The sequence below is a fragment of the Streptococcus cristatus ATCC 51100 genome, from assembly GCF_000222765.1.
Taxonomy (GTDB): Bacteria; Bacillota; Bacilli; order Lactobacillales; family Streptococcaceae; genus Streptococcus; species Streptococcus cristatus.
Genome location: NZ_AFUE01000008.1, coordinates 175,515 through 290,857 on the forward strand (window position 1 = coordinate 175,515; position 115,343 = coordinate 290,857).

Consider the following 115,343-nt stretch of genomic DNA (forward strand, 5'->3'; position numbering starts at 1 on the left):
CGGGTTATCAAGGAGTTTTCATCTCTAGTCACTCCGCTGACATTTACAATCTCAAAACTTTGCGTTCTATGCAGGGCAGCCATTTTCATCTGCCCATTTATCGCGTGAGCAGAGAGGATATGCTGGCCCTAGCTCGTCAAAGTGACCTGCAAATTCTGGCTTCGACCTTATCAGAATATTCTGTGGATTATCAAAAGGTCGAAAAACATGAAGATTTCCTCTTAGTCATGGGTAATGAAGGGCAAGGAATCAGCCAAGAGATGACGGAGGTGGCTGATGTTTTGGTTCATATTTCCATGAAAGGCCAGGCTGAAAGTCTTAACGTAGCTGTGGCAGCTGGCATCCTGATGTTTGCTTTAAGCTAGCTTTTAGAAATCTCTCTATAATAAAACTAAATGGAGGTGATGACATGCCTTACAGAGAAGATGATGAATTTATGGCCTATGTGGGGCATTTGATTGAGAAGCCTAGCGTCCAACGCTTAAAAGGGATTACGCATCATATTCATTCCAATCGGCTTGAACATTCAATCAATGTCAGTTATACTAGTTATAAAATTGCTAAAAAATTCGGCTGGAATGCCCGTAGTACAGCACGAGGTGCTCTTTTGCATGATCTATTTTATTATGACTGGCGTGAAACCAAGTTTAAAAAGAGTCATGCTTGGGTACATCCCCGCCTAGCAGTCCGAAATGCCCGTAAGATTACTAAGCTCAATCGAGTTGAGGAAGATATTATCATCAAGCACATGTGGGGAGCTACCCTGGCACCGCCACGATACAAGGAGTCTTTCGTTGTGACCATGGTGGACAAGTACTGGGCGGTCAAAGAAGCGACGGCACCTTGGCGACAAAAGCTGAGCGGACGTAAAAAGTATCATCGAAAGATGCTGAAAAGTTAAAATGTAAAAAGGAGACATTATGAACAATACAATTATTCAAGAAAACAGTGGACTTTCTAGTTTTTATTCAAAGGTCTACGGATTTGTCGGGATGGGAATTGCCATCTCTGCTCTGGTTTCAGGCTTAATGCTGACAACCTTCCAGACAGCTCTAGTTGATATTCTGCTTCATTACCGCTGGATATACTACGGTGCGATTTTCCTTGAGGTGGCCTTGGTTTGGTCAGCTTCCAGTATGGGACTTCGCAATAGCCCAGCTGCCCTCCCCCTCTTTTTGAGCTACTCAGCCCTAAACGGCTTTACCATGAGTTTCATTGTGGCCATGTACACAGGTGGCGTGGTCTTTAAAGCATTTGCGGTTAGTGCGGCCGTTTTCCTTGTCATGGCAGCCATGGGCCTTGTCATCAAAAAAGATTTGTCTGGTATGGGCCGTGCTATGTTTGCAGGTCTAATTGGAATTGTGATCGCGAGTTTTGTCAATATTTTCCTGGGTAGCGACATGATAGACTATATTGTCAGCTATGTCAGTGTCGTCATTTTCGCAGGTTTGATTGCTTGGGACAATCAAAAAATTCGCTATGTCTATGAGCAGACAGGCGGACAGGCTGGACTTGGATGGGCCCTTTCTCTGGCTTTGAGCCTTTATCTCGACTTCATCAACCTCTTCCTCAGCATCCTTCGTATCTTTGGAAGAAATGACTAATAAAACATGGATAGCTTCCTCGATAAATGGGGAGCTATCTTTTTGTTTGAAGAGGCATTTTGGAAGTTGAATAGGATTAGCAGTAAAAGTTTTGCAGACGGTTAATTTTTTTGATATACTAACTAAAAATATATTTGGGCAATGCATTGGTCTATTGCTCTGGAAAAGAAAGGAAGTTTCTATGGATATGTTATTCATCCCAGGCTGGTTGATTTTTGCAATCGTTGCAGCCATCGTGCTTATTATTCTTTTGGCTAAGGGGTATGTCAATGCCAAGCCAAATGAAGTAGTCGTTATTACTGGTCTGCGTAAGCAGCGCCATTTGAGAGGTAAGGCTGGCTTCATGATTCCTTTTGTAGAGCAGCGCTCTTACCTGGATATTGAGCAGTTTTCTACCGATGTCCGTACTTCTGAGTCTGTACCGACACTTGACTTTATCAACGTTCGTGCTGATGCGGCTGTGAAGCTGAAGATTGGTACTACGGATGAAATGATTGACCGTGCGGCAGAGAACTTCCTTAATTGGAATACCACTGATATTTCCAACTCTGTCCAAGATGTTCTCGAAGGGAACCTTCGTGAGGTAATCGGCCAGATGGAACTGCGCAAGATGGTCAATGACCGTCAGGAATTTGCTTCTAAAGTGCAAGATAACGTGGCGCCAGATTTGGCTAAGATGGGTCTGGAAGTCATTGCCTTTACCGTTCAATCCTTCTCTGATGAAGGCGGCGTTATTGACAACCTCGGTATTGAAAATGTCGAAACGATCAAGAAAGACGCCCTGATTGCCAAGGCTAAGGCTGAACGTGAGCGTAAGGAAGTTGAAGCGGAGCAGGATAAGCTGGCTAACGACAAGCGCGTGGCTGCTGACTTGGAAATTGCTCAAAAGCAAAATGAACTCAAACTGAAACAAGCTGCCCTCAAGCAGGAAGCAGATATTGCGCAAGCTAAAGCGGACGCAGCTAAAGGGATTGAGGCAGAAATCCAGCGTCGTGAACAAGAACGTGTGGCCGCAGAAGCCAACATCATGAAGCAGGAAAAAGAAGCAGAAGTCAAAGAACGGGAAGTTAAGGTTCGTGAGCAGGAATTGGATGCCAATATCCGCAAGCAAGCCGAAGCTGAAAAATATGCCCGTCAACAGGCCGCAGAAGCGCAATTGATTGAACGTCAACGTCAGGCCGAAGCAGAACTCTTTGAAACGCAGAAAGAAGCGGAAGCTCGTAAGGCTCAAGCCGAGGCTGAAAAATTTGCGCAACTGCAAGAAGCTGAAGCTATTGAAGCTAAGGGACGTGCGGAGGCGGAAGCCATTCGTCTCAAACTAGAAGCGGAAGCAGAAGGTTTGGACAAGAAAGCCGAAGCCATGAAGAAGATGCAGGAAGCTGCGATTACGGAAATGATTGTCGATAAACTACCAGAAATCGCTCGTGCGGTAGCAGAGCCATTGACCAAGGTAGACAAGATCACTATGTATGGTGAAGGTAACGCGTCTAAAATGGTCGGTGACATCATGCAGAGCATTGACCAAGTTTCCCAAGGAGCAGGCTTTGACATTCGTCAACTGTTAGCTGGAGCACTTGGCGTCAATATGACTGTCAACAAGCTCAAACAAGATGAACAAGCAGTCATCGAAGTTGATGAGAAATAAATCTAAATGTGTCTAAGATATACAAACAGCTGGGAGTTGGAACTTCTGGCTGTTTGTCCTCCTCCAGAAAAGCATTTCAATCAGCTAAATACTTTTCATTACCATGTAAAAATGTTAAAATATAACAGATTAAACAACTAAGATTATAGGAGTAGAAAATGACAAAAGCTAACTTTGGTGTCGTAGGTATGGCCGTAATGGGTCGTAACCTTGCCCTAAATATCGAATCTCGTGGTTATACAGTTGCCATTTACAACCGTAGTAAGGAAAAAACAGAAGACGTAATCGCTTGCCATCCTGAAAAGAACTTTGTACCAAGCTACGATGTAGAGTCTTTCGTTCAATCTATCGAAAAACCTCGTCGTATCATGCTCATGGTTCAAGCTGGACCTGGTACAGACGCAACTATCCAAGCTCTTCTTCCCCACCTTGATAAGGGTGATATCTTGATCGACGGAGGAAATACTTTCTACAAAGATACGATCCGTCGTAATGAAGAATTGGCAAACTCTGGTATCAACTTTATCGGTACAGGGGTTTCTGGTGGTGAAAAAGGTGCCCTTGAAGGTCCTTCTATCATGCCTGGTGGACAAAAAGAAGCTTACGAATTGGTTGCTGATGTTCTCGAAGAAATCTCAGCTAAAGCGCCAGAAGATGGCAAACCATGTGTGACTTACATCGGTCCTGATGGAGCTGGTCACTATGTGAAAATGGTCCACAACGGTATCGAGTATGGTGACATGCAATTGATCGCAGAAAGTTACGACCTCATGCAACACTTGCTAGGCCTTACTGCAGAAGATATGGCAGAAATCTTTACTGAGTGGAACAAGGGTGAATTAGACAGCTATTTGATCGAAATCACAGCTGATATCTTGAGCCGCAAAGACGATGAAGGCCAAGATGGACCAATCGTAGACTACATCCTTGATGCAGCAGGTAACAAGGGAACTGGTAAATGGACTAGCCAATCAGCGCTTGACCTTGGTGTGCCATTGTCACTGATCACTGAGTCCGTATTTGCTCGCTACATCTCTACATACAAAGAAGAGCGTGTACATGCTAGCAAGGTTCTTCCAAAACCAGCTGCCTTCAAGTTTGAAGGAGACAAGGCTGAGTTGATTGAAAAGATCCGTCAAGCACTTTACTTCTCAAAAATCATTTCTTACGCACAAGGTTTTGCTCAATTGCGTGTAGCTTCTAAAGAAAATAACTGGAACTTGCCATTTGCGGACATCGCATCTATCTGGCGTGATGGCTGTATCATCCGCTCACGTTTCTTGCAAAAGATCACAGATGCCTACAACCGCGATGCAGATCTTGCTAACCTTCTTTTGGATGAGTACTTCTTGGATGTTACTGCTAAGTACCAACAAGCAGTGCGTGATATCGTAGCTCTTGCTGTTCAAGCTGGTGTACCAGTACCAACCTTCTCAGCAGCTATTACTTACTTCGATAGCTACCGTTCAGCGGACCTTCCAGCTAACTTGATCCAAGCGCAACGTGACTACTTCGGTGCTCACACTTATCAACGTAAAGACAAAGAAGGAACCTTCCATTACTCTTGGTATGACGAAAAATAGGATAGGCCTATGGCAAAGCGAATTTTATTAGTAGAAAATGAAAAGAATCTTGCACGATTTGTGACTTTGGAACTGCAAAAGGAAGCATTTCTTTTGGATGTAGTTGAGACAGGCAGTCAAGGTTTGGCACTAGCTAGAGAAAATGACTATGATCTATTTTTGCTTAATTATGACTTGCAGGATATGACCGCTAGTGAGTTTGCTAGGCAACTGAGTTTGTTCAAGCCGGCTTCAGTCATTATCGTCTTAGCCAGCCGTGAAGAAATCAAAGAACATGCAGATGAGATTCAGCGCTTTGCTGTTTCCTATACCGTCAAACCTTTTATTATCAGTGATTTGGTTGAGAAAGTATCCGATATCTTTCGAGGTCGGGACTTTATTGACCAGCATTGTAGCAAGCTGAAAACACCGACTGCTTACCGCAATCTACGAGTTGATTTGAAAAATCATATCGTCTATCGTGGAGAGGAAGTGATTGCCTTGACAAGACGGGAATATGATCTACTAGTGACGCTGATGAGCAACCAAAAGGTCATGAGCCGCGAGCAGCTTCTGGAACGTGTCTGGAAGTATGAAGGCGCCACTGAAACCAACGTAGTCGATGTCTATATTCGCTATCTACGTAGTAAGATTGATATTGCTGGTCAGACTAGCTATATCAAAACTGTCCGTGGCATTGGCTATGCTATGCAGGAATAAAAAGAACAAACCCGCCCTCTGTTTCCAGAAGGACGGGTTAATTTTTTTATTTTTAGCGCAAATAATAAAATCCTAGAAGACAAAAATCCCTCTGCTTAGAGGACATGGCGCTCGAAAGCATTGTCAGAGATTCCTTGACTGAGAATTAGTTTCGCCCACTCTTTGGCAGAAAAGAGGCTGTGATCCTTGTAATTGCCACAGGATTCGATGGTGGTGCCAGGGACATCCTCCCAAGTAGTTGTCTCAGCGATTTCTTCTAAGCAAGATTTGATGACTTGGGCAATTTCAGTCGCTGAGTGTTGCCCCCACATAATCATATGGAAGCCTGTTCGGCAACCGAAAGGTGAGCAGTCAATCATACCGTCAATCCGCTTGCGAATGAGCATAGCTAGTAAATGCTCGATGGTATGCAGGCCAGCCGTCGGAATAGAGTCTTCATTTGGCTGCACCAAGCGAATATCAAAGTTAGAGATAATATCTCCTTTGGGACCAGTTTCCTCTCCAATGAGGCGAACATAGGGTGCTTTTACGATTGTATGGTCAAGCTCAAAACTTTCAACGATAACTTCTTTAGACATGGTTTCTCCTTTAAAATCTAAAATTGGAACCTGAAAATGAGATCAGGTTTCAAAAGCGACATTTCAAACACTTCCTTTTGATTATAGCATAAAAAAATAAGAGTTAGGAAATAAAAAAATTTTATATATTAAATTCTTTGATTTAGCGCCTTTTCGCCCAATAATAGGCAAAAAACGGCCTTCTTTTTCAAAAAATTGATTTGTGAATTTTTGCTATTTATGATAGAATAAAAAGGAATTTTGAATTCAATAATTAAATAGATTTGGAGTAAAAACATGGGCTTATATACGATAGCTGCTTTTGTTTTTGCTGCCATCATTGGTTTAGTGATTGGGTATGTAGGAATCGTGGTTAAGATGAAAGCATCTAAAGAAGCCGCGGAACTTACTCTTTTAAATGCTGAACAAGAAGCAACCAATTTACGCGGTCAGGCGGAACGTGAAGCTGATTTGATTGTCAAAGAAGCGATGCGCGAAACCAGTTCGCTTAAAAAAGAAGCACTTTTGGAGGCAAAAGAAGAAGCCAGAAAATATCGTGAAGAGGTTGATGCAGAATTTAAGTCTGAGCGTCAGGAGTTAAAACAAATTGAAAGCCGCTTAACAGAGCGCGCAAGTAGTCTTGACCGCAAAGATGATAATTTAACCAACAAGGAAAAGACTTTGGAGCACAAAGAACAAAGTCTTACTGATAAAGCTAAACACATTGATGCGCGTGAAGCACAAGTAGCTGAGCTAGAGCAGCAAAAAGAAGCTGAGCTTGAGCGGGTAGCATCCCTGACTCAGACGGAAGCGCGTGAGATTATCTTGACCAAGACCGAGGACAAGCTGTCCAAGGAAATCGCGACTCGTATTCGGGAAGCAGAGCAGGATATCAAAGAGCGCTCTGACAAGGTGGCCAAGGATATCTTGGTTCAAGCTATGCAGCGGATTGCTGGTGACTATGTTGCTGAGCAGACCAATTCAACGGTTCATCTTCCTGATGACAGCATGAAGGGACGGATTATCGGACGGGAAGGTCGCAATATTCGAACCTTTGAAAGCTTGACAGGGATTGATGTTATCATTGATGATACGCCTGAAGTGGTTACTCTTTCAGGTTTCGATCCAGTTCGCCGTGAGATTGCTCGGATGACTATGGAAGCTCTTCTCAAGGATGGTCGAATTCATCCGGCTCGTATCGAGGAATTGGTCGAAAAGAATCGCTTAGAGATTGATAACCGTATTCGAGAGTATGGTGAAGCCGCAGCCTATGAAATCGGAGCACCAAACTTGCATCCTGATTTGATGAAAATCATGGGTCGCTTGCAGTTCCGTACTTCCTACGGGCAAAATGTTCTCCGCCACTCGATTGAGGTTGCCAAATTGGCTGGAGTTATCGCTGGAGAGTTGGGTGAAAATGCGAACTTAGCTCGTCGTGCTGGTTTCCTCCATGATATTGGTAAGGCCATCGATCGAGAAGTAGAAGGCAGCCACGTGGAAATTGGAACTGAGTTGGCTCGCAAGTATAAGGAGCATCCAGTTGTTATCAATACGATTGCTAGCCACCACGGAGATGTGGAACCTGAGAGCGTTATTGCAGTCATCGTTGCAGCAGCTGATGCCCTAAGTGCAGCTCGTCCAGGAGCTCGCAGTGAGTCGCTGGAAAGCTACATCAAGCGATTGCAAGATTTGGAAGAAATTGCAAACAGCTTTGAAGGGGTTAAGACAAGCTTTGCCCTTCAGGCAGGTCGTGAAATCCGAATCATGGTCAGTCCAGAGAAAATCAAGGATGATAAGATTACAATCTTGGCGCATGACGTGCGTGAAAAGATTGAAAACAACTTGGAATATCCAGGAAATATCAAGGTCACAGTTATTCGCGAAATGCGAGCAGTTGATTATGCAAAATAAAAAGGTTGAGACGTTTGTCTCGACCTTTTTGTTTGTTTTAAATGAAGTATTAAACCGCCAGCGCTTAGCAGAAGCTGGCTTGAACAATACTCGACTAATCTTAGCTATCTGCCTCAGCGGGACTTCACAGTCACTCTCTACAATACCATCAATCAGATTAACAATCCGCCTTTCTTGGTCATGATTGAGAAATTGAGAGAAATAGTTTGAGATATGATAAGGATACAGAGAGAAAAGCCAGATAATAGGAGCTTTCAGTACTGTATTTTTAATCGTGAAAATCAAATAATTAGGCCTAAAAGAAGAGAATTAAGGTGTGTGTAAATTTAAAATCTTATATTTTCTTACAAAGAAGATATAAGACTTTTGATATTTTTCATTTTATATGATAATCTATGACCGTAAAATCAAAAAACGTCACATAGTTTTTAGGAGGAAGTTATGGCTACTGCTTTTACTGCTGAAGAAAAAGAAGCAATTAGAAAGAAATTACATAAAGTTGCAAAAGAATGCCTTCAAAGATATGGGGTTAAGAAAACCATCGTTGACCAGATGGCAGCAATGGTAGATATTTCTAAAGGTTCTTTTTATAATTTTTATTCTTCAAAAGAAATGTTATTTTTTACGGTCTTAGAAGAATATCAAATAGATGTTATGAATCGCCTGACAGAACAATTAGGTATGGAAACCAAGATAGATACAAATCGTCTGGTAGAGTTACTTTATGATTTTTATCAAGATTTTCGCTATTCATTTATGTATACCATATTTAAAAATCATGAAATGGAATTACTCGTAAGAAAATTACCAAAAGATGTGATAACAAATCATCATCTGATAGATGATAGGATGGTTAAAAAAATTGTATCCCGAATCAATATTAGAGAAAATATATCGGTAGAAATCGTCTCTGCTTTATTTAGAACGATTGCTATGACTATATTACACATCGAGGAAATCGGTGAAAAACAATTTGATACCACATTGAAGTTAGTCATACAAGGAATTGTGGAGCAAATTACTGAGGAGGATAGGTAATGGTGAAAGAAGCAATTAGAACCGCAAACCTTTCTAAAAGATATGGAACAAAAAATGTTGTCAACAACTTGAATCTATCATTAAAAAGTGGTGAAATAGTAGGTTTTTTAGGACTAAATGGTGCAGGGAAAACAACAACGATGAGAATGATGTTAGGATTGATAAAATCTACATCAGGAGAATGTTATATCCAAGGAAAAAAGTTAGATCTGAGTAATTTAGAACTTCGAAATGAAATAGGTTATATTATTGAGACACCTTATTCTTATCCAGACTTAACTGTGAGAGAAAATTTAGAAATAGTTAGTAAATTAAGAGGGGTTAATAAAGATAATATTGACTGGGTAATTGAAAAATTAAAACTAAAGCAATATGAACATAAACAGGAGGAGCATCTTTCTTTAGGAAATGTTGCGCGTTTAGGAATTGCAAAAGCGATTATTCATAAACCTAAAATCCTAATTCTGGATGAGCCGACAAATGGATTAGATCCTTTTGGAGTTCTTGAAGTGAGAGAGCTGTTAAAGGAATTGGCAAATAATCTAGGTACAACTGTTCTTATTTCAAGTCATAATCTGGAAGAAATATCTAAAATTGCTACTAGGATAGTTATTGTACATGAGGGCAGACTTATAAGAGAAGTTGAAAGCAATGAATTAGAACAGTACTTAGAAAAGAAGTTACTAGTAAGTGGCTCTAATAATAAGGCCATGAAAGAAGTGTTATCTAACCATGGCTATCAGGTGAACATTCAATCAGACACAGAAAATAATATCGATTTCTTAGAACTAATTGATAAAAAATCTGTGGAATATCCGGAAGATATTGCTACATTGCTGGTTCATGCAGGTTATCCACCTAAAACACTGATTGTTGAAAAAGAAGATTTAGAGCATTATTTCTTAAGAATACTGAATGACTATAATGGAGGAATCTCGAATGAAAAAGCTTAGTTCCTGTATTTTAATTGAATGGAGAAAGTTAATAAAATCAAAACTTTCCATCGTAACTGCTTGTTCTATCTGTTTAGTTCCTTTTATTGTTGGGGTGTTTGCAACTATGATGAAATATCCAGAGAATTTCAAAAATCTTGGTTTGATTTCTGCAAAAATGGAAATGATGAGGATAACAGACTGGTCGTCATACTTAATGACCATATCACAAGTCATTTCTGTTGGGGGATTGCTCATTTTTGGATTTACAGCATCTTGGATTTTTGGTAGAGAATATTCTGATAAAACTATGATAGACCTATTAGCGCTCCCGATAAAAAGAGATACAATCGTATTATCCAAATTTATCGTTATCGCTCTATGGAGCTATATTCTATCAATTTTTGCACTTTTATTGGGATTATTAGCTGGCAATCTGATTGGACTTGAGGGTGGGAGCTTAACGGTGATTTTCAAAGGTATACTTACTTTTGTTCTTTGTACTACTCTTACGATCGTACTCTCTACTCCAGTTGCTTTTTTTGCTTGTTTAGGCAGGGGATATTTGTCACCATTGGCATTTATTATTTTTACAATTATTTTTTCTCAGCTTGGTTCTGCTCTTAACTTTGGGAAGTATATTCCATGGGCGATTCCTGCACTCGCAAGTGGTATTGCAGGAGAAGCACTATTGAATTTGGGGAGCATTGTTAGTTTATTTGGGGTAAGTATTCTAGGTCTTATCGCAACAATAGCTTGGTGGAGGTATGCTGATTACGATTAAAATGAAGTGATGAAAATGCTAATAACACGAAACTAAGTCTTATTCATTTCCATTCAAAACAAGCCCTCCTGTTCAGATTGAAGAACAAGAGGGGGGATATTGTGGCAATCGAAAGTTTTGGGAGAATGGAGACTATGTGAGTATCGTTGGCCTAAATGAAAAGATAGTTTCTAAATATATAGGCGATTGGGAAAAAATGATCTTGTCTTTGATAAGTTAAATGTTAAAGCGTTCTCAGATGGTAGTTTTAGAACAAGGTGAAATCCCGTTGTTATGGCATTAGTCAGGTGAGGGACAAAATCCGAAAAAAATACTTGGTCTGAACTTTTTCTAGCAGGGGCCGGATTAAAAAGAGGCTGAGGAGAAAGAGCAGGAGGATAGGGTAGAAATACCAAGGATTACTGACGAATTGCCCCCCCTCAACAGTCCTCAAAGGGATGTAAGTATGAGACAGCAGGATCTGCCCAGACAGGAAAAGTAAGGCAATCACAGTCATGGTCAGAATCAGAAACTAGCCCAGACTGAAGATGGTGTTAGAAAATTGATTCATGAGGGCCTGTTCTCCACCTTGATGAAATAGCGGTCTTCTCCCAGCTCAATCAGCTCGACTGGCTGAGGATAAAATCGATCCATGACCTCTTTTTGAAAAATTTCTTCTTTAGGACCTTGGGCTATAATTTCACCTTCTTTTAGGAGCAGGACATGATCCATAGCAGCAGTGATTTCCTCTACATGGTGGGTGACATAGAGGATGGTTGGAGCCTGGTCCATCTGTGTAATCATACCAATTTGATCCAGCAGGCTCTCGCGGGCAAAGAGATCCAGACCGCTGGTCGCTTCATCTAAGATAAGCAATTCTGGTTTTTCCATGAGACTGCGGGCAATCAGCAAGAGCTGTTTTTCCCCTTGAGACAGACTGGCGTAGCTTCGGCCAATCAATTCTTGCCCGCCAATGGAAGCCAGCATTTCCCTAGCTTGGTTCAGTTCTTCTTGTCCGTAAGGAGCATAGAGAATACTGCTTTTATACTTGCCTGTCAGGACGACTTCTTCGGCAGTGAGATGGCTAGGAAGGCGTTCAGCAATGAAGGAGCCAACTACTCCAATCCTAGTTCGCAGCTGAGGAATGTCGCCGGCGCCAAATTCCGTATCCAGAACCGTCACCTTGCCCTGGGTCTTCCAATGTTCAGCCATAAGCAAGCGCAGGAGAGTAGACTTTCCTGAGCCGTTGAGACCGAGAATGGCCCAATGCTCTCCCTTTTTCACCTGCCAGTTGAGATCCTTTAAGATAGTTCGGCCTTGTTTGGCCAAACTTACATTTTCTAGTTTGATAACTTTTTCCATTTTTACTCTTTCTTTCGTTAAATCTTCTTTATTATAACAAAATTTAGGATAAAATAACCGATAGGAGGAGTCAGATGTTTTATAAAAGTAAGTTGATGTAGGTCCTTTTGCTAATGATTATCTTCTTTATCTGGTGTCAGATGAGGATCTTCCTATTATCATCATGGTACTCTTGCTCTTATCCAGCAATATCTATGGTGTACTAGAGATGATCGAGGCAATCCCGACTTATTCTATCCTCAAAAAAATCGCCAAGTTCTTGGTTAATCGCTATGATAATCACAAGGAAACCCAGCAGCAGAAGAAGAACGAAGAGCTTGGAATCGATTGATTCCAGAGTCTCGAGACCAGAAATAAGACGGAAGAAGGACCTTCCGTCTTATTTTCATTATGGCTTCAAGCCAGTTTTTCTCGTAGAGAAAAACAAGAAAACCACCAGCTAAGCTGGTAGCTGCTAAGGATTTGACCTTTCATTTCTTTTTCCTAGTAGAATCTATTTGTTCAGGTAAGACAAAGGAGGAAAAGGAAATGGCTAAAACCAGTTGCAGTTTATCACATACCAAATGGATGTGCAAATATCGTATCATCTTTACCCCCAAGTATCGCAGAAAAACCATTTACTACAAAATAAGACGAGATCCCATTGAGATCTTTTGTCATCTATGTCAATACAAAGGTGTGGAAATTACTGAGAGACAGATGATACCAGATCATGTTCACATGCTTGTCTTGATCCCTCCAAAACTTACGATTTTTGATTTCACGGGGTATTTGATAAATATGTAAGTATCGTTGGCCCAAACGGAAAGACAGTTGCCAAATATGTTCGCGAGCAAGAGAAAAAAGGAATTGTCCTTGAAAGGTTAAGTGCTAAAGCGTTCTTAGATGGTAGTTTTAGAACAAGATAAAAGCCCGTTGTTACGGGCATTAGTCAAGTAATGATAGCTATTTTCCTGCTATCTATTAGACCAGGTTCTTGGTAGGAATAGAAGCAGGATAGGATAGATTTCTAAACGTCCTGCAATCATGGCAAGAGAAAGTAGGAATTTAGAAAATGGGCTATAGATAGAGAAGGTATCGGTTGTCCCAATCATTGGTCCGATATTATTGAAACAGCTGATGACAGCACTGGTAACAGTCATTAGATTGTTATTGTCCAGACTGATGATGAAAATCAAAGCTGCGATAATCAAAATATAAACAGCTAAATATTTGAGAACCTTGTGTTGGGTATCTTTATCCAAAACAGCACCGTTGATATGCATGGTTAGAACGCGGTTTGGCGAAAGTGTGGAAAGGATTTGGTTTTTAGCGATGCGACCGATGATAATGGCACGGATTACTTTGAAACCGCCAGCGGTGGAGCCAGCAGAACCTCCTAGACACATGAGCAGCAGCAGAATGACTTGTGAGAAGAGGGGCCATTGCACAGTGTCTCCATAGCCGAATCCTGTCGTAGTAATGATGTTGGAAACTTGGAAAAATGAAATTTCTAAGCTTTTAGCAAATTCCCCGTAAATATGGAGAACATTGAAGCTAATCAAAATAGTGGCAGTGAGGACAATCCAGAGATAGCCTTTCAACTCCTCGTCATGAAAACAGGCTTTAAATCTTCGAATCAAGAGATAATAGTAGAGATTGAAGTTTACCCCAAAGGTCAGAACGCCAAAGCTGACAAGGTAGGTGATTAGAGAACTGTTGTAGTGGGCGATTCCGTCGTTAAAGACAGTGAAGCCTCCTGTACCAGCCGTTCCCATTGCGATGACGATACTATCAAAGAGTGGCATGCCGGCGAGGAAATAAAGAAAGGCAAAAAGGGCAAAGAGCGCTAGATAGATAATATAAAGAATCTGGGCGGTGTTTCTTAATTTCGACACAACCTTACCAAAGACTGGTCCAGGAACTTCCGCTTTCATGACCTCTAAGTGGCCATTTTTGGCATTGTCCATGATGGCTAAGGCAAAGACCAGCACCCCCATTCCTCCAATCAAGTGGGTAAAACTACGCCAAAAGAGGAGCGAGTGGGAAAGGACAGATACATCATTTAAAATCGTAGCACCAGTAGTGGTAAAGCCAGAGCTAACTTCAAAGAAAGCATCAATTAGATTAGGAATCTGGCCAGAAAAGACAAAAGGCAGAGCGCCAAAGAAGGACCAGAGAATCCAGCAAAGGGCAACAATCAGTACCCCTTCCTTGGTGTAAATGTGGGCATCCTTAGGCTTAAAGGCTGAACCTAATCCACCCAAAATCACTAAAATAATCATTGTAGCGCCGATCGAAAGGAAGACTTCAAGATCTTCACGGTAGATCAGGGCAACGATTGTTGGAACCAACAAGAGAGCTGCTTCGATGAGCAGGAGTTTAGAGAGGAGAAAGCGAATCATAGGTCTATTCATGGGGCTACCTCTCTAACAAATCGTAAATCTTATCGATGTTTTGAATCAAGGTTGTCACGATGATCTTATCTCCGACTTCCAAATAGTCGTCTCCACTTGGGAAGATGGCTACGCCTTGACGAATGATAGCAGCAATCAGCACCCCGCTCCTCAATTTGAGCTGAGAAAGAGGCTGTTCGATCATTTTATTTCCTTCGTTGATCTGGAATTGGAGTGTTTCAATCTGGCCATTTGCTACATGGTGCAAGGCTTCTAGGCTGGAGAATTGCGCATTATTCCGTCCGCGGATAAAGTGCATAATGGTATCAACCGCAATCCCTTTTGGCGTGACAATACTTGCGAAGTCTTGATTGTCAATAATCTCGAGGAGACTTGTCCGGTTGATCTTGGTAATGTTTTTTTGAACTCCAAGATTATTGAGGAACATTGAGGTGATGATATTCTCTTCATCGACGCCTGTCAGAGTAGCTATTGCATCGTAATGCGCAGCTCTTTCCTCGAGTAGAATATCTTTGGCTGTACCGTCTCCATTGACCACGTAGAGCTCAGGGAATTCTTGGCTGAAGAACTCTGCCCGCTGGCGATTGATCTCGACGACCTTGAGCTCAATCTTGCTATTTTTGAGAATGTTTAATAGATAATAGGCAATCTTACCTGCCCCGATAATCATGAGACTCTTGATGACTCTTGGCCGGATTTTATTGTGGAAGCGGACAATTTCTGAACGATTTCCAGTCAGGAAGATTTTATCAGATGGCTGCAAGGTGAAATCACCATCTGGAATGCTGAGTTTTCCTTCTCTCTCAATAGCACAGATAATAACGTGGGGGAAATGCTTCCTAAATTGTGAGAGATTCATTTGGCAGAGATGACTTTCTGGCTTGATTTTGAACTCCATCAAGGTCACTCGGCCATTGGCAAAATGCTCCAATGACAGGGCATTAGGAAAATCAATAATATTGGCAATATAACGGGCAGCTAGGAGTTCAGGATTGACCATCAGAGAGAAGCCTAGAATATTTTTTCTTTAAAATAAGCATTTGAGTATTCAGGATTTCTCACACGGACAATGGTTTCTTTGGCCCCCATTTTCTTTGCGAGAACGGCTGAAACCATGTTAACCTCATCCTGCTCAGTCATGGCAATAAAGATATCGCAGTGGGCAACATCTGCTTGCTCCAAGATTTTAAAATTCGCACCATTTCCAACGATGCCCATAATATCGTAACGTTTTGTAATATGATTTAGAACAGCTTCATTTTGTTCAATTAAAACGACATCATGCTTTTCAGCAACGAGCGAGCGACAAAGGGCGGCTCCGACTTTCCCGCTTCCGACGACGATAATTTTCATATTATTCCTCCCGAATATGTATCTATCATACCTTTTTTTATATAAAATTTCATCTATAAATCTCAATAAAGTCGTTTTTTACAGAATAGTAAGCTGTTTCAAAAGAAATCCTACAAAAATCTCACTTTTTGAGGTCATTTTTATTGACTTGTCGGAAGAAAATGATATACTAGGAAGGTACCCTCATTGATTTACATCAAACCTGTTGTGATGTAAGTTAATGATGCCTTAACCACGCTGTTTGCTGAGCTTGACTCCGGGCAGTGTGGCTATTTTTTTATTCTAATGAAAATCAGGAAAAAATCATGTCTCAGCAAAATCATATCGTCCTTTTTGAACCACAAATTCCGCAGAATACAGGCAATATTGCTCGTACTTGTGCAGCGACCAATTCTCCCCTCCATATCATCAAGCCCATGGGCTTTCCCATTGATGACCGTAAGATGAAGCGGGCAGGGCTGGATTATTGGGATAAGCTAGATATTAGCTTCTATGAGAGTCTGGATGACTTTATGAAGCAGATGGACGGACGGCTCTATCTGATTTCTAAGTTTGCCGAGAAGGTCTACTCGGAGGAGAATTTCTCAGCAGAAGGGCCACATTATTTCATGTTTGGTCGTGAGGATACAGGCTTACCAGAGGAATTTATGCGCCAGCATCCAGAAAAGGCCTTGCGCATTCCCATGAATGACCAGCATGTCCGCAGCTTAAATGTCTCTAATACGGTCTGCATGATTGTTTACGAAGCCTTGCGGCAGCAGAACTTTGCAGGGCTGGACTTGGTACATGAGTATGAAGCGGATAAGTTGAAGTAAAAGAAAAATAGTTGAATTGAAATAATATTTATTACATCAATCAAAAAGCTTGCTCTGGCAGGCTTTTTTTGTTATGATAAGAGTGTCTTCAGGGCAGGGTGAAATTCCCGACCGGCGGTAAATTTGACTAGCTATTTTAGCTTTCTCGTCGTTGTCTTGTCTCGATATACTTTAAGTATGATCTTCGACTGCGACGCCTAGATAAATCTAAAATATCTTAGCCAAATAAGTCCGCGAGCGAAAGCTGATGTGGTGCGATTCCACAACCGACAGTATAGTCTGGATGGGAGAAGACGAAAGGCGTTATTGCCTGGCCGGTTGGTCGTTTTAATTTTATTTTAAGGGGTATTTTATATACTCTTATAAATTCTGAAAGGATTTTTCGGGCCTTGTGTTAACAGCCTTCCAGCTTCTCTAATTTTTATAAATTGGAGGAACCTGTTATGACAAATACGCGCAAAATGGCGATAGTTGCGGCTTTATCTGCACTATCTTTCCTGCTCATGTTCTATCAAATCCCTTTGGTAGCCGATTTTCTAAAATTGGATTTTTCGATTATTCCGATTTTATTAGCCTTGGTTCTCTTGGATTTTAAGAGTTCTGTAGCAGTTCTGCTCATCCGCTCTGTTTTAAAATTGTCCTTAAATGGTCATGGAGTGGAAACCTTGATCGGTTTGCCAATCAATATTGTGGCGATTCTGGTCTATGTCATCTTCTTTGCTCTTTTCTGGGAAAAGAAGAGAGATTTGATGAGCTATCTGCTTGCATCTTTCCTAGGAATTCTTTCCTTGACTGCAAGTATGCTAGCGCTGAATGCTTTTTATGCCATTCCGCTTTATGCTCGTTTTGCAAACTTTGATATCGGTCAGATGATTGGTGTAAGTAAGTATCTGCTGACCATGATTGTTCCCTTTAACCTATTAGAAGGAGTAATCTGGGCGGTGGCTTTCTGGCTAATTTACACGCTTTTGACGCCCGTTCTAAAACGCTATGAAAAATAAACAATCTTATCTAACAAAGGGCTCTTTTGCCCTTTTACTTTTCGTCATACTAGGCTACATGGTCAAGTTTTATCCAGAGCAGCTAACCAGCTTTGACACTCCGATTCAGACCTGGCTGCGGGGAGACTTGCCTGTAGCTTTGACGACATTTTTTAAACTGGTCACCAGTTTCATTGACCCGCTAGGAATTATTATCTGGGTGTCTGCCCTTGTCCTATTTTTCCTTTATAAAAAATGGAAGCTGGAAGCTGCCTTGCTGGCGGGAAATCTGGTCTTACATGGGATTTTGATTAAGCTGATTAAACTCGTCTACCACAGAAGTCGGCCCAGTATTTTGCATTTGGTCGAAGAGGGAGGCTATTCTTTCCCAAGTGGGCATGCCATGGCGACAGCCATTGTGGTGGGGACTTTGATCATTATCGTCCAGCAACGGATGCAAAATCAACAAATTAAGCGTCTGGTACAGGGCTTGCTCTTGCTCTTTATCTTGACCATTATGGCATCCAGAGTCTATCTGGGCGTGCACTATCCGACAGATGTAATCGGAGGAGCCTTGATGGGCTTTGCCATTCTCAATATCGAATTTCCTTTTTATGACAAGCTGCGCTTTCAGTGGCGTTTCAGGAGAAAGCAGAAATAAATAGAGATGAGAAAGGTTGGCTTTGCCAGCCTTTTTGTCTTGACAAAGGAGGCCTCTTCTTTTAAGATAAGAGCAAGTGAGGTGAAGAGGAGGTTATACGTTTTGAATCCAGAAATCATCAAGTCGGTTTTAGCTCTTGTGGATGAGATTCCCTCTGGGCGCGTGGCGACCTATGGTCAGATTGCCCGTTTGATTGGGCGGCCTAAAAATGCCCGCTTGGTGGGGAAGATACTCAGTCAGTCGGAGTTTTATGGCGGCAAGCATCCTTGCCATCGGGTGGTCAATGCAGCAGGTCGTCTGACACCGGGCTGGGAAGAGCAAGCGCACTCGCTTTGGGCAGAGGGAGTGGACTTGAAGGCCAATGGCTGTGTGGACCTCAAGCATTATCAGTGGGAGCGATGAGTTTCTTCTTTCTTGATGAAAGAGGAAATTTTTGTTTCTAGGTCCTTTTTTGTGGTAGAATGGAAGGTATGAAATCTTACAATTCTTTGAATGATTATTATCGAAAACTTTTTGGAGAAAAGACCTTTAAGGTGCCCATTGATGCGGGCTTTGACTGTCCCAATCGGGATGGTACGGTGGCGCATGGAGGCTGCACCTTCTGTACTGTTTCGGGTTCTGGTGATGCCATCGTGGCGCCTGATGCGCCCATTCGGGAGCAGTTCTATAAGGAAATTGACTTTATGCACCGCAAGTGGCCAGATGTTCGCAAGTATCTGGTCTATTTCCAGAACTTCACCAATACCCATGAGAAGCTTGAGGTGATCCGTGATCGTTATGAGCAAGCCATCAACGAGCCAGGTGTCGTTGGCCTCAATATCGGAACTCGGCCCGACTGTTTGCCCGACGAGACCATTGCCTACTTGGCTGATCTGTCTGAGCGCATGCATGTGACCGTGGAGCTGGGCCTTCAGACTACCTACGAGGAGACCTCAGACCTCATCAACCGCGCCCATTCTTATGAGCTTTATGTGGAAACAGTCCAGCGGGTTCGTAAGCTGGCTCCCAAGGCAGAGATTGTTTCTCACTTGATCAATGGTCTGCCGGGAGAGACCCATGAGATGATGCTGGAGAATGTCCGCCGCTGTGTGACGGATAATGACATTCAGGGGATTAAGCTTCACTTGCTTCACTTGATGACTAATACCCGCATGCAGCGGGATTATCATGAGGGGCGACTGCAGCTGCTCAGCCAGGAGGAATATGTCTCCATCGTCTGCGACCAGCTGGAGATTATCCCCGAGCATATCGTCATCCACCGTATCACAGGCGATGCTCCGCGAGATATGTTGATTGGCCCCATGTGGAGCCTCAATAAATGGGAAGTTCTCAATGCCATCGAGGCAGAAATGCGTCGTCGTGGCAGCAAGCAAGGCTGTAAAGCAAAGGAGCAGAGATTCGTATGTTAAGACCTTTACAGATGGCCCATGCCTTTTTGGCAGAAGTTGTGACCAAGGAAGATGTCGTAGTGGATGCTACGATGGGCAATGGACATGACACCCTCTTTCTGGCTCAGTTGGCCAAGCAAGTCTATGCTTTTGACATTCAGGAGCAGGCTGTGGAAAAGACCCGCCAGCGCTTGGCAGAAGCTGGCTTGGACAATGCTCAGCTAATCTTGGCTGGCCATGAGACTCTGGACCAATACACAGACCATTTCAAGGCTGCTATTTTTAATCTTGGCTACTTGCCTTCGGCGGACAAGTCTGTCATTACTCGACCTGCTACGACGCTGGAAGCTCTGGAAAAGGTCTGCCGGGGCTTGGAAAAAGGCGGCCGTGCAGCTATCATGATTTACTATGGGCATGAAGGTGGCGAAGTTGAAAAAGATGCGGTGCTAGACTTCGTTAGTCAACTGCCCCAGCAGGACTTCACCGTTGCCCTTTACAAGACCATCAATCAGATTAATAACCCGCCTTTTTTGGTTATGATTGAGAAATTAAAAGAAAAATAAGGTTTCCAAAGTTGTTAAAAATTTTCTGAGGAATCATTTGGAGAAAAATGGATAAACAATATTTGCATGAAAAATTAGCTGGCTTACGAAACAAATACGTCGAGTCTGCCAATGAAGAAATGACTGTTGGCCTTTTGGACGAGGCCAAAATGAATAAAAAAATGCTGCGAATCAAGAAAAAATTGGTGAATCTAGAGATGGAGCGCTGCCAAAAGATGATTGAGCACCGCGACCTATCCAAAATTGATCAAAAGATTTCAGCGCAAAAAGAATTGTTTAAAGAGTGCTGCCAGCAGAGATAAAGGATGTTCAAAGTGGAAATCCTTCTCTACACGATTGTTTTTTTGCTCCTATTGGTTGTATCGAATGTGACCAATCGCTTGCTGCCCCAGCTTCCTTTACCTCTAGTGCAAATTGTGCTAGGAATTTCGCTTGGTTTTCTCCTTCCTCAGGGGAAATTTCATTTAGATACAGAGCTATTTTTGGCCTTGGTAATCGGGCCATTGCTCTTTCGGGAGGCTGAGGAAAGCAATATTACCAGTATTCTCAAGCACTGGCGAATCATTTTGTATTTGATTTTTCCAGTTATCTTTATTTCAACGGTTGGTTTGGGCTATCTGGCTCATCTTCTCTGGGGGGCCTTGCCCTTGGCGGCCTGTGTTGCCGTAGGAGCCGCTTTGGGGCCGACAGACTTGGTTGCCTTTGCTTCCCTATCAGAGCGTTTTTCCTTCCCCAAGCGGGTGGAAAATATCCTAAAAGGAGAGGGATTGCTTAACGATGCGTCTGGTCTAGTTGCTTTTCGTGTGGCTCTTTTGGCCTGGACTACAGGAAGTTTTTCCCTAGGAAAAGCTAGTATTTCCTTAGTTCTTTCCATTATCGGTGGTTTTGCCGTCGGGATGGCCAGCGCAGCTCTTAATCGCTGGTTGCATAAACTGCTGATGAGTGCCCAAGTATCAGATATTGCCAGTGAGCTCTTGCTGGAGCTGAGCCTACCCTTGGTCACCTTCTTTTTAGCAGAGGAAATCCATGTTTCAGGGATTATCGCAGTAGTCGTCGCAGGTATCTTTAAGGCCAGTCGCTTCAAGCGGATTACGCTTTTGGAAGCTCAGGTGGATTCGGTCACGGAAACCATCTGGAATACAGTGAACTTCATGCTCAATGGCTCTGTTTTTATCATCTTAGGAATAGAGCTGGAGATGATTGCAGAGCCAATTTTAAAGAGCCCGATTTACGATAATCTCTTGCTACTCGTGAGCATTGTTCTTTTGACTTTCTTGCTCTTTGCTCTTCGGTTTATCATGTTGTTCACTTTTTACTTCATTCGAATCAGAAGATTGCACAAGAATTTTGGAAACTACCTGAAGGAAATGCTGCTGCTGACCTTTTCAGGTGTCAAAGGAACCGTCTCCATTGCGACTATTCTTTTGATTCCGAGTCAATTGGAGCAAGATCATCCTTTGTTGCTTTTCTTGGTTGCAGGTGTCACCTTTCTGAGCTTTCTGACAGGTTTACTCACTCTTCCTCATCTGTCTGAGGAAATAGAAGAGGAAGCTGAGCACCTCATGCACATTGCTATTTTAAATGAAGTGGTGAGTGAGCTGGAAGCAGGCCTCAAGCAAGCTAAGGCTAAGGCACCTCTCTATGCGGCTATTGACAATTACCATGGTCGTATCGAAAACCTAATCCTTGAACAGGAAGACAAGGCTACTCAGCGAGACTTGGCAGCTCTGAAATTATTGATTTTGAGTATCGAAAATGATGGTTTGGAGCAAGCTTTTGAGGAAGGAAAAATCAGTGACCGTAGCTATCACCTTTATCAGCGTTACCTACATAATATTGAGCAGGGCATCAATCGAAACTTAGTTTCTCGCTTTACCTATATGTTTCTCGTTACGCTGCGCGTGTTGCGTATGTTGCTCCATGAAATCGTCACCCTTGGTGCTAGATGGCGCTCTTGGAGGCAAGGTGGAGCTAAGTATCTAACTGCTGAGGATATGGAGGATATAGCAGAGCTTTATCTGTCCAATACCGAAGTCATTATCGAAAGTTTGGAACACCTAAAAGGAATCTACAAGCCCTCGCTGATTACATTCTTGCAGGAATCTCGACTAAGAGAAACGGAGATTATCGGCAGCGGTGCCTTCATCGAGCGGGTTATTACGCGCATCAAGCCTAACAACATCTCAGAAATGATCTGGGGCTATTATCTAGAAAGAAAAATTATCTTTGAATATGAGAAAAAGAAATTGATCTCAAGTAGCTATGCAAAACGCCTGCGCCAAAATGTCAATAATTTAGAAAATTACTCACTGAAAGAGAGAGCCAACACCCTACCTTATGACATGGTTAATTACGCTAGAGAGCGCTAGAAGATAAGGCTATCCAGTGAGCTCCACTAAAAATTAAATAGAATTCAAAAAGAGAACGGAATACTTTGTCCGTTCTCTTCTTGCTTTGTTTTTAAAAGTTTATCAAGACGCAGAGCTAAAATCAGTTAGCTTTGGCTTTCATCGAGCTTGGTTTTTTCTGCTTCAGCCTTTTTGGCTGATTTGATGAGAATTTTTCCATTGCTAGTCATGATAGCTTTGAGATCTTTTTCGCTTGGATTTTCCAGATAAAAGTCAGTAATAGCATCTTCGATATGATCCTGAATGGTACGGCGCAGTGGGCGAGCGCCCATTTTTGGATCGTAGCCTAGGTCAACCAATTTTTCCTTGACCTTCTCCGTAACATCCAGATGAATGTCATTGGTTGCCAAACGTTGATTAACATCGTCCAGCATAAGGTTGACGATTTGCAGCAGGTTGTCCTTGCTGAGTGGCTTGAATTCGATAATGCCGTCAAAGCGGTTCATAAACTCAGGACTGAAGAAGTTGCCCAATTCACCCAAGACGGAATTGGTACGGCCTTCACGAGCTGCCCCAAAGCCAACGCTGGCTTCAGCTTTGCCAGTTCCGGCATTGGATGTCATGATGATAATGGTGTCCTTGAAGCTGACAGTCCGACCTTGACCATCGGTCAGGCGGCCATCATCCAGAACCTGCAGGAACATATGCATGACATCAGGATGGGCCTTTTCTACCTCATCCAACAGAATGAGCGAGTAGGGATTGCGACGGACGCGCTCAGTCAACTGACCCGCTTCCTCGTATCCGACGTAGCCTGGAGGCGCACCGACCAGCTTGGCCACGCTGTGTTTCTCCATATATTCACTCATATCAAAGCGAATCATGCTGTCAGCCGAGCCAAAGAGCTCAATGGCTAGTTGCTTAGACAGCTCAGTCTTACCGACACCAGTTGGGCCGACAAAGAGGAAGCTTCCGATTGGGCGATTAGGACTTCCTAGTCCGACCCGGTTGCGGCGGATGGCCTTGGCAATCTTATCCACGGCATCATCTTGGCCGATGACATGAGCCTTTAAGTCGCTAGCGAGATTGATTAGTTGAGACTGTTCCTTTTCTTTGAGATCGCCAACTGGAATATTGGTCTTTTGCTCTACGATGTGCTCAATCGTTTTCTCGCTGATAATTGGGATATCGTTATCCAGCACGCTCGTCTTCTGAAGTTCCTTGTATTTGGCAATCTGGTCACGGAAGTAAGCCGCCTTCTCGAAATCTTCGTCACGGGTTGCCTGAGCCTTGAGGTTTTCGGCCTCAATAAGACGCTGGTCAATGACCTTGGGATCAACAAAGTTGAGGGTCAGATTCATCTTAGAACCAGCCTCATCCAAGAGGTCGATAGCCTTGTCTGGCAGGAAGCGATCTTGGATGTAGCGGTTGGAGAGAAGTGCCGCAGCTTCAATGGCCGCGTCTGTGTACTTGACATGATGGTAGTCTTCGTATTTTTTCTGAATCCCTTTGAGGATGGTAATCGTTTCCTCTACTGTTGGCTCGTCGACCTTAACGGGCTGCATGCGGCGCTCGAGGGCAGCATCCTTCTCAATGATACGGTATTCATTGAGGGTAGTAGCCCCAACCATTTGGAGTTCTCCGCGAGCCAAAGCTGGTTTGAGGATATTTCCAGCGTCCATATTGCCATCGCCAGCAGATCCAGCTCCTACGATTTCATGGATTTCATCAATAAAGAGAATGACATCTTGACGAGAACGAATCTCGTCCATGAGCTTCTGCATCCGCTCTTCAAATTGACCACGGATACCAGTCCCTTGTACTAGGCTGACAACGTCTAGGCGGATAACTTCCTTGTCTTGGAGTTTATGAGGTACATCACCATCAACAATCTTCTGGGCCAAGCCTTCGACCACGGCTGTTTTTCCGACACCGGGTTCCCCGATAAGGACAGGATTGTTCTTGGTGCGGCGGTTGAGGATTTCAATGACACGAGTAATCTCTTCGTCCCGACCGATGACAGGGTCAATTTCTCCTTTACGGGCGATCTCAGTCACATTGATACCAAACTCTTCTAGGAGACCTTTTGGCTTTTGCGGAGCCTGTTGGCGTGCTCCGCCTCCATGATTGGAATTGCCACCATAGCCACCGCCACCGTAGCCTCCTCCAGATTGAGTTGGCGGGATATTTGGATTTGGTTCTTGGGGTTGTTGAAAATTACCAAGACTGTTAAAGAAATCGTCAATAGGATCAATTCCTTGGTTGTTAGCCTGAGTCAGTCCTCGAAAAAGGCTATTGTTAGGGTCTGTCTTCATGATTTGATAGCAGTTTTGACAAAGGTCAATCTGCTGTTTATTTCCGTTTACATTTGTATAGAGATGGATGGTTGATTCATTGATTTTACAATTTTGACAAAGCATATTCTACCTCTTTCTTTGGCCGTAGATCCACCTATTTTTAAATGGTCAAAAATAGTCAAAGTATTATAGTTTCATTATATCAGTATTCTTGCACAATGCAAGAATTTACTACAAAATCCTCCCTGAGACTGATTTTTTGAGAAATTATAGCGCGAAAAAGAGAAAAAAATGGTCTTTTACTGGTATTTCAGTTTCTTTTTATGGTAAAATAGGAGAGAAGCAAGTAAATAGGAGAAATAAAATGGAATCACATTTAGTTAGAATCATCAATCGTTTGGAAGCTATGGCCAAAGATGGTGGAAATTTAAAACGTAATTTTGAACGTGAAGGAGTAGTTGTTGCCGAAGTGGCGTACAGCTACGACGAAGAAAACGGACCAATTTTTACTCTGCGTGATGTGGCAGCGCGTGAGACTTATACTTTCGATAGTATTGACTTGATTGCCATGGAAATTTATGAATTATTATACTAAAAAGCAGACTTCTGCTTTTTTATTTTGCTCGTCAAGCTCAGTCTTTAATTTTATAACTTTATATAAGAAAAATGTATAAGTGGGACAAGAGGATTTCTGATATAATGAATAAATATAGTGAAAAAGAAATGAGAAAAGAATGGCAAACATTATTGACGGGAAAGCTTTAGCAGAAAAGCTTCAAGCGAAACTTGCAGAAAAAACAGCAAAGTTAAAAGCAGAGACAGGTCAGGAACCTGGTTTAGTGGTGATTCTGGTGGGCGACAATCCAGCCAGTCAGGTTTATGTGAGAAATAAAGAGCGATCTGCTCTAGCTGCAGGCTTCCGCAGTGAAGTTGTGCGCCTGCCTGAGTCAACGAGTCAGGAAGAATTGCTGACCTTGATTGCTAAATATAATCAGGATCCAGCTTGGCACGGAATCCTAGTCCAGCTTCCTTTGCCAGCCCACATTGACGATGAAGCGGTTTTATTAGCCATTGATCCAGATAAGGATGTAGATGGCTTTCATCCGACTAATATGGGGCGACTTTGGTCAGGACATCCCTTGATGATCCCTTCTACACCAGCAGGAATCATGGAAATGTTCCGCGAATATAAGGTGGACTTGGAAGGAAAGAATGCGGTGGTGATTGGCCGTAGCAATATTGTCGGTAAACCCATGGCTCAGCTTCTGTTGTCTAAAAATGCGACCGTTACTTTGACGCACTCGAGGACCCATCATTTAGCAAAAATTGCAAAGAAAGCTGATATTTTAGTGGTGGCTATCGGACGAGGACACTTTGTAACCAAGGACTTTGTCAAGGAGGGAGCTGTCGTTATCGATGTCGGCATGAACCGGGATGAAAATGGCAAGCTGATTGGCGATGTTAAATTTGACGAAGTGGCAGAAGTGGCTAGTCTCATTACTCCGGTTCCAAAGGGAGTTGGACCGATGACCATTACCATGCTAATGGAACAGACTTACCAGGCCTTTGTTAGAAGTTTGGAGAAATAATAGAAAAGTAGCATTAGGCTGATCAATTTCTTATTTCAATTGCTTTTTCGTTAACTTGTTGCTAGTGGTATTAGACAAGAAACTCTAGAAATAGTCTAAAGCGAGGCTGGGTCAAACGTTCCTCCTCGTTTTGTCATAGGAGAATCTAGCTTTTTTATAGGTAGCCTGCCTGATTTTTCTAAATTTTGAAAACATAAGAGAAAACCGTGAAAGCGTTTGGAATTAGTTGGAAAATACAGTATAATAAGATTAGAAAAAGAAACTAGAGGAGGCTTCTCATGGCAGTAAAAGATTTTATGACACGCAAGGTTGTATACATTAGCCCAGACACAACGATTGCGCATGCGGCAGACATTATGCGCGACCAAAAATTGCACCGCTTGCCCGTGATTGAAAATGATAAGCTGGTGGGTCTTGTGACAGAAGGAACAATCGCAGAAGCAAGTCCATCAAAGGCAACGAGCCTATCTATTTATGAAATGAACTATCTTCTGAATAAAACCAAAGTAAAAGATGTGATGATTCACGATGTCGTTACGATTTCCCAGTATGCTAGTCTGGAAGATGCGACTTATTTGATGCTGAAAAATAAAATTGGAATCTTACCAGTTGTTGACAATGAGCAGGTCTATGGAATCATTACGGATCGCGACATTTTCAAAGCTTTTCTAGAAGTTTCTGGTTATGGCGAAAAGGGCGTTCGAATGCGCTTTGTCACAGAAGACGAGGTTGGTGTCCTATCGCATATTATCGCCTTACTTGTCGAAGAAAACCTCAATATTTCAAACACAGTTAATATTCCTCGTAAGGACGGTAAAGTTGTCATTGAGGTACAAATTGACGGAGACATTGACTTGGTTTCCTTGAAGTCCAAGTTTGAAGTACACAATATAAAAGTAGAAGATATTACCCGCACTAGCGCAAAAGTTTTATAAAGTTAGAGAGAGTGGGACAGAAATCGGTAATTCGTTAGAATTCGATTTCGTCGTCCCACCTCCGCACAGTTGAGTAGGGCTGTAAAAGCTGATGAAATCAGCGTAGTAGAGCCCACTCAACCACTGCGTCTTGCTCGACAATCCAAAGACAATTGAGAGGCTAGGACTTTTGTCCCAGCCTCATTTTCTTGCCAATTGGCTTCCTAAGATGGTATAATCAAGGAACTGCAATCAATGATAGAGGAGAAAAGATGAGTATTTTAGAAGTGAAAAATCTCAGCCACGGTTTTGGTGACCGGGCTATTTTTGAGGATGTATCCTTCCGTCTGCTCAAGGGAGAGCATATCGGCTTAGTCGGTGCCAATGGTGAGGGAAAGTCAACCTTTATGAGCATTGTGACGGGTAAAATGCTGCCAGACGAAGGCAAGGTCGAGTGGTCCAAGTATGTGACGGCTGGCTATCTGGACCAGCATGCCGTGCTGGAGCAGGGCCAAACTGTCCGCGATGTGCTACGGACAGCCTTTGACGAGCTGTTCAAGACAGAGACCCGCATCAATGATATCTATATGAGCATGGCTGAGGATGGAGCGGATGTGGATGCCCTTATGGAAGAAGTGGGCGAGCTACAGGATCGCTTGGAGAGCCGGGATTTCTATACACTAGATGCTAAGATTGACGAAGTCGCGCGAGCACTAGGCGTCATGGACTACGGTATGGAAAGCGATGTGACAGAGCTATCTGGTGGGCAGCGGACTAAGGTTCTCTTGGCCAAGCTGCTTCTGGAAAAACCGGATATCTTACTCTTGGACGAGCCAACCAACTATCTGGATGCGGAGCATATTGACTGGCTCAAGCGCTATCTCCAAAACTATGAAAATGCCTTTGTTCTGATTTCCCACGATATTCCTTTCTTGAACGATGTGATCAATATCGTTTACCATGTAGAAAATCAGCAGTTGACCCGCTATTCTGGGGATTATTACCAATTCTTAGAGGTCTATGAGATGAAAAAATCTCAGCTGGAAGCGGCCTATGAGCGTCAACAGAAAGAAATTGCGGACCTTAAGGACTTTGTAGCTCGTAATAAAGCCCGTGTGGCAACTCGTAATATGGCCATGTCCCGCCAGAAAAAGCTGGATAAGATGGATATTATTGAGCTACAAAGTGAGAAGCCAAAGCCTACCTTTGATTTCAAGCCTGCCCGCACACCTGGCCGCTTTATCTTCCAAGCCAAGGATTTGCAGATTGGGTATGATCGTCCGCTAACCCAACCCCTTAATCTGACCTTTGAGCGCAATCAGAAGGTGGCCATCATCGGGGCAAATGGGATTGGGAAAACAACCCTACTCAAGAGTTTGCTGGGGATTATCCCGCCTATCGCAGGTCAAGTTGAGTGCGGAGACTATCTGGAGCTGGGATATTTCGAGCAGGAAGTGGAAGGCGGCAATCGCCAGACACCGCTCGAAGCAGTCTGGAATGCCTTTCCAGCTCTAAATCAAGCAGAAGTCCGAGCGGCTCTGGCCAGATGTGGATTGACTTCCAAGCATATTGAGAGTCAGATCCAGGTTCTTTCAGGTGGCGAGCAGGCCAAGGTTCGACTTTGCCTCCTCATGAACCGAGAAAATAATGTTCTGGTGCTGGACGAGCCGACTAACCACTTGGATGTAGATGCCAAGGAGGAGCTAAAGCGCGCTCTGAAAGAATACAAGGGCAGCATCCTCATGGTCTGCCACGAGCCTGATTTCTATGAAGGCTGGATGGATCAGATCTGGGATTTCAATCAACTAATTTAAAAAGCTATTAAGGCGGTTTTGCTTGCAGAGACAAGGGTGTCTTCTCAGTTACTTGCAAGCAGCCGTTTTTAATAGCTTTAGTTTTTAATACTTGATAGTTGTAAATGCAACTATTTCGCGTTATGCTTCTTCTTGTTGGGAGTTTTGGATTTTCTGTAAGATATGATCCAACTGAAAGAGTTCAGATGAAGTCAGATGATGCAGACTAGCCTGAATATATCTGTCCTCGTAGCCAATCAGCTTATCATATACTTTTAGTGCAGGAGTCAGTGGATAGAGCTCCTTAAATTTCTTATTCTCTTGCTTGGTCTTCTTGATAATCAAGCCTCGTTCCTCCAGCTTTCTTAGAGAGCGGCTCAGGGTAGTCTTGTCAATCTGAACCAGTTCTGCCAGCTGAGATTGATGGATGGCGGGGTGTTCGACAATGCGAGTAAGAATGAGAAAGAGATTATTATCAAGCCCGTATTGGCTAGCTTCTTGATTCATTTTCATCATAGCTTGACGGGAGATGAATCCCATTTGACGAAATAACTGACGATAATCCATAAGAACTCCTTTGATAGTTGCATTTACAATGATTATATAATAAAGCAAGGACGGAAACAAGTATGTGGCATAAAAAATATTTGAACGAGTTGGATACACTAGAGTTTTACAAGATTCTAAAACTGCGGATCGATACCTTTGTCGTCGAGCAAGAGCGAATCTACCATAAATTGGATGAAAAAGACTTAAAAGCTGTTCACATTTTTCATGTTAATAAACAAGAGGAAATAGATGCCTATGCCCGCGTGTTTGAGAAAGCTGAAAAAGTCGTTTTTGGTCGACTTGTGACGGCCTCGTCAGCCAGAGGAAAGGGTTTGGGGAGTAGATTGGTAGAGGAAATCTTGATTCTTTGTGAGAAAGAATGGCTTGGAAAAATCATTGAAATTGAAGCCCAGGAGCAAGTCGTAGGGTTCTATGAAAAATTCGGCTTTGTAACTCAAGGAGAGCCCTTTATCTTTGAATCGACGCCTCATATCAAAATGATTTACAAAAAATAAAAAAATCCAGTTGATGAACCGCTCATAGTGACGGTGTCTCAACTGGATTTTATTTTTTAAAACATAGAGTATTCATCGGCTAACATGACCGTCTCTCTGCCGTTATTATCCACAACGTAGATCATGCGAGGGTAGAATGGGTCAAATTTATAGGTGAAATCAAAGGAGATGAGTGTATCGAGATGGTCCTCAGAGAAGCGAAAAGTCAGCTTCCCTTCGTTATTGATCAATTCGAAGCGAATCAGGTTATTCAGGGGAAAGACATCTTTAAGGAAGTTGTCGATAATGTACCAGAAAGTGTCAATCACATCATCTGGCAAGCTAGTGATAACGCCAAAGCTGGCATAGCGACCACGAGTATTGGTAAAAGCCATGAGACTCACTCCTTTCTGGAAACCTAGCTGCGGTAGACCAAATATCAGTCATTTAGTGTGACACAGCAATATTGTTGGTTCTATCATACAAGAAATAAGTAGGAATTGCAAGAAATTGCTTCCTTGCTGGACGGAGGTATTTTGAGAAAGAGAGCAAGAAAAAAGAGCTTGCGCTCTTTGACAACTTTATCGATTCTTTAGTTCAACATAACGTTTGTACCAAATTTTCACATAAGCATCGGAGAAGGGACCGCGTTCGTTGTTGATCCAGTCAACCAGAATCTTAACGTTTTCCTTGAGAATGAAATCCAAATCATCCGAATAGTTCATTTGCCTTTTATGACGCTCATACTCTTCCACATCAAGCAGCCGTTTTTCTCCGTCTGTGAAGACCTTGACATCTAAATCATAGTCGATGTACTTGAGGGCTTCGTTGTCCAGATAGTAGGGGCTGGCAAGGTTGCAGTAGTATGAAGTGCCATTGTCACGAATCATGGCAATGATATTAAACCAATATTTCTTATGAAAATAGACAATGGCAGGCTCTCGTGTTACCCAACGCCGGCCATCACTTTCTGTTACCAGTGTGTGGTCATTAACGCCAATAATGGCATTTTCTGTTGTCTTTAGTACCATGGTATCTCGCCAAGTGCGGTGAAGATTCCCATCATGCTTATAACTTTGAATTGTAATAAAGTCGCCTTCTTTGGGAAGTTTCATAACCTACCAACTTTCTACAATTTTTAAGTTTATCCTCTTTATTGTAACATATTTTCATAAAAATGCCTAAGTTTTCATAGAAAATCTTAAAGATATTCTCTCAGAGCGCTGGCAATGTCCGAAAAATCATAGCCTTTGCGGGCCAAAGCTTGGGTCAGACGCTGTTTTAAGTCATAGCCGTCGTACTTTTTGGAGTACTTGCGGTATTGCTTGTCTAGCTCTTTGTAGAGCAGCTCTTGTTGGTTTTCTTGGTCTTCTTCGATGTCTAAATGTTGATAAGCCTCTTTGGCTTGTCCATAGGAAAATCCTTTGTTTATCAGGGCTTGGAGAATTTTATCTTGCAGCGCCTTGCTGGGAAGCTTGCCTTGGTATTTTTTGAGCAATTTTTCGGCAACTCGTTCAGCTACTTCAGCGAAATCAAATTGTCTTAGCTCTTCTTCGATAATAGTGCTAGAAATCCCTTTTTGACTGAGTTTTTGCTTGAGAACAAAAGCGCCCTTGTCGCCAGTGAGAAGGTTGGATTGAATAAAAGAATTGGCATATTTTCTGTCGTTGATCCAATTTTCTTTTTTCAAAGCGTCTAAAACCTGGCTGATAATTTCTGGCTGGATATCGTTCTGGGTCAGATAGTCCTTGACTTCCTTGGCAGTTCTTTGCTTGAAGGAGAGATGGTAGAGGGCTAGATTTTTGCCGTAGGAGAATTGGGCATAGTGTTGAATTTCTGATAGCTCCTGCTCTGTGATTTCCATTCCTTTAGACAGCATGAAGCGGACAATGGTGTCTTCGGTGATATAGAGCTTTTTACTATCGTCCATCTCCAAGAGGTAGAGTCTTTTCTTCTTTTCGATTTTTGTGATTTTCATAGAGAATTTTGGTAAAGTCCTTTCTTTTAGCCAAATGCTTCAAAGGCAGCAATCAAGCGCAGCTTGTCTGTATCAACATTCTTCCGGCCATAGTAGTCGAGAAAGAGCTCTGCATATTGAGGGTCAGATAAATTATAAGTAAGGGACCAGATCGCCCAGTAAAGGTCAATGTGGTGATCGCTAAAGCCTGCGAGTCCAACGTCAATGAAGCAGGAAAAGTTTGCTGCGTCTTTCAGAATGAAATTGGGCAAACAGGCGTCTCCGTGAATCAAGGCGTCCGCTGTTAGTAGATGTCCCTGTTCTTGGATAAGTTGATATGCTTCCTTACGGCTTTGGATGTGAAATTGAGGCAGCAAGGCTTTTTGATAAAAGCAACCTTTCTGATAATTTTCCTCTGCCTGCTCTTTATAGTGTTGGAGGCGATGCTGGATTGGGAAATGCTGGGGTTGGATGCTGTGAAGTTTTTTGAGTGCGGCAGCCATTGTTTGGCAAAGCTCTTCTGGCTGTTGAAGAAAGGCTAGGGCGTCCTTGCCCTCGGCTTCTCTAGTCAGCAGGTAGTCATGATCTGCTGATAGGTAGTGAGTGACAGGCACACCGAGTTCTTGCTTCTCAAACCATTTGGCAAGTGTGGCTTCTTGGGCTAACTGGCCTTTTTGGTCAATTTTCAAATAATAGCCCGTATCGGCATAGAAAACACGGGCACTTGAATGTGAGGAGCTGTCGTAAAAGTTGGCTCCCTCTAGATAAGTTCGGATTTGCTCAGGGAAATGGACTAGTGGAAGGGATATTTTTTCTGCTTTCATACTTTTATTGTAACATATTCTCAACGAATCGACTCTAGCATGGTATAATAGAGGCATGAATGTAAAAGTGAAGCAAAGAATCCCTCTCAAAATCAAGAAAATGGGAATCAATGGGGAAGGGATTGGATTTTATAAGAAAACGCTGGTCTTTGTGCCGGGGGCTTTGAAGGGCGAAGAAGTTTACTGTCAGGTGACCAAGGTGCAGCGGAATTTTATCGAGGCCAAGCTCCTCACAATCAACAAACGGTCAAAATTTCGGGTGGAAGCGCCGTGTGAGATTTATGAAAGCTGCGGAGGCTGTCAAATCATGCACCTCCACTATGACAAGCAGTTGGAATTTAAGGAAGACTTGCTGCGTCAGGCTCTGAAAAAGTTTGCGCCAGCTGGCTACGAAAATTATGAAATCCGTCCGACCATTGGTATGCAGGAGCCGCTCTATTATAGAGCCAAGCTGCAGTTTCAGACTCGGAAATTTAAGGATGAGGTCAAGGCAGGGCTCTATGCCCAGAATTCCCACTATCTGGTCTCGCTGAAAAACTGTCTGGTTCAGGACAAGGTAACGCAGGCTATTGTCAATAAGGTAGCTCGGCTTTTAGGTAAATACAGACTGCCCATCTACGATGAGCGCAAGACAACTGGAGTGCGTACCGTCATGATTCGCAGAGCCAGAAAGACGGGTCAGGTGCAGATGATTTTTGTAACAGGGCGCAAGCTAGATTTTTCTCTAGTCGTTCGAGACCTAGTGGCTGAATTTCCTGAGTTGGAGACAGTGGCGGTTAATTATCATACGAGCAAGTCCAGTGAGATTTACGGGGATAAGACAGAGATTATCTGGGGCGAGGAGGCTATCCAAGAAGGAGTGTTGGATTATGAGTTCTCCCTGTCGCCTCGGGCTTTCTATCAGCTCAATCCTGAGCAGACAGAGGTGCTCTATGGGGAGGCGGTTAAGGCGCTGGATGTGACGGAAGAAGACCATTTGATTGACGCCTATTGCGGAGTGGGGACCATCGGCTTTGCCTTTGCTAAAAGGGTTAAATCTTTGCGGGGCATGGACATCATCCCTGAAGCGATTGAAGATGCTAAACGCAATGCGAAACGAATGGGATTTGATAATACGCTCTACGAGGCTGGAACGGCAGAGGAGATTATTCCTCGCTGGTATGCTGAGGGCTATCGGGCGAATGCCTTGATTGTCGACCCGCCGCGAACGGGTCTTGACGATAAGCTGCTGGAGACGATTGTCCGCTATGCACCTGAAAAGATGGTCTACGTTTCCTGCAATGTTTCAACTCTGGCTCGGGATTTGGTCAAACTCTGTCAGGTCTACGATGTCCACTACATCCAGTCGGTTGATATGTTTCCACATACCGCTCGGACGGAAGCAGTAGTGAAATTGGTCAAAAAAGACAAGTAAAAGAGCGATTTATTTAGAAACAAGCCTAAATGAACAGCAAAAGAGGCTGGGACAAAAGTCCTAGCCTCTCAATTGTCTTTGGATTATCGAGCAAGACGCAGTGGTTGAGTGGGCTCTACTACGCTGATTTCATCAGCTTTTATAGCCCTACTCAACTGTGCGGAGGTGGGACGACGAAATCGAATTCTAACGAATTACCGATTTCTGTCCCACTCTCTTTTGAGTTAGAGGATTATAGCTTGATTTCAGTGTTTTGGAGAACCTTTTGGGCATCGGCAACGATTGTGTCGAGGATTTCTTTACATGGACGAATTTCCTTGACTAAGCCTGCGATTTGGCCACTCATCATAGAGCCATGCACGGTATCTCCTTCATAAACAGCTTTAGAAAGAGAACCGATGGTGATTTCTTCGAGTTCATCACGATTGGTGCCCTTGTTTTCTAGTTCGATATAGTGGTCGGTCATTTCATTGCGGATACAACGAACCGGTGCACCAGCAATACGACCAGTAACGGCAGTAGCAGTGTCATTGGCTGCGACAATGGCATCCTTGTAGCCTGCTGAAATTGGGCATTCTTCAGAAGCTAGGAAGATAGTTCCCATCTGAACCCCTTGTGCACCGAGGACAAAAGCGGCAGCGAGACCACGACCATCGGCAACGCCACCTGCAGCGATGACTGGAATATCAACGGAGTCAACAATCTGAGGAATGAGAGCCATAGTATTGGTTTCACCGATGTGGCCACCAGCTTCAGAACCTTCAGCAATCACGGCATCAACTCCGAGCTCTTGCATTTTTTGTGCGTGTTTGACACTGGCAATAACAGGGATTACCTTGATACCTGCCTCTTTCAGATAAGGCATGATGAATTTTGGTGTACCAGCCCCAGTCGTTACGACAGGAACTTTTTCTTCAATGATGACCGTCACAATCTCCTTGATATTTTTCATCATGAGCATGACATTGACGGCAAATGGCTTGTCAGTCAATTTACGCAGTTCACGGATTTCTTCGCGCAACTGCTCACCCGTCATTCCACCTGAAGCAATGATTCCCAGTCCGCCAGCTTCTGAAACAGCTGCCGCCAGTTGGTAGTGGGAAATCTGAGCCATAGCTCCTTGGAAAATAGGGTACTTGATATTCAACAATTTTGTAATAGACATAGGGCAACTCCTTTATTCTGTATTTAAAATCATTATATCACTATAGTAAAGCGTTTTCAATGAAGCTGTAATCTGGCAAAAGCCAGGAGTTTGTGAAAGAAATCTCAGAAATGGTTGATAAGAATAGCCTTTCCTTGTGAAATTAAATTTATCAGTGTCCTTATAACAATAACTTATAGCCTATTAGAATTTGTTATATACTCCAAGCTTGGATTTGAGCAAGTGATGGAAAGGATTTTTATTGGACGCATCTTTTGTGATATAATAATAAAAAATACACGGAGGTAGGGCATATGGATAATGTGATTGATTTGTCTATTCCAGTGGCAGAAGTGATTGAGAAGCAGCCTGAAGTTTTAGATGTCTTGGTCGAGTTGGGCTTTAAGCCTCTGGCCAATCCTGTTATGCGCAATACAGTCGGGCGCGTGGTTTCTATCAAAAAAGGAGCCAGCATGAACGGTATTGACCTGAATAAAATCAAGCAAACTCTGGAATTGAACGGCTATGAAGTGGTGGGGATTTAGAAATGGCTACTGAACGCATTGAAGTCCTCAAGTCTATCTTGCTAGATTTACATAATGGAGCTTCAGCAGAGTCCGTTCAGGAGCTTTTCAACGAGTATTTTGCTGGTGTGTCCGCTATCGAAATCAGCCTGATGGAGCATGAGCTGATGAACTCGGATACGGGAGTGACTTTCGAAGATGTCATGTCCCTCTGCAATGTCCATGCCAACCTCTTTAAAGGTGCCATTCAGGATGTGGAGGTGGCTGATACCGACCATCCAGGCCATCCTGTTCAGATCTTCAAACAGGAAAATTTAGCGCTGCGGGCTGCCCTTATGCGGGTTCGCAGGCTCCTATCCACCTATGAAAGTACAGAAGATGAGGAGCTTCTTCCTGAAATCCGCAAGGGACTCCAGCGCCAGCTGGGTTTGGTGGGGCAGTTTGATATACACTATCAGCGCAAGGAAGAGCTTATGTTTCCTATCATGGAAAGCTACGGTCACGATTCGCCGCCCAAGGTCATGTGGGGAGTAGATGACCAGATTCGCGAACTTTTCCAAGAGGCTAAGATTGCTGCAGAGCAACTGCCGGATACTTCGATTCAAGAGGTCAAGGACAAGTTTGAGGTTTTTGCTGCTGAGTTTGAAGCTATGATTTTCAAGGAAGAATCCATCCTTCTCATGATACTCCTTGAGTCCTTTCATCAGGATGACTGGCTCAAGATTGCTGAGGAGAGTGATGCTTATGGCTATGCTATCATTAAGCCGACGGAGAAATGGATTCCTGCGCGGCGCTCATTCTCGGAGGAGGAAGCTGGGAATGCTGCTGATGAAGGAAGCGAAGCGCCAGCAAGCACAGAGCAGACTAGTGATGGCAGATTTGAGCAGGTCATTGATACGCCAGATGGTCAGGTCACCATTTCCTTTAAGCCTAAGGAAAAGAAGGAGCAAGCCTTTAATCGGGAGTCCCAGCAGCCTTTTGGCCATGGCTATCTGTCGGTGACGGAGGCCAATCTGATTTTGGACCATCTGCCCATGGAGATTACCTTTGTCAATAAGGACGATATTTTCCAGTATTATAATGACAGTGTGCCGGCGGACGAGATGATTTTCAAGCGGACGCCGTCCCAGATAGGGCGCGATGTCGAGCTCTGTCACCCGCCCAAGTTTTTGGATAAGGTCCGGCGGATTTTCAAAGCTCTGCGCGAGGGAGAGCGGGACAAGTTTGAGATGTGGTTCAAGTCGGAATCGCGGGGCAAGTTTGTCCATGTGACCTATGCGGCGGTGCGGGATGAGGCCGGTGAATTTCAAGGGGTGCTGGAGTATGTACAGGACATTCAGCCCTTCCGTGATATTGACAGTGATTTTTACCGAGATTTGGACTAGGTATTTGCAGTTAGAAAGTGAGAAAAATGAGTTACGAACAGGAATTTTTACAGGAGTTTGAAGCTTGGGTCAAGACCCAGGTCATGATTAATGAGATGGCCCTCAAGGAGAGTCAGGCAGTCTACGAGGCGGACCAGGACGAGAGGGCCAAGGAAGCGGCTATTCGCTATGAAAGTCGTCTAGATGCTTACCAGTTCCTTTTAGGAAAATTCGCCAACTATCAGGCGGGCAAAGGATTTCACGACCTGCCAGATGGACTTTTGGGTGAGAGAAATTATTGATTTTTCGCTGGAAAGGTGATAGAATAGGTTCATCAGAGGTGTTTTGAGTCAAGCATTTTACAGAAAGTGGCGGTGCTGAGAAGTCCACAAATGTGTCAAAACTGGTTGCTGATGGATGAAAAATTGAAATACAAGTGTCTTTTTGTTTCCTTTTAGGACTAGGCAAGGAGCTGCAGGCTATACTAGCGTATGCCAAAGCGACTTAACGCCGTCATAAAAGAGAAAGAATAAGAGAAAAGTTGCGGGCGCTTGCCCGAAATTGGGTGGTACCGCGGATAAACACATTCGTCCCTTTCTAGTCTGACTAGGAAGGGATTATTTTTATGTTGCGGAAAGGAGGTTTGAATGAAACTTCTTGAATCTTATAATGGTAAAGAGTTGCCAAGGTTGGAAACTGAGCATTTGATATTGCGTCAGAGAACGGCAGATGATGTGGAGGATATGTTTGCTTATGCTAGTCTGCCTGAGGTCTGTTATCCAGCTGGCTTTCCTCCTATAGATAGCTTGGAAGCAGAGCGTGACTATTTTGAAAATCTAGAAAAGAAGGAACTTCCGTCTGGCTATGGCATTACAGTTAAGGGGGATGACCGAGTCATTGGCTCTTGTGACTTCAATCATCGCCATGAAGATGATGTCTTTGAAATTGGCTACCTCCTGCATCCAGATTATTGGGGGAAGGGTTATGTGCCAGAAGCCGTCAGTGCTTTGATAGAAGTCGCTTTTACCATTCTTAAACTCCACAAGGTTGAAATTCGATGCTTTGATTACAATAAACAAAGTCAGCGAGTTGCAGAAAAACTTGGCTTTACCCTTGAAGCTCGCATCCGGGACCGCAAAGATGCCCAAGGCAATCGCTGTGCAGAGTTGGCTTATGGCTTGCTGAGGAGTGAGTGGGAGGTGCAGAAATGAACTTGACTATTGAACAAATCGCCTCTATTATTAGTGCAGTTGGGATAAGCACAATCGTTAGTGCTATAATCGCATTCGTTCAAAATAATAAAAAGAACAATCTAGATTTTGTTACAAAAGAACGGTCAGAATGGCGAAAAAAATTAAAAGAAATATTATCAGAATTAAGAGATGATACTAAAAAAGAGTCTGCCATAATCAAGTTGAAATCAGAAATAAATCCATATGGGAAGGATATGGAGTTAAAGAATACAAAGCCCTATTATATGAAAGATGGTCACATTTGGGATTTACTAGATAATGAGGGAGAAATTGATTTTGATAGGTTAGCATTCTATATTGAATTGCTATTAAAATTTGATTGGGAACGTTCTAAAATAGAAGTAAGTTATAATCCTATTAAGGTGATCAATCGAGTGCTAAATTTCCTTTTGTTTTTTTCATCTCTTTATTGTATTTATCTAGTATCTATTAATTTTTTGAGTAACGAAACTAATATCCTATATGCAATAAATCTTGCAATAAGTATTGTTGCGTTTATTTTAATTTTAGTACAGCCATTTATAACAGATGCTATTATTTCAAATCCACCTGAAGAGCAAAAACAACAAATGTGGTTATTTTTTATATTATATGCGTTACCGCATATTTGTATAACATGGAATCTAATCTATAAATTTAATTTAGATACACCGTTTTACTTTATTAGTGTTATATTAATTTTTGTGTATGAAAAATTATATTTATATCTACTTTATACTTATGAATATACCTATGTTAAAGAAATAAAGAGATATTTAAGAATAAAAAGTAAAAAAGGTTAATGAGCATCCTATTTTACTTTATAGATATAGAAAAAATAGGAAACGAATTGTTAAAGAAAAATGGATAAGGAGAACACACATGTCTAAAGAACTTTCACCTAAATACAATCCAGCCGAGGTTGAGGCTGGTCGTTACCAAAAATGGCTTGATGCCGATGTTTTCAAGCCTTCAGGCGATCAAAAGGCTAAGCCTTATTCGATCGTGATTCCGCCACCAAACGTTACAGGTAAACTCCACCTTGGTCACGCTTGGGATACGACTTTGCAGGATATCATCATCCGTCAAAAACGCATGCAAGGCTTTGATACCCTTTGGCTTCCTGGTATGGACCACGCGGGGATTGCAACTCAGGCTAAGGTTGAGGAGCGCTTGCGTGGTGAGGGCATTTCCCGCTATGACCTCGGTCGTGAGAAATTCCTAGATAAAGTCTGGGAATGGAAAGACGAATATGCGACGACCATCAAGGAACAATGGGGCAAGATGGGCCTCTCTGTGGACTATTCTCGTGAGCGTTTCACTCTTGACGAAGGTTTGTCAAAAGCCGTTCGCAAGGTTTTTGTCGAGCTTTACAAGAAAGGCTGGATCTACCGTGGTGAGTTTATCATCAACTGGGACCCAGCAGCTCGCACAGCCCTTTCCGATATCGAGGTAATCCACAAGGACGTGGAAGGTGCCTTCTACCACATGAACTACATGCTGGAAGACGGCTCACGCGCTCTTGAAGTTGCGACCACTCGTCCTGAGACCATGTTTGGGGACGTTGCCGTTGCGGTCAATCCAGAAGACCCTCGCTACAAGGACTTGATTGGTCAAAACGTAGTCCTTCCAATCGCTAATAAGTTAATCCCAATCGTTGCGGATGAACATGCAGACCCTGAGTTTGGTACAGGTGTCGTGAAAATCACACCTGCCCACGATCCAAACGACTTCTTGGTTGGTCAACGCCACAACTTGCCACAAGTCAATGTTATGAACGACGACGGAACTATGAATGACTTGGCCTTCGAATTTGCCGGCATGGATCGTTTTGAAGCACGCAAGGCAGTCGTTGCCAAGTTGGAAGAAATCGGTGCCCTCGTTAAAATCGAAAAACGTGTCCACAGTGTTGGTCACTCAGAACGTACAGGTGTTGTGGTTGAGCCACGCTTGTCTACGCAATGGTTCGTCAAGATGGACCAATTGGCTAAGAATGCCATTGCTAACCAAGATACAGAGGACAAGGTAGAATTCTACCCACCTCGTTTCAATGATACCTTCCTCCAATGGATGGAAAACGTCCACGACTGGGTAATTTCTCGTCAGCTCTGGTGGGGTCACCAAATCCCTGCTTGGTACAATGCTGAGGGAGAAATGTATGTCGGCGAAGAAGCTCCAGAAGGCGACGGTTGGACTCAGGACGAAGACGTCTTGGACACTTGGTTCAGTTCTGCCCTTTGGCCATTCTCAACTATGGGCTGGCCTGATGTCGATTCAGAAGACTTCAAACGTTACTTCCCAACTTCAACTTTGGTAACAGGTTACGACATCATCTTCTTCTGGGTATCTCGTATGATCTTCCAATCCTTGGAATTCACTGGCCGTCAGCCATTCCAAAACGTCCTTATCCACGGTCTCATTCGTGACGAGCAAGGACGCAAGATGTCTAAATCTCTCGGAAACGGAATTGACCCAATGGATGTCATCGAGAAATATGGTGCCGATGCCCTTCGTTGGTTCCTTTCAAACGGTTCTGCACCAGGACAAGACGTGCGCTTCTCTTATGAGAAGATGGATGCTTCATGGAACTTCATTAACAAGATTTGGAACATCTCTCGCTACATCCTCATGAACAATGAAGGTTTGACCCTTGAGCAAGCAACTGCCAATGTCGAAAAAGTTGTCAACAAGGAAGCTGGTAATGTTACTGACCGCTGGATTCTCCACAACCTCAATGAAACCATCGGCAAGGTCACTGAGAACTTCGACAAGTTTGAGTTTGGTGTGGCTGGTCACATCCTCTACAACTTCATCTGGGATGAGTTTGCGGACTGGTACGTTGAGTTGACCAAGGAAGTCCTTTATAGCGACAACGAAGAAGAGAAAGTCATCACACGTTCTGTTCTCCTTTACACTTTGGACAAGATTCTTCGTCTCCTCCACCCAATCATGCCATTCGTGACAGAGGAAATCTTTGGGCAAATCTCAGAAGGCTCTATCGTAACAGCAGAATACCCAACTGTCAACCCAGCATTTGAAGACCTTGCGGCTCACACTGGTGTCGAAAGCCTCAAAGACTTGATCCGTGCTGTACGTAATGCGCGTGCGGAAGTAAACGTAGCACCAAGCAAGCCAATCACCATTCTCGTGAAAACTAGCGATAGCGACTTGGAAGCCTTCTTTAATAGCAATGTCAACTACATCAAGCGTTTCACAAATCCAGAGCACTTGGAAATTGCATCAGCTATCCCTGCACCTGAACTCGCGATGTCAAGCGTCATCACAGGAGCAGAAATCTACCTACCACTCGCAGACCTCCTCAATGTCGAAGAAGAACTGGCTCGCCTCGACAAGGAACTAGCTAAATGGCAAAAAGAACTGGATATGGTCGGTAAGAAGCTCTCTAACGAACGCTTCGTAGCCAATGCCAAACCAGAAGTCGTCCAAAAAGAACGCGACAAACAAGCCGACTACCAAGCTAAGTACGACGCGACCGTAGCGCGGATTGATGAGATGAAAAAGTTGGTTAAATAAACATAGGAACCTCGGCAATTTGCTGGGGTTTTTGGTATAATAGACATAATAATTATGAACAGAGAATATAAAGTGATGGGTCAACAAAACTTTTTAAAAAAAATGGTGTTTACTACACTAGTAAATCATTAGCGAAAACTATGATTGATTGTTTAAATATTGATTATACAAAAGAGTTTACAATAATTGAACCTGCTGTTGGAGAGGGACATATTTTTTATTTAATTGTTGAAGAGTTCCTAAAAAAGAATCAAAATAAATGTCGAGAAAAAATAAAAAAGAAATTGGAAAATAACTTTTCTGCATTTGATATTAGAGAAGACGCAATTAAACTATGTATTTCGAGACTTGATAAATTGGTTAGTAAATATTACAATGATCTATCAGTAAATTGGAATATTTATATTTTTGATGCATTAGATTACTATCAAAAATTTGATAAACAAAAAAATACGATTATGTTATTAGTAATCCTCCATATATTTCAAGAAAAAATATGGGCAAATATATGGTTGATAAACTAAAAAAACATAGTGAATTTTGTAATCGATTTAACTTTGATATCTATTATTATTTCTTTGAGTTAGGACTATCTCTTTGGAATAAAAAAGGAAAAATAAGTTATATTACTCCAAATAATTATTTGAGAGCTAGAGGTGCTGAAACACTACTTCAAACATTAATCTCTAATAAATACATTGAAAAAATAATTGATTATGGTGATTTATTGAATTTTGAAGATGCAACAACATATACAGCAATCACGGTTATTTCTAATAAAAATGCTAATTTAGAGATTGTAAGTTCAAACAATACTAAATTAAAGAGTTTTTCATATGATGAACTGTATAAAAAAGAAATTTATTATCTATATGATGAAAAATTTATGTATGAAGGAGGAGACTCCGTCTTACTGGGAGAAATAGCAGATATAAAAAATGGTTTAGCTACCCTACAAGATAGTGTATTTATTATTGCTGAAGAAGATATAGTTGATGATTTGGAAGATAATTATGTTATAGAAAAAAATCTAGACATTATCTTATTGAGAAAGCTATTTTAAAAAAAGGAGTGCGAGTTTCTAATCTTAATAAAAAATATTATACAATCTTTCCCTATGATGATAGAAATCAGAAAATAATTACAATTAGTGAACGTTATCCATGTACTTATGACTATTTAAGAAATGAGTTAAATGATTCTTTTCAAGAAAAGTATGGTATTTATTTTGGTCGGACTCAGGGAATGTTGAATTACTATTCTCAAAAAATTATAATACCGAAGGTTGCCAATTTAGAAGATGTTCCATTTAAACAAATTGATTTTGGTTTTGTATTGGCTGGTATTTCAATTGTATTTTTAAGGGATCTGAGTCAGGCATCTTATAATAGAATTCTAAAATATTTAAATTCAAAACTTGTAGTCGATTATTTAAAAAGAATATCTAAGAACTATTCATCAGGATATAAAAATATAAGCACTAACGATCTAAAAAAATTAGAATCCCAATTAAGTTATTTGATGAGGAGTAAAAAATGGGTGATAAACTTAACTATATCGTTGAAGATAATATTATTGCAGAGGTTTTAGGTAGAAATAATTTCTCAACAAAAGAATCTGCTATTTTAGAATTAATAAAAAATGCTTATGATGCCGGGGCTAGTAAGTTAAACTTAATTTTCAAAAAATCTGAGGATACAGGACGTTTAATGCTTGAAATAATAGATGATGGTTCTGGAATGGATGAAAATGATATCAGGCAAGCTTGGATGCATGTTGGTAAAAGTACCAGAGACTATAAAGATTCTGATACGGGACGGATTCTTGCTGGATCAAAAGGAATTGGAAGGTTTGCTTTAGCTAGATTAGGTGAATCGGTTGATATGTTCACTAAAAAAAATTGGGAGTTGGTTATCACTGGAAAACCAATTGGAATGGTTCAGAGATTGATATTGATTATAATCTAGCTAGTCAAGGAACTAAAATTCAAATAAATGAATTAAGAGATAAATGGTCATCAAAAAGTATCAAACCGTTAAAAAACTATATAAGTAAGACTTATAGAGATAGTAAAATGAAAATTTCTATAATGTTTTTAGTAGAGAATGGAGAAAGTTTAGAGGAGGAGACTGAGTTAATTTGGACAAATCCTAAAATTGGGGAAAATTATCTTGAATCTATTGCAATCAATTATAATTCTAAGAATAAGATACTTTCTGGTCAAGTACTTTCAGATGAATTTAATGATTCTGTTATGAAAATGACAAACAAGAATATAAAAGAGTATTTGTTTAAACAAAATATGATTGACGAGTTAAATAAAGAAATCTCCGAATTAATAATTGAAGAAGAAGATATTGAAAAAGAAAATATAACAGAGCAAATGATTGCAGATTTATTAGAGGAAGTAGGTTCTTTTGAAGGTCAATTATATTTTAGTTTAAATAATGTTAGTCAAGTAGATAAAGAAAAATATGAATATAAATACACATCATTATCAAATAGATTTAACATCGGGGTAATTTTATATAGAAATGCTTTTAGTATAGATTCTTTTGAGGGTAGAACAGACTGGTTAGAGCTTGGCAAACGTTCTGCTTCCTCACCAGCAGCTGCTTCACATCCAACAGGTTCTTGGAGAGTTCGTCGAAATCAATTATCAGGTTACATTATAATTGATAAAGAAGAAAATTCTCATATTGAAGATATTTCAAATAGGCAGGGTATTGTTCAAAATATTCATTTTATTATTTTAAAGAAAATCATTGATAGTGCTTTAAAGGAATTTGAAAGTTATAGACAATCTATAATTAGAGATATTAGAAAAATAAAAGATAAAGAAAATCGAACATCCGTTATAAAAGAAGTTAATATTGAAAATAAAATTGATAGTTTTATTGAACAAAGTAAATCCATAGAAGAATTAACTATTGAAGATTTAGTTGAAGTGAAAAACAAACTCTCAGAGTATAAAAATAAAGTTAACGATATCACATCTGAAAAACTGGAAGTGGAAGAAAATTATCGCTATGAAGCACAGTTGTTAAATGTTCTTGCTACTTTACAATTAAAAATAAGTTCGTTAAGCCATGAATTACATAATAATAGGAATACAATTGCTGCAAATCCTGAAAAAATTGAAGAAGCTTTAAAAAGAAAATATAATTGGGAGGAACTTGAGTCTGAAATGCCAAGTAGTAGGAATATTCCATTATTATTAAAAAATCTTGAAAAAGATTTAGAAAAAGTTTTGGATCTCTCTGATACTATTATAGATGAAAATAAAAAAGAAAGATTCGAGCCACGAGAATATAGTTTAGAAGTTCTTGTGGAGGAGATAGTTGAAAAATGGAAAACTCAATATAATTGGGTTAACTTTAAAACTAATTGCACCGGCGAAGATATCATAATAATATCTTACGATTATTTAATGATCATACTCGATAACTTAATTCTTAATAGTGTGCAGGTGAATGAATATAGAAAAGAATTAGAAATATCGATTGATTTCGATTACAATAAAGGGAAACTACTACTTGAATATTCTGATAATGGCAAAGGGCTTGATAAAAAATATAAAAATAATCCGTTGAAAATATTAAATGTTCACGAAGGCACTAGAGAAGATGGGCATGGTTTAGGGATGTGGATGGTGAACAACACAGTCTATAAACTTAATGGTAATATTAGTATTGATGGAGAAACAAACGGATTTAATTTAAAAGCAGAAATGAATATATAAAAATTATTAGTGAGGGTATGATATGACACAACAGATTAAGTTGATATATGTGGATGATAAGCTAGATCCGTTATTAGTTGATTATCTATATGATTTTAGAAAAGATGACATAATAATCGTTTATAATGAAATCCAATTTGATAGTAGTAGTAGAAATTATGAATCATTATTAACTGACAGCAGAGTTTTAGAGTCTGATATTATTGTTATTGATTCTAAGTTGTTCGAGAATGAATATGCAGAATCTGGTTCAAAATTTACTGGCCAAGAATTTAAATTGGTTTTAAGAATTTTAAATCCTTTTATAAAAGTAATTGTAATAACTCAAAATAGAGACTTAGCAAATTATGGGGTTTTAAACAAATTTGCTACTTCTAAAGGTAATGCTTCTCAAGATAATGCTAATGATTTTTATAATAAATCCTTAAAGCCTACAATAGAAGAAGCAATAAAAGAAATAGTAGAGATGAGAAGAATTGGGGAGGAGTTGGAATTAAACAAAGGTGCTTATGATGGATCGTTGATTGTTGAAAAAACACAAAATTTACTTAATAAAATAACATCGTATAGAGAATTGACAGACGAAAAAATCGATGAGCTAATAGATATCATAAAGAAGGAAGTATTGGAGAATAGAGATGAGTGATTATCGATTTGTGGGAGAAGAAGAAGCTGACGTTGCAAAAATTATTCAAGAAAAAAATCGATTAGCATATAAAATCGATAAACGAACAATCAAAGATGACAATCTGGGGAAACATTATGATAAAATCAAAAATAAATGTTCTAATTATTATGAGACTTTTCAAGAAATTTATCATCAAAAATGTGGCTACTGCGGTGTTTCAGTCGCTATAAATTCAGCACCTCAATATGAGTTAGATCATTTTATTAATGAATTAAAAAAACATCTCCAAATGGAAAATCTGTAGATCATATCGAAAATCTTATATTTGCTTGTCGAAATTGCAATCAAGCAAAAAAAGAATTTGATACAAGAAAGATTATTGATATAGTACACCCTGATGGGGAAAATATAAAAAAAGTTTTTGAACGAGATCAATATTATAAAATAGTTATCTCTCAAGAATATTTAAACAATGAGGAGGTTAAATCATTCTATAGTAAAATGAAATTCGACTACGCATATAGGAAATTAGATTATCTATTGTTGAACCTTTACTTTTCTAAAAATGATAAAATAGATAAAATTTATAAAAGATTATTAGAACTTAGAAATAGTTTTCCAAGTTTGAATAAATTACAATAATATTTTAGAAAACAAGTCACTACCTAATGAATTCTGTCAGTTCGAATAAACCAACGAGTTCAGAGTGCATGTAGAAATGAATCTGACGTCATAACTCCTAACTTATTCCATATAACTTTTTAACTTTATAGTTTAAAGGCTCTAGGGTTTCTGTGATGGATAAAACCATTGTAGAAATTCTGGCGTCTATTTTTTCTCCTCCCAAATCCACACTTGTGTTATAATATTGTCAGTAAAAGAGAAAGTAGGAGCGTGTATGAAAACTCCATTTATCAGTCGTGAGCGCTTGGCGGAGCTGACAGCGCAGTTTCCAACGCCTTTTCATTTGTATGATGAGAAGGGGATTCGAGCGAGAGCACGGGCTTTGCATGAGGCTTTTGCTTGGAATGCTGATTTTAAGGAATATTTTGCTGTCAAGGCGACACCGAATCCTGCTATTTTAAAAATCCTCAAGGAAGAGGGCTGTGGGGTGGACTGTGCCAGCTATGTGGAGCTGATGATGAGCCAAAAGCTGGGCTTTGCTGGGGATGAGATTATGTTTTCGTCCAATAATACGCCAGCTGAGGAATTTCGTCTTGCTCGGGAGTTAGGAGCGAACATCAATCTAGATGCCTATGAAGACGTGGCTTTCTTGAAGGAAGTGGCTGGGATTCCCAAGGTGATTTCTTGCCGCTATAATCCCGGCGGTGTCTTTGAACTGGGGACTAGTATCATGGATCATCCGGAGGAAGCTAAGTTTGGCATGACTAAGGACCAGCTGATTCAGGCCTTCAAAGACCTCAAGGAGCTGGGAGCGGAAAAATTTGGCATCCATGCCCTCCTGGCCTCCAATACTGTCAGCAATGACTATTATCCAGCACTGGCGCGGCAGCTGTTTGAGTTGGCGGTAGAGGTCGTGGAAGCGACGGGGGTTGAGTTGGATTTTATCAATCTGTCTGGCGGTGTCGGAGTTAACTACCAGCCTGAAGGCGAGGAAAATGATATTATGATCATCGGTCAAGGAGTTCGTCAGGCCTATGAGGAAATCCTGACACCAGCTGGTCTGGGGCAGGTCAAGATTTTCACTGAGCTGGGGCGCTTTATGCTGGCTCCTTTCGGTCTCTTGGTGACCAAGGTGACGCACAAAAAGCAAACTTATCGGACTTATCTGGGAGTGGATGCTTCTGCGGTCAATCTCCTGCGTCCCGCTATGTATGGAGCTTATCACCATATTACCAATATGGATCGGACAGAAGGACCGACGGAGATTGTTGATGTGGTCGGTAGCCTCTGTGAAAACAACGACAAATTTGCCATCCAGCGGGAGTTGCCTGTCAGTCAGATTGGCGATACACTGGTCATTCATGATACTGGTGCCCACGGCTTCTCCATGGGTTACCAATATAATGCCAAGCTGCGCTCTAGCGAGATTCTCCTAGAGGAAAATGGTCAGGCTCGCATGATTCGCCGGGCAGAGAGGCCAGAAGATTATTTCGCGACTCTCTATGGCTTTGATTTTGAAAAATAGAGATAATTTGGTATAATTAAGAGTAATGTAAAAAATGAAACAGGAGTTCGGATTATTATGAATACATTGTTAGCAATTTTATTGATTATGCTGGCTTTCTTTGGTGGGATTTTGCTTGGTATGTACTTGCTTCGCCGTCAGGTCGAAAAGGAATTTGCGGAAAACCCACGTCTCAATGTAGAAGCGGTGCGGATGTTGCTCAGTGCCAATGGTCAAAAACCAAGTGAAGCACGTGTTCAACAAGTTTACCGTCAAATCATCAACCAACAAAAAGCAGCAGCAGCTAAAAATAAAAACAAAAAATAAGCTTCTCTCAGCCGCCCTTTGGTGGCAGACGGAGATTTCTATATAAAAAATGGGGATTTGGGCTAGGCTTCCAATCCCTTGTTTTAGAAAGAAGACTGTATGGATAACCGACCGATTGGATTTTTAGACTCTGGGGTGGGCGGTCTGACTGTTGTCCGTGAATTGATGCGGCAACTCCCCCATGAGGAAGTGGTTTATATAGGTGATTCGGCTCGGGCTCCATATGGTCCTAGGCCGGCGGAGCAGATTCGGGACTATACTTGGCAGTTGGTCAATTTTCTCTTGACCAAGGATGTTAAGATGATTGTCATTGCCTGCAATACTGCCACAGCTGTTGTCTGGGAGGAAGTCAAGGCTAAGTTGGACATTCCTGTCCTCGGTGTGATTTTGCCCGGAGCTAGCGCTGCCATCAAATCTACGACTGGTGGCAAGATTGGGGTCATCGGGACTCCTATGACGGTTCAGTCCGATATTTATCGGAAAAAGATTGAGGCATTATCCCCTGAGATGGAGGTGCAGAGCTTGGCTTGTCCTAAGTTTGTCCCGCTGGTGGAGTCAAATGAGCTCCAGTCTAGCTTGACTAAAAAGGTGGTCTATGAGACTCTCCATCCTCTAGCGGGCAAGGTGGACACTCTTGTTTTGGGCTGTACCCATTATCCTTTGTTGCGGCCAATTATTCAAAATATGATGGGGCCGAGCGTTAAGCTGATTGACAGCGGAGCTGAGTGTGTACGGGATATTTCTGTCCTGCTCAATTATTTTGAAATTAATCGCAGCCGTGACAAGCACGAACTGAATCATCGTTTTTATACTACAGCCAATGCTAAGAGATTTGCGGAAATCGCAGAAAACTGGCTGAATCTGAAAGTCAATGTGGAGCATGTGACCTTATGACAAAAAACATTTATGAATACAAAGATGCCTCTGACTGGTATGTAGCTGAATGGGGACAGAGTGTCTCTTATAGCGAGTTCGAGCAGGTTCCAGCCGAAGCTTCTGATATTTTAGACCGCTTAGAGAGTATTTTGGCGGAAGAAGAGCTAGGCCTGCCCTTAAATATCACGGTCATTCGCTATGGCTCAGCCTTTCGCTTTTTGACCTTCTTGCTGGATATTTTAAACCAAGAAACGGACCGAAAGTTAGAATTATTGCAGCGCCAAGGAGCCCTTCTCTTGGTTGAAGGGGGCAAATTGCTCTATGTCCATCTGCCGCAGACTGGTATAGATTTACAAGCCTTTCTGGGAGCAAAAGATGTCAAGGATACTCTCTTGATTGCGACTCGAAACGAGGGCAAGACAGCAGAGTTTCGTAAGCTTTTCGGGAAGTTGGGCTACGAGGTAGAAAATCTGAATGACTATCCTGATTTGCCAGAAGTGGCTGAAACGGGTATGACCTTCGAAGAGAATGCCCGCCTCAAGGCTGAAACGATCAGCCAGTTAACTGGCAAAATGGTTTTGGCAGATGATTCCGGCCTGCAAGTGGATGTCTTGGGTGGTCTACCAGGCGTCTGGTCGGCTCGCTTTGCTGGCGTTGGTGCGACAGATGACGAAAACAATATTAAGCTCCTGCATGAGCTGGCCATGGTCTTTGATATTAAAGACCGCTCTGCTCATTTCCACACGACTCTGGTGGTCGCAAGTCCAGATAAGGAATCCTTGGTGGTCGAAGCGGATTGGCCGGGCTACATTGCCCATGAACCCAAAGGCGAAAATGGCTTTGGCTACGATCCTTTGTTCTTGGTCGGAGAGACGGGAAAAACTTCGGCTGAGCTGACAATCGAAGAGAAAAATGCCCAGTCCCATCGTGCGCAAGCAGTGCAAAAATTAATGGAGGTATTTCCAGCATGGCAAAGCAAACAATCATCGTAATGAGCGATTCCCATGGGGACCGTGCCATTGTCGAAGAAATGAAAGATCAGTATCTGGGAAAAGTCGATGCTATTTTCCATGATGGAGACTCAGAGTTACCTTTTGAGGATGAAGTCTGGGAAGGAATTCATGTCGTAGCGGGCAATATGGACTTTTATCCTGGTTATCCAGAGCGGCTGGTGACAGATTTGGATGGGACCATTATTGCCCAGACCCACGGGCACCTTTTCAATATTAACTTTAGCTTCCAAAAGCTGGATCTGTGGGCTCAGGAAGTGGGGGCAGATATTTGTCTCTATGGCCATTTGCATGTTCCAGATGCTTGGATGCAAGGGAAGACTCTCTTCCTTAACCCAGGCTCCATTAGCCAACCTCGTGGCTCAATCAACGAACGTCTCTACGCGAAGGTAGAGATTGATGAAGACCGCTTTAGAATTGATTTTTATACGCGAAATCATGAGCTCTATCCAAGCTTGTCCAAGGAGTTTGCCCGATGATTGCTAAGGAATTTGAAGATTATCTGTTGCAGCATGAGGACACTTTTTTGACACCTGGGGAGAATTTGGCGGTCATGATTGACACGCACAATGTGGATCATGCCATTCTCTTACTTAGCCAGATGACCTATTCACGCATTCCAGTGGTGACTGCGGAGAAAAAGTTCGTTGGCACCATTTCTCTGACGGATATCATGGCTTATCGGATGCAGCATGAGCTGGCAGAGGAAGAGTTTATGTCTATGGACATTGTCCACATGACACGAAAGGATGGTCTGACTGTCGAGCCAGATTACAAGATTGCGGACGTTTTGCACAAGCTGGTGGATGAGTCTTTCCTGCCTGTTGTGGATAAAGAACAACATTTTTATGGCATCATTACTAGAAAGTCGATTTTAAAAGCTGTTAACTCGTTGATGCATACCTTCACGAGTCAGTATGAGATTTCCAAAAAATGAAAGAACAAATCACCCCTTTTTTAGAACAAAAAAATATCTCAGAAAATTCAAAATTAGCCTATTCCTACGATCTGGAGCAATTTGTCAATGAAATCCACAGCAAGGTGACGGAAACCAATTTGCGGATTTATCAAGCCTCTATCAAGGATTTCAAGGCGGCTGTCCAGAAGCGGAAGCTCTCAGCGGTCAATCAATTTCTTTACTATCTTTACGAGAACAAGATGATTGGTGAATTTCACCGCTTGACTCTGCCCAAAGTCGCTATTTCCAAGGAACTGGGAAGCGAGCTGATAGACTTATCAGCCTTTTGGGAAACTTCTGCGGTACCACAAGGCCGGCTGATAGCGCTCTTGATTTTGGAAATGGGGCTCTTGCCAAGTGAAATCCTGCAGGTCAAGGTTGAAGATGTCAATCTTGATTTTCAGGTTTTGCGGATCGAAAAGGCTGGGCAGAAGCGGATTATTAAGATCCCTGAATGTCTGACGAGCGAGTTGGGCGATTATTTGACAGGAACTTATTTATTTGAAAAGAATGGCAAGTCCTATTCGCGCCAATGGGGCTTTCGCCAGTTGGAAGCTTTTTTGATTGAGCAGGGGCAGGCCAGCTTGTCAGCCCAAAGCCTGCGAGAGCAATTTATCCTGCGCCAGCGGGAAAAGGGTGTCGGTATCTATGACATTGCTCGTGATTTGGGCTTGAAGACAGTGATTACATTAGAAAAATACAGATAAGAATGGATATCAAGTTAAAAGATTTTGAGGGGCCGCTAGACTTGTTGCTCCACCTCGTATCCAAGTATCAGATGGATATTTACGATGTGCCTATTACCGAGGTCATCGAGCAATATCTGGCTTATGTGTCTACTTTGCAGGCTATGCGGCTGGAAGTGACGGGAGAATACATGGTCATGGCCAGTCAGCTCATGCTGATTAAGAGTCGCAAGCTCTTACCCAAGGTGGTAGATCAGGTGGATCTGGAAGATGATCTGGAGCAGGATTTGCTGAGTCAGATTGAGGAATATCGGAAGTTCAAGCTGCTAGGCCAGAAAATGTCCCTCCAGCATGAGGACCGTGCTCTTTACTACTCCAAGCCCAAGCTGGAATTGGTCTATGAAGACGCTGAGCTCCTGCATGACAAGACAGCTGTTGATCTCTTTTTGGCTTTTTCCAAGGTGATGACCAAGAAGCAGGAGGAGTTTTCCAAGAGTCATACGACCATTGTGCGAGATGAGTACAAGATCGAGGACATGATGGAAGTAGTGCGCCAGCGCTGTCGGGCTCATAAACGTCTGGCCCTGCAGGATATTTTTGCAGAAACCAAAGATATGAATGAAGTGATTACGCTCTTTTTAGCAACCTTGGAGTTAGTAAAGGTGCAGGAGGTGCAGGTCATTCAGGAGGAAAACTTTGGAAATATTTATTTAGTAGGAAGAAAGAATGAGTAAATTAGCAGAGATTGAAGCCCTGCTTTTTGTGGCGGGGGAAGACGGTCTGAAAGTTCATCAGCTATCAGAAATCCTCTCCTTGCCACCAACCGGCGTCATCCAGAGTTTGGAAAAATTGGCGGAGAACTATCAGGCGAATCCTGACTCCAGCTTGACCTTGCTGGAAACTTCAAAGACCTATAAGTTGGTCACCAAGCCTGAATTTGCTGAGATTTTACGGGAGTATTCGCGAGCGCCAATCAATCAGAGCTTATCCCGAGCTGCACTGGAAACCTTGTCGATCATTGCTTACAAGCAACCCATAACAAGGGTGGAGATTGATGATATTCGTGGGGTCAATTCCAGCGGGGCGATTTCGAAGTTACTAGCCTTTGAGCTGATTCGGGAAGATGGTAAGAAGGAAGTCATTGGCCGTCCCAATCTCTATGTGACGACGGATTATTTCTTGGACTACATGGGCATCAACCATTTGGACGAATTGCCGATTGTGGACGAAGCGGAGCTCATTGCTGAGGAAAGTCAGCTTTTCGGAGAGTGACAAGTTCATTCTATAAGGGACGTTTTCTGAACGATTCCAAGCTTTGAGGGAGGCACCGCTTCCCCTATTTGCCATTTTTCCAGCTGTTAAAGTTGTGAAAATGGTCTTTGTATTTTGTGAAAGGACAATATCGATGAGAATCAATAAATACATTGCCCATGCGGGAATTGCCAGCCGGAGAAAGGCTGAGGAGCTGATCAAGCAGGGGCTAGTAACCGTAAATGGGCAGGTGGTGCGTGAGCTAGCGACGACCATCAAGTCGGGCGACCGAGTAGAAGTAGAAGGCCAGCCTATCTACAATGAAGAAAAGGTCTACTACCTGCTCAATAAACCGCGCGGGGTGATTTCCAGCGTGACCGATGACAAGGGGCGTAAGACAGTCGTTGATTTGCTGCCGCAGGTCAAGGAGCGGATTTATCCCGTTGGCCGACTAGACTGGGATACTTCTGGTGCCTTGATTTTGACCAATGACGGTGACTTCACAGATGAGATGATTCACCCGCGAAATGAAATTGACAAGGTCTATGTGGCGCGTGTCAAGGGTGTGGCCAATAAGGAAGTTCTGCGTCCGCTGACTCGCGGTCTGGTCATTGAGGGCAAGAAAACCAAGCCAGCTGTTTATGAGATTCTCAAGGTCGATCCCGTGAAGAATCGTTCGGTTGTTCAGTTGACCATCCACGAAGGGCGCAATCATCAGGTCAAGAAGATGTTTGAAGCCGTGGGGCTGCCAGTGGACAAGCTTTCACGGACTCAGTTTGGACATTTGGATTTAACTGGCCTCAAGCCAGGTGAAGCACGTCGATTGAGTAAAAAGGAAGTCAGCCAGTTGCATAATTTGGCTGTGACCAAAACTAAGAAAAAATGATTAAGAAAATATTGATAGCGCCGGTTCGTTTTTACCAGCGCTTTATTTCCCCTGCCTTTCCCCCTTCCTGCCGTTTTCGGCCGACCTGTTCCAATTACATGATTGAAGCCATAGAAAAACACGGAGCAAAGGGGCTGTTGATGGGCTTGGCAAGAATTGGTCGCTGCCATCCCTGGTCCGAGGAAGGGGACGATCCAGTGCCGGATCATTTTAGCCTCCGACGAAATAATTCTAAAACAAACTTAGAACGGAAATAGCCTTGTTTCCGTTTTTTGCTAGAGAATAAAGTCCAGCCTTAGCAATTACTATCAGCTTTTCAATATTTTTGTTATAATGTTTTTTATGAGAGTTGTTTCAGGGAAGTACGGGGGCAGGCCCCTCAAGACATTAGATGGCAAGACAACGCGACCTACGACAGACAAGGTCAAGGGCGCGATTTTTAATATGATTGGGCCTTATTTTGATGGCGGCCGGGTGCTGGATCTGTATGCAGGCAGCGGTAGTCTGGGGATTGAGGCGGTGTCTCGCGGCATGGAGTCAGCTGTTTTAGTTGAAAAAGATCGGCGGGCGCAAGCTATCGTGGCGGAAAATATTGCCATGACCAAGGAAGCAGCGCGCTTTGAGCTGCTTAAGATGGAGTCGAGTCGAGCGCTGGAGCGGTTGACTGGCCAGTTTGATCTGGTTCTGCTGGATCCGCCCTATGCCAAGGAGCAGATTATTGCGGATATTGAGAAAATGGCGGAGCGCAAGCTCTTGAGCGAGGATATTATGGTTGTTTGCGAGACGGATAAGTCGGTTGATTTGCCAGAAGAAATCGCAGACTTGGGTATCTGGAAGCAAAAAATATATGGAATTTCAAAGGTGACGGTCTATGTCAGATAAAATCGGGCTCTTTACTGGGTCATTTGATCCCATTACTAATGGACATGTGGACTTGATTGAGCGGGCCAGTCGGTTGTTTGATCGCTTGTATGTGGGAATCTTCTACAATCCTCACAAAGCAGGATTTTTTAGCATCCATGCGAAAAAAAGAATGGTTCTAGCGGCTTTGGCGCATTTGGAAAATGTGGAAGTCATCACTTCCCATGATGAATTGGCGGTCGATGTGGCAAAAAGGCTGGGTGTGACTACTCTTGTCCGCGGTTTACGCAACGGTCAGGACTTGGACTATGAAGCTGGCCTGCATTTTTTTAATAAGGAATTGGCACCTGATTTGGAGACCGTATTTCTGCTGAGTCAGCCGGCTTACCGATATATCAGTTCTTCAGCGATGCGGGAATTGATCGCTTTTCAGCAGGATCTTTCTGCCTATGTGCCAGCAAGTGTGATTGAGGAGTTAGAAAAAAAGATGAATAATGACATGACAAATCCGAAAAAGATGACGAAGGAAAATAAACGTGGTTTAACAGTAGTTGGTTGTGCTGGAGTGGCCTCGATTATCGTGCTTGTGCTCTTCCTATTTTCTTTCATTGTTCCATTGCCTTACTATATTGAGGTGCCTGGAGGCGCAGAAGACATTCGGAAGGTTCTGACTGTGGACGGAAAAGAGGACCAGGCAGCAGGTTCCTATAACTTTGTAACTGTTGGAATCCAGCATGCAACCTTTGCCCACCTGGTCTACGCTTGGCTGACGCCTTTTACGGATATTTATTCGGCTCAGGATATGACGGGTGGCTCAAGTGATGCTGAGTATATGCGCATTAACCAATTTTATATGGAAACGTCGCAGAATATGGCCAAATATCAAGGTCTCAAAGCCGCAGGAAAAGACATCAAGATGAACTATCTGGGTGTCTATGTTCTAAAAGTAGCTCCGAATTCGACCTTTAAAGGAATTTTGAATATTGCGGATACGGTGACGGGAGTCAATGACAAGACCTTTGAAAGCTCGGAAGATTTGGTCAAATATGTCAATTCTCAGGCCTTGGGCGATAGTGTCAAAGTGACCTACGAAGAAGATGGAAAAACCAAGACGGCGACGGGGAAAATCATCAAGCTGGAAAATGGCAAAAACGGAATTGGCATTAGTTTGATTGACCGCACGGAAGTCAACAGCAGTGTTCCGATTGAATTTTCGACCGAAGGCATCGGTGGTCCCAGTGCTGGCCTCATGTTTAGCCTAGCCATCTATACTCAGCTGGCCAATCCAGACCTGCGAGACGGCCGCGTGATTGCGGGAACGGGCAGCATTGACAGAGAGGGCAAGGTCGGTGATATTGGTGGGATTGACAAAAAAGTCGTCTCTGCTGCTAAGATCGGAGCAACAATCTTCTTTGCTCCGGATAATCCTGTCAGCGAGGAAGAAAAAAAGGCTAATCCCAAAGCCAAGACCAACTATGAAACGGCGCTTGAAGCAGCTAAGGAAATCAAAACAGATATGAAAATCGTACCGGTTAAGACTCTTCAGGACGCGATTGATTATTTAGAAAAAACCAAAAAATCTTAGTTTCAGCTAAGATTTTTGTCTTTTAGAGACGAACGAAGGGTGTTTGTTATTAAATCGTCTGACTTTTTACAGAAAGATCTTTTTCTTCTGAAAAAATATAAATTCCCCTTGTTTTGTGATAAAATAATATGAAGTAAGATAGATGAGTGACAAAGGATAGGTATGCGTAAAGAGATTTCACCCGAGTTATATAATTACAATAAATTCCCTGGCCCAGAATTTAAGCAAATGGGCAGCAAGATAATTGCAGAAAAATTTGAGTTTGAATTGGTTGAGAATTATAAAGAGGCCTTTGACTTGACGGCCTTTCACCAACGCTTTTCAGAAATTCTGAACAAGTTCGACTATATTGTCGGCGATTGGGGCAATGAACAGTTGCGATTGCGCGGTTTTTATCGGGATGAGAAAGCCAAGGAAAATGCAGAGAAAATCAGCCGTTTGCAAGACTATCTGCTAGAATATTGTAATTATGGCTGCGCCTATTTTGTTTTGGAAAATGCTCAGCCAAGACGGGCCGCCTTTGACAAAAAATCCCATCATAAGAGAAAATCGGATGGCAAAAAACATCCAGAAATTTCTAGGGAACGTGGCTCTAAAAAAACGAAAGACGATCAGCAAAAACATCGTCCAAAGGCAAGCAAAAACAAACAACAGAAACAAGGCAAGCAGGCAAAGCAAGCGGCATCTAGCCAATCACAGCGCCATTTTGTCATTCGTCAGAAATAAAGGAGAAACATGAAACCATCGATTTATAGCTTAACGCGAGAAGAAATGATTGAATGGGCGGAAGCTCAGGGAGAAAAGAAATTCCGTGCTGCCCAGATTTGGGAGTGGCTCTATCGTAAACGGGTTCAGTCTTTTGAAGAGATGACTAATCTGTCCAAGGACTTGATTGCCAAGTTAAATGATCAGTTTGTCGTCAATCCGCTTAAACAGCGCATTGTCCAAGAGTCGGCTGACGGTACGGTCAAGTACCTCTTTGAGCTATCAGATGGTATGCTGATTGAGACCGTACTCATGCGCCAGCACTATGGACTTTCTGTCTGTGTGACCACCCAAGTTGGCTGCAATATCGGCTGTACCTTCTGTGCTTCCGGCTTGATTAAAAAGCAACGCGACCTCAATAACGGTGAGATTGTAGCTCAGATTATGCTGGTTCAGAAGTATTTTGACGAGCGTGGTCAGGATGAGCGGGTCAGCCATATCGTGGTTATGGGAATCGGCGAGCCTTTTGACAACTATGACAACGTGCTCAAGTTTGTCCGGACGGTCAATGATGACAAAGGTTTGGCTATCGGTGCCCGCCATATCACAGTTTCGACCTCAGGGCTGGCGCATAAGATTCGTGACTTTGCCAATGAAGGCGTGCAGGTCAATCTAGCTGTATCCCTCCATGCCCCGAATAATGATTTGCGGACCAGCATCATGCGGATTAACCGGTCCTTCCCTATCGAAAAGCTTTTTGCAGCTATCGAATACTATATCGAGACGACCAACCGCCGGGTGACCTTTGAATATATTATGCTCAATGAAGTCAATGACGGGGTAGAGCAGGCCAAGGAATTGGCTGAGCTGCTCAAGAACATTAAGAAACTGTCTTATGTCAATCTCATTCCTTACAACCCCGTTAGCGAGCACGATCAATACAGCCGCAGTCCCAAAGAGCGTGTGATGGCCTTCTATGACACCCTCAAGAAAAACGGCGTCAACTGTGTGGTGCGTCAGGAGCACGGTACAGATATTGATGCAGCCTGCGGCCAGCTGCGTTCCAATACTATGAAGCGTGATCGCGAGAAAGCATTGGTAGAAAATGTTCAGCCTTAAGAACTATCTGACTTCAGACGGTGAGCTAACAGCCAAAGGGCGGAAATTGCTGGTAGGAGGAAGCTGGCTCTATTTCTTGATGCTCTGCATTCTGTGCTTTATCCCTCAGGTTCCAGAGCCAGGAATGGAGACGCCGGGAGTCCAGTATTTTGGCCGAATAGTAGTTTTGCTAGTCCCGTTTAATTCCTTTGTTAATATTGGAGAGATTACTTCTTGGATCCAGCTGGTCAAGGTCTTTATCCAAAATCTAGCCAATATCTTCTTGCTGTCGCCCTTAATCTTCCAATTGCTTTGGCTCTTTCCGAAATTGCGGAAGACAAAAAAGGTTGTCTGGCTGAGCTTTGGGATGAGTCTGTCTATCGAAGTGACTCAGATTCTGCTGGACCTTCTTATCAACGCCAATCGAGTCTTTGAGATTGATGATCTCTGGACCAATACTTTGGGTGGTTATCTGGCTTGGCGGGCTTTTCAGCTTGGTCAGAAAATCTGGAAAAATCGTCAAGGCGGCGCTTTCAAAAGAGATTAGCGAGAGAAAGGTTCGGATTTAGGAGAAAAAATTAAATTTTTTCTTGACAAGAAAAAGGGAAAGGCCTATAATGAAATAAATCATCAGAAAAGTAATAATTTTTTCTACTTTCAGGGAGCCTGTGGTTGGTGGAAACAGGTAGTGGAAGGTTATGAAGTGGGCTGATGTAAAAAAATGAATTTGAAACAATAAAAATTCGGTTAGCACACCTTACAGTGCAGCTTGTTGTTAGACAAGACAGAGATATGGAGGTAGTCTATACTTTGCTCCATAATTGAGGTGGCACCGCGATTTTACGCCCTCACACAGATTTTTTCTGTGTGTGGGCTTTTGTTTTGCTTGAAAATAAAGAAAAGAGGAAATCAAGATGACAGAAACTAAAGGATATTTTGGACAATTCGGCGGCTCCTTTGTACCGGAGCCTATCCAGGCCTTGCTGGATGAATTAGAAGCGACTTTTGAGAAGTATAAGGATGACCCAGAATTTTTAAATGAATACCGACATTATTTGGCGGATTATTCAGGCCGGGAGACTCCGCTCTATTACGCAGAAAGTCTGACTCAGCATCTGGGCGGAGCTAAGATTTATCTGAAGCGGGAAGACCTCAATCATCTGGGCTCCCATAAGCTTAATAATGTTTTGGGGCAGATTCTTCTAGCTAAGCGGATGGGCAAGACCCGAGTCATCGCTGAAACTGGAGCTGGCCAGCATGGTGTGGCAACTGCGGCAGCCGCAGCTAAGTTTGGTATGAAGTGCGATGTCTACATGGGAGCAGAAGATGTAGAACGTCAACGCCTCAATGTCTTCCGCATGGAAATGATGGGAGCGACTGTTCACGCTGTGGAAACAGGGACCAAAACCCTCAAGGATGCAGTGGATGCAGCCTTTGGGGCTTGGATGAATGATTTGGAAGCCTTCTATGTCTTGGGGTCGGCTGTCGGACCTCACCCCTATCCGACGATTGTCCATGAGTTCCAAAAGGTGATCAGTGAAGAATCTCGCCGGCAGATTTTGGACAAGGAAGGCCGCTTGCCAGACTATGTCATTGCCTGTGTAGGTGGCGGATGCAATGCTATCGGCGCTTTCTCTCAGTATGTGGCGGATGAAGAAGTCAAGCTGGTTGGTGTTGAAGCGGCTGGGCGGGGCCTTAATACAGACCAGCATGCGGCGACCATGACCAAGGGAAGCGTCGGAGTAGTGGACGGTATGAAGACTTACGCTGTCTTTGCTGAAGATGGTCAGGTCGCACCAGTTTACTCCATTTCAGCAGGCTTGGACTATCCTGGAGTTGGTCCCGAACATGCTTTCTTTAAAGATTCCGGACGAGTAGAATACGTGGCCGCGACAGATGATGAAGCTGTGGATGCCTTGCTTCTCTTGACACAAAAGGAAGGCATTTTGCCGGCAATCGAAAGCTCTCATGCCATTGCTGAAGCGATTAAGCGAGCTCCGCAATTGTCGTCTGACCAAATCATCATTATCAATGTATCTGGTCGTGGAGACAAGGATGTGGCAGCCATTGCCGACTATCTAGAAAAACGAAAATAAAATACCCAGTAGCAGAATAATACAATCTCTCCCCTAAGAGAGTCTGTGGTGCTGGGCAGACCAACTCTATGGTCAATATAGGAGATATGCAGTGATATTACTAATTGATAATTATGATTCTTTTACCTACAATTTAGCTCAGTATATCAGCCATTTCGCAGAAGTTAAGGTTTTGCGAAATGATGATGCTGGCCTCTATCAAGCAGCAGAAGAAGCTGATGCTTTGGTTCTGTCTCCAGGTCCAGGCTGGCCTGCAGATGCAGGGCGGATGGAAGAAGTGATCCGTGATTTTGCTGGCAATAAACCGATTTTAGGTATTTGTCTGGGGCACCAAGCTATTGCAGAAGTATTTGGCGGAAAGCTAGGCTTGGCTCCCAAAGTCATGCACGGCAAGCAAAGTATTCTGCGCTTTGAGGGAAAATCTCCTATTTATCAAGGGATAGAGGATGGGCAGCCAGTCATGCGTTATCATTCGATTTTGATTGAGGAGATGCCAGAGGACTTTGAAGTGACGGCTCGGGCAGCTGATGATAACTCGATCATGGCCATTCAGCACAAGCGCCTACCCATTTATGGATTTCAGTATCATCCAGAAAGTATTGGCACGCCGGACGGCTTGTCGTCCATCAAGAATTTTATTGATTTAGTAAAATAGCCATAGTTTATAGCAAATAACGACCGCCGCGCCAAACAAAAGACAGGGTACAAAAGCCAGCCTGTCTTTTTTCTTTTTAAAGCAGAAACAGGCGAGGCCAGAGAAGCAAGCAATTTGGATGAGAATGAGAATTTCTGTCAGGCTGAAAATGGCTGAGCAGGAAGCAAGAAAGAGAAAGTCGCCGGCACCGATGCGAAGATCATAAAAGAAGGCTAGAAGTCCTAGGAACAAAAAGAAAAGCATGAGAAGATTGATACCCGATGTCGCCATCAGCAAGAACTGAAAAATCAGCCAGATTAGAAGAGGGTATTCTTGCTCACGCTGATCGTAGATAGCTAGGGTCAAGCCCATCGTTAGCAGTAAGAGCTGGGCTAGTGAAAGATAGCCTAAGCTCCAGCTTAGAAAAAGTAAACCCAGCACTAACTCAAAAGCAGCATACCAGACAGGCAGCTGGATCTTGCAGAAACGGCAGCGGAAGCCATTAAGCAACTGAGACAGGATTGGGACCAAATCCCGTGCTTTGAGTATCTGCTTGCAGTTGTCACAGTGGCTGCTTGGTGAGATGATGGATTGTTCTGGGAAGCGGTCAATAACTAAGCCTAGAAAGGAGGCCAGAACCGTTCCGACTAGAAAAAAGTATAGATGAATCATACTTGTTTATTCGTGATTTTAAGTAGAAAAATTTTGAAATTTTACAACTTTTCTAATAAAGTAAAATTTTGAGTTTTAATACTTGACTTTCTTAATTAGAAGCATTATAATTAAAACATAATCAATAAAGATTAGAATGATTACAAATAAAAAGAGAGGTATCATTATGACTCAAGTAAAACATGGCGCTGCAGCAGATGTAGCAACTTTCACTAACCAAAATTCTTTACCAAAAACAAAAGTAGTTCTTAACCAAGTAGTTTCAGATCTTTATACAGCTCGTATCGCTCTTCACCAAGTTCACTGGTATATGCGTGGTGCAGGCTTCATGGTATGGCATCCAAAAATGGACGAATACATGGATACAATTGATGAAACCTTGGATGAAGTCAGCGAACGCTTGATTACTCTAGGTGGCAAGCCTTATTCAACTCTGACAGAGTTTATCCAACACAGCAAGATTGAAGAAAAAGCTGGCGAATTCAGCAAGAATGTTGAAGAAAGCTTGGAGCGCGTGATTGAAATTTTCCGTTATCTGACAGATCTTTACCAAGAAGCTCTGGATGTGACGGATGAAGAAGGCGACGATGTGACCAACGATATCTTCGTTGGAGCTAAGGCAGACCTTGAAAAGACGATCTGGATGTTGACAGCTGAGCTTGGCCAAGCACCAGGTTTGTAAAATGATGTTTAAAGAGGCTGGGACAAAAGTCCTAGCCTCTAAATTGTCTTTGGATTGTCGAGCAAGACGCAGTGGCTGAGTGGGCTCTACTACGCTGATTTCATCAACTTTTACAGCCCTACTCAACTGTGCGGAGGTGGGACGACGAAATCGAATTCTAACGAATTACCGATTTCTGTCCCACTCTCTGTTTTTTCTTAAGGATTGTTTAAGCTTCTTCCTTTATACTAAGACTATCAAATGAAGACCTCCTAACTTTGTTTGATAGAACTCCTAAACTTTTCTTTTTCATAATAATCTCCTGAAAAGGCAGCCTCTGTGGCTGTCTTTTCTGTTTTGTCATCTTGAAAACTTTGCTAAAATCTGATAAAATATAGCTCATGAAAACACTCTATGATGTGCAGCAATTTCTTAAAAATTTCGGGATCATTATCTATATGGGCAAGCGTCTTTATGATATTGAGATGATGAAAATTGAGCTGGAGCGGATTTACGATGCTGGCCTGATGGATAAGCTTGATTATCTGGAGGCTGAGGCGGTTCTTCGCAGAGAACATCAAGTAGAGTTAAAGTATTTAGAAGATAAAGGGAGAAACTAGAATGGGAATTTGGATTTTATGGGCAATCTTGCTGGGAATGTTGGCTTGGATGGGCTTCAATTATTTCCGTATTCGTCGTGCAGCTAAGGTGGTAGATAATAGTGAGTTTGAAGCTTTGATTCGTCAAGGGCAATTGATTGACCTGCGTGATCCATCGGATTTCCATCGCAAGCATATCTTGGGGGCGCGCAATATTCCGTCTCAACAGCTCAAGTCTAGTATCAATGCACTTCGCAAAGACAAACCAGTTCTTCTTTATGAAAATAGCCGTGGGCAACGTGTGACCAATGCGGCAATCTACTTGAAAAAGCAAGGTTTTAATGATATTTATATCCTGTCTTACGGCCTCGATTCTTGGAGTGGTAAGGTTAAGACAAGTTGATTCTTTTTATAATTTAATTGGCCTTGTTTTAGATATTATCGGTCTGATTTTGGGCAATTCTCATTAAAAAGAAACTCAATTAGATTATAAAACAGAAAGAATTCTTATTATCGTCGGTATTGTCATTTCTGTCATCAACTGGATTGCAGGATTTCTTCTGACTATGAATGGATTTATGTAATAAATAATAAAAAGGCTTGAATAAGCCTTTTTGTTTTACCAGGTTTGTTCCAAATAGCCTTTGATAATCTCGAGTTCGGAAGGATTCAGCGGTCGATAACTGCCTTCTGTTAGATTGGGATCCAGCTGAAAATCACCGAAATGAGTGCGTTTGAGATAGGTGACTTTGACACCAACTGCTAGAAACATTTTCTTGACCTGATGAAATTTCCCTTCAGAAATGGTAACTGAGGCGGTGGAGTGCTCGGGGCTAGTCGTGTGAATCTGAAGTTGGGCAGGCTTGCAACGAGTGCCATCCAGAAAAACAATTCCTTGCTGAAAAGCGATTGTGGCTTCTTGGTCAAGAGGACCGTTGACTTCGACATAGTAGGTCTTTGCAATATGGTATTGTGGATGGAGGAGTTGAAATCCCAGTGGTCCATTATCTGTAATAAGGAGAAGGCCACGTGTGTCGCGATCCAAACGGCCGATGGCGTAAAGTTGGTCATTAAAATCTTCTGGGGCAATTAGCTCTAGGACAGTCAGCTTGTCTGCGTCAGAATTGGCAGTGACAGCACCAGCGGGCTTGTTCATCAGAAAATAACGATGGGCTAGGTGGTTTAAAGTTTTACCAGCCAGGCTAATGGATTGGAGGCCACTATCGACATTTTGACTGAGGGAGCGAGCTGCTTGACCGTCAATTACAATCTGCCTTAGTCGCAGTTTTTGTTTCATCTCTTTCCGGCTAATCTTAGCTAGGGCTAAGAATTTATCAAGGCGCATGAGTTTTCCTTTCAACGGTTTGGATCGATTCTTTTTTCTTTTTATCATACACTTTCGGAAGTAAAATTGCAAAAATGACTACAGTTTACGATTTACCTATGAAAACATTTACACTTGGTTGGCCCGTGTTTTTTGGAAAAAACTATGTTATAATTTTTAGTTGGAAATAAATAATAAGATTTAGAGGAAATCATGACAAAATTAAGAGAAGATATCCGTAACATTGCGATTATCGCCCACGTTGACCATGGGAAAACAACCCTCGTTGACGAATTATTGAAACAATCTGAAACTCTTGATGCACGTACTGAATTGGCAGAGCGCGCTATGGACTCAAACGATATCGAAAAAGAGCGTGGAATTACCATCCTTGCTAAAAATACAGCCGTTGCCTACAACGGAACTCGTATCAACATCATGGATACGCCAGGACACGCGGACTTCGGTGGAGAAGTTGAGCGTATTATGAAAATGGTTGACGGTGTTGTTTTGGTTGTAGATGCCTACGAAGGAACCATGCCACAAACTCGTTTCGTATTGAAAAAGGCCTTAGAACAAGATCTTGTCCCAATTGTTGTTGTCAACAAAATTGATAAACCATCAGCTCGTCCAGCAGAAGTAGTGGACGAAGTATTGGAGCTCTTTATTGAGCTTGGTGCAGATGATGACCAGCTTGACTTCCCAGTGGTGTATGCTTCAGCTATCAATGGAACTTCTTCACTTTCTGACGATCCTGCTGATCAAGAAAAAACAATGGCACCAATCTTTGATACCATTATCGACCATATCCCAGCTCCAGTAGATAACTCAGATGAGCCTTTGCAGTTCCAAGTGTCACTTTTGGACTACAATGACTTCGTTGGACGTATCGGTATCGGTCGTGTCTTCCGTGGTAGTGTGAAAGTTGGGGACCAAGTTACCCTTTCTAAACTAGACGGCACAACGAAGAACTTCCGTGTTACAAAACTCTTCGGTTTCTTTGGTTTGGAACGTCGTGAAATCCAAGAAGCAAAAGCGGGTGACTTGATTGCCGTATCAGGTATGGAAGACATCTTTGTCGGTGAAACTATCACTCCGACAGACGCTGTTGAAGCTCTTCCAATCCTACACATCGATGAGCCTACTCTGCAGATGACCTTCTTGGTTAATAACTCACCATTTGCTGGTCGTGAAGGAAAATGGGTAACTTCTCGTAAGGTTGAAGAACGCTTGCAAGCAGAATTGCAGACAGACGTATCCCTTCGTGTTGATCCAACAGATTCACCAGATAAGTGGACAGTTTCAGGTCGTGGAGAATTGCATTTGTCAATCCTGATCGAAACCATGCGTCGTGAGGGATATGAACTTCAAGTATCTCGTCCAGAAGTTATCGTAAAAGAAATCGATGGCGTTAAATGCGAGCCATTTGAACGTGTTCAAATCGATACTCCAGAAGAATACCAAGGTTCTGTAATCCAAAGCCTTTCTGAACGTAAGGGTGAAATGTTGGATATGATTTCAACTGGTAATGGTCAAACTCGTTTGGTCTTCCTTGTTCCAGCGCGTGGTCTGATTGGATACTCAACTGAGTTCTTGTCAATGACTCGTGGTTACGGTATCATGAACCATACCTTCGACCAATACTTGCCATTGATTCCAGGTGAAATCGGTGGCCGTCACCGTGGTGCCCTCGTTTCTATCGATGCTGGTAAGGCTACAACTTATTCAATCATGTCTATCGAAGAACGTGGTACCATCTTTGTCAACCCAGGTACTGAGGTTTACGAAGGAATGATCATCGGTGAAAACTCTCGTGAAAACGACTTGACAGTTAACATCACTAAGGCGAAACAAATGACCAACGTTCGTTCAGCGACCAAGGACCAAACAGCTGTTATCAAGACACCTCGTATCTTGACACTTGAAGAGTCTCTTGAGTTCTTGAACGACGACGAGTACATGGAAGTAACTCCTGAGTCTATCCGTTTGCGTAAACAAATCTTGAACAAGCAAGAGCGCGAGAAAGCCAATAAAAATAAGAAAAAACAAGCAGCAGAATAAATCATTGAGTTGACTGGTGGTAGAAAGGAGCAGCATGATTTACCTGATTATTGGAATATTAATCCTGCTTTTCTATGTATTTGCCATTCCAACTAGTATTAAGGGAACACTGAATGTCTTGACATTTGTACTTTTGCTGGTTGCCTTGATCATTTTGCTTGCTTTGGCAATTTTTCAAATTTTTAAATTGCCTGGAGAATTATTTGTGAGTATCTTTTTGATTATTATTACAGTGTGGGCCTTGATGGACATCGAGCGTCTAGTACCATCTCAGAAATCAAAAGAACTTTAAACTCATAAACTATAAGGAAGGAATTAGGATTTCAAAGGTCGTGTAGACTTTTGAAATCCTAATTCCTTTTGTTTATCTAAAGCGAGATTCTTTGATGGTGGTTCTGATTGAGTAGAAAGATAATACAGATACCGATGTTTTTCATTTAGAGAAGGCCTAATTTTTTTAAATGCTGTTGACCATCAGTGAGTAGGTCAGGTTTGATAAGGCGCTGGCAATTAAATGTTTTGGATAGTTTTCACTTGTATAAAAATGTTTTTCGAAGATTTCAAAGAGAATAACATTTCTTCTTATTTATTAAAAGCTGATAACAGTTAAAATAAAAGCCTGATATGACTTTTTTATTTTCGCAAAAAAGGTAAAATAGAAGGTAGTATGAATGAAGAGGTACATGATGAAGACTATTTCAAAATTTGCCAATAAGAAAGTTTTGGTGTTGGGTTTAGCTAAATCTGGGGAGTCAGCTGCCCGCCTTTTGGATAAGCTTGGAGCGATTGTGACGGTCAATGACGGCAAGCCTTTCGAGGAAAATCCAGCAGCCCAATCTTTGCTAGAAGAAGGAATTAAGGTCGTGACAGGTGGTCATCCATTGGAGTTATTGGATGAAGATTTTGAATGGATGGTGAAAAATCCAGGCATTCCTTATAACAATCCTATGGTCATGAGGGCTTTGGAAAAGCAGATTCCTGTCATTACCGAAGTGGAGCTGGCTTATCTGATTTCAGATGCGCCGATTATCGGCATTACCGGCTCAAATGGAAAAACCACGACCACGACCATGATTGCGGAAGTGCTAACAGCAGGTGGTCAAAATGGTCTTTTGTCTGGAAATATCGGATTTCCAGCTAGTCAAGTTGCCCAAGATGCGAGTGAAACAGACACATTGGTTATGGAACTTTCTTCCTTCCAACTAATGGGAATCGAAGCCTTCCATCCAGAAATAGCAGTGATTACAAATCTGATGCCGACACATCTGGACTATCACGGCTCTTTTGAGGAATATGTGGCAGCCAAGTGGAATATCCAAAAAAATATGACAGCTTCTGACTATGTTGTGTTGAATTTCAATCAAGATTTGGCGAAAGAATTGGCTAAGAAGACGGCTGCCAAAGTGCTTCCTTTTTCAACTAAAGAAAAGGTCGATGGAGCTTACTTGGACGGCGATGTGCTGACTTTCCGTGGGGAAGTCATTATGAAAGCTTCTGAACTAGGCGTTCCTGGTAGCCATAATGTAGAAAACGCTCTAGCAACCATTGCAGTAGCCAAACTTCGTGGGATTGACAATCAAGTTATTAGAGAAACTATGGCTCATTTTGGTGGTGTCAAGCATCGTCTCCAGTATGTGGGCGAAATCAATCAAGTCAAATTTTACAATGACAGTAAATCAACTAATATTTTAGCGACACAAAAAGCTTTGTCAGGCTTTGACAATAGCAAGGTCATTCTGATTGCTGGTGGTCTGGATCGTGGTAATGAATTTGATGAATTGGTGCCAGATATCAAGGGCCTGAAAAAGATGGTGATTTTGGGAGAATCGGCTGCGCGTGTTAAGCGGGCTGCGGATCAGGCAGAAGTGAGCTATCTGGACGCTTCAGATGTCAGAGATGCTACTCGCAAAGCCTTTTCTGTGGCGGAGCCTGGGGATGTTGTTCTTCTCAGTCCAGCCAATGCCAGCTGGGATATGTATAAGAATTTTGAAGTGCGGGGCGATGAATTCCTTGCCGTGTTTAAAGAATTAAAGGAATAAAATGAAAAAAATAGTATTTACAGGCGGAGGGACAGTTGGCCATGTGACCCTCAATCTTTTGCTGATGCCTAAATTTATCGAAGAGGGCTGGGAAGTCCATTATATCGGTGACCGCCATGGGATTGAGTACAAGGAAATTCAGAAATCAGGTCTACCTGTTGTTTTCCATTCGATTGCAACTGGCAAGCTCCGTCGCTATTTTTCTTGGCAGAATCTTTGGGATGTTTTTAAAGTGGCAGGCGGCATTTTCCAGTCGCTGGGTATTATGTTAAAAGTCCGTCCAAAAGCCCTGTTTTCAAAAGGAGGCTTTGTGTCTGTTCCGCCAGTGATTGCGGCGAAGGTGACAGGCGTTCCAGTTTTTATTCATGAGTCTGACTTGTCGCTTGGTTTGGCCAATAAAATCGGTTATAAATGCGCGACAAAGATGTTCACGACTTTTGAGCAAGCTGAAGGCTTGAGCAAGGCTGAACATGTTGGAGCGGTGACCAAGATTGCGGCCCTCCCTCAAACGGAACCGGCTGAGATTGAGAAAATTAAGGCTCATTTCACAGAAGGAAAACCTACCTTGCTCTTTGTTGGTGGCTCAGGAGGAGCGAAAGTCTTCAATGATTTTATTACCAAAAATAAGGATCGCTTGATTGAAAAATACAATATTATCAATCTGACGGGCGATGCTAGCTTGGATGAACTTTCCCACCGCATCTACCGGGTATCCTATGTGACAGATCTATACCAGCCACTAATGGCTATGGCAGATGTCGTCGTGACACGAGGTGGTTCCAATACTATCTTTGAATTACTTGCTATGAAGAAGTTGCAAGTGATTGTACCTTTGGGGCTTGGGGCAAGTCGAGGAGATCAGATTGAAAATGCCAACTACTTCTTGGAAAAAGGCTATGCGCTTAAAATCAATGAAGAAAACTTGAATCGGGTCAATCTCCAAGTAGCAGTGGATGATTTACTAAGAGAAAAGGATGCTTATTATCAACGAATGGAAAAAGCGCCGGAATTAAAATCTGTAGATGATTTTTATGAAATTTTGAAGCAAGATATTAACAAAGGGAAAAAATGAAAAAAAGCAAGGAAGACAAGCAAGAAACGGCTCAACTTTCTCTTTCTGAATGGCAAGTCAGAAACAAAGAGTATCTTGAGAAAAAAGCTCAAGAAAAGGCAAAAAAGCAAGCTGAGTTAGAGAAAAAAAGAGCTGAACTAGAGCAGAAAAAAGAAGAAATGAAGGCGGAACTGGAAAATCAGAAGCCTTCTAATGAAAAAGATATAGTCTCCGAAGAAATTGACACAGACTCTCCTACAAGTGAAGAAGAAACTGCAGTTCAAGATTCTGAAAGTGAGTCTGAAGTTGAGGAGCAAGATGAAGCTGAAGCTCAGGACCAAGAGCAAGATGAAGAAGAAGTAGAGCAGCTTGAGCTACCAAAAGTTCCAATTGAGAAAATCCACTGGTATCGAGCTTTGCCAGTTTTAGTGACAAGCTCCCTGGTTTTTTTAGCTTCCCTTTATTTTCTCACACCGCTGGCAACTATGAAGACCATTGAATTTACAGGAAACAAGGTAGTGAGTCAGGAGGAGCTAAGAAGCAGTAGCAAAATCGATCAGCGCGATTACACTGTCACTGTTTACAAAAATCGCCATCATTACGAGAAAAATCTGAAAGCTTCCAGCCCTTGGATTGAAAATGTAGAGATGACCTATCAATTTCCGCTGACTTTCAAAATCGATGTTCAGGAATATGGCATTTTAGGTTATTTGCAGAAAGATTCTAAGTATTATCCTATTTTAACGAGTGGAGAATACGTAAAAAATGAGGTTGCGGCTGATGCCTTGCCCGAAGAGCGGATGGATGTGACCTTTTCGGATGCAGGCTTGATCAAGGAATTCGTTCAACAACTGAAGAATGTTCCTGATTCGATCAAAAAAAGTATGAGAAGGGTTGATTTAACTCCTAGCAAGGTGACAGAAGATTTAGTGACCATCACCATGTCTGATGAACACCAAATTTTAGTTCCAATTTCTCATATTGCTAAGAAACTTCCCTACTATGAAGGAATTCATCCTCAGTTGGAAGTGCCAAGCGTGATCGATATGGAGGCTGGTATTTTTAGCTATGCGCAAGGCACAGAAAATGAAGTTATCCATGAAGCTAGTAACGATGCGCAAGATACAGAATCTTCAACTCAACATGCAGAGCAATCTACCGAGCATCCTGCTCAATCTCAGGCAGAAAAGCCAGAGATTTCTGAAAATAACTAATTATTATAGATAAAAAACTGCGCCAATTTCGTATTTTTATGATATAATAAAGTTTGGATAACCCTATTTTCTAGAGTTATTTGTATTAGAATGGAAACGTGGAAGACAGAGAGGACTGATGTAATGGCTAGAGATGGCTTTTTTACTGGATTAGATATAGGAAGTAGCACAATTAAAGTGTTGGTGGCAGAGCACATCAACGGTGAAATGAATGTTATTGGAGTCAGCAATGCAAAGAGTGCTGGCGTTAAAGATGGGATTATTGTCGATATTGAAGCAGCAGCAGCAGCTATTAAGTCAGCAATTTCTCAAGCAGAGGAAAAAGCGGGGATTTCAATTGGACTAGTGAATGTTGGCTTGCCTGCAAATCTACTGCAAATTGAGCCAACTCAAGGAATGATTCCTGTGACTAGTGACTCCAAAGAAATTACCGATGAAGATGTCGAGAGCGTTGTAAGATCTGCCTTGACCAAGAGCATGACTCCTGACCGTGAAGTGATTACCTTCATTCCAGAAGAGTTTGTTGTTGATGGCTTCCAAGGTATCCGTGACCCTCGTGGCATGATGGGAATTCGCTTAGAAATGCGTGGCCTGCTCTACACGGGTCCTCGTACAATCCTGCATAATCTCCGTAAAACAGTGGAGCGTGCAGGAGTGAAATTGGAGAATATTATCATTTCTCCTTTAGCGATGACAAAATCCATCTTGAATGAAGGAGAACGGGAGTTTGGTGCGACAGTCATTGATATGGGTGGCGGACAAACTACAGTTGCCTCTGTAAAAAATCAAGAATTACAATTTACCAATATCTATCAAGAAGGCGGCGACTATGTCACAAAAGACATTTCAAAAGTCTTGAAAACTTCTCAGAAATTGGCAGAAAGCTTGAAATTTAACTATGGTGTAGCTTATGTACCATTTGCAGGCACAGAATCTTTCCCAGTTGAAGTCATCGGGGAAGTTAATCCAGTTGAAATAACAGAAACCTATCTAGCTGAAATCATCTCTGCTCGTATCAAACATGTTTTTGAACAAATCAAGCAAGATTTAGATAGAAGACACGTGTTAGATCTTCCTGGTGGTATCGTCATCGTTGGTGGTGGAGCGATCTTGCCTGGCGTTGTAGAATTAGCTCAGGAAGTATTTGGTGTTCACGCTAAATTATATGTACCAAATCAAATCGGTATCCGTAATCCAGCTTTTGCCCACGTGATTAGTCTTTCAGAGTATGCTGGTAATCTGACCGAAGTGGATAGAATTGCGCAAGCTGCTGTTCGTGGAGACGAGCAGTTGCGTCATCAAGCAACTAGCTTTGAACGTCCAAGTCATAGAGTACCTCGCTTTGATCATCAGCCGGTTGAACCAGTTCAACCAGTTCAAGAGGTGGAACCAGAAATTGCACCGCTTAGAAATGAAGAACCGCAAGAGGAACCAAAGGCTAGTCTTACAGATAAGATGCGCAATTTAATTGGTAATATGTTTGAGTAAGGAGAATAAATAGATTATGACATTTTCATTTGATGCGGCTGCAGCACAAGGCGCAGTCATTAAAGTAATTGGTGTCGGCGGTGGCGGCGGAAACGCTATTAACCGTATGATAGATGAAGGTCTTGCTGGTGTAGAATTTATCGCAGCAAATACAGATGTGCAAGCACTTAGCAGTGCAAAAGCAGAAACGGTTATCCAGCTTGGTCCTAAGTTGACTCGTGGTCTGGGTGCTGGAGGTCAACCTGAGGTTGGTCGAAAAGCAGCAGAAGAAAGCGAAGAAGTTTTAACAGAAGCCCTTCAAGGTGCAGACATGGTCTTTATCACTGCTGGTATGGGTGGTGGCTCTGGTACAGGTGCTGCACCAGTTATTGCTCGCATTGCTAAATCAGTAGGCGCCCTAACTGTAGCAGTTGTAACACGTCCATTTGGCTTTGAAGGAAGCAAGCGTGGTAATTTTGCCGTTGAAGGAATCAATGAACTGCGTGAACATGTAGATACTCTTTTGATAATTTCAAACAACAACCTTTTGGAAATTGTTGACAAGAAAACTCCGCTTCTCGAAGCCTTGAGTGAAGCTGATAACGTATTGCGCCAAGGGGTTCAGGGTATTACTGACTTGATTACTAGTCCTGGCTTGATCAACCTTGACTTTGCAGACGTGAAGACTGTTATGGAAAACAAAGGTAATGCTTTGATGGGTATCGGTATCGGAAGCGGTGAAGAACGTGTTATCGAAGCAGCTCGCAAAGCTATCTACTCTCCACTTCTTGAGACAACTATTGACGGTGCAGAAGACGTGATCGTCAACGTTACTGGTGGCCTAGATATGACCTTGATTGAAGCGGAAGAAGCTTCTGAAATCGTTAATCAGGCAGCTGGTCATGGTGTCAACATCTGGCTTGGTACTTCGATTGATGAATCTATGAAGGATGAAATCCGTGTAACTGTTGTTGCAACAGGTGTTAAAGAGGATAGGGTTGATAAGGTAAGTGGATTGCAAGGCGTTAAACCTGCGAGCCGAGCTGAGCAAGTACGCTCAGCACAGTCATCTGCTCATTATGATCGAAACTTCGATATGGCAGAAACAAGAGAAATGCCAGCTCCTTCTCATCGCTCAACTGTAGAAACTTCTAGAGCTTCAGCCTTTGGAGATTGGGATTTACGTCGTGAATCAATCGTTCGTCAAGCAGAACCTGTGCCTTCTAGCCGTGTAGAGCGCTTTACAGATATTAAGGAAGAAGATGACGAACTTGAAACACCGCCATTCTTTAGAAATCGCTAATTAAATGGATTTTCAAGTAAATAAAGATTTAATTTTTCAAAATGTTGCTCAAATAGTTGAAAAAGAAAATCGATTGAAGGACTCCGTAAACATTATTGCGGTTACCAAGTATGTTGACTGTGAAACAGCGAAAAAACTCGTGGATACAGGAATCAAACATATTGGAGAAAATCGAGTAGATAAGTTTCTTGAAAAATATCATGCTTTAAAGGAAGAAAACCTTACTTGGCATTTGATTGGTAGTTTGCAGAGAAGGAAAGTAAAAGATGTGATCAACTATGTTGATTATTTCCATGCTTTAGACTCTGTCAAATTGGCTCAAGAAATCAACAAGCGAGCGGATCATGTGATTAATTGTTTCTTGCAAGTCAATATTTCAAAAGAAGAAAGCAAGCACGGTTTTTTAGTTGAAGAACTAGATAGTGTTTTACCAGAGCTTGCAGCCTTAGAAAATATTTGCATTGTTGGCCTGATGACCATGGCTCCACTCGAAGCTGATCATCAAGAGCTGAATCAGATTTTTTCAGAGGCACATCAGCTTCAATTAAACTTACAAAGCAAACAGTTAAAAAACATGCCCTTTTCTGATTTGAGTATGGGAATGAGCCGTGACTATCCCGAAGCGATTGCCAACGGCTCAACCTATGTCAGAATCGGAACAGCATTTTTTAAATAGGAAAGAACTATGTCATTTAAAGATAAATTTGATAAATTTATAGAATACTTTACAGAAGATGGAGAAAAGTCTGACTTACCAGTACAGCCTTTAGATGAATCTGATTCTGTTTTGAAGCCTGCAGAGATCGAGCCAGTTCCGGCTGCATCAGCAAAGGAAAGCGCACGTACTCGTTCAGTTTCTTCACAAGTCCAACAAAAACCGGCAACGGAAAACATCACTAGATTGCATGCTCGCCAACAAGAACTGGCTCAGCATCGAGTGAAATCTAGTGAGAAGGTTACGATTGATGTTCGCTATCCGAAAAAATATGAGGAAGCGACAGAGGTTGTTGATTTACTTGTGGCGAATGAGAGTATCTTAATTGATTTTCAATATATGACGGAGGTACAAGCAAGACGTTGCTTGGATTATCTTGATGGGGCACGCTATGTTTTGGCTGGGAACTTGAGAAAAGTTGCGAGTACCATGTACTTGCTTACTCCAATCAATGTTGTCGTCAATGTAGAAGATATTCGCCTTCCCAACGATGTGGATCTGAGTGAATACGATTTTGATATGAAACGCAGCAGATAATTAATGATTTATTTTATTTTAAAATTAGTTTCTAATCTAATTGATCTTTACTCCCTTCTCGTCTTCATCTATGCACTCTTGTCTTGGTTCCCTGGAGCTTACCAAACAGCCCTAGGAAGGCTTGTCGGTTCTCTGGTTGAACCATTTTTGCGTTTATTCCGCAGGTTACCTTTGCAGTTTGGTAGATTAGACTTTACTGTTCTGGTGGCACTTTTTGCCTTGAGAGTGCTTGATACCTTATTTCTACACTTCCTCGCTTCCTTGTTATTGCTATGGTAAACAATATCTATCAGCATTTTTCTCAGGATGATCAAGATTTTCTGGATAAAAGCATGGAATTGCTTCAAAGAGTAGAAAATCAATATAGCTATGAGACGACTGCTTTTTTGAATCCTCATCAGGTCAATATTCTCAAAAATTTGAGTAAGCAATATGATGTGCAAGTATTTGCTAGTTCAGATTATTTTCCAAGTGAGTTTGCTAAAGTGTTGATTGCACCTAGCTATTATCAATTAGAACTCGAAGATTTTGATGTGGTCTTGCTAGAGATTACCTATGCAAGTAAGTTCTACAAGGTAACTCATTCACAAATTATGGGAACTCTTTTGCATCAGCTAGGAATTGAGAGGCGGACGTTTGGCGATATCATCGTCGTGGATGACCGTGCACAAGTATTTGTGGATAGAAGATTAGAAGAATATTTCATTACGAATGTTTCTAAAATAGCTAAAGTTCCAGTTCGGCTAAGAAGAGTTGATTTCAAAGATCAGTTACAAGATGCACCGGTGACTAAAACAACAGATGTTTTGGTCTCTAGTCTCAGATTGGATAAGCTGGTAGCGACAGTCTTTAAATTATCACGTAGTCAAGCTGTGGAACTAATCATGGGGAAGCAGGTAAAGCAGAACTACAGAACCATTGATAACCCTAGTCACCAGCTCTCTCTGGGGGATTTGATTAGCGTTAGGAAATATGGAAGATTTAAGATTTTAACAGAAAATGGTTTTTCCAAAAACGGGAAGCATAAACTAACAGTTGAATTATTACCTAGCAAATAAGGAGGAAATATGGCACTAACATCATTAGATATTAGAGATAAAGCTTTTTCGACCAAATTTAGAGGGTATGATATTGATGAAGTTGAAGAATTTCTTGATATCATTGTCAATGATTATGAGGAGCTAATCCGCGAGAATCATGAGAAAGAAGCAAAAATCCGCAATCTTGAAGAGCGCCTAATTTATTTTGATGAAATGAAAGATTCGCTTAGTCAGTCCGTTTTGATTGCGCAAGACACAGCAGAGCGGGTCAAACAAGCAGCGCAAGAACGTTCCGGAAATATTGTGCAGCAAGCAGAGCAAGATGCGCAACGCTTGTTAGATAGAGCCAAGTATAAGGCTAATGATATTCTTCGTCAGGCAACAGACAATGCTAAGAGAGTGGCTGTTGAAACAGAAGAATTGAAAAATAAAACGCGTGTCTTCCATCAACGTCTTAAATCGACAATTGAAAGTCAGCTAAGTATTGTTGATTCTCAAGATTGGGAAGACATTCTTCGCCCGACTGCTACCTATCTTCAAACTAGTGATGAAGCCTTTAAAATGGTAGTTGAAGAAGCGCTTGGAGAAAAAGTCGAGCTAGAGGAAGAAGTGGATGTTACGCGCCAATTCTCACCTGAAGAATTAGCTGAATTGCAAGAACGAATTGAGCAAGCAAATCGAGATTTGGCAGAAACACAGACTCTTCAGACTATAGATGAAGAGCTGATCCAAGCACAACAGAAAGAAATTTTAGAATCTGGAGAACTTTCAGATTTGGATGAAGATTCTAAAGTTCAAGTAGATCTTTTATAAGTGCAGAAACACAAGGCAAATAAAATATTTTCAGCGAGCAGGTGGTGGTGAGAGACCTGTAATCCCTTTTGTTTGATTTATCATTCTGCTTCATCGTTTCTGAATCGAGTAAGAAACGACGTCTGCCTACGTTACAGGCTAAGAGGGACAGGTTTTTTCCTGTCTAAACAAAGGTGGTACCACGAATTTTCGTCCTTTCGGAGAAGTTTGTGGTTTTTTATTTTGAAAATTATAATGGAATAAGGAGACTAAATGAAACTCAAAGAAACCCTGAATCTTGGGAAAACTGCATTTCCAATGCGTGCTGGCTTGCCAAATAAAGAACCAATCTGGCAAAAAGAATGGGAAGAAGCAAAACTTTACCAACGTCGTCAAGAATTAAACCAAGGGAAACCGCATTTCATCTTGCATGATGGACCTCCATATGCAAACGGAAATATCCACGTTGGACACGCGATGAACAAGATTTCTAAAGATATTATTGTTCGTTCAAAATCAATGTCAGGATTTTATGCGCCTTACATCCCAGGTTGGGATACACATGGTCTGCCAATCGAGCAAGTATTGGCAAAACAGGGTGTTAAACGCAAAGAAATGGACTTGGTTGAGTACTTGAAACTTTGCCGTGAGTATGCTCTTTCTCAAGTAGATAAGCAACGAGAAGACTTTAAACGTTTGGGTGTTTCTGGTGACTGGGAAAATCCTTATGTGACCTTGACTCCGGACTATGAAGCGGCTCAAATCCGTGTCTTTGGTGAAATGGCTAAGAAAGGCTATATCTACCGTGGTGCCAAGCCAGTTTACTGGTCATGGTCTTCTGAGTCAGCCCTGGCTGAAGCGGAAATTGAATACCATGACTTGCTTTCAACTTCCCTTTATTATGCCAATCCAGTTAAAGATGGGAAAGGTGTTCTAGATACAGACACCTATATTGTCGTATGGACAACGACTCCATTTACCATCACAGCTTCTCGTGGATTGACAGTTGGAGCAGATATTGACTACGTAGTCGTACAACCTGCTGGCGAAGCTCGTAAGTTTGTGATTGCTGCAGAATTGTTGAACAGCTTGTCTGAGAAATTTGGCTGGGTTGATGTTCAAGTTTTGGCGACCTACCGTGGTCAAGAATTGAACCACATCGTGACAAAGCACCCATGGGATACAGCAGTAGATGAGTTGGTGATCCTTGGTGACCACGTTACGACAGACTCTGGTACAGGTATCGTCCATACAGCGCCTGGTTTTGGTGAGGATGACTACAATGTTGGTGTTGCCAACGGTCTTGAAGTTGCTGTAACAGTTAACGAACGCGGGATTATGATGGCCAATGCAGGTGCTGAGTTCGAAGGTCAATTCTACGACAAGGTTGTACCAACTGTTATCGAGAAACTTGGTAATCTTCTTCTTGCTCAAGAAGAAATTTCTCACTCATATCCATTTGACTGGCGTACGAAAAAACCAATCATCTGGCGTGCAGTTCCACAATGGTTTGCTTCTGTATCTAAATTCCGCCAAGAAATCTTAGACGAAATTGAAAAAGTGAAATTCCACTCAGAATGGGGTAAAGTTCGTCTTTACAACATGATTCGTGATCGTGGCGACTGGGTTATCTCTCGTCAACGTGCTTGGGGAGTTCCGCTTCCTATCTTCTACGCAGAAGACGGCACACCAATCATGACAGCTGAGACCATTGAACATGTGGCTCAACTCTTTGAAGAGCATGGCTCTATTGTCTGGTGGGAACGTGATGCCAAAGACCTCTTGCCAGAAGGATTTACACATCCAGGTTCACCAAATAGCGAGTTTAAGAAAGAAACGGATATCATGGACGTATGGTTTGACTCAGGTTCATCATGGAATGGAGTAGTGGTCAACCGTCCAGAACTCCAATACCCAGCTGACCTCTACCTTGAAGGTTCTGACCAATACCGTGGTTGGTTCAACTCTTCACTCATCACATCTGTTGCCAACCATGGCGTAGCACCATACAAACAAATCTTATCACAAGGATTTGCTCTTGATGGTAAGGGTGAGAAGATGTCTAAATCTCTTGGAAATACCATTGCTCCAAGCGATGTTGAAAAACAATTCGGCGCTGAAATTTTGCGTCTTTGGGTAACAAGTGTTGATTCAAGCAACGACGTGCGTATCTCTGTGGATATCTTGAGCCAAGTTTCTGAAACTTACCGTAAGATCCGTAACACCCTTCGTTTCTTGATTGCCAATACATCTGACTTTAACCCAGCGCAGGACGCAGTCGCTTACGATGAGCTTCGTTCTGTTGATAAGTACATGACTATTCGCTTTAACCAGCTTGTCAAGACCATTCGTGATGCTTATGCTGATTTTGAATTTTTGACAATCTACAAGGCATTGGTGAACTTTATCAACGTTGACTTGTCAGCCTTCTATCTTGACTTCGCTAAAGACGTTGTCTACATCGAAGGTGCGAAATCATTTGAACGTCGCCAAATGCAGACTGTCTTCTATGACATTCTTGTCAAAATCACCAAACTCTTGACACCAATCCTTCCTCACACAGCGGAAGAAATCTGGTCATATCTTGAGTTTGAAGCTGAAGACTTTGTTCAGTTGTCAGAATTGCCAGAAGCTCAAACATTTGCTAACCAGGAAGAAATCTTGGATACCTGGGCAGCTTTCATGGACTTCCGTGGACAAGCTCAAAAAGCTCTGGAAGAAGCTCGTAATGCCAAAGTGATCGGTAAATCACTTGAAGCTCACTTGACTGTTTATCCTAATGAAATCGTGAAAACTCTTCTCGGAGCAGTGGATAGCAATGTAGCTCAACTTTTGATCGTGTCAGAATTGACCATCGCAGAAGGAGCAGCTCCAGAAGGCGCAGTTAGCTTTGAGGATGTTGCCTTCACAGTTGAACGCGCTGCAGGTGAAGTATGTGACCGTTGCCGTCGTATCGATCCAACTACTGCAGACCGTAGCTACCATGCAGTTATTTGTGACCACTGTGCAAGCATCGTAGAAGAAAACTTTGCGGATGCAGTTGCAGAAGGATTTGAAGAAAAATAATCCAGTCTAACATGAATAGGTTTGACTGATGGCTAGTAGAAGAAGTCCCGTCTCAACTGAGGCGGGCTTTTTTACTTGAGAACTAAGGGGCTAAGCTTCCTTGTGAAAGCTGAAAAAATAAGTTCAAACTCTTGACAGGCTAGTATAAGTTATTTATGATAGTAGTAAAGATTAGAAGGAATGAGGAAAGATAATGACCCATCCAGTTTTTGGAGTTCATGAGGAAAATGTCGAGTATGTGACACGCTATGGAGTTTACGCAGTGATTCCGGATGAAAAGAAAGAAAATATCATTTTGGTACAGGCACCTAATGGTGCGTGGTTTCTTCCTGGAGGACAAATGGAAGAAGGAGAGGACCAGCTGGCTACTCTCGAGCGGGAATTGCTGGAAGAGCTTGGCTTTAGCATCCAAGTAGGAGATTACTTTGGCCAGGCGGACGAGTATTTTTATTCTCGCCATCGGGACACGCATTTCTATAATCCTGCCTATATTTACGAAGCCCTTTCTTATCAAGAAGTGGAGAAGCCACTGGAAGACTTTAATAATCTAGCATGGTTTCCTGTAGATCTTGCAATAGAAAAATTGAAACGTGGCAGCCATAAATGGGGAATTGAGCAGTGGAAGCGCAAATATTAGAATAACTAACCTGCTATATGTAAAATGATATAAATTACAGGTAATCGTTCACAATTCCTGAAAAACGTGTTATAATAATAGCGACGATTTAAGGTAGGAGGCAAATGAATGAAGCTTATAAATACGACGAATACCCACGCAGAATTAGTAAAAAATCAGTTGGAAAGCACAGACGCAACGCTTGTAGAAGTTTATTCTGCGGGCAATAGTGATGTTATTTTCACAGAGGCTCCTAGCCATTACGAAATTCTCATTTCAAATAAGCATCGTGCGATACGAGAGCAAGAAATTGAAAAAATTAGAGAATTCTTTTTGAAACGAAAAATTGACCAAAAGAATATTGACGCCTCTGCCATTCGGACGATCTATGCCAATAGTTTGATTGAGATTTCAATCCCGATTAAGGGCTAATCATCTGCTTAAGATTTTAAACTTTTATAGTATTATCAATTGATCATCTGCTTCCTGATGGAAGTGATATCAAAAATCACTTGAAAGACTTTGCTTTTCAGCTCTTGCTTTCAGGTGATTTTTTATTTGTCTGATTTAGATTTTGATGGCGAGATCTTTTCTGACTAGCCAAGTTCTTCGAACTTAATAATGTTTTCGTTTTTCTACTTGATTTTATGAAATCACCTTTATTTTATGATAAATTATGGTAAAATAACTTGGAGGAGAGTAAAGATGTTTCATAAAAGTAAGTTAATGTTTTGGACCAGTGAAGTCTTGCTGCTGACGATTATCTTTTTTATCTGGCGCCAGATGGGAGATATGATTACGCCGGTGGTGAGCGTTATCAATACGATTTTAATTCCTTTTGTTATGGGAGGATTTCTCTACTATATCACAAATCCTTTGGTGACACTGCTCGAAAAAAAGTTGAAAATCAATCGAATTTTTGGGATTTTAATCACTCTTCTCCTACTGTTTGGCCTAGTGACAGTCGGAGTAATCTACCTCTTGCCAATTTTGATCAACCAGCTGTCCAGCTTGATCAACTCGACGCAGAATCTCTATTGGGAAATCCAGAGTTTTGTCAATCAATTATCCAAAAATCCTTTATTTAAGAGTTTAAATATTCAGTCTACTATCCAGCAGCTTAACCTGTCCTATGTAGATATTCTACAAAATATTCTAAATAGTGTTACCAATAGTCTGGGTAGTGTGGTGTCTGCTGTCATCAACACCCTCATGATTCTCATCATGACGCCGATTTTTTTGGTCTACTTCCTAATGGATGGACACAAGCTTTTGCCTATGTTGGAGCGGACAGTTCTCAAGCGCGATAAACTCAATATATCAACTCTCTTGACCAATCTCAATGCGACCGTTGCCCGTTATATCAGTGGTATTTCGATAGATGCCTTGCTGATTGGGACCTTAGCTTATATTGGTTACAGTGTTATTGGACTCAAGTATGCTTTGGTCTTTGCGATTTTTTCAGCTTTGGCTAACTTGATCCCTTATGTAGGTCCTAGTATCGGCTTAATTCCCATGTTGATCACCTACTTTTTTACCGACCCTCATAAAATGCTGGAAGCCTTGATCTATATGTTGATCATCCAGCAGATTGATGGGAATATCCTCTATCCTCGTATTGTTGGGAGCGTTATGAAGGTGCACCCTATTACGATTATGGTTCTCTTGCTTCTTTCAAGTAATATCTATGGTATTATGGGCATGATTGTAGCGATTCCGACCTACTCTATCCTCAAGGAAATCGTGAAATTCCTCGCCAATCTTTATGATAATCACAAAGAAGCTCAGCAGCAAAAGAAGAATGAAGAATTTGGTATTATAAAAAAATAGGAGAGTGGGACAGAAATCGGTAATTCGTTAGAATTCGATTTCGTCGTCTCACCTCCGCACAGTTGAGTAGGGCTGTAAAAGCTGATGAAATCAGCGTAGTAGAGCCCACTCAACCACTGCGTCTTGCTAGACAATCCAAAAACAATTGAGGAGTCTGGGACAAAAAGATTTTAATTTTTAAAAATCTTAATTATTAAGCCCTTCAAATCTATTATTAAATGCAAAAAGCGAACAAAGCAGAATTCTGATTACCAGAAAACTAGTTTTGTCCGCTTTTTATATTTGATTTCGGACTTTTGTCCCAAACTCTTTTTTACTGCATTTTTCATGGTTCATCATTGGATATTTATGCTAAAATAATAGTAATAGCATAAAGGAGGTATCGTTATGGTAACACGTCGTAAATTTTCTCCGCAAGAAATAAGAAAAGATTCTTCTTATTTTTCGCCCTTGAAGACCATTGTAGAGACAGCCTTTTATGAGAATCAGGTGCAGGCAATCAAGACCGTAGAAGAGGCCTATCAACTGGCCTCGGTAGCTGCTGGAACGGTTGTGCTGGACATGCCAGTGATTCATACTAAGGAGCTGGGACTTCCTTCTTATGCCCGCGTTTTATTAACTAACTCGGGGGCTGTTGTCGGCCGAACTGCCAAGGCTAGACGAATTTATGGCAGAGATCGTCAGGAAGATGAGCACTTGCTGTTTCTGGTTCGTAGTGCTGTTTATCAGGCACATCAGAGGACCTTTTATAAGGCAGATGCAGTCGTAGGGCTGGATGAGGACTTCATGGTTTGCGCCCATCTGATGGTGCCTCAGGAAGAAATCAATAATCTCTATTCTTGGCTCTTGAATTTCCAGATTTTGGACGAGGAATTTAAGAACCGCTTACGAGCTTCTAAAAAGTACGAGGAAAATGATATCTTTGTCTTTTTTGACCCTAAATGGAAGCATCCAGACTATCCAGAAGGTTTGGTTTACTTTGATACCAATCATAATTGCGCTGTTATTCTGGGCTTAAATTATTTCGGGGAGCTGAAAAAGGCAACCTTGACTTTGGCTTGGGGAACGGCTGCTAGAAATGGCTATGTTGCCTGCCACGGAGGTCTGAAAATCTTCAAGCAGAAGACGGAAAAAGAAGACTATGTTGCATCTTTCTTTGGGCTATCAGGCTCAGGAAAATCTACATTGACGCATGCTAAACATGACCATAAATATGACATTAAGGTTCTCCATGACGATGCCTTCATTATCTCGGTCAAGGATGGCTCCTCTATTGCCCTCGAACCGTCTTACTTTGACAAGACCAATGACTATCCTACAGGTCATAGTGAGCAGGATTTCTTTGTCACCGTGCAGAACTGTGGAGTGACGCTGGATGAAAATGGGCGGAAAAAGCTAGTAACAGAGGACATCCGTAACGGGAATGGACGGACTGTCAAATCGCGCTTTGCGACTCCAAATCGAGTAGACAGAATTGATGAGCCCATCAACGCTATCTTCTGGATTATGAAAGATGACTCTCTGCCGCCTCTGGTTAAGATCAATGATCCGCTGATGGCTTCCACAATGGGCTGCACCCTGATGACCAAGCGCTCCAATGCCGAGAATGTCACTGGCTTGCACGAAGACCTGGTTATTGAGCCTTATGCCAATCCTTTCCGAGTCTATCCATTGGTGGAAGATTATCGGAAATTCCGTCGTTTATTTGAGTCAGGGGTCGCTTGCTACATTATCAATACTGGTTTTTATATGGGCAAGGGTATATCAAAGGAAGTATCTTTAGATATTATCGAGCAGATTGTAGAGGGAAGGGCTCAATTTAAGCCTTTTGGTCCTTTGGAAGGTTTTGAATACTTGGATTATAAGGGCTATGCTGTTCCAAACTTTGACGACAAATACAGACAGCTCATTCGTGAAAGAATGCAGGTTCGTTTAAACTTTCTATTGGCCTTTAATCAGAAATATCCCAAGACAGCCCTGCCTGTTGGAGCTATTTCCCGGCTAGAAAAAGTCTTGCAGGACTTAGAGGATTAATCTGCAAAACGCTTTCCTATAAATCCTTGTGCACGAATCCCAAAAATATGTTATAATCAAAGATGATTATAATTTTTAGGAGAAGAATCCATGGAAGACCCTGGCAGTCAGAGTATTTTATTGCAAGCAATACTGCTATTTGTTTTAACCTTACTAAATGCCTTTTTCTCAGCTTCTGAGATGGCGATGGTGTCGCTCAATCGAGCTCGCGTCGAGCAAAAAGCCGAGGAAGGCGATGCCAAATATGTTCGTTTATTAAAAGTTCTTGAAAGCCCTAATAACTTTCTGTCAACGATTCAGGTCGGTATCACCGTCATTAATATCCTGTCGGGGGCAAGCTTTGCGGATAATCTAGGGAAAATCTTTGCTTCTTGGATGGGTGATTCCAAGACGGCACATGCAGTTGCTAGTTTCTTGGCTCTTGCCCTCCTTACCTATATTTCTATTGTTTTAGGGGAGCTTTATCCGAAGAGAATCGCTATGAATCTTAAGGATAGTTTGGCTATTCGGACTGCACCAGTGATTATCTTCCTCGGGAAAATTGTCAGTCCTTTCGTCTGGTTGCTTTCAGCCTCTACCAATCTTCTCAGTCAGATGACGCCGATGAAGTTTGATGATGCAGATGAAAAAATGACCCGAGATGAGATTGAGTACATGCTGACCAATAGTGAGGAGACGCTGGATGCAGATGAAATCGAAATGCTGCAGGGGATTTTCTCGCTGGATGAAATGGTGGCGCGTGAACTCATGGTGCCACGGACAGATGCCTTTATGGTTGATATTCAGGATGATACCAAGGAAATCGTTGAAAGTATCCTCAAGCAAAATTTCTCACGAATTCCTGTCTATGATGGCGATAAGGACAATGTGATCGGTTTGATTCATACCAAGCGCTTGCTAAATGAAGCCTTCGCTAATGGATTCGACAATCTAAATCTCCGTAAGATTCTGCAAGAGCCACTCTTTGTCCCTGAAACGATTTTCGTGGATGATTTGCTCAAATCTCTCCGGAATACCCAAAATCAAATGGCGATTCTGCTGGATGAGTATGGTGGTATGGCAGGTCTCGTGACGCTCGAAGACTTGTTGGAAGAAATCGTCGGTGAAATCGAAGATGAAACAGACAAGGTTGCTATAGAGGTTCATGAAATCGGTGAGAATACCTACATTGTTTTAGGAACGATGACCCTCAATGACTTTAATGAATATTTTGAAGTTGAAATCGATAGTGATGATGTGGACACTATTGCTGGTTATTATCTGACTGGTGTTGGAACTATTCCAAATCCAACAGAACGGCTCAGCTATGAAGTTGAAAGCCAGAATAAAAAACTGATTTTGACCAATGACAAGGTTAAAAATGGCCGTGTCACTAAGGTAAAAGTGGAAATATCTGAAATGATTGAAGAAGATGAAGAAGCTGAAAAATAAATTCAGCTTCTTTTGTTTTAAGTTTTCCGCAAGATTTTTATAAGGAATGCTTAAGCTGAAAGTCCTATACTAGTCTCAACAAATAAGAAACGAGGGCAGTCCAATGACATATAAAGTAAAAGTAACCTATCAGAAATCATTCATTCGCTCCAAGTTAAACGAAGCAGCCTAACCAGTACTAGCAATAGAAGCAAGAAATAGATTCTCGTATCAACATTTCATAAATTTTTCATATCATCTCCTAAATATAAAAAACATATAAAACTAAACAACAAACCAAAGAACAGGAAAACTCCTCTGCTCGCTAGATTTTAGCTGACAGAGGAGATTTTTTATGTTTGCTGAATCAAGATTTCATTCTTTCTGCCGAGTAGCAAAGTCCACAAAGCGAAATTTATCTAATTTGTGTCGACTCTCTGTGTATTGAAATTGGCGACCGTCAGCTAGATAGACCTGAGATTTAATGGAAACGACATGTTGGTCTCGGCCGATGTCCAGAAGGATATGGTCTTGGCTACTAACATGATCGATGGTAATTTCTTTTCTGGCATAGGCAATGTTAAGCTTTAAGGTTTCTTCCAAGTAGGAATAGATAGAATGTTCCCCGATTTCTCTGGTCAGATCTGGCACCAAGCTTTTATCTAGATAGTCAATATCCAAGACAGAAGCAATGTTGTCGACCACTCGCTGTCGGACAATGCGCCAAACCAAGCGGTACTCTGGAAAGCCGGTTGTTTTTGAGAGCTTTTTATCTACAGTGATTTTATCAAGGCTGATGACATTGGTCTTGGACTGAAGCTGGTGCTGTGCCACTAATTCTTGATAGCTGGTTAAGTTAGAAACAGGGAAATCTAGTTGTTCCTGTTTGACGACTTTGGAGCCCTGCCCCCGCACTTTCTCAATCAGTCCCTCTTCTTGCAAGAGCGCTAAAGCCTTACGAACCGTATCCCGACTGACTTGGTAGATTTCCATCAGCTGATGTTCACTAGGAAGAAAGTCACCGAACTGGTATTTTTCACCTAAAATATCTCTTTCAAGTTGTTTGAATAATTGTTTGTATTTCTTCATTAATCCCTCTCTTGTATTTTTTTTACCATACAACTATCAAAATTTTAGCAAAAATTTTGTGTTTTTGCAACAAACAAGTTGCATACAAGATTGTTATCGATTACAATTTAGTTTGTAAGCTAGTTAAGAAACTAGCGACATCAAAAATATAAGGAGAGTGCTGGATGATTTCCAGCCACAAGTCAAATGGGAAAATTTGAAAAGGAAGCTAAAGATTTGCTGAAGGTGATTGGCGGCAAAGAGAATGTCACAGCGGTCACTCATTGTGCGACTCGGATGCGTTTCGTACTTGGTGATGAAAAGAAAGCTAATGTTAAGGCCATTGAAGCCATTCCAGTCGTAAAAGGAACCTTTACCAATGCTGGACAGTTCCAAGTCATCATTGGAAATGACGTACCGATTTTTTATAATGATTTCACAGCTGTATCAGGTATCGAAGGTGTTTCCAAAGAAGCAGCCAAGTCAGCAGCTAAGAGTAATCAAAATCCAGTTCAGCGGGTCATGACGACTCTAGCTGAAATCTTCACTCCAATCATTCCAGCCTTGATTGTCGGTGGATTGATCCTCGGCTTTCGGAATGTCCTTGAAGGCGTGCATTGGTCTATGTTGGATGGGAAAACCATCACAGAAGTATCTCAATTCTGGGCTGGGATCAACCATTTCTTGTGGCTTCCAGGTGAAGCGATTTTCCAATTCTTGCCAGTAGGAATCACTTGGTCTGTTTCTCGTAAGATGGGAACTAGTCAAATTCTTGGGATTGTCTTGGGGATCTGTCTGGTGTCACCGCAGCTGCTCAATGCTTACGCAGTAGCATCTACACCAGCAGCTGAAATTGCGAAGGATTGGGTTTGGGATTTCGGCTTCTTCACTGTCAATCGTATTGGTTACCAAGCTCAGGTTATCCCAGCTCTTCTAGCAGGTTTGTCCCTGTCTTATCTAGAAATTTTCTGGCGGAAACGTATTCCAGAAGTAGTGTCTATGATTTTTGTGCCCTTCTTATCATTGATTCCAGCTCTGATTCTGGCTCATACAGTTTTGGGTCCTATCGGGTGGACAATCGGTCAGGGGCTTTCAACGGTCGTTCTTGCAGGTTTAACCGGTCCGGTTAAATGGCTCTTTGGTGCAATTTTTGGTGCGCTTTACGCTCCATTTGTCATCACTGGTCTTCATCATATGACCAATGCGATTGATACTCAGCTAGTGGCTGATGTCGGTGGTACTGGTCTTTGGCCAATGATTGCTCTATCCAATATTGCTCAAGGTTCAGCTGTCTTTGCTTATTATCTTATGAATCGCCATAATGAGCGGGAAGCACAAATTTCCTTGCCAGCTACTATTTCAGCTTATCTCGGTATTACTGAGCCTGCTCTCTTTGGGGTCAATGTCAAGTACATCTATCCATTTGTAGCGGGGATGATTGGTTCATCTATTGCAGGTTTGCTCTCTGTAACCTTTAATATCACGGCCAATGCTATCGGTATTGGTGGTTTGCCAGGAATCCTTTCTATCCAAGCAAAATATATGATTCCATTTGCAGGGGTTATGCTTGTTGCAATCGTTGTACCAATGGCTTTGACCTTCTTCTTCCGCAAAGCAGGATTTTTCACAAAAACGGAAGACGATACAGAACTGCAAGCAGAATTTGCAGCTCAAGAAGAAGCAGAATTCGCTCATCAGGAAACAAAGATTGTCGCACTAGTAGAAATCGTCAGCCCTCTTGCTGGTCAAGTAAAAGAACTCAGTCAGGCAACTGATCCAGTATTTTCATCTGGCGTAATGGGCCAAGGCTTAGTGATTGAGCCAAGTGAAGGTGAGTTAGTGTCACCTGTGAACGGTACGGTGACTGTTCTCTTCCCAACCAAACATGCCGTCGGCATCGTATCGGACGAGGGTGTGGAAATGCTTATGCATATCGGTATGGATACGGTCGGTCTAGACGGCAAGGGCTTTGAAGCCCATATTGAGCAAGGCGATCATGTGACGATTGGACAAAAACTGATTAGCTTCGATATGGATGTCATCAAGGCTGCAGGTCTCGTGACAGAAACACCTATCATTATCACCAACCAGGATGCTTTTGTAGCAGATATAAGTGGAGAGTATCCTAGCCATATCAAACGCGGTGATAAATTGATGACAGCAAAACGCATCTAAAAATACTTAACTCGTGGGATGGTGGCTCTGAGCCCCTCCCTTTTATCAAAAAAGGAGAAAATATGACACTTGATAAAACAAAGGTTGTCTACCAAATTTATCCAAAATCTTTTAAAGACACGACTGGCAATGGTTTGGGAGATTTTCGCGGAATTATTGAAAAACTTCCTTACTTAAAAGAGCTGGGAGTGGACATGATCTGGCTCAATCCTTTCTATCCGAGTCCACAGCGGGACAATGGTTACGATATTTTTGATTACACTGCGGTAGACCCTATCTTTGGAGATATGGCAGATTTTGAAGAGATGGTCAAGGTCGGCCAGCAGCATGGTATTGACTTTATGCTGGACATGGTTCTCAATCATTGCTCGATTGAGCATGAGTGGTTCCAAAAGGCGCTGGCTGGGGATTCCTACTATCAGGATTTCTTTATCCTTCGGGATGAGCCGACGGACTGGCTATCCAAGTTTGGTGGCAGTGCCTGGGCGCCATTTGGCGATACGGGTAAATATTATCTGCATCTCTATGATGTCACTCAAGCTGATCTTAACTGGCGCAATCCCAATGTTCGTCAAGAACTCTTCAAGGTGGTGAATTTTTGGCGAGACAAAGGAGTCAAGGGCTTCCGCTTTGATGTCATCAATGTTATCGGAAAGGATGAGGTTCTGGCGGACTGTCCAGAGCAGGATGGGAAGCCAGCCTATACTGATAAGCCAATCGTGCATGACTATCTTCGTATGATGAATGAAGCGACCTTTGGGCAGGACGATTCTGTTATGACGGTTGGTGAAATGAGTGCTACGACGATTGAAAATTGCATCCTTTACACCGCACCAGATCGGCAGGAGCTATCTATGGCCTTTAATTTCCATCATCTCAAGGTGGACTATGAGGATGGACAGAAGTGGACGCTTAAGGCCTTTGACTTTGAAGAGTTAAAACGCCTCTTCCATACTTGGGGCAAGGAAATGAGCGAACACGACGGTTGGTCGGCTCTCTTTTGGAACAACCATGATCAGCCACGAGCTCTCAACCGCTTTGTCGATGTGGAGAATTTCCGCAATGAAGGAGCGACCATGTTGGCAGCCAGTATTCATCTGTCGCGCGGGACGCCTTATATCTACATGGGTGAGGAGATTGGCATGGTGGATCCTGACTACGATTCCATGGAAGATTATGTGGATGTCGAGTCTCTCAATGCTTACCAGACTCTGCTTGCTGAAGGTCAATCACCAGAAGCAGCCTTCAGGATTATCAAGGCTAAATCTCGTGATAATTCTCGGACGCCTATGCAGTGGGATGATTCAGTCAATGCAGGTTTTACAACAGGAACTCCATGGCTGAAGGTGGGCAAATCCTATCCTCTCATCAATGTGGAAAATGAAATCAAGGGACCGATCTTTACCTTTTATCAGGAATTGATTGCTCTGCGTAAGGAATTGCCTATCATCGCAGAGGGCAGCTATCAGCCAGCCTATGAGGACAGTCCTCAGGTCTATGCCTTTGAGCGGGAGTGGCAAGGACAAAAGCTTTTAGTCCTTAACAACTTCTATGCTGACCCAATTACCGTGGACATCCTACCAGACTATCAAAGCGGTCAGGTGCTGATTTCGAATTACGAGGAGCCAGCAGTAGCCGTGACCATGACTTTGAAACCCTACGAAACGTTAGCTATTTTAGTAAATAATGATTAAAACCAGCTTAAGCTTCTTTTAAGTATGGTGCAGTATACTAAAAGCACCAAATGAAGACCTCTTAACTTTATTTGATAGAAGGAGTCATTTAGTTTAACAGATGAGCAGCTGTTATAGCTATAGTTCCGCACCTTTTTTTCATAACAATCTCCGAAAAGGTCGCCCTCTAGGGCGGCTTTTTTATGGAGAACGCTGGAAACGGAGAGAGGCAATTTTAAGAAAAATGGAAGACTTTATCTGTTGTAACACAATGAAAATGAAACTGAAAAACAGTTTATTTTCTAAAAAATAGGCAGAATCTATCTATTTTCACTCGAATCGTGGTATAATGTAATTATAGTAAAACGTTTTCAGGTACAAGAGGATTATTATGGTTGAAGAAGCGATTGATTATGGGAAAGTAACGGGAATGGTGCACTCTACGGAGAGTTTTGGAGCAGTGGATGGACCAGGTATCCGCTTCATCGTCTTTCTGCAGGGTTGTCATATGCGTTGTCAATATTGCCACAATCCAGATACTTGGGAGATGGAGACTAACAAGTCTCAACTGCGGACTGTGGATGATATCCTACAAGAAGCCCTTCGTTACAAAGGTTTCTGGGGTAATAAAGGTGGTATTACCGTCAGCGGGGGAGAAGCACTTCTGCAAATCGACTTTTTGATTGCCTTCTTTACCAAGGCCAAAGAGCTGGGGATTCATTGTACGCTGGATACTTGTGCTCTGCCTTTTAGAAATACGCCTCGTTATCTAGAAAAGTTTAATAAACTGATGGCGGTGACGGATTTGGTCTTGCTGGATATCAAGGAAATTAATGAAGCGCAGCATAGGATCGTGACTACCCAGACCAATAAAAACATCTTGGCCTGTGCAAAATATCTCTCAGATATTGGAAAGCCAGTGTGGATTCGTCACGTTCTGGTGCCAGGCTTAACCGACCGTGATGAGGACTTGATTGAGCTAGGTAAGTTTGTCAAAACACTCAAGAACGTTGATAAGTTTGAAATCTTACCTTACCATACTATGGGAGAGTTCAAGTGGCGGGAGCTGGGCATTCCTTATTCACTGGAAGGCGTGAAGCCACCGACTGCTGATCGGGTCAAAAATGCTAAGGAACTGATGCAAACGGAATCCTATACCGAATACATGAATCGGGTGCATAATAACTAAGTGATGTAAGTAGGGTAAGATGAGGCTGGGACAAAAGTCCTAGCCTCTCAATTGTCTTTGGATTGTCGAGCAAGACGCAGTGGTTGAGTGGGCTCTATTACGCTGATTTCATCAGCTTTTACAGCCCTACTCAACTGTGCGGAGGTGGAACGACGAAATCGAATTCTAACGAATTACCGATTTCTGTCCCACTCTCATTTTTCTCAATAAAATACCTGCTAATTCTTTGGGATGCCCTAATTTTATAAGATTTGATAGCATGAGAGCACACATTTAAGTACATTGCAGCTAGTGGCTGTCTGATTTTAAAAGGATAGATATACTAGAAGAGCTTATAGCAAACTTTCTTCTTTTTGCCTGATTAGCTTTCACCTCTATTTTAAGGCTAGAAAAGTTAGGTCTAGCTTTCAAGAAGGTGTTTGAATAAAGGCGGAATTTATGGTATAATTAAACTTAATAGCGATTTTTTTAGAGAATAGAATAAGCGTAGAAGGAGTAGTGTTTTGGAAAAGAAAAAAGCCATTGTGGTTTCGGGAGATTATGGGTATATCAGACAGATTGAAACGACCATAAAATCTCTTTGCTGTCATCATAAAAATCTAGATATTTATGTTTTCAATCAGGATATTCCTCAAGAATGGTTCTATTATACGCGTCGGAAGGTGGAAGCAGCTGGCAGTCAGTTGAACGATGTGAAATTGTTTAATGATCAGATTGACGATCAGGTGAAATCAAAATGGGAAGCTGGAACCTATGCTCACATCAACTACATGGCTTATGGGCGCTATTTTATACCGAATTACGTTGCAGCAGATAAAGTTTTATATTTAGATTGTGATATTGTTGTGACACGAAATCTGGACCATCTTTTTGAGATAGATCTGGAGGATTATTATGTAGCAACGACTCGCGCGACATATGGAGTAGGCTTTGGCTTTAATTCTGGAATGATGCTCATCAATAATAAGCGTTGGCGTGAAGAAAACATGGCTCAGCAATTGGTAGAGTTGACAGATAGAGAATTAGCCAATTTTACTGAAGGTGATCAGTCTATCTTGAATTTGATGTTTGAGGGCAAAAAACTTGATTTGGAAGATACTTACAATTTTCAAATCGGTTTTGACATGGGAGCTGCGCTAGATAAGCATGACTGGATTTTCGAAATTCCACTTTCTCCACTACCTGCTGTTTTGCATTATATTTCTGGTCAAAAACCATGGAACACTGTTTCCAACATGCGTCTGCGTGAAGTATGGTGGTTTTACAATTCTCTTGATTGGTCTACAATTATTGAGACAGATGAATTTGATGTCGAGAAAGCTATTAAACAGAGGGATGAAGGCTTTGCTCTCCACTGTGTAACCTTGACAAACTCAGATAGGCTAGAGGGAATTGAAGATTTGGTGAATGCATTACCAAACTGTCTATTTCATATTGCTGCCTATACACAGATGTCTGATAAGTTACTCAAACTGATGGCTTATGAAAATGTTCGTTTGCACCCTGCAATTTTGCCATATCCTTTGAGAGATTTACTTGCGAGCAGCGACATTTATCTTGATATCAATCACGATCAGAAATTCGATACTGTAATTAGGGAGTTTCAAGAGTCTGGTAAGCCTGTTTATGCCTTTGATAATGTTCAAACAGAAGGGGTTTCAGAGCAAGTATTCTCACATGAGAATTATCAGGAAATGGTGGAAAAAATTCGATCAGATTTTAATTAAATGACGAACTGCCCCACATTTTGTAATCGAAATAGAGAAAGCAAGTTGATTCCTTATCTATAATTCTATGGAATGGGCTTGCTTTCTTAAGTCTTTGGCTTAAAAGACAAGTTTATGTATGAAAAGAGGACTCTGGGCAAGTCCAAAATACAAATAAAGGATAATAAATGGAGCACTTTGGTCTTAAGAAAAAGAAGCATCAGAATATTTTTAGAAAGAGAATCCTCTTTACCCTGTTCATTATAGCTATTTATATATTAGGAAGACATATCTTGCTTCCGGGCTACAATGGCAGTATGGAAGCTTTTCGGATAAAGGAAGACAATCCCTTGGCCGCTTTGTATTTGCTGGCAGGAATTGATGTTTCTCAGATTTCAGTATTTTCTTTGGGCTTAGGACCTTGGATTACGACGATGATCGTATGGCAAGTCATGAACCTAAAGAAAAGCTGGAATATACAATCTTGGTCCCTTAAAAAAACGGATTTCTTTCAAAAAATCTTAACCTTGTTCTTTGCGATTGTGCAGGGACTGGCCATTATGTACACCGCTTATAGAGGAAATGGTCGCTTTCTACTTCTAGTGGATGATTGGCTCTATAATCTAGCAGTTTTACTCACAGTTGTGACAGGCAGTTTTATTATTATTTGGTTGTCAAGCCTTAATACTCGTAAAGGAGTGGGAGGGTCAACCATTATTATCATTTCAGGGATTTTACTCCAGTTTGCTGACCAATTAATAGTCTTGCTTGGGAAATCCTTGTCTTCTGTCCGAGGAGGAATGATGTTAGTTGTGGCTCTATTGGCCTATCTTCTCTTGACCTTTGTTGCTGTTGTGTGTGAGAAAGCCGAGATACGTCTGCCTCTCAATCGGATCATGTTAAGCAGTCGCTACTATGATAAATCTTATTTGCCAATTAAGTTCATTCCTTCTGGTGGAATGCCCATTATGTATGCAACAAGTGTCTTGATGTTGTTCCAATTATTACTAGACTGGACGGGGAAAGGATTTTCACTAAAATTTGGGAATTTGTTTGACTTTACAAAGCCCTTGGGTCTCCTTGTTTATCTAGTTGCGATTTACTTGTTGGGTATTTTGTTTGCCTATATCAATTTGGAACCGGAAGAGACAGCGAAACGCTTGCAGCGTCAGGGAGAATATTTTGACTATATTCAGCCTGGGAAAGAAACCTTAAAAGTGTTAAAACACTATATTTCTTTGCAATCAAATATAGGTGCTATCTATCTCATCATGTATGTCGGCCTGCCCTATTTTATTAATTTCTTCTTGCCTTTACCAAGTTTCTTTTTGACCTTGCCAAGCACACTAGTCATTTTGATTAGCATGCTCTTGCCCTTGCGTGAAGAAATACGAATCTTAAGAATCGGGACTTATTATCATAAAGAACTAGAAGTAAAAGGAGAATAGAGGGATATGTTTTACTTTGTACCTTCTTGGTATAAACAAGATCGAAAATGGTATTCTACTGCCCTACCTTTCTATCTGCAACCAAAAAATATGATGTTTGATGATGCCGTAAATTTATTGCGGATGTTTCAACAATCAGGAGAAGCCAACTCTGTCCTGATTTTGAATTATTCACCTCATATTCGGACTTTCTTTTATCAACAAAGACTTTCATCAGATGAAATGTGGAATCTATTTGATAGCATACAAGGTCTGACAGACGTGCCTGCACGAAAAATTCGTTTGGATGATTTGAAATGGCCTCAGGGAGCAGAAATCTTTTATACTCCTTTTATTGTAGATGTTCACGTTGATCACCTACCTCATGCTCAGATTAATTTTTCACAAATAGGTAATATTTTTGATATTACCTATTTTGAAAATAATCAGATAGATTATCAGCTTGTTTTTGATGACCGTGGCTTTGTCTCCAGTATTATCTATTTTGAGCATAATCAGCCATATTATCAGGACTATCTGAATGCACAAGGAATATGGCAATTCAGAGAATTTTTGACAGCTGATAACCAGCAGGTCATTATCAATCCTGAGGCACAGGGCACATTTGCTAAGGATGTCTATCAGAATATTGAAGAGCTTGTTAAAGAAAAGCTAGAGCAGCATTTGGCTTCTGTTTTAACCAAGGATGATTCGATTATTGTTTCAGCAGATGTGCAGCATAATCATTTTTTCCAACAGATTAAGAAGGATCATCTTGTTGTTTTGTCCTTCTTTGGCAATCGTTATCCAATTACGAATACAGAACAATTATTCTCTGATTTAAAAGATACTCCATTTTTTGTGGTAGATAGCTTAGATAAAATCGTGAAGATTGCAGAACAAGTGGGAGAAGTAGAAGAAGAGCAACTTCCTGCTTATTATGAGATTCCACCCTATGATACACAGTTGAATCTTGGGCATAGTCAGCGGAAAAAAGAGTTGATTATCTATGTCAATTTCGATACTTTACCAGAACATCATCTTCAATATGTCTTTACTTCCTTGTTTGATATGATGTTGCAACACGAGTGGATTGACTTATTGGTTGGGACGCAGAGTCAAGATTTTGGTCGAGAAGCTTCTATTCGACAGTTTCTTGAAGAATCTTTGTCATCAACAAAGTATGCAGAAAAATTGCTCCTTGTTGACAAGGATAAGGCTGCTAAGAGTGGTGATCCACGCTTAGAAGATGATGATAGCCTCAGAGAGCGAATTGATACTGTGGTGATTCATAGTGATACCGATTTGGCGAAGGCTCTGAAGTATGTTCGCGTCATCTTGGATTTGGGAAGCCCAGCAGATATCCGAACTCAAATTGCAGGTATCAGCGGAGGGATTCCTCAAGTGAATTTGTATAGTTCTTCCTATGTGAAGCATGGCGAAAATGGTTGGATCATGAATGATATTTCTAACCTGAGAGAGGCACTCTTGTATTACCTCACAGATTTGGAACACTGGAATCAGTCTTTGGTACATTCGGTTAAGAGGATTGAGCTGTATACAAGGGGAGAAATTGTCGAAATGTGGAAAAATACGATAAAGGAATTAAAGCTAAATGAACAGAATTAGTGTCCTACAGATTGCCAATGAGAATTGGCAGCACCAATATGAGATTCCTAGTAATATCGCATGGACATTTGTTAAGCCAGAAGATATCATGTCTCTCTTGCCCGAAGATATTGGTATTTTAAAAAAGGATGGGAAGAAACCGAAGGCTGCTAAGCCCTATGATGTTGTATTGGTCGATACTGTTGAGCATTTTGAGTACATTACAGTATTGGATAGCTTAATTCAGGTTTATCGCTTGTTTTATCATGAGCGCTGTCAGATCACTACAAAAACTTTGGAAAGATTCCTTTTACGCAAAAGGGCCGTTCAGTCTACTTTTGAAGATCCAGCTCAGATGCTGTATCTATTTTCACGGGGCTTTTCTTCCAAGCAAAGTGGTACCAAGCTCAGTGTTAATCATCTAGCTGTCAATCCCTCCTTCTCAGGTCAGATTAACTATGAAGGAACTAACTATCTCCGTCTGTGTGGCCAATATGGTGAGGATTACCAAACTGTAGCAACCTATCAGTACAATATCTTTCTGAGCGCAGACGCCCCTTTGGATTTATGGCCAGAGTTCAGAAATTCTGAAGATTGCGCAATTCGTTATGTCATCAAGGGTTATCCAGTTGGCAATTCTCCCATGCAAGAATGGATTTATGATGAAGAATCTTTTGATAAGCCTCTCGTTTTGGATACCAGCGATTCTTATTACCTAAGCGTCAGTGTTCAAGTAAAGGGGCAAGGAATTGTGAAAATTGGACCATTCCACCATCGCCAGTCTCATTTGGGTTATGGGGACTTGTTGATTGGTGGAAATCGTGTTGTGGATAAAAATCGGGAGGAATTGATTTACTACTTCCATCCTGGTGATTTGAAGCCACCTCTCAATATTTATTTTTCTGGTTATCGTCCAGCTGAAGGATTTGAGGGATACTGGATGATGAACAATTTGGGAGCGCCTTTCTTGTTGATTGGAGATCCACGTTCTGAGGGTGGTGCTTTCTATCTCGGTTCAGAAGAGCTAGAGCAAAAGCTTGTTCAGGTCATTCATCACTGTTTAGATGAATTGGGCTTTACAAGAGACCAGTTGACCCTATCCGGACTATCAATGGGGACTTTTGGAGCCCTGTATTATGCTTCCAAGTTAGAGCCTCATGCAGTGATTGTCGGTAAGCCCTTAGTAAATTTAGGCGATATTGCAGAGAATGAATCCACGATTCGTCCTGGAGGTTTTCCTACTTCTTTAGATTTGGTGCTTCGTACAACAGGAGAATTATCAGAGGAAGGAACAGCTCAACTTAATGAGCACTTCTGGACATCGTTCAAAGAAGCTAATTTTTCAAGGACGAAATTTATTGTGTCTTATATGTATCATGATGACTACGATGGTACGGCCTACCCTGATATGCTAGAAGAGCTAGGAAAGCGAGCTTATCGCGTTAATGTCATTAGTAAAGGATTAACTGGACGACACAATGATGATACGCAAGGAATTGTCGAATGGTTCTTTAATCAATATAAAACTTTATTAGTGAATAGTTTTGAAAGGAAGTTTGATTCGTGATATACAAGGAAGAAATCTATTTTGCTTATTGGGATATGCAAAGTGTATCACAGTATCTATATGGATCGTCTGTGAAGCTGCTAGCAGATGGGCATGTCTTATATGAGAATCAGTTCATGCCGTCTGGTACAGTCATTCATGAATGGCATTCGCAGGCAAACTATCAGGCTTTACGAAATACAAGTCAGCTTCCTGAATTGAAGCGAGGAGAAAAATATATCTTTGGCAGCCATCTGGAGACTCTTCCTGAAAATTCGACCTACTTAAAGATTGAATTTATGAATGCGCGTGATGAGGAGATTTTTAATCAAATCATTAAGCAGGGTGAGACGATGAGCATTCGTGTTCCGAACAATACCCATCATTATAAAATTCAATTAGTGAGTTCAGGTTGCCATCGTTTCTTGTTTGAAAGCATCTATATTGCTGAAGAAGGTGTGGCAGATTATACTATCGATCGCTATTGGATTTCGAAATTGTTGCATAAGGACGTCAATCAAGAGACGATTTACGTTTGCTTTACGGAGCCTGATTTTAATCGGACGGGTTACATTCCAGAAATTGTTCGGGAGCATTTTCCAAATTTGTTGGTAGTCAATTCTTCCTATAAAGACGCTCTTTTGTATATGGAAAAAGAGTTCTTCGAAATCTTACTTGGAACAATTGAAAAGCTGTCTCGAGAATATTCTTTTGAAAAGGTCGCTTTTGCTGGCTATGGGCCGATTTCAAATATCGCAGCCTTGCTTTACTCACAGCAATTTGAAAATGCCTATGCTTTAGTGACTGATGATTTCATGCCAGAATTGGATTATCAGCATGTTCTTGTTCGCTATCAAAATAGGGTAAATTATCCTTTATTTAGAGATTTGCTACTGGAACGCTTCAATTCAGCTAGAGTAAAAGAGTATGCCCATCTGAAAAATAGGCCACGGGTACTAACCAAAATTGATTATTTGTTGGATCAGTCCTTTTTGCTTCAAAAAATAGACTTGGAGAAAACGGAAGAGTGGATGAGAAAGAATGAAGCCTAAAAAATTACATTTAGCTAATTCCTTTAAACTAAGGCGTTATAAAAAATCTTAGAAAAGATTAATCAGCTTTCTGACGATTATGCAGCCATGTCAGATGAAGAATTGCAGGCTAAAACTCAATGGTTTAAAAGCCGTCTTTCTAAGGGAGAAAGGCTGCAGGAAATTTTACCAGAAGCCTATGCCACCATTCGTGAAGCGGCTAAGCGCGTCTTGGGGCTCTACCCTTACGATGTACAAATCCTAGGTGCCTTAGTCATGCAAGACAATCAGATTGCCGAGATGAGGACGGGAGAGGGAAAAACACTAACAGCAATTCTGCCCTTGTACTTAAATGCTTTAACTGGAAACAGCACCATCTTGGTTACGGCCAATGAATATTTGGCGATACGCGATGCTAAACAAATGGCTCCTGTTTTTCATTACTTAGGAATGACAGTTGGGATTGGTGTTTCAGAAAATCCAGCTAAAAGATTGAAGGTTGCGCAAAAGCAGCGGATTTATCAAAGTGATATTGTGTATACAACACATAGTGCGCTGGGATTTGATTACCTTGAAGAAAATTTAGCGACCTCTCAAGCAAAGAAATTCTTGCCTAGGTTCTATTTCTGTTTAGTGGATGAGGTTGATGCAGCTCTCTTGGATAGTGCTCAGATGCCTCTGATTATATCAGGTTCTCCTCGGGTCCAGTCTAATCTGTTTCTTTCCTGCGATGAATTTGTTAAGACCTTGAAAGAAGAGGAAGATTTTAAGCTAGATTCGACTCGGACTTCAGTCTGGTTGACGAGAAAAGGTGTTAAGGAAGCAGAAGTATACTTCCGTGTACAAAATGCCTACGATCCAAATAACTACCAACTGATCCGCCAAATTAATTTGGCCTTAAGGGCCAATCATTTATTTGAAAAAGATCGTCAGTATACTGTAGAAAATGGCGAAGTTAAGCTGATGGATGAGGCAACAGGGCGAGTTTTAGAAGGGAATAAACTCCAATCTGGTTTGCACCAAGCCTTGGAAGCGAGAGAACGCGTGAAGATTTCCTTAGAAACACGTTCTATGGCCTCTATTACCTATCAAAATTTGTTCAAGATGTTTCCTAAATTGGCGGGGATGACGGGTACAGGGAAGGTCTGTGAAGATGAATTTCGTGAGGTGTATGACTTGGGAGTGGTCGTTGTACCAACTAGAAAGCCCAATCAACGGATTGATTATCCAGATGAGATCTATCTAACTATCCCTCAAAAACTTTATGCTTCTTTGGATTATATTAAAAAACTACATAAAAAAGGGCAGCCAGTTCTGATTGCGACAGGATCGGTAAGAATGTCAGAAATTTACTCCATGCTCCTGCTGCAGGAAGGAATTGCTCATAACGTGCTAAATGCCTACAATGCAGCAAAAGAAGCAGAGATGATTGCACAGGCTGGCCGACGTTCTGCGGTAACCGTCGCAACTTCTATGGCTGGTCGTGGAACGGATATTATCCTAGAAGAAGGTGTTGCTAAATTAGGCGGACTGGCGGTTATTGGAACAGAGAGAATGTCCAGTGAACGAGTGGACTTGCAGCTTCGTGGTCGTGCAGGCCGTCAAGGCGCACCTGGACTAAGTAAATTCTTTGTTTCACTTGAAGATGATATTATTACAAAGACTGGCAGTAAGTGGATCAATGATTTTTATCAGAAAGAAGTCGCCAAGCCAGAGGAAAAACAGAAGGTTCATCTAAAATCTGTTCGTATTAAATATGAGGTGACAGAAGCTCAGAGAAACAGCGATAATGCGGCAGCTGCTTCAAGACGATCAACGGAGCAGTATGACGAAAGTATCCGAATTCAACGGCAAATCATTTATAACAAGCGTAATGACATTATTGCTCGTCCTGACTTTAAACTAGAATATTTTTTATCTGTTTTATCAGATGCTATGGACGCCTATATGAAGAAGCATCCATTTAAAGAGCAGGCCGATTTGTATCGATTTGTTTTGGATAATATTAGCTACTATTGTCAAGGCATTCCAAGAGATTTAGATGTGACAAACATTCGTCAAGTTAAGAAGTTCCTATCTAAGCTTTTCATTGAAGAATATCAGCGAAAACGCGATAGAATTGAGGATTCAGAACTGTTTGGGCAGCTTCAGCGCATCGCAGTGTTAAGAGCAGTGGATGATTGCTGGGTGGAGCAAGTTGACTATCTCCAACAATTTCAAACTTTAGTGGTTAGTCAAGGTTATGCGCAAAAGAATCCTGTATATGAGTTTCATAAAGAGGCTTTTGAGTCATATAAGAGAATGAATGCAGACATGAATCTTAAAATTATAAAAAATATGGCGCTTAGTTATGTCGATGTTCAGCCTACAGGGAAATTAGAGGTTTTCTTTGGCTAAAGTTTTGACAGATTGTGCCATAGACTTTATAATAAGGATATAACTGCATTCGGGAGAAAATGTATATTTATGGGTAAGAATAATAAAGCAAAAGGGTTTAAGCGCGTTATATCGAAGTTTAAACGATTGGTGACGGAGGATGATAATTATTATGATCCGGATGCAGCCATCTTAAAACCGATTAGCCGAAAACCCCAAGAGCAGAATCAGGTTGTGTTAGGTATTAATGAAGAATTAAAACCACAGACAGAGCCAATTTCTATTATGGAAGACTTTGAGGATTTTCAAGCCAATAATAGCTTGGTAGTAGATGATCTGATAAAAAATGTCAGCCAAAGTTTATCAATGAGCGTTTCGACTTCAATGAGTTTGTCTGCTGAACATTTCGATAGTGACTCTGTTTCAGCAAGCGAGAGTCCTCTTCAAGATTCGCTGTGGGAGAATGATTCATTAGAGACTTATTCTTTAGACTCTTCTTCTCTAGACTCTTCTTCTCACAGTATCTCAGAGTCAGATTCACTTTATGAGAGTGAGTGGTTATCCGCTTCTATCAGTGCAAGCGAGAGTCTTTCTGAGTCTGAATACTGGAGTATCTTTGAATCTGAATCTCTCAGCATATCAGAATCAGATTCACTTTATGAGAGTGAATGGCTATCCGCTTCTATCAGTGCAAGTGAGAGCCTTTCTGAGTCTGAATACTGGAGTATCTTCGACTCTGAGTCCCTCAGCATATCAGAATCAGATTCACTTTATGAGAGTGAATGGCTATCCGCTTCTATCAGTGCAAGTGAGAGTCTTTCCGAGTCTGAGTACTGGAGTATCTTTGAATCTGAATCTCTCAGCATATCAGAGTCAGATTCACTTTATGAGAGTGAATGGCTATCCGCTTCTATCAGTGCAAGTGAGAGTCTTTCCGAGTCTGAGTACTGGAGTATCTTTGAATCTGAATCTCTCAGCATATCAGAGTCAGATTCACTCTATGAGAGTGAATGGTTATCCGCTTCTATTAGTGCAAGTGAGAGTCTTTCTGAGTCTGAATCCTGGAGTATCTTTGAATCTGAATCTCTCAGCATATCAGAATCAGATTCACTTTATGAGAGTGAATGGTTATCCGCTTCTATCAGTGCAAGCGAGAGTCTTTCCGAGTCGGCTTCTATCCTTCTTAGCGAATTCGTTTCAACTTCGGTAGCGGATAGTCAGTCAGCTTCTCTGTCAGAATCCATTAGTGCTAGTCTGAGCCTTTCAGAATCTGAGTCTCTTAGTGCCTTAGAAGAGACTTCTATGAGTCTTTCAGATTCAGTTTATGAGGAGGAAGCTGATTCACCTTCAGTAAACGAGAATAAGCCAGATACTTTCTTGATTTCTCTTAGCACTAGCCTGAGCCTCTCTACTTCTGAATGGTTGGCTCAGTCTGAGTTTACTTCACTTAGCCTTTCGGCATCTGAATCTTTGAGTATCAGTCAGTCTCTATCCTTGAGTGAAGCATTTTCTCAACTTCTTTTCGAGTCTGAATCAGCCAAGGAGAGTCAGCAGCTATCAGAATCACTTAGCCATATCCAGTCCCTTTCTCTTTCAGAATCTTTGAGTGAGTGGACAGCAGAATCTCTCAGTCTCAGCGAGTCAATCTTTTTGAGCGAGTCAATTTCCCTGAGTGAGTCCATTGCCGAGTATACTTGGTTAAGTTCTTCATTATCGGTTAGTGCCTCTCTTGCTCAATCCGAATTGGAAAGCCAATTGACATCAATTTCCGAGTCTATTAGTGTCTCAGAATCTCTCAGTCAGAGTGTGAGCGTCTTCACTTCTTTCAGCTTGAGTGAGTCAATTTCCTTGAGTGAATCCGAAAGTCTCAGTGCATCAAGCTCCTTCAGTTTGAGTGAGTCCGCTTCTTTGAGTGAATCTGAAAGTCTTAGTCAGAGTCTCAGCCTTTCAGAATCCTTGAGCCAAAGTGTCAGCGCTTCACACTCTTTGAGTCTCAGTGAGTCAATTTCAGTCAGTCAATCTGAACAAGAAAGTCAGAGCCTTAGTGTGTCAGAATCCTTGAGTCAGAGTGCAAGCATTTCGACTTCATTTAGTTTGAGCGAATCACTTTCCGAGTATACTTGGCTCAGTTCGTCACTCTCAATTAGTGCTTCTGTTGCCCAATCTGAATTGGAAAGCAAGTTAACATCGCTTTCCGACTCTATTAGTCAGAGTGCTTCACTCTCTCTGAGTGTTTCAGAATCTCTCAGTCAGAGTGCAAGCCTTTCAACTGCCTTTAGTTTAAGTGAATCAGTTTCCTTAAGTGAGTCTGAAAGCCTTAGTCAGAGCCTCAGTGTTTCAGAATCCTTGAGTCAAAGCCTGAGTGTTTTAAGCTCCTTTAGTTTGAGTGAGTCCGAAAGCCTTAGCCAGAGCCTCAGTATCTCTGAGTCATTAAGTGAGAGTGCGAGTCTTTCAACTTCTTTAAGTTTGAGTCAATCAATTTCAGAGTACAATTGGATCAGTTCTTCACTCTCAGTTAGTGCTTCTGTTGCCCAATCTGCATATGAGAGCAAGTTAATTTCAGTTTCAGAGTCGGCTAGTCAGAGCACCTCAACCTCTATCAGTCTTTCCGAATCTCTTAGTCATAGTGTCAGCATCTCAACTTCCTTTAGTTTGAGTGAGTCGATTTCCCTGAGTGAATCAGAGCAAATCAGTCAAAGTATTGTGAGAGTTTCCTTATCTGAGTTTTATAGTATTTCAGTCTCAGAGTTGCTTTCTTACAGACAGAGTGTTTCAGAGTCTAAGTCAGTATCACATAGTTTACAAGTCTCAGAATCTCTGTCACTTAGCTTGTCTCGAACAGAGTCAATGCGTCTTTCCTATCAACAAGAATCGCTTGATAGTATGAACCTTGCATCTCATGAACTTTCAGAGGCAGTTGCACTATCTCAAGAAAGCCTGTCTGTTCAAGTCTCTACAACTCCAAACTTGAGCGTGACAGATCAAGAGGCATATCAGATGGTAAGACCAGGTTTACAGCCAATTTCTCCTGACTTAAAAAATGTCGCTAGTACATTATCTGGATTGGCTTCAATCACTCAAAATAAGAAAGACCAGCGATAATTTTAAAGATACTAGAGGATACAATAGTATCCACATATATTCACAAAATCAAAAGGAGTCATTATGATTAGAAATACGATGCCCAACAGCAATAAAGGTTTGGGAACGACGGATGTATTACCAATTAGTGAACCACGTATAGGAGTACTGACAGGGGAAATCAACTACAAAAAAGTACCAATAGGTGCCTATGATCTTCTGGGGCAATTTACTTTAGCGAGTCAACCGAATTATGTTAGTGATTTGAATATGATTCAATCGATGGGCTTCAATGTTTATAGAATTTCTATCTCTTGGGCACGCATTTTCCCAACTGGAGAAGAAGCGCAGCCAAGTGAAGAAGGTTTGAAATATTATGAAGCTATCATTGATCAAGTGTTGCAAAAGGACATTGAACCGATTGTAACTTTAAGTCATTTCGATCTTCCTCTTCATCTGTATGAAAAATACGGTGCGTGGAAGAGCCGCAAGATGCTTGAACTTTATGAGCATTATACAGAAGCTGTTTTCAGACATTTTAAAGACAAGGTAAGATATTGGATTACCTTTAATGAATTTAATATTTTACACCATTTACCATATCTTGGTGGCGGTCTGTCTTTTGAAGATGGAGAAAATCGAAACCAACGAATCTGGCAGGCGGCTCACTATCAATTGGTCGCTTCGGCACGTGCTGTTAAGCTTGGAAAATCAATCAACCCAGAATTTCAATTTGGTGGCATGTTGGTAGTCAGTCGTAACTATAGTCAGAATCTAGATAGTGCGATTGATGCGATGGAAGCAGAAGTTAAGAACCGTGAAAACTATGTATTTACAGATGTACAAGTTCGTGGTTCTTATCCAAACCATTTCTTGCGCCGATTAGAGCGTGAGCAGATTGCTTTGGATATTGAAAATGATGACTTCTTTGACTTACGAGTCGGAAAGGTTGATTTTGTTAGCTTTAGTTACCATGCATCTAGTAATTCTCAAGAAGTCTTTATCAATAAATATGGCTATAATAACACCAATAAGAATCCAATTGATCCTGTAGGTCTTCGCCTAGCTATGAATAATCTTTATGACCGCTATCAAAAGCCACTATTTATTGTGGAAGATGATCTAGTATTAGACGAGTCAGATAGCCGATCAATAGAAGAGCTAAAAACGAATATTCAAGAGATCGTTAAAACAGTAGAATATGATGGCGTTGAGCTTCTTGGCTATACACCTCTCAGCTGGGTAGATCTCAATTTCTAAAGTAGATGCGTCTACAACTAGTTACCTTTTAAGAAAATACCTGAATGGATTATATGTCATCTATTCAGGTATTTTTGTTTATAAAAGAATAAGGTTACAAAACTAAGAGAACCATGGAACTAGCAGGTGGATAGAATTTTATTTGCTCTTGTAGTATCCTGATTTTTTTGCTCGGAGACTTATAAAACAATGGTAATAAGCGTCATTTTATGCTACAATTGATAAGATAGTATATAATTAGAATAAATGAAGAATAGAGGGAGCAGAATGAGACTTAAAAAGACCCTATTTGGTAACTATCGTGCCAAGGAAGTTGAAGAATACATTGAATCGTTAGAAGAAGGATTTGATAGTGAAATTCGTAAAAAGAATGAGAAAATTGAATCTTTACGTAAAAAAATTGATGCTTTAAAGAACCAAGAAAGAGAAATCGGTGAAGCCGTTGTTTATGCTAAATCGCTGATTATTGAAGCACATGAAAAGGCAGAAAAAGAGGCTCAAGAGGTTCTAGAGAAAGCTCAGAAAGACTTCTTACAAGTAAGATCGTCTATCCTTGAAGAGATCGATGAATTGACGAAAAAACGTCTTGAAACGGAACAACTCTATAAGGCGCAAAAGGAAAAAATCAAGGAGCTTCTTAGTCAAATTGGTCAGATTCTAGACGAAGAAACTTTAGAGGGTCAAATTGACATCGCAAGTCTAATCGAGGAAGCTTCGGAAGACGACGAATTTGCAAGCATATTTGATACTCCTTTAGAGGAAGATGAAGCTACGCGTTTGTTTGATACACCTTTGGAAGAAGACGAGGCTCCAAATGAGCAAGTTGAAGCTGAAAGTCTATTCGATGAAGCTTCTCTTGAAGCGCACGAAGAAGAAGTAAACGAATCAGATATTTTTGGTGAGGAAGAAGTCCCAGTAGAAATCTCTGCTCCACAAAAAGAAGTTGTGAATATTGAGCAAACATTTGCTAAGACAGGTACAGATAGCTCTGTTCCCGTTACTTACTTCACTTCTCCTGTCAAAAAGTCTAAAGACGAAGATAAAGAAAAAGGGAAAAAGAAGAAAGGAAAAATCATCAAACGCCTTTCAAGAATTAAAAAAGATAATCTTTTGTAAGAGGAACATGGTTTATGACAATTTATAACATCAACCTAGGAATTGGTTGGGCAAGCAGCGGGGTTGAGTACGCACAAATTTATCGTGCAAAATTGCTTCGCAGTGTGGGCTTAGAGGCAAAATTCATCTTTATGGATTTTATTTCAGCCGATAATATTGAACATTTGACGAAGAATATCGGCTTTGAAGACTCTGAGGTCATTTGGCTCTATCAGTATTTTACAGATGTTAAGATTGCTCCAACGACCTACACTCTGGCACATGTTTTAGCTAGTTTTGATAGAGAACCTATAGAAATCGTTCGTAATCCTGAGAATAAAACCTTTCGGATCCTGTTTGGAGATAATGATTTCGTAACGTGCTACTCATGCGATATGGATAATGAACTGATTGAGCGGGCAGAGATTGTTTCGCGTGGCTGTCTCATTCAGAAAGAATATTATACTTATACTAAAAACTTTATTGAGTATTATAGTCCTGTAGATGGTCGGGCTCGTCTCTATCAACGGACTTGGCTCAATGAAGACGGTAGTGTGGCTTACGAAGAGATTATCGATGAGGTAGACGGTAAGCAAGAAACGCAAGTTTATCGTTTTCCAGATCAGGTCTTCTACTCCAAGCAGGAGTTTGTTGCTCATTTCATGAGAAGTTTGAAGTTGACAGATAAGGATTTACTGATTCTAGACCGAGAGACAGATATTGGCCAGCCAATCTTCGCCAATAAGGGGGCTGCCAAACTAGCTGTTATCGTTCATGCAGACCACTTTAGTGAAAATCCTGCTGAGAAAGACTATATTTTGTGGAATAACTATTATGAGTATCAGTTTGAACATGCTGAAGAAGTGGACTATATCATCAACTCGACGGATGCTCAAACGGAGCTTCTGAAAGAGCAGTTTGCTCAATATACCGACATCAAGCCGAAGAATATTTTAACTATTCCTGTGGGTAGCTTGGATCAGCTGCGCCGACCAGAAGGTCAGCGGAAACCTTTTGGTTTGATGACAGCTTCTCGTTTGGCCAGTGAAAAGCATATCGATTGGCTAATTCACTCTGTAGTGAAGGCGCATGAGCAATTACCGGAAATCACCTTTGATATCTATGGCACCGGTGGTGAGGAAGCTATGTTGCGGAAGCTGATTGCGGATCTGCAAGCAGAAGATTATATTCGACTGATGGGGCATCATCATATGGCGGATATTTACAAGAATTATTCTGCTTATCTAGCAGCATCGACAAGTGAAGGTTTTGGTCTGACTCTGTTGGAAGCAGTAGGTTCTGGCCTGCCTATCATTGGCTTTGATGTTCGTTATGGCAATCCGACCTTTATCCGCGATGGAGAAAATGGCTACCTGATTCCCAAGGCTCGTCCAGATGATCTAGATGCCATGACGACAGAGTATGCGGAAAAGATTGTTCAGCTATTAACTCAACACTCTCAAGAAGATTTGTCCCGTGTATCCTATGAGGTAGCTGAACCTTACCTTGATGAGCATATTGCCCAGCGCTGGTCTGATCTAGTTCGATCGGCTCAGACCAACTAAGTAGGATTCAGAAAGAAAGGCATAACCACTATGATTTGTTTGTTTGACCGCTATGATCAAGCAAGTTTTGATTTATTACGTTCATTAAAAGCAACAGGACTTGATTGTCCTGTTGTTGTTGTGCAAGACGATGGCTATCTTTCACCAGATGTCGAGTCTCCTTACAGTTATTTTACGGGAGATTTGGATACACCAGAAGGCCGTCCAATTTATTTTAATCTTGTCCCCAAACCGCACCTATGGGAGATTCGCTCCAGCAATGTAAATGGGGAAATCTTGGATATGGGCAAGAAGCGTGCCAATATTTTCTATCGCCAACCAACGCATGAAAGACGTGTTCGGGCTGTCGAATGGCTGGATACAGAGGGGCAGGTTCGAGCAGCAGATATCTACAATCGCAAAGGACGCCTTTTCGCACAAATAACCTACGATCAGACACAACGTCCGACCCATACTCGCTATTTTGACCAGAATGATGTCGTGGTGATTATGGAAAATCATCTGACTGGTGATATCATCTTGACACTTGAAGGAAAGCGTCACATCTTTAAATCCAAACAAGAATTTGTCGTCTTTTATCTGCAATATCGTGGATATGATACAGATCGTATTATTTATAATTCTCTAGCAACCCCCTTCTTGGTGGCCTACGCTCTTCGTCCTAAAAATGGTCGTGCAGAAGATGTTCTTTTCTGGCAGGAGCCTATCGGAGAAGCCTTACCTGGAAATATGAAAGTAGCTATGAAAATGCCTCATCGCAATATCCGCATCGCTGTTCAGGACAGGCAGGTATATGAGAAAATTCAAAGCTTGGCAACACCAGAAGAAAAAGTCTATTTCCACAATATTGGTTATATTTATGATTACCAGCGTCTTAATAATATGAATCCAGAAGCCTTGATTTTGACCAATAGTGATCAGCTTGAGCAAATAGAGCAGCTCTTGACTCAGCTACCAAATGTACATTTCCATATTGGAGCCATCACAGAAATGTCTGGCCATTTGATGGGGCTCAATCGTTATCCGAATGTTTCGCTTTATCCAAATATTCGTCCGGCCAAGGTTGCAGAGCTTTTTGAGAGATGTGACTTGTATCTGGATATCAATATCAGCGATGAAATCCTTAATGCTTGTCGCACAGCTTTTGAGAATAACATGCTGATTCTCAGTTTTACAAACACTTGTCATAGCCGTCGATATATTGCGGATGATCACATTTATGCGCCAGAAAATGTCTCAGGCATGGTGGGTAAGATTCAGGGAGTCCTCTCTCTTCCGTCTGAAATGGAGGCTGCTCTTGCTAAGCAAAAACAGGTGGCGAATCAGGCTGATCTGGAAGCCTACAAGGCAATTTTATAAGCTAAGAAGACAAGGGCTTGCTTTCGATGAAAGCAAATTCCTTTCTATCAACAGAAAAGGAGGAGCAGATGTCTAACAAGGATAATGGCATTTTACAAGAACATATACGAGAACAGCTAGATAATCGAAAGAAACCCCTAAAAAGGGAGAAGCAAGAATTTAGTATGATTGCAGTTCTAGGTGGCGTTCTTTTTCTGATCACCCTTTTAGTCACGCTACTTATGCAGTTGGGACAATTCTTTTAGTCTCTGATATTCTAGTCAGAATGATGAAAAACAGCAGACTTTCCTGCTGTTTTTTGTTACAATTTATACATGACTAAGAATCAAGAAAATAGAAGGGAGTGCCACTGTGTTAGCAATTGAAAAAATTAGGAAAATCACTCCCGAAAACCTTCCACCTTTAACGATTTTGACGGGAGACGACTTGGGGCAATTTGAGCTGTTAAAAGACGAGTTTATGAAGCAGATTCACTACGATCCAGCGGATTTGAATGTCACGTTGTTTGATATGAAAGAAACGTCTTATGCAGATGTGGAGTTAGATTTAGTCAGCCTGCCCTTTTTTGCGGATGAAAAGATTATTATTTTAGATCATTTTGCGGATCTAACGACAGCAAAAAAGCGCTATTTATCGGATGAAGAGCTCAAGTCCTTTGAGCAGTATTTGGAAGCTCCTAGTAGCACGACCAAATTGGTTATTTTTGCGGAAGGCAAGTTGGACAGCAAACGCCGACTAGTCAAGATACTCAAGCGAGATGGACAGATCTTTGAAGCAGCTGAGATTAAGGAAGCAGACTTACGTCAGTATTTTACCAAACAAGCCCAGCTTGAAGGTCTGGACTTTGCTCCGAAGGCTTTTGACCACTTGCTGATCAAATCAGGCTTTCATTTCAGTGAAATCAGTAAAAACTTGGCTTTTCTGAAGTCTTATAAGGAGTCGGGGCAAATTAGTTTAGAAGACATCGCTGAGGCCATTCCTAAAACCTTGCAGGACAATATTTTTGATTTGACCCAGCTGATTTTACAGAAACAAATTGATGCCGCACGGAGTTTGGTGCGCGATCTAACCTTGCAGGGTGAAGATGAAATCAAGTTGATTGCTATCATGTTAGGTCAATTTCGGATGTTTACTCAGGTTAAAATTTTGGCGGATAATGGCCGATCTGAGAGCCAAATCGTGTCGGACTTATCAGACTATCTAGGCCGCAAGATGAATCCCTTCCAAGTCAAGTTTGCGCTTAAGGATGCGCGTGGGCTTAGCCTCAACTTTCTGAAAAGAACCCTGACCTGCTTGATTGAAACGGACTACCAGATCAAGTCTGGCCTTTATGACAAGGACTACCTTTTCGACCTCGCCTTGCTGAAAATCGCAACAGGAAACTTCTAAAAGCTTAGCAAAATTTATAAGCAAAATAGTTGAAAAATGTGCGTTTTTACGTTATGATTTGTATAATAATAAAGAAAATGAGGACAAGTAAATGGCAATTATTTTACCAGATCTACCTTATGCATACGACGCTTTGGAACCTTACATCGATGAGGAAACAATGCACCTTCACCATGACAAGCACCATCAAACTTACGTGAATAACGTAAATGCAGCGCTTGAAAAACACCCTGAAATTGGTGAAGACTTAGAAAAACTGTTGGCAGATGTTGAGTCTATTCCGGCTGATATTCGCCAAGCAGTGATCAACAACGGTGGTGGACACTTGAACCATGCTCTTTTCTGGGAATTGATGACTCCTGAAAAGACAGCTCCTTCAGCAGAACTTGCAGCAGCGATCGATGAGACATTTGGTTCATTTGAAGAATTCCAAGCAGCCTTCACTGCAGCAGCAACAACTCGTTTCGGCTCAGGTTGGGCATGGTTGGTTGTCAACAAAGAAGGGAAACTTGAAGTAACTTCAACAGCGAACCAAGATACACCAATCTCAGAAGGGAAGACACCGATCTTGGGCTTGGACGTTTGGGAACATGCTTACTACGTGAAATACCGCAACGTGCGTCCTGACTACATCAAGGCTTTCTTCTCAGTGATCAACTGGAATAAAGTAGATGAGCTTTACGCAGCAGCTAAATAATAGAATTATAAAACGGATCGCAATGATTCGTTTTTAAATGCCCTTAAATTGACCTTTCTACTTGTTATTTTAATGAGAATCTTTTATAATACTAAAATATTAGGAGAAATACTTTGATTAAAAATGACATAAAGAAACTGGCTTGCTGGTTCAGTGGTGTTTTCTTATTTATTTGTTATTTGGGTCTTTTGGTGGAACCACAGCGAGCTGATAAAAAGATAGCAGAAGCAGGTCAATCAATTGCTTCTTCACAGTCTACAGAAGGAGAGGAAACAAAATCTGAGGCGACTGCGCGTGCTGGCAAGACAATAGAAGAGAGGCAAGAGGTGATAGATCAGGATTTTCCGACCATGGAAGCCTTGGGTTTATCTTACGATTATGCGAATATGACGCTGCCACAAGTTGTTCAGGCTTACATGGATGACATGGGAATTGACTCTTCGCAGATTGCTTTTTCTTATAAAGATCTGACGAGTGGGCAAACTTATGCCATGAATGATACCCAGCCTATGACAGCAGGATCTACCTATAAACTTCCCCTTAATATGTTGGTTGTTGATGAGGTAGCAGCAGGAAAATTATCGCTGGAAGAGCGGTTTGATATTACTAACACCAGCTATGAATACAAGGGAGAGCACGATAACTATGTAGCGGCCTTCAATGGCGCCATGTCTATTCCTGATATGCAGGAGTATTCCCTAGTCTACTCTGAAAATACGCCCGCTTATGCGCTAGCAGAGCGATTAGGTGGTATGGATAAGGCCTACAGCATGTTTGAAAGGTATGGTCGGTCAAAAGCTAAAATCAAGACGATTAGTAGAGAGAATAAAACAACAACGGACTACTATATTCAAGTTCTGGAGTATCTGTGGAATAATCAAGAAAAATACAAGGACATTCTTTATTTTATCGGTGTTTCCTTCCCTGGTGAATATTATAAACGTTATTTATACGATTTGACAATTTACCAAAAGCCTGGGTATGTTAGAGAGGCTCTTAATGTTGATGCTATTGTCATGGAGGAGAAGCCCTATATTGTGGCACTTTATACAGCCTATCTAGGTGGCAGCACAGAGGCCAGTGAGGAGATCAGCGGAGTTGGTATTGATCAGGTCGGTCAAATTGCCTATATCATCAATGAGTGGCACCGGGTCAACATGAATTAAAATCGGCCCAGCAACTAGGCTCTGCAATGAACCTGCTGAATGAGGCTGTTTTATAGAAAATAGTTGTAGAATGGGAGTTGATCCTCGCATTTTGTTCTGAATATGAGTTTTCTGACCAGCTTTTTGAGAGGATTGACATCTGGGAGGAAAAAGGTATAATTCTAGTAAAACTTTTAATAGTTGAGGAGACGATTTCATGCTTCAAACGCATATTTTGATTGCTATGGTGCTGATTTTAGCCGCTGTAGTTATTCCAGTAATTTATTTTAAAAAGACCAAGCAGATTTCCCTGCTTGTTTTCCTCTTGGGAGGGGTTGGATTTTATCTGTCTAGTCAGATTTTCGAAAATCTCCTACATCGATTGGTTCTACAGCCTCAGGCTGATGGAACGATTGCTCTAATGAAAAATGCTCCCTTGCTCTATGTTTTGTATGGCATTGCAACGGCGGCTATCTTTGAGGAGACAGCGCGCTATGTGATTTTTCGATATTTGCAAAAGAAGCGTCCACTGACTATCGGTGATAGTCTAGCCTATGGTTTAGGCCATGGCGGGATCGAAGCTCTTTTCATCGGCATTTCAGGTCTCTTGAGTCTGTTTGTCCTCGCTCATCTAGTCAGCCAAGGGGACAGCACCTTGCTAGCGCAATTACCCCAAACGATGATTTCTTATGTGCAAAAACTACAGGCAGGTCAAATTTACTTACTGGCTTTCGAGCGGATTTTAGCACTTGCAATCCAAGTATTCTTGACTTTCTGGGTTTGGACGGCTGTCAAAGACAAAAAAATGAGCTATTTTCTTGCGGCTCTGGGCTTTCATGCTTTGATTGATTTGGCTCCTGCTCTGGTTCAAGTTGGTTGGCTGACTCAGCCGATTCTGGTTGAAGTGATTATTTTGGTAGAATTTCTTGCTCTGGTATTTCTGACTAAGAAGTTTCTATTGGTGAACATTTTTGATACTAAGGGAAAAAATGCTTAATCAAGCTCAAGTAAAGTAGGTAAGGGTTTAAACAAGATTAGATAGTAAGGGAAGGTTAGGACAAAAGGGTCCTAGCCTCTCTTTTTGTTAGAAAAGGATTCTTAATGTACTTAGCAGGAGTATTTAAACGGTCTGATAGAACTTTTAAAACGAATTCTTGAAGCAAGCGAGTAAAGCTAAATTGCTACTGATTTACTTTCATATTATTCTTTTTACTAAAATAAAATAGTCTGATAATTTCTGTTTTTGGAAGCGGATTTATGCTATAATACTAATAGCAAGTAAGAAGGGTTATTATGATCAATAAGGAACATTATCAGATTATTAGACGGCATCCAGCATTTGCACATTTTCCTGTGGAAATTTTTGATAAGATTGCTATTGAGATTCAATTCCGCAAGATTCCCAAGGGACAGATTATCTTCTTTTCAGGGGACCGTAGAGATCGCCTTTTCCTCCTGCATCGAGGCTATGTTCGTATCGAACAGTATGATTCAACTGATACTTTTTCTTATATGGATTATATTAAAATGAATAGTGTGTTTCCATATGGAGGTATGTTTTTCGATGAGCGTTATCATTATACGGCTAGCGCGGTCACCAATGTCGAATATTTCAGCATTCCTATGGACTTGTTTGAAGACTATTCAAAAAAGAATGTGGATCAGCTGCTATTCATCACCAAGCATTTATCACAGATTTTAGAGTTTCAGGAATTGCGCTTACGCAATGTTGTCTCGGCAAGTGCGACGGACCGTGTAACCCAGTCTCTATCTATTTTATGCATGGATCTGTGCAAAGAGCAGGATACACTTCCATTTCCAATG

Annotated in this window: 107 protein-coding genes, 7 pseudogenes, 1 riboswitch and 2 other annotated features (2 of these 117 cut by a window edge); of the genes and pseudogenes, 99 read left to right on the top strand and 15 right to left on the bottom strand. The window is 41.7% G+C overall.

Annotated elements, in window-relative coordinates; translation table 11 throughout:
• The 6 genes and pseudogenes from HMPREF9960_RS07565 to HMPREF9960_RS07590 form a co-directional block, all read left to right on the top strand.
• Positions 1-365, top strand: a pseudogene (locus HMPREF9960_RS07565) (TrmH family RNA methyltransferase); it begins 375 nt to the left of the window's first position.
• A 44-nt stretch (positions 366-409) separates the two neighbouring features.
• Complete coding sequence (locus HMPREF9960_RS07570) at positions 410-901, top strand: HDIG domain-containing metalloprotein (RefSeq protein WP_005590904.1); 492 nt, start codon at positions 410-412, stop codon at positions 899-901.
• A gap of 19 nt (positions 902-920) precedes the next feature.
• Complete coding sequence (locus tag HMPREF9960_RS07575; protein ID WP_005590903.1) at positions 921-1,604, top strand: Bax inhibitor-1/YccA family protein; 684 nt, start codon at positions 921-923, stop codon at positions 1,602-1,604.
• 181 nt (positions 1,605-1,785) lie between these two features.
• On the top strand, positions 1,786-3,249 hold the full coding sequence (locus tag HMPREF9960_RS07580; protein WP_005592424.1) for a flotillin family protein: 1,464 nt from the start codon (positions 1,786-1,788) through the stop codon (positions 3,247-3,249).
• Between the two features lie 158 nt (positions 3,250-3,407).
• On the top strand, positions 3,408-4,832 hold the full coding sequence (gnd, locus tag HMPREF9960_RS07585) for an NADP-dependent phosphogluconate dehydrogenase (protein ID WP_005590899.1): 1,425 nt from the start codon (positions 3,408-3,410) through the stop codon (positions 4,830-4,832).
• Positions 4,833-4,841: 9 nt separating this feature from the next.
• Positions 4,842-5,531 carry a response regulator transcription factor gene (locus HMPREF9960_RS07590; protein ID WP_005590898.1) on the top strand — a complete coding sequence of 230 codons (690 nt, stop codon included), beginning with the start codon at positions 4,842-4,844 and terminating at the stop codon, positions 5,529-5,531.
• Positions 5,532-5,626: 95 nt separating this feature from the next.
• Here the strand turns inward: HMPREF9960_RS07590 and HMPREF9960_RS07595 are convergent, their stop codons facing one another.
• Entirely contained in the window at positions 5,627-6,109 is a 483-nt protein-coding gene (locus tag HMPREF9960_RS07595) for an S-ribosylhomocysteine lyase (protein ID WP_005590897.1), read from the bottom strand.
• A 276-nt stretch (positions 6,110-6,385) separates the two neighbouring features.
• Between HMPREF9960_RS07595 and HMPREF9960_RS07600 the strand changes: the two genes are divergently transcribed.
• The 5 genes and pseudogenes from HMPREF9960_RS07600 to HMPREF9960_RS07615 all read left to right on the top strand — a co-directional run bounded on the left by HMPREF9960_RS07600 (position 6,386) and on the right by HMPREF9960_RS07615 (position 10,753).
• On the top strand, positions 6,386-7,999 hold the full coding sequence (locus tag HMPREF9960_RS07600; protein WP_005590895.1) for a ribonuclease Y: 1,614 nt from the start codon (positions 6,386-6,388) through the stop codon (positions 7,997-7,999).
• Positions 8,000-8,098: 99 nt separating this feature from the next.
• Positions 8,099-8,209: pseudogene (locus HMPREF9960_RS10140) on the top strand (SAM-dependent methyltransferase); the annotation flags it as partial.
• A 231-nt stretch (positions 8,210-8,440) separates the two neighbouring features.
• Entirely contained in the window at positions 8,441-9,037 is a 597-nt protein-coding gene (locus tag HMPREF9960_RS07605; protein ID WP_005590894.1) for a TetR/AcrR family transcriptional regulator, read from the top strand.
• The gene (locus HMPREF9960_RS07610; RefSeq protein ID WP_005590893.1) at positions 9,037-9,990 is read left to right on the top strand and encodes an ABC transporter ATP-binding protein; all 954 of its coding nucleotides are present in this window, start codon (positions 9,037-9,039) and stop codon (positions 9,988-9,990) included. Before HMPREF9960_RS07605 ends, HMPREF9960_RS07610 begins: the two co-directional genes overlap by 1 nt.
• The gene (locus HMPREF9960_RS07615) at positions 9,977-10,753 is read left to right on the top strand and encodes an ABC transporter permease (protein ID WP_005590892.1); all 777 of its coding nucleotides are present in this window, start codon (positions 9,977-9,979) and stop codon (positions 10,751-10,753) included. The genes HMPREF9960_RS07610 and HMPREF9960_RS07615 overlap by 14 nt, the downstream gene beginning before the upstream one ends.
• Before the next feature lie 289 nt (positions 10,754-11,042).
• Here HMPREF9960_RS07615 and HMPREF9960_RS10145 read toward each other — a convergent pair.
• A pseudogene (locus HMPREF9960_RS10145) lies at positions 11,043-11,249 on the bottom strand (hypothetical protein); the annotation flags it as partial.
• A 50-nt stretch (positions 11,250-11,299) separates the two neighbouring features.
• On the bottom strand, positions 11,300-12,094 hold the full coding sequence (locus HMPREF9960_RS07620) for an ABC transporter ATP-binding protein (protein ID WP_005590889.1): 795 nt from the start codon (positions 12,092-12,094) through the stop codon (positions 11,300-11,302).
• A gap of 151 nt (positions 12,095-12,245) precedes the next feature.
• Between HMPREF9960_RS07620 and HMPREF9960_RS07625 the strand changes: the two are divergent.
• Both HMPREF9960_RS07625 and tnpA read left to right on the top strand, forming a co-directional pair.
• Positions 12,246-12,425, top strand: a pseudogene (locus tag HMPREF9960_RS07625) (hypothetical protein); the annotation flags it as partial.
• Between the two features lie 197 nt (positions 12,426-12,622).
• Positions 12,623-13,002, top strand: a pseudogene (gene tnpA, locus HMPREF9960_RS07630) (IS200/IS605 family transposase).
• A gap of 48 nt (positions 13,003-13,050) precedes the next feature.
• Here the strand turns inward: tnpA and HMPREF9960_RS07635 are convergent.
• The gene (locus HMPREF9960_RS07635; RefSeq protein WP_005590886.1) at positions 13,051-14,490 is read right to left on the bottom strand and encodes a TrkH family potassium uptake protein; all 1,440 of its coding nucleotides are present in this window, start codon (positions 14,488-14,490) and stop codon (positions 13,051-13,053) included.
• Between the two features lie 4 nt (positions 14,491-14,494).
• Positions 14,495-15,843, bottom strand: a pseudogene (gene trkA / locus HMPREF9960_RS07640) (Trk system potassium transporter TrkA).
• A 305-nt stretch (positions 15,844-16,148) separates the two neighbouring features.
• On the opposite strand from trkA, the gene HMPREF9960_RS07645 reads away from it, so the two are divergent.
• The 8 genes from HMPREF9960_RS07645 to HMPREF9960_RS07680 all read left to right on the top strand — a co-directional run bounded on the left by HMPREF9960_RS07645 (position 16,149) and on the right by HMPREF9960_RS07680 (position 22,619).
• Entirely contained in the window at positions 16,149-16,658 is a 510-nt protein-coding gene (locus tag HMPREF9960_RS07645) for a tRNA (cytidine(34)-2'-O)-methyltransferase (RefSeq protein ID WP_005592409.1), read from the top strand.
• Between the two features lie 80 nt (positions 16,659-16,738).
• Positions 16,739-16,957: riboswitch (FMN riboswitch) on the top strand.
• 144 nt (positions 16,958-17,101) lie between these two features.
• Positions 17,102-17,659 carry an ECF transporter S component gene (locus HMPREF9960_RS07650; RefSeq protein WP_005590881.1) on the top strand — a complete coding sequence of 186 codons (558 nt, stop codon included), beginning with the start codon at positions 17,102-17,104 and terminating at the stop codon, positions 17,657-17,659.
• Positions 17,649-18,299 carry a phosphatase PAP2 family protein gene (locus tag HMPREF9960_RS07655; protein WP_005590879.1) on the top strand — a complete coding sequence of 217 codons (651 nt, stop codon included), beginning with the start codon at positions 17,649-17,651 and terminating at the stop codon, positions 18,297-18,299. The genes HMPREF9960_RS07650 and HMPREF9960_RS07655 overlap by 11 nt, the downstream gene beginning before the upstream one ends.
• A 102-nt stretch (positions 18,300-18,401) precedes the next feature.
• Entirely contained in the window at positions 18,402-18,701 is a 300-nt protein-coding gene (locus HMPREF9960_RS07660; protein ID WP_005590877.1) for an MGMT family protein, read from the top strand.
• A gap of 59 nt (positions 18,702-18,760) precedes the next feature.
• Positions 18,761-19,708: a tRNA modification radical SAM protein MnmL/YtqA gene (gene mnmL, locus HMPREF9960_RS07665; RefSeq protein ID WP_005590875.1), complete on the top strand. Its 948-nt coding sequence runs from the start codon at positions 18,761-18,763 to the stop codon at positions 19,706-19,708.
• Entirely contained in the window at positions 19,702-20,250 is a 549-nt protein-coding gene (gene mnmM / locus HMPREF9960_RS07670; RefSeq protein WP_005590873.1) for a tRNA 5-(aminomethyl)-2-thiouridylate-methyltransferase MnmM, read from the top strand. The genes mnmL and mnmM overlap by 7 nt, the downstream gene beginning before the upstream one ends.
• A 47-nt stretch (positions 20,251-20,297) precedes the next feature.
• Positions 20,298-20,552, top strand: coding sequence for a hypothetical protein (locus HMPREF9960_RS07675; RefSeq protein ID WP_005590872.1), 255 nt, complete (start codon positions 20,298-20,300; stop codon positions 20,550-20,552).
• A gap of 12 nt (positions 20,553-20,564) precedes the next feature.
• Positions 20,565-22,619, top strand: coding sequence for a cation:proton antiporter (locus HMPREF9960_RS07680; protein ID WP_048791894.1), 2,055 nt, complete (start codon positions 20,565-20,567; stop codon positions 22,617-22,619).
• A gap of 125 nt (positions 22,620-22,744) precedes the next feature.
• Here HMPREF9960_RS07680 and HMPREF9960_RS07685 read toward each other — a convergent pair whose 3' ends face one another.
• On the bottom strand, positions 22,745-25,018 hold the full coding sequence (locus tag HMPREF9960_RS07685) for an ATP-dependent Clp protease ATP-binding subunit (RefSeq protein WP_005590869.1): 2,274 nt from the start codon (positions 25,016-25,018) through the stop codon (positions 22,745-22,747).
• A 241-nt stretch (positions 25,019-25,259) separates the two neighbouring features.
• Between HMPREF9960_RS07685 and HMPREF9960_RS07690 the strand changes: the two genes are divergently transcribed.
• The 4 genes from HMPREF9960_RS07690 (at position 25,260) to HMPREF9960_RS07705 (ending at position 29,212) form a co-directional block, all read left to right on the top strand.
• Positions 25,260-25,490, top strand: coding sequence for a DUF1797 family protein (locus HMPREF9960_RS07690; RefSeq protein WP_005592360.1), 231 nt, complete (start codon positions 25,260-25,262; stop codon positions 25,488-25,490).
• Between the two features lie 139 nt (positions 25,491-25,629).
• Positions 25,630-26,484, top strand: a complete 855-nt coding sequence (locus HMPREF9960_RS07695) for a bifunctional methylenetetrahydrofolate dehydrogenase/methenyltetrahydrofolate cyclohydrolase (RefSeq protein ID WP_005590867.1) — start codon at positions 25,630-25,632, stop codon at positions 26,482-26,484.
• A gap of 278 nt (positions 26,485-26,762) precedes the next feature.
• On the top strand, positions 26,763-27,419 hold the full coding sequence (locus HMPREF9960_RS07700; RefSeq protein WP_005590866.1) for a CBS domain-containing protein: 657 nt from the start codon (positions 26,763-26,765) through the stop codon (positions 27,417-27,419).
• A gap of 251 nt (positions 27,420-27,670) precedes the next feature.
• On the top strand, positions 27,671-29,212 hold the full coding sequence (locus HMPREF9960_RS07705; protein WP_005592326.1) for an ABC-F family ATP-binding cassette domain-containing protein: 1,542 nt from the start codon (positions 27,671-27,673) through the stop codon (positions 29,210-29,212).
• Positions 29,213-29,332: 120 nt separating this feature from the next.
• On the opposite strand, the gene HMPREF9960_RS07710 is transcribed toward HMPREF9960_RS07705, so the two are convergent.
• A complete protein-coding gene (locus tag HMPREF9960_RS07710; protein WP_005592332.1) occupies positions 29,333-29,758 on the bottom strand; it encodes a MarR family winged helix-turn-helix transcriptional regulator in 426 nt (141 codons plus the stop codon).
• Between the two features lie 62 nt (positions 29,759-29,820).
• Between HMPREF9960_RS07710 and HMPREF9960_RS07715 the strand changes: the two genes are divergently transcribed.
• Positions 29,821-30,255 carry a GNAT family N-acetyltransferase gene (locus tag HMPREF9960_RS07715; RefSeq protein ID WP_005590862.1) on the top strand — a complete coding sequence of 145 codons (435 nt, stop codon included), beginning with the start codon at positions 29,821-29,823 and terminating at the stop codon, positions 30,253-30,255.
• A 56-nt stretch (positions 30,256-30,311) separates the two neighbouring features.
• Here HMPREF9960_RS07715 and HMPREF9960_RS07720 read toward each other — a convergent pair whose 3' ends face one another.
• The 4 genes from HMPREF9960_RS07720 to HMPREF9960_RS07735 all read right to left on the bottom strand — a co-directional run bounded on the left by HMPREF9960_RS07720 (position 30,312) and on the right by HMPREF9960_RS07735 (position 33,015).
• Positions 30,312-30,629, bottom strand: coding sequence for a DUF960 domain-containing protein (locus tag HMPREF9960_RS07720; protein ID WP_005590860.1), 318 nt, complete (start codon positions 30,627-30,629; stop codon positions 30,312-30,314).
• A gap of 186 nt (positions 30,630-30,815) precedes the next feature.
• Positions 30,816-31,349 (bottom strand): nucleoside tri-diphosphate phosphatase, encoded by a 534-nt coding sequence (gene ntdP / locus HMPREF9960_RS07725; RefSeq protein WP_005590859.1) that lies wholly within the window; start codon positions 31,347-31,349, stop codon positions 30,816-30,818.
• Between the two features lie 86 nt (positions 31,350-31,435).
• Entirely contained in the window at positions 31,436-32,212 is a 777-nt protein-coding gene (recX, locus tag HMPREF9960_RS07730; protein ID WP_005590857.1) for a recombination regulator RecX, read from the bottom strand.
• Between the two features lie 26 nt (positions 32,213-32,238).
• Positions 32,239-33,015 carry an aminoglycoside 3'-phosphotransferase gene (locus HMPREF9960_RS07735; protein ID WP_005592368.1) on the bottom strand — a complete coding sequence of 259 codons (777 nt, stop codon included), beginning with the start codon at positions 33,013-33,015 and terminating at the stop codon, positions 32,239-32,241.
• A gap of 55 nt (positions 33,016-33,070) precedes the next feature.
• Here HMPREF9960_RS07735 and rlmD point away from each other — a divergent pair, with 55 nt between their 5' ends.
• Positions 33,071-34,429: a 23S rRNA (uracil(1939)-C(5))-methyltransferase RlmD gene (gene rlmD, locus HMPREF9960_RS07740; RefSeq protein ID WP_005590853.1), complete on the top strand. Its 1,359-nt coding sequence runs from the start codon at positions 33,071-33,073 to the stop codon at positions 34,427-34,429.
• A 232-nt stretch (positions 34,430-34,661) separates the two neighbouring features.
• Here rlmD and HMPREF9960_RS07745 read toward each other — a convergent pair whose 3' ends face one another.
• Positions 34,662-35,594: a nitronate monooxygenase gene (locus HMPREF9960_RS07745; protein WP_005590852.1), complete on the bottom strand. Its 933-nt coding sequence runs from the start codon at positions 35,592-35,594 to the stop codon at positions 34,662-34,664.
• Positions 35,595-35,887: 293 nt separating this feature from the next.
• Here HMPREF9960_RS07745 and HMPREF9960_RS07750 point away from each other — a divergent pair, with 293 nt between their 5' ends.
• The 30 genes from HMPREF9960_RS07750 (at position 35,888) to HMPREF9960_RS07885 (ending at position 61,719) form a co-directional block, all read left to right on the top strand.
• Positions 35,888-36,118 (top strand): DUF1858 domain-containing protein, encoded by a 231-nt coding sequence (locus tag HMPREF9960_RS07750; protein WP_005590851.1) that lies wholly within the window; start codon positions 35,888-35,890, stop codon positions 36,116-36,118.
• 2 nt (positions 36,119-36,120) lie between these two features.
• Positions 36,121-37,482, top strand: coding sequence for a DUF438 domain-containing protein (locus HMPREF9960_RS07755; protein WP_005590850.1), 1,362 nt, complete (start codon positions 36,121-36,123; stop codon positions 37,480-37,482).
• Positions 37,483-37,508: 26 nt separating this feature from the next.
• Complete coding sequence (locus HMPREF9960_RS07760) at positions 37,509-37,763, top strand: DUF1912 family protein (RefSeq protein WP_002899692.1); 255 nt, start codon at positions 37,509-37,511, stop codon at positions 37,761-37,763.
• Positions 37,764-38,108: 345 nt separating this feature from the next.
• A complete protein-coding gene (locus HMPREF9960_RS07765) occupies positions 38,109-38,672 on the top strand; it encodes a GNAT family N-acetyltransferase (RefSeq protein ID WP_005590849.1) in 564 nt (187 codons plus the stop codon).
• Entirely contained in the window at positions 38,669-39,496 is an 828-nt protein-coding gene (locus HMPREF9960_RS07770; protein WP_005592404.1) for a hypothetical protein, read from the top strand. Before HMPREF9960_RS07765 ends, HMPREF9960_RS07770 begins: the two co-directional genes overlap by 4 nt.
• 79 nt (positions 39,497-39,575) lie before the next feature.
• Positions 39,576-42,227: a valine--tRNA ligase gene (locus tag HMPREF9960_RS07775; protein WP_005590847.1), complete on the top strand. Its 2,652-nt coding sequence runs from the start codon at positions 39,576-39,578 to the stop codon at positions 42,225-42,227.
• Between the two features lie 140 nt (positions 42,228-42,367).
• Positions 42,368-42,751, top strand: a complete 384-nt coding sequence (locus tag HMPREF9960_RS10700) for a hypothetical protein (protein ID WP_174263566.1) — start codon at positions 42,368-42,370, stop codon at positions 42,749-42,751.
• Positions 42,724-43,290, top strand: coding sequence for an Eco57I restriction-modification methylase domain-containing protein (locus HMPREF9960_RS10845; RefSeq protein ID WP_005592338.1), 567 nt, complete (start codon positions 42,724-42,726; stop codon positions 43,288-43,290). The genes HMPREF9960_RS10700 and HMPREF9960_RS10845 overlap by 28 nt, the downstream gene beginning before the upstream one ends.
• A gap of 472 nt (positions 43,291-43,762) precedes the next feature.
• Complete coding sequence (locus HMPREF9960_RS10850; RefSeq protein WP_005592353.1) at positions 43,763-44,194, top strand: ATP-binding protein; 432 nt, start codon at positions 43,763-43,765, stop codon at positions 44,192-44,194.
• Entirely contained in the window at positions 44,128-45,969 is a 1,842-nt protein-coding gene (locus HMPREF9960_RS09845; protein ID WP_231913455.1) for an ATP-binding protein, read from the top strand. Before HMPREF9960_RS10850 ends, HMPREF9960_RS09845 begins: the two co-directional genes overlap by 67 nt.
• A 22-nt stretch (positions 45,970-45,991) precedes the next feature.
• Complete coding sequence (locus HMPREF9960_RS07795; RefSeq protein WP_005590843.1) at positions 45,992-46,615, top strand: hypothetical protein; 624 nt, start codon at positions 45,992-45,994, stop codon at positions 46,613-46,615.
• Positions 46,608-46,901, top strand: a complete 294-nt coding sequence (locus HMPREF9960_RS10855) for a hypothetical protein (RefSeq protein ID WP_005592426.1) — start codon at positions 46,608-46,610, stop codon at positions 46,899-46,901. The genes HMPREF9960_RS07795 and HMPREF9960_RS10855 overlap by 8 nt, the downstream gene beginning before the upstream one ends.
• Before the next feature lie 594 nt (positions 46,902-47,495).
• Complete coding sequence (locus HMPREF9960_RS07805) at positions 47,496-48,746, top strand: diaminopimelate decarboxylase (protein WP_005590841.1); 1,251 nt, start codon at positions 47,496-47,498, stop codon at positions 48,744-48,746.
• 57 nt (positions 48,747-48,803) lie between these two features.
• Positions 48,804-49,052, top strand: coding sequence for a YneF family protein (locus HMPREF9960_RS07810; RefSeq protein WP_005590840.1), 249 nt, complete (start codon positions 48,804-48,806; stop codon positions 49,050-49,052).
• Positions 49,053-49,151: 99 nt separating this feature from the next.
• Complete coding sequence (gene racE / locus HMPREF9960_RS07815; RefSeq protein WP_005590839.1) at positions 49,152-49,946, top strand: glutamate racemase; 795 nt, start codon at positions 49,152-49,154, stop codon at positions 49,944-49,946.
• On the top strand, positions 49,943-50,920 hold the full coding sequence (locus HMPREF9960_RS07820; protein ID WP_005590837.1) for a nucleoside-triphosphate diphosphatase: 978 nt from the start codon (positions 49,943-49,945) through the stop codon (positions 50,918-50,920). The genes racE and HMPREF9960_RS07820 overlap by 4 nt, the downstream gene beginning before the upstream one ends.
• On the top strand, positions 50,896-51,417 hold the full coding sequence (locus tag HMPREF9960_RS07825; protein WP_005590835.1) for a metallophosphoesterase: 522 nt from the start codon (positions 50,896-50,898) through the stop codon (positions 51,415-51,417). The genes HMPREF9960_RS07820 and HMPREF9960_RS07825 overlap by 25 nt, the downstream gene beginning before the upstream one ends.
• Positions 51,414-51,875: a cyclic-di-AMP-binding protein CbpB gene (gene cbpB / locus HMPREF9960_RS07830; protein ID WP_005590833.1), complete on the top strand. Its 462-nt coding sequence runs from the start codon at positions 51,414-51,416 to the stop codon at positions 51,873-51,875. Before HMPREF9960_RS07825 ends, cbpB begins: the two co-directional genes overlap by 4 nt.
• On the top strand, positions 51,872-52,603 hold the full coding sequence (gene xerD, locus HMPREF9960_RS07835) for a site-specific tyrosine recombinase XerD (RefSeq protein ID WP_005590831.1): 732 nt from the start codon (positions 51,872-51,874) through the stop codon (positions 52,601-52,603). Before cbpB ends, xerD begins: the two co-directional genes overlap by 4 nt.
• A 2-nt stretch (positions 52,604-52,605) precedes the next feature.
• Positions 52,606-53,316, top strand: coding sequence for a segregation/condensation protein A (locus tag HMPREF9960_RS07840; protein WP_005590830.1), 711 nt, complete (start codon positions 52,606-52,608; stop codon positions 53,314-53,316).
• Positions 53,309-53,854: an SMC-Scp complex subunit ScpB gene (gene scpB, locus HMPREF9960_RS07845; protein ID WP_005590827.1), complete on the top strand. Its 546-nt coding sequence runs from the start codon at positions 53,309-53,311 to the stop codon at positions 53,852-53,854. Before HMPREF9960_RS07840 ends, scpB begins: the two co-directional genes overlap by 8 nt.
• A gap of 133 nt (positions 53,855-53,987) precedes the next feature.
• Positions 53,988-54,719 carry a pseudouridine synthase gene (locus HMPREF9960_RS07850; RefSeq protein ID WP_005592340.1) on the top strand — a complete coding sequence of 244 codons (732 nt, stop codon included), beginning with the start codon at positions 53,988-53,990 and terminating at the stop codon, positions 54,717-54,719.
• Entirely contained in the window at positions 54,716-54,976 is a 261-nt protein-coding gene (gene yidD, locus HMPREF9960_RS10155; RefSeq protein ID WP_005592331.1) for a membrane protein insertion efficiency factor YidD, read from the top strand. Before HMPREF9960_RS07850 ends, yidD begins: the two co-directional genes overlap by 4 nt.
• An 85-nt stretch (positions 54,977-55,061) precedes the next feature.
• Complete coding sequence (gene rsmD / locus HMPREF9960_RS07855; protein WP_037586339.1) at positions 55,062-55,601, top strand: 16S rRNA (guanine(966)-N(2))-methyltransferase RsmD; 540 nt, start codon at positions 55,062-55,064, stop codon at positions 55,599-55,601.
• Positions 55,591-57,165, top strand: coding sequence for a SepM family pheromone-processing serine protease (locus tag HMPREF9960_RS07860; RefSeq protein ID WP_005592362.1), 1,575 nt, complete (start codon positions 55,591-55,593; stop codon positions 57,163-57,165). Before rsmD ends, HMPREF9960_RS07860 begins: the two co-directional genes overlap by 11 nt.
• 162 nt (positions 57,166-57,327) lie before the next feature.
• Complete coding sequence (locus tag HMPREF9960_RS07865; protein WP_005590819.1) at positions 57,328-57,891, top strand: YutD family protein; 564 nt, start codon at positions 57,328-57,330, stop codon at positions 57,889-57,891.
• 9 nt (positions 57,892-57,900) lie between these two features.
• A complete protein-coding gene (rlmN, locus tag HMPREF9960_RS07870) occupies positions 57,901-58,989 on the top strand; it encodes a dual-specificity RNA methyltransferase RlmN (protein WP_005590818.1) in 1,089 nt (362 codons plus the stop codon).
• The gene (locus HMPREF9960_RS07875; RefSeq protein ID WP_005590817.1) at positions 58,976-59,515 is read left to right on the top strand and encodes a VanZ family protein; all 540 of its coding nucleotides are present in this window, start codon (positions 58,976-58,978) and stop codon (positions 59,513-59,515) included. Before rlmN ends, HMPREF9960_RS07875 begins: the two co-directional genes overlap by 14 nt.
• 75 nt (positions 59,516-59,590) lie before the next feature.
• Positions 59,591-59,821: a binding site (T-box leader), on the top strand.
• A gap of 61 nt (positions 59,822-59,882) precedes the next feature.
• Complete coding sequence (trpB, locus tag HMPREF9960_RS07880) at positions 59,883-61,064, top strand: tryptophan synthase subunit beta (RefSeq protein WP_005590816.1); 1,182 nt, start codon at positions 59,883-59,885, stop codon at positions 61,062-61,064.
• 91 nt (positions 61,065-61,155) lie between these two features.
• Entirely contained in the window at positions 61,156-61,719 is a 564-nt protein-coding gene (locus tag HMPREF9960_RS07885) for an aminodeoxychorismate/anthranilate synthase component II (RefSeq protein ID WP_005590815.1), read from the top strand.
• Here the strand turns inward: HMPREF9960_RS07885 and HMPREF9960_RS07890 are convergent.
• Positions 61,708-62,370, bottom strand: coding sequence for a prepilin peptidase (locus tag HMPREF9960_RS07890; RefSeq protein ID WP_005592419.1), 663 nt, complete (start codon positions 62,368-62,370; stop codon positions 61,708-61,710). The genes HMPREF9960_RS07885 and HMPREF9960_RS07890 overlap by 12 nt on opposite strands.
• Before the next feature lie 166 nt (positions 62,371-62,536).
• Here HMPREF9960_RS07890 and HMPREF9960_RS07895 point away from each other — a divergent pair, with 166 nt between their 5' ends.
• The 4 genes and pseudogenes from HMPREF9960_RS07895 (at position 62,537) to HMPREF9960_RS10865 (ending at position 64,214) form a co-directional block, all read left to right on the top strand.
• Entirely contained in the window at positions 62,537-63,052 is a 516-nt protein-coding gene (locus HMPREF9960_RS07895) for a Dps family protein (RefSeq protein ID WP_005592380.1), read from the top strand.
• Positions 63,053-63,432: 380 nt separating this feature from the next.
• On the top strand, positions 63,433-63,651 hold the full coding sequence (locus tag HMPREF9960_RS07900; RefSeq protein ID WP_005590812.1) for a YqgQ family protein: 219 nt from the start codon (positions 63,433-63,435) through the stop codon (positions 63,649-63,651).
• A 1-nt stretch (position 63,652) separates the two neighbouring features.
• Entirely contained in the window at positions 63,653-64,033 is a 381-nt protein-coding gene (locus HMPREF9960_RS07905; RefSeq protein ID WP_005590811.1) for a rhodanese-like domain-containing protein, read from the top strand.
• Positions 63,972-64,214, top strand: a pseudogene (locus tag HMPREF9960_RS10865) (DUF4190 domain-containing protein). Before HMPREF9960_RS07905 ends, HMPREF9960_RS10865 begins: the two are co-directional and overlap by 62 nt.
• Before the next feature lie 35 nt (positions 64,215-64,249).
• On the opposite strand, the gene HMPREF9960_RS07910 reads toward HMPREF9960_RS10865, so the two are convergent.
• Positions 64,250-64,975, bottom strand: a complete 726-nt coding sequence (locus tag HMPREF9960_RS07910; RefSeq protein WP_005592400.1) for a 16S rRNA pseudouridine(516) synthase — start codon at positions 64,973-64,975, stop codon at positions 64,250-64,252.
• A 192-nt stretch (positions 64,976-65,167) separates the two neighbouring features.
• On the opposite strand from HMPREF9960_RS07910, the gene typA reads away from it, so the two are divergent.
• From typA to HMPREF9960_RS08000, 18 genes are all read left to right on the top strand, one after another.
• On the top strand, positions 65,168-67,015 hold the full coding sequence (gene typA / locus HMPREF9960_RS07915; protein ID WP_005590809.1) for a translational GTPase TypA: 1,848 nt from the start codon (positions 65,168-65,170) through the stop codon (positions 67,013-67,015).
• Positions 67,016-67,049: 34 nt separating this feature from the next.
• A complete protein-coding gene (locus tag HMPREF9960_RS07920) occupies positions 67,050-67,307 on the top strand; it encodes a DUF3165 family protein (protein WP_005590808.1) in 258 nt (85 codons plus the stop codon).
• A gap of 394 nt (positions 67,308-67,701) precedes the next feature.
• Complete coding sequence (gene murD / locus HMPREF9960_RS07925; RefSeq protein ID WP_005592370.1) at positions 67,702-69,054, top strand: UDP-N-acetylmuramoyl-L-alanine--D-glutamate ligase; 1,353 nt, start codon at positions 67,702-67,704, stop codon at positions 69,052-69,054.
• Between the two features lies 1 nt (position 69,055).
• Positions 69,056-70,126: a UDP-N-acetylglucosamine--N-acetylmuramyl-(pentapeptide) pyrophosphoryl-undecaprenol N-acetylglucosamine transferase gene (locus HMPREF9960_RS07930; RefSeq protein WP_005590806.1), complete on the top strand. Its 1,071-nt coding sequence runs from the start codon at positions 69,056-69,058 to the stop codon at positions 70,124-70,126.
• Entirely contained in the window at positions 70,123-71,319 is a 1,197-nt protein-coding gene (locus HMPREF9960_RS07935) for a cell division protein FtsQ/DivIB (protein ID WP_005590805.1), read from the top strand. The genes HMPREF9960_RS07930 and HMPREF9960_RS07935 overlap by 4 nt, the downstream gene beginning before the upstream one ends.
• Positions 71,320-71,442: 123 nt before the next feature.
• A complete protein-coding gene (gene ftsA / locus HMPREF9960_RS07940; protein WP_005592428.1) occupies positions 71,443-72,807 on the top strand; it encodes a cell division protein FtsA in 1,365 nt (454 codons plus the stop codon).
• A gap of 16 nt (positions 72,808-72,823) precedes the next feature.
• Positions 72,824-74,089: a cell division protein FtsZ gene (gene ftsZ / locus HMPREF9960_RS07945; protein WP_005590803.1), complete on the top strand. Its 1,266-nt coding sequence runs from the start codon at positions 72,824-72,826 to the stop codon at positions 74,087-74,089.
• Between the two features lie 4 nt (positions 74,090-74,093).
• Positions 74,094-74,765: a YggS family pyridoxal phosphate-dependent enzyme gene (locus HMPREF9960_RS07950; RefSeq protein WP_005590802.1), complete on the top strand. Its 672-nt coding sequence runs from the start codon at positions 74,094-74,096 to the stop codon at positions 74,763-74,765.
• Between the two features lie 9 nt (positions 74,766-74,774).
• Positions 74,775-75,341, top strand: coding sequence for a cell division protein SepF (locus HMPREF9960_RS07955; RefSeq protein WP_005590801.1), 567 nt, complete (start codon positions 74,775-74,777; stop codon positions 75,339-75,341).
• A 3-nt stretch (positions 75,342-75,344) separates the two neighbouring features.
• Positions 75,345-75,620 carry a YggT family protein gene (locus tag HMPREF9960_RS07960; RefSeq protein WP_005590800.1) on the top strand — a complete coding sequence of 92 codons (276 nt, stop codon included), beginning with the start codon at positions 75,345-75,347 and terminating at the stop codon, positions 75,618-75,620.
• Positions 75,614-76,399: a YlmH family RNA-binding protein gene (locus tag HMPREF9960_RS07965; protein ID WP_005590799.1), complete on the top strand. Its 786-nt coding sequence runs from the start codon at positions 75,614-75,616 to the stop codon at positions 76,397-76,399. The genes HMPREF9960_RS07960 and HMPREF9960_RS07965 overlap by 7 nt, the downstream gene beginning before the upstream one ends.
• 9 nt (positions 76,400-76,408) lie before the next feature.
• Positions 76,409-77,194, top strand: a complete 786-nt coding sequence (locus HMPREF9960_RS07970; RefSeq protein ID WP_005590798.1) for a DivIVA domain-containing protein — start codon at positions 76,409-76,411, stop codon at positions 77,192-77,194.
• Positions 77,191-77,394: a binding site (T-box leader), on the top strand. It overlaps the preceding gene by 4 nt.
• A gap of 52 nt (positions 77,395-77,446) precedes the next feature.
• A complete protein-coding gene (ileS, locus tag HMPREF9960_RS07975) occupies positions 77,447-80,239 on the top strand; it encodes an isoleucine--tRNA ligase (protein ID WP_005590797.1) in 2,793 nt (930 codons plus the stop codon).
• 193 nt (positions 80,240-80,432) lie between these two features.
• Complete coding sequence (locus HMPREF9960_RS07980; protein ID WP_005590796.1) at positions 80,433-80,876, top strand: NUDIX domain-containing protein; 444 nt, start codon at positions 80,433-80,435, stop codon at positions 80,874-80,876.
• Between the two features lie 108 nt (positions 80,877-80,984).
• Complete coding sequence (locus HMPREF9960_RS07985; RefSeq protein WP_005590795.1) at positions 80,985-81,287, top strand: DUF1827 family protein; 303 nt, start codon at positions 80,985-80,987, stop codon at positions 81,285-81,287.
• 273 nt (positions 81,288-81,560) lie between these two features.
• The gene (locus tag HMPREF9960_RS07990) at positions 81,561-82,685 is read left to right on the top strand and encodes an AI-2E family transporter (protein ID WP_005592432.1); all 1,125 of its coding nucleotides are present in this window, start codon (positions 81,561-81,563) and stop codon (positions 82,683-82,685) included.
• A gap of 387 nt (positions 82,686-83,072) precedes the next feature.
• Positions 83,073-84,719, top strand: a complete 1,647-nt coding sequence (locus HMPREF9960_RS07995) for a phosphoenolpyruvate carboxykinase (ATP) (protein WP_005590793.1) — start codon at positions 83,073-83,075, stop codon at positions 84,717-84,719.
• Positions 84,720-84,809: 90 nt separating this feature from the next.
• The gene (locus HMPREF9960_RS08000) at positions 84,810-86,150 is read left to right on the top strand and encodes a hemolysin family protein (RefSeq protein ID WP_005590792.1); all 1,341 of its coding nucleotides are present in this window, start codon (positions 84,810-84,812) and stop codon (positions 86,148-86,150) included.
• Positions 86,151-86,504: 354 nt separating this feature from the next.
• On the opposite strand, the gene treR is transcribed toward HMPREF9960_RS08000, so the two are convergent.
• On the bottom strand, positions 86,505-87,218 hold the full coding sequence (gene treR, locus HMPREF9960_RS08005; protein WP_005590790.1) for a trehalose operon repressor: 714 nt from the start codon (positions 87,216-87,218) through the stop codon (positions 86,505-86,507).
• A gap of 186 nt (positions 87,219-87,404) precedes the next feature.
• Between treR and treP the strand changes: the two genes are divergently transcribed.
• From treP to HMPREF9960_RS08105, 20 genes are all read left to right on the top strand, one after another.
• A complete protein-coding gene (gene treP, locus HMPREF9960_RS08010; protein WP_005590789.1) occupies positions 87,405-89,372 on the top strand; it encodes a PTS system trehalose-specific EIIBC component in 1,968 nt (655 codons plus the stop codon).
• A 62-nt stretch (positions 89,373-89,434) separates the two neighbouring features.
• A complete protein-coding gene (treC, locus tag HMPREF9960_RS08015; RefSeq protein ID WP_005590788.1) occupies positions 89,435-91,066 on the top strand; it encodes an alpha,alpha-phosphotrehalase in 1,632 nt (543 codons plus the stop codon).
• Positions 91,067-91,436: 370 nt separating this feature from the next.
• A complete protein-coding gene (gene pflA / locus HMPREF9960_RS08020) occupies positions 91,437-92,234 on the top strand; it encodes a pyruvate formate-lyase-activating protein (protein ID WP_005590787.1) in 798 nt (265 codons plus the stop codon).
• A gap of 503 nt (positions 92,235-92,737) precedes the next feature.
• Positions 92,738-93,961 (top strand): glycosyltransferase, encoded by a 1,224-nt coding sequence (locus HMPREF9960_RS08025; RefSeq protein ID WP_005590786.1) that lies wholly within the window; start codon positions 92,738-92,740, stop codon positions 93,959-93,961.
• A 167-nt stretch (positions 93,962-94,128) separates the two neighbouring features.
• The gene (gene secY2, locus HMPREF9960_RS08030) at positions 94,129-95,388 is read left to right on the top strand and encodes an accessory Sec system protein translocase subunit SecY2 (RefSeq protein ID WP_005590785.1); all 1,260 of its coding nucleotides are present in this window, start codon (positions 94,129-94,131) and stop codon (positions 95,386-95,388) included.
• A 6-nt stretch (positions 95,389-95,394) separates the two neighbouring features.
• Positions 95,395-96,996, top strand: a complete 1,602-nt coding sequence (gene asp1, locus HMPREF9960_RS08035; protein ID WP_005590784.1) for an accessory Sec system protein Asp1 — start codon at positions 95,395-95,397, stop codon at positions 96,994-96,996.
• Positions 96,983-98,542, top strand: coding sequence for an accessory Sec system protein Asp2 (gene asp2, locus HMPREF9960_RS08040; RefSeq protein WP_005590783.1), 1,560 nt, complete (start codon positions 96,983-96,985; stop codon positions 98,540-98,542). The genes asp1 and asp2 overlap by 14 nt, the downstream gene beginning before the upstream one ends.
• Positions 98,539-99,573 (top strand): accessory Sec system protein Asp3, encoded by a 1,035-nt coding sequence (gene asp3, locus HMPREF9960_RS08045; protein ID WP_005590782.1) that lies wholly within the window; start codon positions 98,539-98,541, stop codon positions 99,571-99,573. Before asp2 ends, asp3 begins: the two co-directional genes overlap by 4 nt.
• 87 nt (positions 99,574-99,660) lie before the next feature.
• A complete protein-coding gene (secA2, locus tag HMPREF9960_RS08050) occupies positions 99,661-101,949 on the top strand; it encodes an accessory Sec system translocase SecA2 (protein WP_005592341.1) in 2,289 nt (762 codons plus the stop codon).
• Positions 101,950-102,018: 69 nt separating this feature from the next.
• Positions 102,019-105,030, top strand: coding sequence for a hypothetical protein (locus HMPREF9960_RS08055; RefSeq protein ID WP_005590780.1), 3,012 nt, complete (start codon positions 102,019-102,021; stop codon positions 105,028-105,030).
• 63 nt (positions 105,031-105,093) lie between these two features.
• Entirely contained in the window at positions 105,094-106,269 is a 1,176-nt protein-coding gene (locus tag HMPREF9960_RS08060) for a family 1 glycosylhydrolase (RefSeq protein ID WP_005590779.1), read from the top strand.
• Positions 106,270-106,536: 267 nt separating this feature from the next.
• On the top strand, positions 106,537-107,385 hold the full coding sequence (locus HMPREF9960_RS08065; RefSeq protein ID WP_005592329.1) for a coiled-coil domain-containing protein: 849 nt from the start codon (positions 106,537-106,539) through the stop codon (positions 107,383-107,385).
• A gap of 14 nt (positions 107,386-107,399) precedes the next feature.
• Positions 107,400-108,929 (top strand): accessory Sec system glycosyltransferase GtfA, encoded by a 1,530-nt coding sequence (gene gtfA, locus HMPREF9960_RS08070; RefSeq protein ID WP_005592354.1) that lies wholly within the window; start codon positions 107,400-107,402, stop codon positions 108,927-108,929.
• Between the two features lie 30 nt (positions 108,930-108,959).
• Positions 108,960-110,288, top strand: a complete 1,329-nt coding sequence (gene gtfB / locus HMPREF9960_RS08075; protein ID WP_005592401.1) for an accessory Sec system glycosylation chaperone GtfB — start codon at positions 108,960-108,962, stop codon at positions 110,286-110,288.
• 68 nt (positions 110,289-110,356) lie between these two features.
• Positions 110,357-110,533, top strand: coding sequence for a hypothetical protein (locus HMPREF9960_RS08080; protein WP_005592375.1), 177 nt, complete (start codon positions 110,357-110,359; stop codon positions 110,531-110,533).
• Between the two features lie 106 nt (positions 110,534-110,639).
• Positions 110,640-111,677 (top strand): DNA polymerase III subunit delta, encoded by a 1,038-nt coding sequence (gene holA, locus HMPREF9960_RS08085; RefSeq protein ID WP_005590772.1) that lies wholly within the window; start codon positions 110,640-110,642, stop codon positions 111,675-111,677.
• Between the two features lie 91 nt (positions 111,678-111,768).
• Positions 111,769-112,374, top strand: coding sequence for a superoxide dismutase SodA (gene sodA, locus HMPREF9960_RS08090; protein ID WP_005590771.1), 606 nt, complete (start codon positions 111,769-111,771; stop codon positions 112,372-112,374).
• Between the two features lie 113 nt (positions 112,375-112,487).
• Positions 112,488-113,540, top strand: coding sequence for a serine hydrolase (locus HMPREF9960_RS08095; protein ID WP_005590770.1), 1,053 nt, complete (start codon positions 112,488-112,490; stop codon positions 113,538-113,540).
• Positions 113,541-113,736: 196 nt separating this feature from the next.
• Positions 113,737-114,516 carry a YhfC family intramembrane metalloprotease gene (locus HMPREF9960_RS08100; protein WP_005590769.1) on the top strand — a complete coding sequence of 260 codons (780 nt, stop codon included), beginning with the start codon at positions 113,737-113,739 and terminating at the stop codon, positions 114,514-114,516.
• Positions 114,517-114,812: 296 nt separating this feature from the next.
• On the top strand, positions 114,813-115,343 hold the 5' portion of the coding sequence (locus tag HMPREF9960_RS08105; RefSeq protein ID WP_005590768.1) for a Crp/Fnr family transcriptional regulator. Its footprint extends 156 nt past the window's final position; only the first 531 of its 687 coding nucleotides appear in the window; the start codon lies at positions 114,813-114,815; its stop codon lies beyond the right edge, outside the window.

Excerpts from the sequence above, each read along its gene's own strand:
- rlmN (WP_005590818.1), top strand. The coding sequence starts at position 57,901 with ATGAAACCATCGATTTATAGCTTAACGCGAGAAGAAATGATTGAATGG.
- HMPREF9960_RS07635 (WP_005590886.1), bottom strand. The coding sequence starts at position 14,490 with ATGAATAGACCTATGATTCGCTTTCTCCTCTCTAAACTCCTGCTCATC.
- HMPREF9960_RS07755 (WP_005590850.1), top strand. The coding sequence starts at position 36,121 with ATGGCTACTGAACGCATTGAAGTCCTCAAGTCTATCTTGCTAGATTTA.
- HMPREF9960_RS07590 (WP_005590898.1), top strand. The coding sequence starts at position 4,842 with ATGGCAAAGCGAATTTTATTAGTAGAAAATGAAAAGAATCTTGCACGA.
- HMPREF9960_RS07570 (WP_005590904.1), top strand. The coding sequence starts at position 410 with ATGCCTTACAGAGAAGATGATGAATTTATGGCCTATGTGGGGCATTTG.
- HMPREF9960_RS08000 (WP_005590792.1), top strand. The coding sequence starts at position 84,810 with ATGGAAGACCCTGGCAGTCAGAGTATTTTATTGCAAGCAATACTGCTA.
- HMPREF9960_RS07810 (WP_005590840.1), top strand. The coding sequence starts at position 48,804 with ATGAATACATTGTTAGCAATTTTATTGATTATGCTGGCTTTCTTTGGT.
- HMPREF9960_RS07920 (WP_005590808.1), top strand. The coding sequence starts at position 67,050 with ATGATTTACCTGATTATTGGAATATTAATCCTGCTTTTCTATGTATTT.
- HMPREF9960_RS07960 (WP_005590800.1), top strand. The coding sequence starts at position 75,345 with ATGATTTATTTTATTTTAAAATTAGTTTCTAATCTAATTGATCTTTAC.
- recX (WP_005590857.1), bottom strand. The coding sequence starts at position 32,212 with ATGAAAATCACAAAAATCGAAAAGAAGAAAAGACTCTACCTCTTGGAG.
- HMPREF9960_RS07955 (WP_005590801.1), top strand. The coding sequence starts at position 74,775 with ATGTCATTTAAAGATAAATTTGATAAATTTATAGAATACTTTACAGAA.
- HMPREF9960_RS07990 (WP_005592432.1), top strand. The coding sequence starts at position 81,561 with ATGTTTCATAAAAGTAAGTTAATGTTTTGGACCAGTGAAGTCTTGCTG.
- typA (WP_005590809.1), top strand. The coding sequence starts at position 65,168 with ATGACAAAATTAAGAGAAGATATCCGTAACATTGCGATTATCGCCCAC.
- HMPREF9960_RS07775 (WP_005590847.1), top strand. The coding sequence starts at position 39,576 with ATGTCTAAAGAACTTTCACCTAAATACAATCCAGCCGAGGTTGAGGCT.
- HMPREF9960_RS07935 (WP_005590805.1), top strand. The coding sequence starts at position 70,123 with ATGAAAAAAAGCAAGGAAGACAAGCAAGAAACGGCTCAACTTTCTCTT.
- HMPREF9960_RS07655 (WP_005590879.1), top strand. The coding sequence starts at position 17,649 with ATGAAAAATAAACAATCTTATCTAACAAAGGGCTCTTTTGCCCTTTTA.
- gnd (WP_005590899.1), top strand. The coding sequence starts at position 3,408 with ATGACAAAAGCTAACTTTGGTGTCGTAGGTATGGCCGTAATGGGTCGT.
- HMPREF9960_RS07645 (WP_005592409.1), top strand. The coding sequence starts at position 16,149 with ATGTCTCAGCAAAATCATATCGTCCTTTTTGAACCACAAATTCCGCAG.
- HMPREF9960_RS07575 (WP_005590903.1), top strand. The coding sequence starts at position 921 with ATGAACAATACAATTATTCAAGAAAACAGTGGACTTTCTAGTTTTTAT.
- xerD (WP_005590831.1), top strand. The coding sequence starts at position 51,872 with ATGAAAGAACAAATCACCCCTTTTTTAGAACAAAAAAATATCTCAGAA.
- HMPREF9960_RS07745 (WP_005590852.1), bottom strand. The coding sequence starts at position 35,594 with ATGTCTATTACAAAATTGTTGAATATCAAGTACCCTATTTTCCAAGGA.
- pflA (WP_005590787.1), top strand. The coding sequence starts at position 91,437 with ATGGTTGAAGAAGCGATTGATTATGGGAAAGTAACGGGAATGGTGCAC.
- HMPREF9960_RS07595 (WP_005590897.1), bottom strand. The coding sequence starts at position 6,109 with ATGTCTAAAGAAGTTATCGTTGAAAGTTTTGAGCTTGACCATACAATC.
- HMPREF9960_RS07985 (WP_005590795.1), top strand. The coding sequence starts at position 80,985 with ATGAAGCTTATAAATACGACGAATACCCACGCAGAATTAGTAAAAAAT.
- rsmD (WP_037586339.1), top strand. The coding sequence starts at position 55,062 with ATGAGAGTTGTTTCAGGGAAGTACGGGGGCAGGCCCCTCAAGACATTA.
- HMPREF9960_RS07620 (WP_005590889.1), bottom strand. The coding sequence starts at position 12,094 with ATGGAAAAAGTTATCAAACTAGAAAATGTAAGTTTGGCCAAACAAGGC.
- HMPREF9960_RS08100 (WP_005590769.1), top strand. The coding sequence starts at position 113,737 with ATGCTTCAAACGCATATTTTGATTGCTATGGTGCTGATTTTAGCCGCT.
- HMPREF9960_RS07605 (WP_005590894.1), top strand. The coding sequence starts at position 8,441 with ATGGCTACTGCTTTTACTGCTGAAGAAAAAGAAGCAATTAGAAAGAAA.
- HMPREF9960_RS10845 (WP_005592338.1), top strand. The coding sequence starts at position 42,724 with ATGGGCAAATATATGGTTGATAAACTAAAAAAACATAGTGAATTTTGT.
- treR (WP_005590790.1), bottom strand. The coding sequence starts at position 87,218 with ATGAAGAAATACAAACAATTATTCAAACAACTTGAAAGAGATATTTTA.
- HMPREF9960_RS07700 (WP_005590866.1), top strand. The coding sequence starts at position 26,763 with ATGGCAGTAAAAGATTTTATGACACGCAAGGTTGTATACATTAGCCCA.
- HMPREF9960_RS07600 (WP_005590895.1), top strand. The coding sequence starts at position 6,386 with ATGGGCTTATATACGATAGCTGCTTTTGTTTTTGCTGCCATCATTGGT.
- HMPREF9960_RS07875 (WP_005590817.1), top strand. The coding sequence starts at position 58,976 with ATGTTCAGCCTTAAGAACTATCTGACTTCAGACGGTGAGCTAACAGCC.
- yidD (WP_005592331.1), top strand. The coding sequence starts at position 54,716 with ATGATTAAGAAAATATTGATAGCGCCGGTTCGTTTTTACCAGCGCTTT.
- HMPREF9960_RS07675 (WP_005590872.1), top strand. The coding sequence starts at position 20,298 with ATGGATAAACAATATTTGCATGAAAAATTAGCTGGCTTACGAAACAAA.
- HMPREF9960_RS08055 (WP_005590780.1), top strand. The coding sequence starts at position 102,019 with ATGGGTAAGAATAATAAAGCAAAAGGGTTTAAGCGCGTTATATCGAAG.
- HMPREF9960_RS10855 (WP_005592426.1), top strand. The coding sequence starts at position 46,608 with ATGAGTGATTATCGATTTGTGGGAGAAGAAGAAGCTGACGTTGCAAAA.
- HMPREF9960_RS07950 (WP_005590802.1), top strand. The coding sequence starts at position 74,094 with ATGGATTTTCAAGTAAATAAAGATTTAATTTTTCAAAATGTTGCTCAA.
- HMPREF9960_RS07930 (WP_005590806.1), top strand. The coding sequence starts at position 69,056 with ATGAAAAAAATAGTATTTACAGGCGGAGGGACAGTTGGCCATGTGACC.
- cbpB (WP_005590833.1), top strand. The coding sequence starts at position 51,414 with ATGATTGCTAAGGAATTTGAAGATTATCTGTTGCAGCATGAGGACACT.
- rlmD (WP_005590853.1), top strand. The coding sequence starts at position 33,071 with ATGAATGTAAAAGTGAAGCAAAGAATCCCTCTCAAAATCAAGAAAATG.
- gtfA (WP_005592354.1), top strand. The coding sequence starts at position 107,400 with ATGACAATTTATAACATCAACCTAGGAATTGGTTGGGCAAGCAGCGGG.
- HMPREF9960_RS10850 (WP_005592353.1), top strand. The coding sequence starts at position 43,763 with ATGGGTGATAAACTTAACTATATCGTTGAAGATAATATTATTGCAGAG.
- HMPREF9960_RS07750 (WP_005590851.1), top strand. The coding sequence starts at position 35,888 with ATGGATAATGTGATTGATTTGTCTATTCCAGTGGCAGAAGTGATTGAG.
- gtfB (WP_005592401.1), top strand. The coding sequence starts at position 108,960 with ATGATTTGTTTGTTTGACCGCTATGATCAAGCAAGTTTTGATTTATTA.
- HMPREF9960_RS07840 (WP_005590830.1), top strand. The coding sequence starts at position 52,606 with ATGGATATCAAGTTAAAAGATTTTGAGGGGCCGCTAGACTTGTTGCTC.
- HMPREF9960_RS07685 (WP_005590869.1), bottom strand. The coding sequence starts at position 25,018 with ATGCTTTGTCAAAATTGTAAAATCAATGAATCAACCATCCATCTCTAT.
- HMPREF9960_RS07860 (WP_005592362.1), top strand. The coding sequence starts at position 55,591 with ATGTCAGATAAAATCGGGCTCTTTACTGGGTCATTTGATCCCATTACT.
- HMPREF9960_RS07995 (WP_005590793.1), top strand. The coding sequence starts at position 83,073 with ATGGTAACACGTCGTAAATTTTCTCCGCAAGAAATAAGAAAAGATTCT.
- treP (WP_005590789.1), top strand. The coding sequence starts at position 87,405 with ATGGGAAAATTTGAAAAGGAAGCTAAAGATTTGCTGAAGGTGATTGGC.
- HMPREF9960_RS07650 (WP_005590881.1), top strand. The coding sequence starts at position 17,102 with ATGACAAATACGCGCAAAATGGCGATAGTTGCGGCTTTATCTGCACTA.
- HMPREF9960_RS07765 (WP_005590849.1), top strand. The coding sequence starts at position 38,109 with ATGAAACTTCTTGAATCTTATAATGGTAAAGAGTTGCCAAGGTTGGAA.
- mnmL (WP_005590875.1), top strand. The coding sequence starts at position 18,761 with ATGGAAGGTATGAAATCTTACAATTCTTTGAATGATTATTATCGAAAA.
- HMPREF9960_RS07720 (WP_005590860.1), bottom strand. The coding sequence starts at position 30,629 with ATGGCTTTTACCAATACTCGTGGTCGCTATGCCAGCTTTGGCGTTATC.
- murD (WP_005592370.1), top strand. The coding sequence starts at position 67,702 with ATGAAGACTATTTCAAAATTTGCCAATAAGAAAGTTTTGGTGTTGGGT.
- racE (WP_005590839.1), top strand. The coding sequence starts at position 49,152 with ATGGATAACCGACCGATTGGATTTTTAGACTCTGGGGTGGGCGGTCTG.
- HMPREF9960_RS07690 (WP_005592360.1), top strand. The coding sequence starts at position 25,260 with ATGGAATCACATTTAGTTAGAATCATCAATCGTTTGGAAGCTATGGCC.
- mnmM (WP_005590873.1), top strand. The coding sequence starts at position 19,702 with ATGTTAAGACCTTTACAGATGGCCCATGCCTTTTTGGCAGAAGTTGTG.
- HMPREF9960_RS07980 (WP_005590796.1), top strand. The coding sequence starts at position 80,433 with ATGACCCATCCAGTTTTTGGAGTTCATGAGGAAAATGTCGAGTATGTG.
- scpB (WP_005590827.1), top strand. The coding sequence starts at position 53,309 with ATGAGTAAATTAGCAGAGATTGAAGCCCTGCTTTTTGTGGCGGGGGAA.
- HMPREF9960_RS07705 (WP_005592326.1), top strand. The coding sequence starts at position 27,671 with ATGAGTATTTTAGAAGTGAAAAATCTCAGCCACGGTTTTGGTGACCGG.
- HMPREF9960_RS07795 (WP_005590843.1), top strand. The coding sequence starts at position 45,992 with ATGACACAACAGATTAAGTTGATATATGTGGATGATAAGCTAGATCCG.
- HMPREF9960_RS07770 (WP_005592404.1), top strand. The coding sequence starts at position 38,669 with ATGAACTTGACTATTGAACAAATCGCCTCTATTATTAGTGCAGTTGGG.
- asp2 (WP_005590783.1), top strand. The coding sequence starts at position 96,983 with ATGAACAGAATTAGTGTCCTACAGATTGCCAATGAGAATTGGCAGCAC.
- HMPREF9960_RS07965 (WP_005590799.1), top strand. The coding sequence starts at position 75,614 with ATGGTAAACAATATCTATCAGCATTTTTCTCAGGATGATCAAGATTTT.
- HMPREF9960_RS07970 (WP_005590798.1), top strand. The coding sequence starts at position 76,409 with ATGGCACTAACATCATTAGATATTAGAGATAAAGCTTTTTCGACCAAA.
- treC (WP_005590788.1), top strand. The coding sequence starts at position 89,435 with ATGACACTTGATAAAACAAAGGTTGTCTACCAAATTTATCCAAAATCT.
- HMPREF9960_RS07890 (WP_005592419.1), bottom strand. The coding sequence starts at position 62,370 with ATGATTCATCTATACTTTTTTCTAGTCGGAACGGTTCTGGCCTCCTTT.
- HMPREF9960_RS10700 (WP_174263566.1), top strand. The coding sequence starts at position 42,368 with ATGATTGATTGTTTAAATATTGATTATACAAAAGAGTTTACAATAATT.
- HMPREF9960_RS07805 (WP_005590841.1), top strand. The coding sequence starts at position 47,496 with ATGAAAACTCCATTTATCAGTCGTGAGCGCTTGGCGGAGCTGACAGCG.
- ftsZ (WP_005590803.1), top strand. The coding sequence starts at position 72,824 with ATGACATTTTCATTTGATGCGGCTGCAGCACAAGGCGCAGTCATTAAA.
- ileS (WP_005590797.1), top strand. The coding sequence starts at position 77,447 with ATGAAACTCAAAGAAACCCTGAATCTTGGGAAAACTGCATTTCCAATG.
- HMPREF9960_RS08080 (WP_005592375.1), top strand. The coding sequence starts at position 110,357 with ATGTCTAACAAGGATAATGGCATTTTACAAGAACATATACGAGAACAG.
- HMPREF9960_RS07760 (WP_002899692.1), top strand. The coding sequence starts at position 37,509 with ATGAGTTACGAACAGGAATTTTTACAGGAGTTTGAAGCTTGGGTCAAG.
- HMPREF9960_RS07735 (WP_005592368.1), bottom strand. The coding sequence starts at position 33,015 with ATGAAAGCAGAAAAAATATCCCTTCCACTAGTCCATTTCCCTGAGCAA.
- HMPREF9960_RS07580 (WP_005592424.1), top strand. The coding sequence starts at position 1,786 with ATGGATATGTTATTCATCCCAGGCTGGTTGATTTTTGCAATCGTTGCA.
- HMPREF9960_RS07910 (WP_005592400.1), bottom strand. The coding sequence starts at position 64,975 with ATGCGCCTTGATAAATTCTTAGCCCTAGCTAAGATTAGCCGGAAAGAG.
- HMPREF9960_RS07905 (WP_005590811.1), top strand. The coding sequence starts at position 63,653 with ATGGGAATTTGGATTTTATGGGCAATCTTGCTGGGAATGTTGGCTTGG.
- HMPREF9960_RS07895 (WP_005592380.1), top strand. The coding sequence starts at position 62,537 with ATGACTCAAGTAAAACATGGCGCTGCAGCAGATGTAGCAACTTTCACT.
- HMPREF9960_RS08060 (WP_005590779.1), top strand. The coding sequence starts at position 105,094 with ATGATTAGAAATACGATGCCCAACAGCAATAAAGGTTTGGGAACGACG.
- HMPREF9960_RS07865 (WP_005590819.1), top strand. The coding sequence starts at position 57,328 with ATGCGTAAAGAGATTTCACCCGAGTTATATAATTACAATAAATTCCCT.
- HMPREF9960_RS07615 (WP_005590892.1), top strand. The coding sequence starts at position 9,977 with ATGAAAAAGCTTAGTTCCTGTATTTTAATTGAATGGAGAAAGTTAATA.
- HMPREF9960_RS07820 (WP_005590837.1), top strand. The coding sequence starts at position 49,943 with ATGACAAAAAACATTTATGAATACAAAGATGCCTCTGACTGGTATGTA.
- HMPREF9960_RS07715 (WP_005590862.1), top strand. The coding sequence starts at position 29,821 with ATGTGGCATAAAAAATATTTGAACGAGTTGGATACACTAGAGTTTTAC.
- HMPREF9960_RS07695 (WP_005590867.1), top strand. The coding sequence starts at position 25,630 with ATGGCAAACATTATTGACGGGAAAGCTTTAGCAGAAAAGCTTCAAGCG.
- HMPREF9960_RS07610 (WP_005590893.1), top strand. The coding sequence starts at position 9,037 with ATGGTGAAAGAAGCAATTAGAACCGCAAACCTTTCTAAAAGATATGGA.
- HMPREF9960_RS07710 (WP_005592332.1), bottom strand. The coding sequence starts at position 29,758 with ATGGATTATCGTCAGTTATTTCGTCAAATGGGATTCATCTCCCGTCAA.
- sodA (WP_005590771.1), top strand. The coding sequence starts at position 111,769 with ATGGCAATTATTTTACCAGATCTACCTTATGCATACGACGCTTTGGAA.
- asp1 (WP_005590784.1), top strand. The coding sequence starts at position 95,395 with ATGTTTTACTTTGTACCTTCTTGGTATAAACAAGATCGAAAATGGTAT.
- secA2 (WP_005592341.1), top strand. The coding sequence starts at position 99,661 with ATGTCAGATGAAGAATTGCAGGCTAAAACTCAATGGTTTAAAAGCCGT.
- HMPREF9960_RS07900 (WP_005590812.1), top strand. The coding sequence starts at position 63,433 with ATGAAAACACTCTATGATGTGCAGCAATTTCTTAAAAATTTCGGGATC.
- trpB (WP_005590816.1), top strand. The coding sequence starts at position 59,883 with ATGACAGAAACTAAAGGATATTTTGGACAATTCGGCGGCTCCTTTGTA.
- HMPREF9960_RS07850 (WP_005592340.1), top strand. The coding sequence starts at position 53,988 with ATGAGAATCAATAAATACATTGCCCATGCGGGAATTGCCAGCCGGAGA.
- ntdP (WP_005590859.1), bottom strand. The coding sequence starts at position 31,349 with ATGAAACTTCCCAAAGAAGGCGACTTTATTACAATTCAAAGTTATAAG.
- secY2 (WP_005590785.1), top strand. The coding sequence starts at position 94,129 with ATGGAGCACTTTGGTCTTAAGAAAAAGAAGCATCAGAATATTTTTAGA.
- HMPREF9960_RS07825 (WP_005590835.1), top strand. The coding sequence starts at position 50,896 with ATGGCAAAGCAAACAATCATCGTAATGAGCGATTCCCATGGGGACCGT.
- ftsA (WP_005592428.1), top strand. The coding sequence starts at position 71,443 with ATGGCTAGAGATGGCTTTTTTACTGGATTAGATATAGGAAGTAGCACA.
- HMPREF9960_RS08065 (WP_005592329.1), top strand. The coding sequence starts at position 106,537 with ATGAGACTTAAAAAGACCCTATTTGGTAACTATCGTGCCAAGGAAGTT.